Raw genomic sequence first — 115,343 nt, forward strand, 5'->3', positions numbered from 1 at the left:
AGCTTCGAGGCGAAACTCTGGGCTAAAATTGCGTCTGTTACGTCCGGTCATAATGTCACCTGTTTTGACTATGAGGCGATGATATCACCTCTATTCAGGTGGCCAAATTCACTATGCCACTACAAAGCTGCCTTTCACTGACTCAGAAAAGATTGAATGGTGGCTGCGCAATGAAGTTAAGGTTAGAGATAAATATCATATTCCTTCCGGTAATGTGGGGCCATTCCTGATAACCGTATATGCATTCGGAGATGGCTACAAAGAAGAGGGAAAAGAAGATCGGCTGTGTTTTCGTGATGTAAAACCTCCCCAAAACTGCATCGACAAAAAAGTGCTTATGATGATTTGGCGGACTCGTGAAGGTGGCGTCAAATATGAGTTTTAATCGAACCGGAAGGGTAGGAATATCCCACTACTACCTGTAGTACGGATGCAGGGAACCGGTGTTGCTATGGTAGTGTAAACCTCAAAAGCATGTGCTGGCCTACACAGTTCAGGGTAGCCAGCACACCAGCTAGTGTGATTTTCCCGGATATCTACTCCCCATAAGGACTACGATAGACCTGAACCACCACGCTATCTGGTGAGGTGTACGTAATCAGCGTGACGATATCTTTTGTGTCCGGCGAACGCCAGCATTCGGCTTCAACATCACAGGCAGACTGCTGCCTGTATCCGGCAGCCGTCAGATAAGCCTGAACCTGTCTTTGGTCGCTTGCGCCATTAAACCGTATGGTATAAACATGGGCTTCCGGGCCGCTGACGTTGCCGAACTCAAAGGAATACGCATCTGAAATCCGTGGCATATTTTTAAGGAGTTCGGGAGTGTAGTACTCGTATTCTTTTTCATCTTGCTCGGTGTAATAAGCGCTAGTGGCTAACTCCATTCGCAAATATGGCCATCCATAAGCGAACGCTGCAGCAATGACGATGGCAACAGCCAACGCTCCTTTCACCATCCTTTTCAAAGCCCCATTCTCCCGTTAGATCCTGTTGTCATAAAAGTCCGGTTACGAGGAGGTAGGATCACGTTGCCAGACAAGAAATCATTATAGGGCACGACCGATTTCATAAACGGCGGCAAAATACCATTACGTGGCCGGGCGTTGGGAAACCGTTCAGGGTCTGGAAATAAAAGAGGAGTAAAGTTTTTAACCTTGAAAGCCCCAATGTTTCCATAAAAATCCCAGCGTTTTAGGGCCTCCTCTTTACTTACCGGCCTCAACATTTGAAATGCATCAGGTACTGAAGTTGACCGGTAAAAACCTAACAGGTCGGATACCAAATCTTCACCGCTAAACCCGCTGTCGGTAATAATGTTATTAGGAAACGAATTCTGGAAACCCTCAAAATCCCGTGCCACTGACATCATCATTGCCAGCGCTATGCTGATTTGTTCCCAATGTGGGCGGCCACGTTTAATACGCCAGGTTGTAAACTTTCCTGTTCTGAATACGCTCCCGGGAGATGTCATGCCTTGAGAATAGGTAATATCATAATATTCTTTTTTCGAAAGCTCACCTCTGGATATGTTTCTCAATAAATATTTAATGTCAGTCCCTTGAGCATGGCCAAGGTCAATCCAACCAAGTACTTCGGTATAAACTATTCCATATCTTTCAGTTGAAGCACGCCTGCCATCTATAATTTCTGAACGTTTACTCATCCTTGACCTCTTATCCTTGAGTCAGATAACAAAAATAATATTGTTTTTGAGCAACTTCCTAAAATGAAAGTTTTTTAAGGGAGCCAGACCCTGAACCGACGATCTGATAAAATCCAAATAGTCGGGACGTGCGCCGATCTGGTGATGACTATTTTAATATTTGTACATCTTGTAAGCAACCAGCATCAACGTACTCAACATAAAGCCGCCTGATGCTGGGTATAATTCAGCACAAGAAATTCGCACCTTAACGGATTGGCTTACCCGAAATCACCTCAATAAATTCCTGCACCTGACGTTGTTTCCTCGCAGAAAACTTACACACCTTGCGCAGTGACTGCATCAGTTCCGGTTCCTGCGGTTCTGGCTCGCGAGCCGTCACTACCAGGCAGCCCGGCATTACCCGTACATCAACCGGCGTGCCGGTTGCGAACCCTGCCGCATCCAGCCATTTGCCCTTAAAGGCAAGTAAGGGGATACGCTCGTAATCCGGAAAGGTGCTCGCATAACTCACCGTATAGTGGCGCAGCGTGGTTTCCGTCACTTCTTTTGCAGCCGCAACTGCATTACAATCCTGTTCAGCCATAATAACTAGTCCTGTTAGTTGTTGTGGTCAGCAGGCTGAATGTGTTCCCGCACATTCAGTTTGCGCTAAATAACCCTGTTATTATATCTCTTCGCTGATTACTTTCCTGAGTTATTAGCGGTGAAAAGTTAAAAGTGGAACGAGCTTCTAATAATTAATGTAATTTGTAGAGCATTTTCATTATCGCTTATGGATTGTTATATTTTTTAAGCTGTTTACAGAGAGAGGTTATATTTCGCATACTTTCCGGCATCGGCAAGCACATCGCTGATAAAATATTCAGCCAGGTGCTGGACTGAAAAGCAGAATAAGCAGAATCAACTTACTAAGTTAATTTTTTTCTGATAATTGCATTGAGCCATACCTCATCGCCACGTCCGATACGTAAATCACCGGTCTGCCATATTTTTTTCGTTTCAAGAACGAAATCACTTCCCTTTTTGTTCTTAGAACCTGCCTGTCTTTTTATATCCGCCTTATTATTAGCCAAACTTACACTAATAGCTTCATTAACCTCATCTACCAATTTCTGTAACCCAGCCGCATCCAGATCGGTAAATCTGCGCCCATCCTTTTCCCGTTCGCCGCGGCCATATTTAAAAGAGAGATACCATACGCCGCCAGGCTTCAGCGCTATCGCCAGCTTCGTCATGACTTCAGGTAGTTCAGCTTCGGAAACATGCAGCAGCGACGCGCAACACCAGATACCATCATATTTTTCAACCGCAGCAACATCCTGAAAGCGCATCCGCTCCACAGGTTTGCCGGAGAGCTGACGAGCCAGCGCAACCAGCTCCGCCGATGCATCAAAGGCTTCGACCGTAAAACCCATTTCGCTAAAGGCTTTGGCATCACGGCCTGAACCGCAGCCGGCATCAAGGATGCGCGCACCTGACCGCAGGCAGGTAATAAAAGGTTGGTAAAGCGCAGACATATCCACACTTACCGTATCGGTAAAAAACTGTTGGGCGTTCTGCCGGTAATAGTGTTCGTTTATCAAAAGAGACTGCCTCCCTGTGCCGCTGGTTGCCACTCGTGGAGCAGGGCGTATTTTGCCGTACTCCAGTTTTTTTGCAGAAAGCTGTGCCGCAGCTGCGGCGTATTGCCGGTCTGGCGAATTAAAGTCTCTCGTAAAGGCAGATGGCTGTTAATAAAGTACTCGTTACGATCGTGCAGGCGCTGCAATAGCGTTATCGCAGGGATACGCGCAAACTTACCCTGAGCGCCACGATTACAGGTCTGGCAGGCCAGCACCAGATTCCAGACGCCGTTGAGGTTGCCGATTTGTTCGCTGAGCATCAGCGGCAGAAAGTGATCGACATCAGCCAGGTTCTCCTCGCCACCGGCCACGCCAATCGGCCGGAAGCAATAAAAGCACAGGCCTTTCTGGTAGCCATTCAGGCTGCTGCGGCAGCTGGTAATGGTGACGCGGCGACCGCTCTGGCGGCTGAAAAGCATCTTGTCATTATCGTCGTAATCCACTGCAATCAGGTTGCGTGAAACGTTCATGGCCCAGGCTTCTTCAACCAGCCGCCATCTTGCATCCGTTTCCTCTACCAGGCTGGCAAAGTGTTCGTTTTCCGTCAGCTGATAAAAATTATCCGTAAGCCGAATGCCTTTATGGCTTCGGCGTTCATCCAGGAAAAAGCGTTTGTCGATCTCGGCGTAATTCACATTATGAAAAGCATCAATTACGTTAGCGAAGCCGCGCTTGACGGTAATGGCAATCAACAGTTCTTCGTTGATCTCGCCTGCGTTAAACTGCCTGCACGCCTCCAAAAATTCGCTACTTTTGCTGGTGATCTGCTTTGGCGCATGGCGCAGGTGGGCGCATAAATGCCGCACAAAGGGCACGGCGAGTGCTTCCAGCGTAATCAGATCGTTGTCCTGCTGCTTCAGGTCGTACAACGCATGGGCGAGCGCGAATTTATAGGAGGCGACGTTTTTGCCAAAAAGAATAACGCCGCGCCAGTAGTTTTCAAGGCGGGGATCGGCCTGGTAAAAGCGCATACAGGATCCTGTTTTGCGAGACAGCTCGAAAAATTCACGTAACAGGATCACATAACAAAAGCCGATGAATGTAAACCGTAAAGTCCGATGGCCGGCTCGATCCTTCTTAAGGCGAAATGCTTATCGTCAGCAGAGGTCACGATAACAAAATATTTACGCCGGATAATGGCCGCCAGGTGTTGGGCGACGCTGAAGAGATAACCAGCGTAAGAGGAAGGTAGGGACAGCGCAGGATAAAGCGTTACTCGCTTATCTGTTTGGCCGTTAGCGATTTCATTTATGCGAGTTGCTTATAGTAAGAAGTAATGCCAAACATTATAAAATTCACGCTGGTGTCAATTCTTCGCAGCCATTATCATTAACCAGCTATCACACGGATCCGTGAACTATGGAAATTCAGAACGGTTTAGAGGATTATTGGCGTATGGAGAATAAAACGGCTATACGAGAAAAAATACTGAGTAATAATTTTACCCGTAAGGATTACTTTGTCTTTAAGAGCAATGTGCAGCTCATAAAAAAGATTTATCATCCGGATTTAACAGCAGGCATAAATTTGCCGGAAGCCATTACGCAGATGGCGGAAGACAGCACCAAACTCAGGAATATCGCTGTCGTATATGTTGTGCTGTTTCTTATCCTGTTATTCAGACATGATAAAGCCCAGGCCTTAATCAATATCATTGTTATCACCATAGTGCTGTTAATTATGCTATGGGCGAATGCTTGTCAGCGTAATTTACCCGTCAGTACCGAACTGCGTCTGATCAAGCTGGCTATTCGTATGCGAAAAATCCTCAAGGCACGTGCCCGTGAGGAAAAAGCCAGCATCAAAGCGGAAAGAAAACGACAGCGTGCAGGATAACCGCCGCCAGGCACAGGGATTTTCACAAAAAAAGGTCTTATCATGACCCGTTTTTCTCCTTCTCACCTAATCCAACAGCAAGGAATAGCTATGTTGCAAAAGGAAGTTTTCCCTCACCGTACTAAATGGGCCATTATCGTTATCGGGATGATAGCCGGGTTGCTCTGGGCTTTGCCGGATGGTTTTAACCTGCACGAACGTTATTCTCTGTATCTGCCGCCGCTCTCGTTAGCGATGGCCAGCATTCTGGCCTTCACGCTTTATCGTCTCCGCGCCGTCAGGCCCTGGCTCTGCGCCTTGCTGATATTGCCGGTTATTGCCTTAATGACGGGGTGGTATCGCTGGAATTTTCCCACGCTGCCGCTGGGCGAATTTCACTTTAAAAATATCTGCGCCGTAATAGTTATGCTCAGCCTGGTTATGCCCATGCTGGTCGCCTTCTGCACTAAATCGCAGCAGGAAGAGGATGGGTCACAGTGGAGCAGAGCAGTCGCCGAAACGCTGTGGCGCAACACTTTTACCCTGGCGGTCACTGGCTTAATGACCGGGCTGTTCTGGCTGGTATTGATGCTGTGGAGCAATCTCTTCAGCATCATCGGCATCACGCTCTTTGAGCAGCTTTTCTTTGATAACCGTTTTTTCCCGCCGATAGCGACCGGCGCGGTCATCGCTGCGGGCATTGTGTTTTGTCGACGCCTGCCGGGCGCTGCCGGTCTGTACAGGCATTTGGTTACGCGGGCTGTAAGCGTGCTGCTGCCTTTGCACGCGGTCGCCTTACTGCTGTTTCTGGCCTGTTTGCCGTTTACCGGGCTGGCTATCATTCCCAAAGCTTTTTCAGCCACCACGCTGTTATTGACCATGACGCTGCTGATGCTGGCGTTCAGCGCCATCGCTGGCGAAAGCGCGCCTGACCTGTCGCGCTGGCAGCGTGTTATTGCGCGCGTGGTGCTGGTTGCGCAGGCTCTGACTCCGCTATTGGCCGGGCTGGCTGTCTGGGCACTGTGGCTGCGCGTCGCGGAGTATGGCTGGACGGTGGAGCGGATCTACGCCGCTATGATTGCACTGCTGGCGGTGGCTGGCTCGCTGCTGCTGTCAGGGTTCCAGCGCCGCGCCTGGTCACAGGGCGCGGGCAGCATGAACATTTTTATCGCGCTGATGCTGTCTCTGACGGCCTGCGGCTGGTTTTTACTGCATACGCCGGTAGCCGATCCGTGGCGCATTGTCGTGAAAAATCAGCTGGCGCGTTTTGCGCAGGGCAAAGCAAAAGTGGATGACATGGATCTCTATTTATTCAGTGATGCGGGACGCCGGGGGAAACAGGCGTTACAGAAGATAAGCCGTTATCCGCAGTGGCTCGACGAGACTGCCCGGCAAAAAGCCGTGCTGGTGCGGCTGCTGGCAGAACGCGACACTAATAATGCTAACCCAACCGTTAGCGACCTTCAGCGCAGCATCCCGCTGCGAGCAGGCAGCGAAGCGCCGCCGGAAAGCTGGTGGCAGATGCAGACGCAATATATTGAGCAGGAGGCGGGCATCTGCCTGGTGGATACCGGTTCCTGCCTGGTGTGGATGCAGGATGTGAATAACGACGGCACGCCGGAAGTGCTGCTCTATAACCGCAATCAGCAGAGCATTACTCTCTATGCCCACCAGGCCACAGGCTGGGATCAGATTGGCAGCGTGACGCTATCGGCAAGGCTGGAGCAGGCCCTGCGGGATAAAATACCTGAAACTGTAGTTAAGCAGTGGCGCGACCTGGAAGTGAACGGCCAGCGGCTTCCGGTGCAATACTACGGCTTCGAAGGACAATAGCGCATTACCCGCTTTTGCAGCCGCGCAGCATCGGGGCCGGCTGCAAAAGCGTTACGGCTGTCGTCGGCTGCGTTACCCTTTAACCTCCTCCCAGTTCAGCCCAAACCGCGCCAGATACTTACGCAGGCGATCGGCGTCGTTAGGCTGTTTCTTTCCCTGGCGGGAGATGGCAAACAGGCGTCGGCCCGCTTCGGAAAGCGAATCCGTCGCGCGGCAGACGCTCAGCACCGTCTGTAGCTGGCACTCGTCAAAGAGATCGTACTGCGCCCCGGAGCGCTCAGGCAGGGCAGCTGTTGATGCCGTAGTACGCCAGCTGGCGCGCAGTCGGGCGATCTCTTCTTCCGCCAGCTCCAGCGAAATCCTTCCCTGTTCCGCCAGCGTTGCCATCCGGGTGACGGCAGCGCCCAGCTCGCGGAAATTGCCTCGCCAGCTGGCTTCTGTCGAGCAGGCGAAGCGCAGAAAATGGCTTCTCGCTTCTTTATCAAAGCGCACCTGGGTCTGCTGTTCCCGGGCGTAACGTTCCAGCTCAAAATCCAGGTTGGGTTCGATATCCTCGCGGCGTTCGGCCAGGCCCGGCAGCTGAAACGTCCACATATTGATGCGGGCAAACAGATCTTCGCGAAAGCGGCCTTCGGCAACCCACTGCGGCATATCCCGGTGCGTGCCGGCAATCAGCTGGAAATCGCTGCTGACCTCTTTATCAGAGCCGTACGGGAAGAAGCGTTTCTCCTCGATGGCGCGCAGCAGCATCGCTTGCTCATCCAGCCCCAGCTCGGCTATCTCGTCCAGAAACAGCATGCCGCCGTCGGCTTCCCGCAGCAGCCCGCCGCGCGCCTGCTGTGCGCCGGTAAAAGCGCCCTTAACGTGGCCGAACAGCGTGGACATCGCGTTGTCGCCGCGCAGCGTGGCGCAGTTAACCGCCACGAATTTACCGGCCAGCCGGTGGCGGGCATGGCGCAGCTGATAGATGCGCTCCGCAAGAAAAGATTTGCCCGCGCCGGTGGGGCCGGTCAGCAGCATCGGGGCGTCCGAGCGCAGCGCCACGCGTTCAATCTGCTCGATCAGGCTGTTAAAGGTGGTATTGCGCGTCTCGATGCCGGATTTTAAAAACGAGGTCGAGTGCTGCTGCTCGCGCTGAAAGCGGCTGGTCAGCGTGGCGTATCGGTTCAGATCGAGATCGATAATGGAATAGTGGCCGAGCGCGGTTGGCGTCTCCGAGCCCTTGCTGGCCGGCGAGGTCTGCAAAATGCGCGCGGGCAGATAGCGGGCTTCGGTCAGCAAAAACCAGCAGATTTGCGCCACGTGCGTGCCGGTAGTGATATGCACCAGATACTCTTCGGCGTCGGTATTAAAAGGATAGCGGCTGACAAAATCCAGCAAACTGCCGTAGACCTCTTCAAAGTCCCAGGGATCTTCCAGCTTCACGCTGTGCAGCACCACCTGGGTGGCGGGCGAGGCCTGAATGATATCTTCCGCCACCTGCTGCGCCATACTGAGATCACGCGGCTGATGCAGCAGCTCCAGCCTGTCGATCTGTAAGCCTTCCTGCTGGCAGAGCGCGACGGTTGGCCGCCACTTGCTCCAGCGGTTTGCCCGCTTGCCGCGTTTATCCAGCACCGTGCCCAGCACGCCGATGACTACGTTAGCTTTCATGCTTATCTCACAGGATAAATAACTTATCCGCTACGATAAATTGCTCTGTCGCTAATGGCAATGCGCAGGTGCGAGGTGATAATAAATTATATTAATAATCAAAAAGATAAATTTTATTATGCAGCGTGGCGGTCTTCTGGCACGGCATTCGCAATAGTCAGGTCACAGCAATGAGGAAAACGATTATGAAAAACAGCTATCAGACTCTGCAGCAGGCGAAAGGCGTGCCGATAAAAATGTGGACCAACGGGGTGCCGGTTGAGCCGGAAGCGCGCGAGCAGCTGCTGAACACGGCGAAAATGCCGTTTATCTTTCGCCATCTGGCGGTGATGCCGGACGTGCATCTGGGCAAAGGCTCTACCATCGGCAGCGTGATCCCGACCAAAGGCGCGATTATTCCGGCGGCGGTCGGCGTGGATATCGGCTGCGGCATGATTGCGGTGCGCACCTCGCTGATGGCCCGCGATCTGCCGGACAATCTGTCGGGCGTGCGCAGCGCCATCGAACAGGCGGTGCCGCACGGCCGCACCAATACCCGTTCCGGTCGCGATAAGGGCGCCTGGCAGACGCCGCCGCAGGAGGTGGATCGCCACTGGGCCAAACTGGCGCCGCGCTTTAAGACGCTGACGCAAAAGCATCCGTCGCTGTTCAAAACCAACAACTATCAGCATCTGGGAACGTTGGGGACCGGCAACCACTTTATTGAAGTCTGCCTGGACGAAAGCCAACAGGTCTGGGTCATGCTGCACAGCGGGTCGCGTGGCGTAGGGAACGCCATCGGCAACCTGTTTATCGCGCTGGCGCAAAAGGATATGCAGCGGCATATCGCCAATTTGCCGGATCGCAACCTCGCTTATTTTGAAGAGGGCAGCAGGCATTTTAACGACTACGTGGAAGCGGTGAGCTGGGCGCAGGATTACGCTCGTCACAATCGCGAAGCCATGATGGAGCGGGTGCTGGCGGCGATGTCGCGCGTTATCAGCAAGCCTTTTACCACGCATCTGGAAGCGGTGAACTGCCACCACAACTACGTGGAGCGGGAAACGCACTTTGGCGAGTCGGTGCTGGTGACGCGCAAAGGCGCGGTCTCGGCGCAAAAAGGGCAGATGGGCATTATTCCCGGTTCGATGGGCGCGAAGAGCTTTATCGTGCGCGGCCTGGGTAACGAAGAGAGCTTCTGCTCCTGTAGCCACGGCGCGGGGCGCACCATGAGCCGCACGGCGGCGAAAGCCCGCTTTACCGTGGAGGATCAGCGACGCGCGACGGCGCACGTGGAGTGCCGAAAAGATAAAGAGGTCATCGACGAAATCCCGATGGCTTATAAAGATATTGATGCCGTCATGGCCGCCCAGTCTTCGCTGGTGGAAGTGGTGCATACGCTGTCGCAGGTTGTTTGCGTAAAAGGATAAAAAAATGAGAACAGGATTGCATGGTGTGGATAGCGCAATGCGCGAGCGCGTACGGGGCGTGCTGCGCCAGATAGAAGAAGAGCACTCGGTAAAAGTGCTGTATGCCTGCGAGTCGGGCAGCCGCGGCTGGGGTTTTGCCTCGCCGGACAGCGATTACGACGTGCGCTTTCTCTATGTACATCAACCTGAGTGGTATCTGCGTGTCGATCCGCCGCGCGACGTTATCGAGCTGCCGATCGACGATACGCTGGACGTCTGCGGCTGGGAGTGGCGAAAAGCGTTGGGCCTGTTGAAGCGAGCCAATCCAACGCTGATTGAATGGCTGGATTCGCCGGTGATCTATCAGCAGGAAGCGGCCATCGTCGCCGATTTACGGGAAAGGATACCGGACTGGTTTTCGCCGTTACGGGCGCGCTGGCACTATCTCTCCATGGCAAGAAAGAACTTTCGTGGTTATCTGCAGGGCGACAGCGTGCGGCTGAAAAAGTACTTCTACGTATTGCGTCCGCTGCTGGCGGTGCAGTGGATAGAGGCCGGAAAAGGCGTGCCGCCGATGCGTTTTGAAGAGCTGCTGGCAGGGACGGTGACGGATCCCTTGCTGCTGGCCGAAATCGAACAGCTGCTGGCGCGCAAGCAGCGCGCAGGCGAAGCGGAATACGGCGAGCGTCTGGAGCGCATCCATGCATTTATCCGCCAGCAGCTGGACGAGAACCGTGTCAGCGAAGATCTGCCGGATAGCGAGCGGCGGGACTGCCGCGATCTGGATGCGTTGCTGATGAAAACCGTGCTGAGTGTATAGCTTATTACTGGTCTGGCATTGTGCATAAGTAGCTCAGGGTGACAGCATTATTCAACAGAACTTTCAGACACATCGTCTGTTCGATACCAGGATTGGGGGGCCGGCGGCGGTTTAACAGCGCATCTATGCTTTATTTTAATGTTCCAGGTGAGGGGAATTAGTCGCGGACAGTGATTGCTATTAAAAGCCCGGGATATGCCGGGTTATAATTTTGTCTGGCCTGGATTAAGCCGCTGTATGCGTATCGACTGTTGCAATACGCTAAATTGGATTATGGAGCGACAGCTTGAATCATCTTTATAAATTGGTTTTTACCGCACTGACTATCTTTGCCGCCCCGGTTATCGCCCAGGAAAGCGGCGTATCCTTTTATCATAAGGCGTGGTCAGTGGCCTGCGATAACACTTTAACCTGCCGTATCGGCGGCCATAGCGTACAGGAGAATGTGGGCGGCGTGCTGCTGACGCGGGCACCTGGCGAGCATACGGCTACCGCTGGCGAAATTATCCTGCCGGAAGACAGGGAAAACGAGGCGCCGGTAAAAAAACTGACGCTGTGGCTGAACGGCCAGCCTGCGGGCGAAGCGACGCAGAAGGCTAACCGCTGGTGGTTGTCAGAAGCGCAAACGCTGGCGCTGATCGATGCCGTTAAAGGCAGCGGCACGGTCGGGTTCAAAAGCGATCGCGAAAGCTTTCAGCTTTCCGGCGAGGGCGCCTATGCGGCGCTGCTGAAAGTGGATGACGTGCAGGGCCGTATCGGTACGCAAGGTGCCTGGGTTAAAAAAGGCGACAGGCCCGAAAGCGGCGTCGCTAAGGCCGTGGCTATGCCGGTGATCCAGGCGGTAAAAGTCAGCCCCGCTCAACCCTCTGTATTAACCAAAAAAGAGGCTGAAGCGCTCAGGCCGCAGCTGCTTGCCGTCTTAACCAGCGAGCAGCAGTGCGATTATCTGACCTCGGTTGGGGAAAAGGACGTCAACGGCAATATTATCAGCGGCGATATTACTGCCACGCCGCTGGATGATACGCACACGCTACTTTCCACCCAGTGCTGGGGCGCGGCCTATAACCAGGGATACGGTTACTGGGTCACCGACAGCCAGCTAAAAGCGAAGCCTGTTGCCGTGACCACTGACGCGCAAACCTGGCACGATGGCGTGATTACCAATGTCTTTATGGGAAGCAGCGCCGGCAGCTGCGCGTCTAAGGAAGAATGGATCTGGGATGGCGCAGCGTTTCGTCAAAGCCTGGCAACCATCAACGATGGCTGCTGGTTTCCCCGCACCCTGGGCAACAGAGAGATACCTGGGCTGCTATCAGAAATAAAACGTGAGGGAATAAAGTGAATCGTAAACTGATGTTTTTTGCGCTGGCGACGCTCTCCCTGTCGGCACTGGCCAGTCATAGCGGCGTAACCTTTGAACACAAAGACTGGGAAGTAGCCTGCGACAATACGCTGACCTGCCGCGTTGCGGGCTATGCCAAAGAAGACGATCCGTCCGGCTCCGTCTTGCTTACCCGTACCGCCGGCCCCGGAACGGTGCCGACGGGCGAAGTGACGCTGGCCGACAGCGCAGAAGACAGCGCGCCGGTACAAAAGCTGACGCTGTGGATCGACGGGAAATCCGCGGGCGATCTCGTGGCGGCTGACGACAACTGGCGGCTGTCGGCTGGCCAGACGGCAGCGTTACTCAACGCCGTCAAAGGCAGCGGTAAAGTGGAATTTAAAGGCGGCGCGACGCCTTTTCTGCTTTCCGGCGAGGGCGCTTATGCCGTGCTGCTGAAAGCTGACGACGTGCAGGGCCGCATCGGCACGCCTGGCGCGCTCACCAAAAAGGGCGATAAGCCGGAAAGCAGCGTAGCTCAGGCGGTACCCGTGCCGGTTATTCACGCAGCAAAAACCCGCAGCGGCGAACCTCGTTCGCTGACCGCGTCAGAAGTCGCCGCGCTGAAAACCCGACTGCTTGCAACGGTCAATCAAAATGACGATGACATGTGCGACAGCCTGGTTTCACCGGCAGAAAATGCTATTCCGGAAAACGACGGGCTGACCCTTACGCCACTGGATGACGGCCACGCTTTGCTTTCGGCGCTCTGCTGGCGCGCGGCTTATAACGAAGGGTATGGCTACTGGGTTATCGATAACCAACTAAAAGGTAAGCCGGTGCTGGTGACCATTTCCGGCTCGGATTATGAAAAAGGCGTGATTACCTATGTGCAGAAAGGCCGGGGTATCGCAGACTGCATGAGCCTGAAAAGCTGGGTGTGGGATGGCCAGGCTTTCCGCAAAAGCCGCGACGCCATGACCGGCATGTGTCGTTATATCCATGCGGGCGGCACCTGGGATCTGCCCACGCTGGTAACGGACGTGAAGCCCTGAAAGCGAACTCACTAAAAAACTGTCAATATCGTGCATACCCGGCCTGAAGCCGGGTTTTCTTTGCAGGCGGAAAGGTAAAGATTATTTTTAATTCCTTCCGCTTCTCCGCAAAAATTTCCCGTATCCGGACAAACTAATCCAGAGCCGCTCAGCCGCCGTCGTTGCTAATCTGTCGCCCTTAAATGGCGGACGTTTTGTTAAGGATAAGGGCGTGGCGAAGATTTTCTCTGTCCCGAATATTTACCATGGTGAAAATGCGCTGGCAGCGCTGAGTCAGCTTGGGCTGAAAAAAGTCGCCATCGTCACCGACGAATTTATGCTCTCATCCGGCAAAGTAAATCAGCTGATCGCCTTGATGCCCCAGGCTTCGATCATCATCTATAGCGAGGTCAAAGCCGATCCCACTACCGCGCTGCTACAGGCAGGCGCGGAAAAATGTAAAGTCTTCAGGCCGGATACGATTATCGCGCTTGGCGGCGGTTCCGCGTTGGATGCGGCCAAAGGCATTAAGGCCACCCTTGAAGAGTACGATCCTCTTTATCACATCAGGCTGATTGCCGTTCCCACGACCAGCGGCTCCGGGTCAGAGGCGACAACCTACGCCGTTTTTTCCGACCCATACAGTGGCAGCAAATATCCGCTGGTGTCTGCTGCGCTGCTGCCGGATATCACCCTTCTCGACGCCCGGCTGGTGGCCAGCGTCCCCGCGAGCGTCACGGCGGATACCGGTATGGACGTGCTGACCCACGCGGTTGAAGCGCTGGTCTCCACAGAAGCAAACGACTTCAGCGATGCGCTGGCGGAAAAAGCCATTGCGCTGACCGCCCGCTATTTACCCCAGGCTTACCGTGAACCGCACGACCTCAGCGCGCGGGCGCATATGCATCACGCTTCCTGCATGGCGGGCATGGCGTTCAACTCGGCGGGGCTGGGGCTGGTTCACGGCATGGCCCATGCAGTCGGCGGCAGGCTGCATCTTGCGCATGGCAGGATCAACGCCATGCTGCTGCCGTTAGTGGTTGAATTTAATAGCGAAATACAAGGGGCGCAGGCTCGCTACCAGCAGTGCGCGCGGTTGATGGCTGCCGACAGTCTGGCGCAGGCCGTGCGTGCGCTTAACCAGCAGTTTGCCATTCCGGCAACGCTAAAAGAGATGGGCGCGGATCTGGCCCGGTTTGCCACCTTGCGCGGCGAACTGATCCAGGCGGCGCTGGCCGATGGCTGTACTGCAACCAATCCACGCCGTGCCAGCGAGCAGGATATCGATCGCCTGCTGTCGCGCCTGGCGGGCGAATAAACAGCAAGGAAGAGAGGATGAAGACGGATACGCAACGGCAGGCCAGAAGCATCACGCAGCAGATTTTACAGGAGCTGGCGGCAGGACGAAAAAGCCAGCCGCTGACTATTGCCGTCGGCGTCTCCAACCGGCACGTGCACCTGAGCCGTAAAGAGATGGACATGCTGTTCGGCTACGGTTCGTCGCTGACCCGGATGAAAGCGTTAAAGCAGCCCGGTCAGTTCGCCGCACAGGAAACCGTCACGCTGCGCGGGCCGAAAGGCGAGCTACAGCGCGTGCGGGTGCTGGGGCCGCTGCGTAATGTCACGCAGGTTGAGATTTCAGTGGCGGACGGCTTTGTCCTTGGCATCGGCGCGCCGGTAAGAATGTCCGGCGAGCTGCAGGGATCCCCTGGCGTAACGCTGGTGGGGCCGCATGGCGAAGTGGCGATAGCGGAGGGCGTTATCGTTGCATGGCGGCATCTTCATATTTCACCTGAGGAAGCGGCGCGGCATGGGCTGACGGACGGCGCGGAAATAGCGGTGGAAACCCAGGGGCCGCGTGCGGGCGTATTGCGCCATGTGAAGGTGCGCGTCAGTGCAGAAGCGCTGGCGGAGATCCACCTGGATCAGGAAGAGGCCAACGCGCTTGGGCTGGGTAATGGCGATCGGGTGCAGATCAAAAGCAACGGGCCGAAGGTGGCGTGATCGTGCAGCCGGATCTTTCCAACCGGCTCGATAGCATTATCGATCGTCTGCTGGTGCAGCAAAGGCAGGGCATGGTCAGAGTGGTGATTACGGGAACGGATCCGCGCGTCCTGCCGGAAACGCTGGCTGCGCTGGAGGCGCTGAGCCAGGCCGGATACGGCCTGCGGGTCACGCTTTCCCACAGCGCCAGCCTGTCTGCCGTTTACGGGGCATTTCAATGCTGGCGGGAAGGGTTCGCGCCTGAACTGCTTTACGACACGCGAATGCCGCAGGCGGAAGAAGAGTACAGCGAGCTGTTTCTCCCGGCGATCTCAGGCAACAGCCTGGCGAAAATCGCGTTATGCCTTAGCGACAACGTTGCCAGCGCCTGGGCTTTTCATGCGCTGTGCCACGGCCGGAAAATCATTGTCACGCTGGGCGACGAGTTTACCCACGCGGCGTTGCCGGAGGCGATGCGGGAGCAGCTGCATCGCTATATCGCCACGCTGAAAAGCTGGGGGATCGTTTTTCCCGGTGTAACAACACAGAGCAAGGGTAAGCAACTTATTTCACTGGCGGATATCCGTCAGCAGCCCGCAGGCACGGCGCTGCGGCCAGGCCGAAACGTACTGATCACGCCAGCCGCTCAGGACGAGATACGGCGGCGGCACATCATTTTATACAAGGACTGACTATGTATCTGGCTAAAGTCACGGGCGCGCTGGTATCGACCAGTAAGCATCCCTCGCTGAACGGCGCCAAGCTGCTGATCGTGGCCCGCCTGAACGAGCATCATCAGCCGACGGGCAGCGCCCAGGTTGCGGTTGACTGTGTGGGGGCCGGAAATGGGGAAACGGTTATCGTCAGCTCGGGAAGCTCGGCACGCATGGGTAACGGCGAGCATTCGGTGATCGATGCGGCAGTGGTTGGCATTGTCGATGCGCTGGATCTCAATGGATAGCAAAAGGAAGCGCACTTATGTCGGTAAGGGAGAGTCTGGACAGCCTGATCCAGCAGGCCATTAATTCGCATCCGTCGCGGCATCACTCGCTGAGCTTCTCTGCGGCAGCGGCGCTGGCGGCGATTGCCTGTGAGGTCGCGCAGGAATATGAAGTGCCAATCGTATTCAGCCTGGTAGATACGGCCGGACAGCAGCGCTGGTTTTTCAGCATGGATGATGCGCTGCTGGTCAGCCACCGCCTGGCGACGGAAAAGGCCTGGACCGCCGCGGCGCTGAGGATGGCGACGCATGAGCTGGCGCAGCAGGTACGGCCGGGCGCGAGCCTGGAGGGCTTACCGCAGCAGGGGATCTGCTGTCTTGGCGGCGGTTTACCCTGCTGGTCGCAGACGCGGCTGCTGGGTGGAATAGGCATCAGCGGCGGCAGCGTCACGCAGGATATCGCCATCGCCCGCGAGTCGCTTGCCCGCTTCAGTCAGGCGCACTTTTTACTTACGCCTTCCCGACCCTAAAACGGATTTCAGAGGTCATTATGTCTACAACAACGGTTTTGGTTATCAACTGCGGCTCTTCTTCGCTGAAATTTTCTGTGCTGCCGCTGGAGGGCGAAACGCCGCTGCTTTCCGGGCTGGCGGAAAGGCTGGGGTTGGATAACGCCGCTATCACCTTTAAGGATGAGGCGGGAAAAACCACCAGGCTTCTGGCGCAGCCAACGCACCATTGCGCGCTGCAAACGCTGTTTGTCGTGCTGGCAGAGAAAACGCTGCTCTCCTCGCTGTGCGCCATCGGGCATCGCGTTGCGCACGGCGGCAGCGAGTTTCAACGCTCGGTGCTGCTCACGCCCGCGGTGATCGACCAGATCCGCCAGCTGGCGGATCTGGCGCCCCTGCATAATCCCGCCAACCTTATCGGCATCGACACCGCGCTGGCTTTGCTGCCCGCGCTGCCGCAGGTGGCGGTGTTTGACACGGCTTTTCACCAGACGCTGCCGCCGGAAGCCTTTACCTATGCCATGCCGCTGGAATACCGCGAGCGCTACAAGATCCGACGCTACGGTTTTCACGGCACGTCGCACCGCTTTGTCGCCGCCGAAGCGGTCAGGCTGCTGGATCTCGATCCGCAGGATCACGGCCTGGTGATTGCCCATCTGGGCAACGGATCTTCGCTCTGCGCGGTACGCAATGGGCAAAGCGTGGATACCACAATGGGCATGACGCCGCTGGAAGGGCTGGTGATGGGCACGCGCTGCGGCGACGTCGATTTTGGCGCGATGGCTTACCTGGCGACATGCAGCGGGCAGCCCATCGAGGCGCTGGGCGAGATGGCTAATAACCGTTCAGGCCTGCTGGGGCTTTCCGGGCTGTCCAGCGACTGTCGCACCTTGCAGGAAGCACGCGCCAAAGGCGATGCGCGGGCGACGCTGGCGATTGACGTTATGGTGCACCGGCTGGCGCGGCATCTGGGCGGCCAGTTTGCCGCGCTGCACCGGCTGGACGCTCTGATCTTTACCGGCGGCATTGGCGAAAACTCGGCGCTGGTGCGCGAGCTGACTCTGGCCAGGCTGGAGATCTTCGGCTTCCGCCTGGATCGTAACAGGAATCAGGCGATAGCGGGCGGCGCCGCGGGCACGATTTCCGCCGACGATTCGCCGACCGTGATGGTCATTCCCACCAATGAAGAAAAAATGATTGCGCAGGATGCGGCCAGGCTTGCCGCCGCGCCCGAACGATAACGCGCAAAATAATCTTACTGGCGGACAAAATATTTTTTCGCGTCCGCCTTAACATCGCAATCGGGCGTGGCCTCAGAGGCGCGTCTTTTTATCAGTCAAACAAACGAGGTCATTATGCAGCAGGAAGCGCTGGGCATGGTTGAAACAAAGGGGCTGGTTTCCGCCATTGAAGCGGCAGATACCATGGTGAAATCGGCCAATGTGACGCTGGTCGGCTACGAGAAAATCGGTTCCGGGCTGGTCACGGTGATGGTACGCGGCGACGTGGGCGCGGTAAAAGCGGCAACCGATGCCGGTTCCGTGGCGGCGGCCAAGGTCGGCGAGCTGGTCTCGGTTCACGTGATCCCCCGCCCGCATGTTGAAGTAGAAAAAATATTAAAAACGGCCACGGAGTAACGGCCTGAGGACAAGCCATGCAGGACAATCTTGTCGAACAGATTATTTCCAGGGCTATCGGCCAGCCAGAGAAGCGCAGCGGCTGCGGCCTGACCGAGTTTGTCGGTACCGCGCTCGGCCATACCATCGGCCTGGTGATCGCCAATGTCGATAGCCAGCTTCATGAGGTGATGGCTATCGACGGCCGGTTCCGCTCGCTGGGCATTATCGGCGCCAGAACCGGCGCGGGCCCGCATATTTTCGCTGCGGATGAAGCCGTTAAGGCCACCAACAGCGAGATCGTCGCCATTGAGCTGGCGCGTGATACGGAAGGCGGCGGCGGACACGGCTGCCTGATCCTGTTCGGCGCGGCAGACGTCTCGGATGTGCGTCGGGCGGTGGAGGTCACGCTGGGTGAAATCGAACGGACGATGGGCGACGTTTACGGCTCGCCGGCCGGGCATCTGGAATTTCAGTACACCGCCCGCGCCAGCCACGCGCTGAATAAAGCCTTCGGCGCGCCGGTTGGCAAAGCGTTCGGTATGACCTGCGCTTCGCCAGCGGCGATAGGCATCGTTATCGCCGACGTGGCGGCCAAGGCGGCGGTTATTGAACCTGTTGGCTACGCCAGCCCGGCCAAAGGCACCAGCTTCAGCAACGAGGCGATCTTTACTTTCGCTGGCGATTCCGGCGCGGTGCGCCAGGCGGTCACGGCCGCGCGCGAAGTGGGATTACAGCTGTTGGCCACGCTCGATCCGGCGCCCATCCACTCAACTACCACACCCTATATCTGATCGCGCGGTAAGGAAGGGAAGCATGAATGACAGCGAGATCGCTCAGGCGGTGGAAAACGTCCTGAGCAAATTTACCCGCACCACGCCCGCTGCCGATGCCGAAAATCCGGCGCTGGCGGCCATGGTCGCCCGGGCGCTGGCGCAGAGCAGCGCAAACCCGGAAGACGCGAAAAGATCCGCCGTCACGGAGACGGAGGAAGCAGGCGTTTTCGCCACGATGGACGAGGCGATCGGCGCGGCCGTGCTGGCCCAGGTGCAGTATCGCCATTGCTCTATGCAGGATCGCACGACCTTTATCAACGGCATCCGCGAGGCGTTTTTACAGGAGGAGGTGCTGCAAACGCTCTCCCGCATGGCGGTTGAAGAAACCGGCATGGGCAACGTGGCGGATAAGGTGATTAAAAACCGCCTTGCCGCGCTGAAAACGCCCGGCCCGGAAGACCTGCCGACCTGCGCGCAAAGCGGCGATGGCGGCCTGACGCTGACGGAATATTCGGCCTATGGCGTTATCGGCGCTATCACGCCGACTACCAATCCGACCGAGACGCTAATCAATAACAGCATCAGTATGCTGGCCGCCGGCAATGCGGTGGTCTTCAGTCCGCATCCTCGTTCCCGCAAGGTGTCGCTGTATACGGTGGCGCTTATCAATAACAAGCTCGCCGCGCTGGGCGCGCCGGATAATCTGGTAGTGACGGTTGCGCAGCCCTCTGTAGAAAATACCAACGCGCTGATTAAGGATCCGCGCATCGCTATGCTGGTGGCGACCGGCGGCCCGGCCATTGTGAAAACGGTGATGTCCTCCGGTAAAAAAGCCGTTGGCGCAGGCGCGGGCAATCCGCCTGCCGTCGTGGATGAAACGGCCGATATCGAACAGGCCGCCCGCGATATCATCAACGGCTGTAGCTTTGACAACAACCTGCCGTGCACGGCGGAAAAAGAGGTGATTGTAGTCAGCCAGGCGGCGGATTATCTGATCCACTGCATGAAGAAAAGCGGCGCTTACCTGCTGAGCGACAAAAAGCTTATTCAGCAGCTGCAAACGCTGGTGCTGAACGACAAAGGCAGCGGCCCGAATACGGCGTTTGTCGGCAAAGACGCGCGCTATATCCTGCAACAGCTGGGCATTGATGCGCCGGCGGAAACCAGAGTCATCCTGATTGAAACCGAAGCGACGCATCCTTTTGTCGTGCATGAATTAATGATGCCGGTGCTGCCGCTGGTGCGCGTGGATAACGTTGACGAAGCCATCGAGCTGGCCGTTTGCGTGGAGCAGGGCAACCGTCATACGGCGGTGATGCACTCTACCAACGTAGAGAAGCTGACCCGCATGGCGCGGCAGATCCAAACCACCATCTTTGTGAAAAACGGGCCGTCTTACGCCGGGCTGGGCGTCGGCGGCGAAGGCCACACCACCTTTACTATCGCCGGGCCAACGGGCGAAGGACTGACCTCGGCGCGCACCTTCGCCAGAAGGCGCCGCTGCGTCATGGTCGAGGCGCTGAATATCCGCTGATGAAAACGCGCATTATCAACGCCCCCACGCCGGAAACGCTGGCGATGCTCAGGCGCCGGATGCCGTCGGAATTCAGGACGCGGCTGGATCTGCTACGTGTGGACGCCGTCGCGCTGTTAATGCTGCCGGTGCCCGATCTCTATTTCTGTGCCGACCTGGCCAGTAAAGGCGCCGACGTCATGGTTTCGGAAATTTTCGGCAGCTGCCCTCAGCATATCACTTCGCTGGCGATCTTCGGCGAGGTCGCGGCGGTGGCGGAGGCGATGCGGCTGATTGAACAGCACCTCGGCGCTTAAGCCCCAGGGCCATAAACAAAACGCTTTTTCGGGAGTTATCACTATGTTGGAAAAAGGCTTTTCCAGTCCGACCGATCGTATCCTCAGGCTTAAAAACACGCTCCTGCAGGTGAAGCCGTACGTGGAATCGGAGCGCGCCACGCTGGCGACGCTGGCTTATCAGCAGTATGAGCATCTGCCCGCCATCATGCGGCGCGCCAGAGTTATTGAAAAAATCTTTCACGAGCTGCCGATCACCATCCGCGCGGATGAGCTGATTGTCGGCGCAGTCACCATCCATCCGCGCTCTACCGAAATCTGCCCGGAATTTTCCTTTGAATGGGTGGAAAAAGAGTTCGAAACGATGGAGCACCGTCTGGCCGATCCCTTTATTATCGAAAAGGAAACTGCGCAGGCGCTGAGCGAAGCCTTTAAATACTGGCCGGGCAAAACCACCAGCTCGCTGGCCGCGTCCTATATGTCTGACGCCACCAAAGAGAGCATGGCGGGCGGCGTCTTTACCGTCGGCAACTATTTTTATGGCGGCGTAGGCCACGTCAGCGTGGATTACGGCAAGGTGTTAAAGATCGGTTTTCGCGGCATTATCGCAGAGGTAAACGAAGCGCTGGCGAAGCTGGATCGCAGCCGCCCCGACTACCTGAAAAAAGAGCAGTTTTATCAGGCGGTGATTATCAGCTATCAGGCCGCTATCGCTTTTGCCCATCGCTATGCGCAGGAAGCGGCGCGGCTGGCGCAGGCGGAAAACAATCCACAGCGCAAACGCGAGCTGGAGCAGATTGCGCAAAATTGCCGACGGGTGCCGGAGCAGGGCGCGACCACTTTCTGGCAGGCCTGTCAGACCTTCTGGTTTATTCAGAGCATGTTGCAGATTGAATCCAGCGGCCACTCGATTTCGCCAGGCCGCTTCGATCAGTATATGTATCCTTATCTGGCGGCGGACAGCAGCATTACGCCGGAGTTTGCTCAGGAGCTGGTGGACTGCTGCTGGATCAAGCTTAACGACATCAATAAAACCCGCGACGAAGTCTCCGCGCAGGCTTTCGCCGGCTATGCCGTGTTCCAGAATCTTTGCGTTGGCGGCCAGACGGAAGAGGGGCGCGACGCTACGAATCCGCTGAGCTATATGTGCATGGAGGCAACCGCGCACGTTCGCCTGCCGCAGCCTTCTTTCTCCATTCGCGTCTGGCAGGGTACGCCCGACGAGTTTTTATTCCGCGCCTGCGAGGTGGTGCGTCTGGGGCTGGGCGTTCCGGCCATTTATAACGACGAGGTGATTATCCCGGCGCTGCAGAATCGCGGCGTTTCGCTGCAGGATGCCAGAGATTACTGCATTATCGGCTGCGTGGAGCCGCAGGCGCCGCACCGTACCGAAGGCTGGCACGACGCGGCCTTCTTTAACGTTGCTAAGGTGCTGGAAATCACGCTGAACAACGGACGGGCAGGCGGCAAGCAGCTGGGACCGATAACCGGCGAGATGACCAGCTGGCGCGGCATGGACGACTTTTACCAGGCTTTTCAGCAGCAGATGACGCATTTCGTCCATCAGCTGGTAGAGGCCTGCAACAGCGTCGACCTTGCGCACGGCGAACGTTGCCCGCTGCCGTTTCTCTCTGCGCTGGTGGATGACTGTATCGGGCGGGGCAAATCCTTGCAGGAAGGCGGCGCTATCTATAACTTTACCGGCCCGCAGGCGTTTGGCGTGGCCGATACCGGCGACTCCGTTTACGCCATCCAGAAGCAGGTGTTTGAAGAGGGCAAGCTGACGCTTGCTGAACTGAAAAGCGCGCTGGAAAGCAATTTTGGTCACGCAGCCGACAGCTCGCCTCAGGCATCGCTGAGCGAAAACGACCTCTGCGCCATGGTACAGCAAATTATCGATCGGGACGGATCGCTGGACGCGGCGGCGATCAAAGAAGAAGTTTATCGTCGGCTCTCCTCCACGGCGGCCCCGCAAGGCAGCCAGCGTTTCGCTGAGATCCGCCGCATTCTGGAAAATACGCCCTGCTTCGGCAATGATATTGACGAGGTAGACCTGGTGGCCCGGCGCTGCGCGCTGATCTACTGTCGCGAAGTGGAAAAATACCGCAATCCGCGCGGTGGTCAGTTTCAGGCCGGTATCTATCCCGTCTCGGCCAACGTGCTGTTTGGCAAGGACGTGGGCGCGCTGCCCGACGGTCGCCTGGCAAAAGCGCCGCTGGCAGACGGCGTGTCGCCACGGCAGGGCAAAGACGGCTCAGGGCCGACCGCCGCCGCCAGCTCGGTAGCCAAGCTGGATCACTTTATCGCCTCTAACGGCACCCTCTACAATCAGAAGTTTTTGCCTTCCGCGCTGGCGGGGGAGAAAGGGCTGCGCAACTTCGGCAGCCTGGTACGCAACTATTTTGATAAAAAAGGGATGCACGTGCAGTTCAACGTGGTGGATCGCGACACGCTGCTGCGTGCGCAAAAAGATCCGCAGCAGCATCAGGATCTGGTGGTGCGCGTGGCGGGCTACAGCGCGCAGTTTGTGGTGCTGGCCAAAGAGGTTCAGGACGACATTATCAGCCGTACCGAACAGCACTTTTGATGCGGCCGGCGTGGTTGCCAGCCAGCAGGACACAGGATGAAAGTCGACTACGAAACGGAAGGCGTGCTGTTTAATATTCAGCGCTATTCGCTGCATGACGGGCCGGGCATTCGCACTATCCCGTTTTTTAAAGGCTGCCCGCTGGCCTGTAAATGGTGCTGCAACCCAGAGTCGCAGCGCCCCGGGCCAGAGCTGCTTTTTAAAAACCGTGACTGCATCCGCTGCGGGAAGTGCCTGAGCGTGTGTCCCACGCAGGCGCTGTCGCCGGACAATCCTTTCTTTGTGGATCGCACGCGCTGCACGCAGTGCGGCGACTGTACGCAGGTTTGTCCGACCGGCGCGCTGGAGATGAAAGGAAAGCGCATGACGGTCGGCCAGGTAATGCGCGAGCTACAGAAAGAGGAAAATTTGTTCCGACGATCCGGCGGCGGCATCACGCTCTCGGGCGGCGAGCCGCTGGCGCAGCCTGAGTTCGCTCGCGAATTGCTGAAAGCCTGCAAGGCGAAGGGCTGGCATACCGCAATAGAAACCACCGGTTTAACCAGTAAAGAGGTGATTGATGAGGTATTTCCGTGGGTCGATCTGGCGCTGACGGATATCAAAGCTATTCATCCGACGGTGCACCGGGAAAATACCGGCGTGGATAACCGACGTATTCTGGAAAATCTGCTGCGCATCTCTTTTATTACCAAAACGGTGGTGCGTGTGCCGGTGATCCCCGGCGTTAACGACAGCCCCGAAGAGGTTCGGCGCATCGCGGAATTCGCCCGACTGATGATGAACGTCACCGAGATCCATTTGCTGCCCTACCATAATTTTGGCGAAAACAAATATGCTCTGCTGGGCCGCAACTATCCGCTGCGGGAAAGCGCCGTTAAAGTCGACATCGGGCCGCTGAAAGCGGTAGTGGAAGGGCTGGGATTTACCTGCCATACCGGCGGCTAGCGATGGTGATTGGGCGATCGCAACAAACGGACAGCGTTGGCCGACGGCCAGGGCGCGTGGTCGCCGGTGATCAAAGCAGAGGGGCAATCGGGGTAAAGGAGATGACACGGTTGGCCGGAGGTAAAACACAGGGTCAATTGGGGTAAAGGAAAGCTGGTGATAAAGAGACGGGATCGACTGCGGTAAAGGAAAGGTATACGGTTTGGCTGGTGATAAAGACACGGCAGCGACCGCGGTAAAGGAAAGGTATACGGTTTGGCTGGTGGTAAAGATACGAGATCGGCTGCGGTAAAGGAAAGACGCACGGTAGGCTGGTGATAAGGAAAAGCGCGGCGCCACCACCGCCTATTTTTTGCGTTGACCGGAACGACGTGCCGACTTATTACCTTTAGTTACAGCATCCTGAACAGGAGATATCGCATCGGAAGACGGCTCGTTGGCGTTGATATCCGCTCCGTTATTGACCGGATCTGTCTCTGCTTCGGACCTGGGTTGTACTGGTGCATCACCAGGAGAAACCGGCTGCGTTAAGGTGACGTCAGGCACAACAGTTTTTGCCGTTACGTTGCCAGGTAAAACAGGCATTGATGTATCGTCAGGCACAGCAACTTCTGTCGTTACGTCGTCAGGTAAAACCGACTGTATTGATATATCGTCAGGCACAACAACTTCTGTCGTTACGTCGTCATGCAAAGCAGTCTTCGCGCCTGTGTCGGCAGGCAAAGCAGGCCGCGTTGGGGCTACCGATTTACAGGTAATTTGCGTCATCGCCTCAATGCCCTCTGCCGCTCTGGCTATGACCCGACGGGCGTAAAGCTTGCCCATGCGGCTGGCTGCCACCGCGCCTGCTTCGACGGCAGCATTCACCGCCGACACCTCTCCCGTTAATCTCACCAGTATCAGACCGTTTCCTTTGGTCTGCTCGCAGCCTGCCAGCGTCACGTTGGCCGATTTCAGGGCCGCATCGGCGGCTTCCACCGCGGCGGCCAGCCCCACGGTTTCAATCAGCCCAAGGCTTTTTCCGGGCATAGCGTTCTCCTTAATGTTATCCCGCTATTTTACCGGCCTCCCTGACGGAGCCAGGGAAACTATTTTGCCCGTTACAGAGACTTTTTTGTCTGGTCTTTATTGTTTCCGGTCGCCGTCATCTGACGACAGTAGTCTGACGGCGCCATGCCCGTTTCCTTTTTAAAAATGCGGCAGAAATAGTTGGCATCCTGCCAGCCAAGCTCCAGTGCAACGGTATGAATATTCAGATCGCTGAACTGTAACAGGGCGCAGGCAAACTGCATTTTGCGATGGGTAACGTAAGCGGAAAAACCTGTGCCCGTCTCTTTTTTAAATTTTCGGCTCAGGTAGCAGGCGCTGATAAAAGATTTGGCGGCAATACCATCCAGCGTAACGTTTTCCGTTATGCCTCGTTCAATATGAAATTTTGCTCGGGCGACAAAGGACTGCGTGCTTGTTTTCAGGGCTGCATCAAATATTTCCCGGCTTGCCTGCAACAGCAGCAGAACCAGACGCCGGTAGCGCGCCTTGCTCACACCGTCCTGCCCGACCTGTAGCGCCAGCATGCCGATCTTTTCCCGCATCGGCGGCCTTAATGACGCCTGCCGACATATCAGTTCCAGCAGCAGAACCAGCTCGCGGCTTGCCTGGTTGTCCCCAAAAAAGGCGCGTCTGTGCACGTCCAACAGCAGGTCATGCCATTGCGGATAGTCACACCGGGCAATAAGCGTCTGAAGCCGCCGCTTCAGCGCTTCGCCATGGGCGGTTCCGTGCGCATCAGCGTTCAGGCTACCGTTAACCTTATCAATGATGGCCTGCTTTTTTATCGGTTTCAGCAAATAATCTTCAATCTGCAAAGGCAGCATACTGCGGAGAAGATCAAAGTCGTCGCTGGCGCTGGTGACGATAACGCGGGTAGCGCTGCTTTTGGTGCGTAGATACTGAATAACCTGCCTGCCGTCGGGGCGGGGAATGGTCAGGTCGACAAAAATCAGGTCGATATGCGGCAGTTCATCAATCAGCTGCATAGCTTTTCTACCGGTCGGAGCGTCATAAATCAGCACGCCTTGCTGACTGGCCGCTACAATGCGGCGCAGGCTTTCCGCTTCCATCGGTTCATCTTCAACTATCACCACGGTGGACATAACCGGCTCCTGTTTTACGACTGAGGCTGAAGAGGAAAACGAAGTTTGATGGTGGTGCCCATCATGGGACGGTGGGCGCTAAAGATCTCCAGCCCATAAGCGTCGCCAAACAGCAGCTGCAGGCGCTGCATAATATTCCTTATGCCTATTCCCTGCTTATTGTCCTGCGGCCCGCTTAAAATTTGGGTTATCGTCTGTTGTGCGATGCCATCGCCGTTATCGCTGACCTCAATAATAAGATCGCGACCATCGTCGGTTGCACGAATATGCAGTACGGCAGGCATTTCCCGCGGCTCAACAACGTAATTAAAGAAATTTTCCGCCAGCGGTTGCAGCGTTAAAAAAGGGCAGGCGACGCCATAATATTTTTCCGGAATAGCGCAAAGATAAGTGAAACGGTCCGGCATTCTGACTTTCTGCACTGCCATATAGCTGTTGACGTAATGGATCTCTTGTTCAAGCGTGATAACGGCATGATTATTTTTGCGTAGCAGATAGCGCATCATATCGGAGAAATCATGCACCATGGCTTCCGTCCGCGGCGCTTCTTCCAGAAAGGCGAGCCGGCCAATGGTATTCAGCACGTTAAATAAAAAATGCGGATTAAGCTGGTAGCTCAGCGCTTTAAATTCTGCCTCGTGCAGCAGTTTTTCCGTTTCCACTCGCCTGCGCAATTCACGGGTCAGCTGCCGTTCTTTTTTATGCAGTTCGCGCTGTATGGTGGTGGCCCAGGCCTGTTCCACCAGGCAGGAAGCCATATGCAGCAGGGTTTCAGCCAGTAGCTCAAAGCGGCGATAGGGGGTAATCGGTATTGCCTGATGAAAGCGCTTCAGAGAGGGGGTGATTTTTCGACGCGGGCGATTGGGCAGAATGCAGGGGATCGTTTTTGCCTTTTCCGCTTCAACTCTGGCCTGACCCGCAATAAAAGCGCCCAGATAATGCTCGTTAATAACCACAGGTACGGCAAACTCAACCATGCCGCAGCAGCAGCGGTAGATGACCGGTTTCCGCGCCTGCATGGCCGCCCGACCGCCGGCATTGTCGCAGGCGTGGCAGCGTTCCGCCTGGTCCGGGTTTTGGCGGTAGCGGGCGCAAAAGTCAGAAAAGCCGCTTGGCCTGGTGACGGGGAGACCAGTGGCGTCCACCACTACCAGCGCAATCCTCATTGTCTGGCTGAAGTTGTCCTGTAGCTTTTGCAGCCTGTGCGTATCCAGAAAATCCGCGATCTTATATTCAGCTTCCATGCTAAATACCTTATGCAAGTCGATATCAGGGTAATGTAACGTAAGCAATACGCTTTAATAGTGCACGGCTTCACAGCTGACAAATATTTTTTATACAGATGGAATGCCGCCGCGCTGCCTGAGCCTGCTTTGGTCGTGCGGCGATATTCAGATCGGCGATCGTCTCCTTTTTGGCGCTTCCTGACCCTGGCCGATGTTTGATAAATAGCAAAAGCTGCTGCCGGTAGAAGATAATTACAGTGTGCTGGCAGAGATGACGAGATTTGGCTGAGCGGAGAGGCCGACGGAATAATAAAGCCCGGTTTTAATTTTTTTAGTCTGCAGCGTATATGTCTGTCTGATATTTACGCTGCAAAATTGCCTGTAGCTACAGTCAGAGCTGTCCGGCTTGCTATTCAAAGGCATTACTACCTAAAACCTTACGCCGCCGCTAATGGCTGAGTAAATAAAGCGATTCGCGGCGGTGCCCGCCTTACGCTTCCTTTCTCCCCAGCCAGCGCTCTTTCAGCAGCGAGCCAGCAATGGCCGCATCCAGCAGCGGGGAGGGCGGCAGGTAATTTGCTTCGCCCAGCGCCAGCATCGTGGCCGTCAGCGGATTATCATAGCCTAGCGCATAATCCGCCAGCAGCGATCCCGCGATAGTCTGCTTAGAGATCCCCGCCCCGTTGCAGCCGCTGGCGGTGTAAACAGCGCCGCTCAGCGCGCCCCAGACCGGCGCGCCGTTGCGGGTTACTCTGATGGTGCCCGACCAGCTGTGGGCCAGGCTGACGTCCGTGAGCTGGGGGAAAATTTTGTTGAACGTGGCTCTGTGCAGCCGCGTGGCGGCATAAGTTTGCGTAGCAGTTACGCGGCCGTGCAGGGCCGGCACCACGTGTTGACGAATTAAAATGCGGCGATCGGCGGTGTAGCGCAGCGTGGCGCCCGCGATGGCGTTAACCGGCGTCAGGCCCCAGCTCTTCATGATCGGCAGCCGCTGGCGCTGTTCATCGGTTAGCGGCGCGGTCAGGCTGGCGAAAGTCGCCATGGCCGCCTGCTTGCTGATGCCCGGTGCCAGTTCGCGGGAAAGGGCTGCGGTTGCCAGCATCACTTTCGGCGCACAAAGCGTGCCGAAAGGCGTGACAAGGCGATTTATTTTGCCGTAGTGAATGGCCATCACCGGCGTCATATCATAAAGAGTGACGTTTTCCGGCAGCGTTGCGGCCAGCCCGATCGCCAGGCTTGCCGGGTTGAGCAGCACCGCGCCCGGCGTATAGATGCCCTTGTGATAAAAATGCGTGCCCAGCTTTTGCGACAGCGTCTCGCGGTCAAGCACCTCATAAGCCTCGTCCATCAGCTCAAGGTTATCGCGATACTCCTGCAACACGCTTTCGCTGCGTGCATCGGCCTGGCAGTGATACTTCCCGACCTTCTCCCATTCGCAATCGATCCCTCGATCCGTCATGATCGTTTTTAATTCGTCGATCCCGGCCTGTAATAAGGATCGATAATCCTGCGCCTTTTTCAGCTCCGCCGTCGAGCTGCCAATATTATGCGGCAGGCCGATCGCAAAGCCGGAGTTTCTGGCTGAAGAGCTTTCCGCCGCGCTGGCGGCATCAACCACCACAATTTTCAGGTTCGGATTGTGACTGGCCAGCCGACGAGCGAAAGCCAGACCGGCAAAGCCTGCGCCGACGATCGCCCAGTCCGCTTCGCAGTCGCCGCGCAGCGCAGGACGGCTTGCAGGCGTCTCGCGCAGCCAGCCATTGTGATTCTGGTTAAAAGGTATTGAGGCGTATTTCACTGTAACCATCCCTGAACGAGCCGTTCGTTAGCAAAGCAGCAAGGGGCACACCGCATCTGCTTACTCTTTTTTGTCATGTATCAAGCCATGACGCCGCCATCAGCTATCTTGTGCCTGGCCGATTGCGGCATCAATCATTCAGCAGCGTTCCGGCAGGCGGCTTCACTGCCTGCGCAACATGCAGGCGCAGCGGCCTGCATAGCGTGCGATCAATAGATTTTGCGGTAGAGGCTGGCGATATCGTCCAGCGTTGCTTCTCGTGGATTGCCGCCGGTGCAAACATCGTCCAGGGCGGCCTGCGCCAGCGCCGGAATATCTTCTTCTTTCATGCCCACATCGCGCAGGCGGGCAGGAATGCCGACGTCGACAGAAAGCTGTCGGACGGCTTCCACAGCGGCTTCTCTTGCCTCGCCCAGACTCATGCTGCACACCCTGGTGACGCCCATCGCACGGGCGATATCACGGTACTTCTCGCCGGTGAAATCGGCGTTCCACGCCATAACGTGCGGCAGGATAATGGCGTTGGCGACGCCGTGCGGCACGTTGTAGAACGCGCCCAACGGGTGAGCCATACCGTGCACCAGGCCCAGCCCGACGTTGGAAAAGCCCATGCCTGCCACGTACTGGCCCAGCGCCATATCCTCTACGCCCTGTTTGTCGCCAGCTACGGAAGCGCGCAGCGAACGGTTGATAATCTGAATCGCCTTCAGATGCAGCGCGTCGGTCAGCTCCCAGGCGCCCTTAGTGGTGAAGCCTTCGATAGCGTGGGTCAGCGCATCGATCCCCGTGGCGGCCTTGAGCGAAGGCGGCATACTCGCCATCATGTCCGCATCGATAATAGCGACGACCGGAATGTCGTGCGGATCGATGCAGACAAATTTACGGCGATTTTCCTCATCCGTAATCACGTAGTTAATGGTGACTTCCGCCGCCGTGCCTGCCGTGGTCGGAATGGCGATAATCGGTACGCAGGGATTTTTGGTTTTGGCAAAGCCTTCCAGACTGCGAACATCGGCGAATTCAGGGTTGTTGATAATGATGCCGATAGCTTTTGCCGTATCCTGCGGCGAGCCGCCGCCGATGGCGATCAGATAGTCCGCCTGTGCGGCTTTAAATGCCGCCACGCCTTGGGTAACGACGGCGATAGTCGGGTTCGGCACCACCTCGTCATAAATGACGTAAGGAAGATGATGCCGATCCAGCAGCGCGGTGACCTTTTCAATTACGCCCGCTTTAAGCAGTGTTTTATCCGTAACCAGCAGCGCTTTTTTAAGGCTGCGCTGGCTGACTTCATGGACGATTTGCGAGATAGCGCCGGGACCGAACCAGGAGGTCTCGTTCAGAATCATTCTTTGTAGCATCATCTTCTCCACTCGTTTCAAATTTTTTAAAATCACAAACGTTATTATCACTGGCTGGAAATATGCGGAGGAATGCCCGGACGAGTATTGATTAAGATCAGGTCACGGCGAGTCTTCAGGATGGAGTAATGACTATCAGGGCTTATCTTTACGGCAGGGTTTGTTAAGCTGCGGGTCCGTTAATTTTATAAGGTAGAGCTATGTTACGTGCAATCACGGCCGGAGTTTTGATGGTTTCCCCAATGATGGCCTTTGCCGATGCGGATCACCCTGAAATCGACTGTATGAAAATTAAGAACTATGCCGCAGCAGGCGATAAAGCTTATAAAGCAAAGCAGTATGAAAAGGCACGCTACAGCTATACAGAACAGGTAGCCTGGAGTGAAAGTTGCCAGCTTCCAGATAGCGCTATTGCGGTAGCTTATAATAATGTGGCGCTCACCTGGATACGTCAGGGAGACTATCGTAAGGCAAAAGCCTGGCTGCTGATTGATGAGAAAGACGCCAAATCGCAATATAATCTGGGGTTAATAAAAGAGAAACTTGCTGCCTTACCGCAGCCTGCTTCGCCCGCTGGTGAATACTGGGAATACGCAGGAAAAGGGATGTGGAATAGCTACAGCATCTCGGCAGAACAGGACCACTACAAAATTAACTTTGATGGCGTCTCGCCAGGGCTGATGGCGATGTATTACGGCCCGAATATCGGCAGCCTTGAAGGAAAGGCCACCATCCAGAACGGCAGAGGCGTACTGCAACAACGTGAGGAAGGTGACTGGGGCAACTGTGATGTCACGCTGCTCTTTACCCCAATGGATTTAACGACTCAGGTTAACGGTGACTGCGGGTTTGGTCATAACGTTTCTGCGGCTGGCCATTACATTCGCGTTGAATAGCATCGTTGGGCTGAACGCTCGGCAGCCCGGCCGAAATAAAGGAAAAGGCGTCCTGGCGGCCGATGTCTTATAAGCCCAGCCGCGACGATATTCTCTGCCTGATTTTATTTATGCCTGACGTAATCCGCTTTTTTGCGCCGGTCCATCCGCTTTTTTCAGAGCAAGGCGTGGCGTCAGCTTTGGTCTGACGGGGCTCGTGCGGTTCTTCTGATGGGCGAGGTTCTCGCGGTGTACAGGTCTTTTCTGGCATGCGAGGCTCTTCTGATTCGCACAGCCCCTGTAGTGCACGAGACTCTTTTGGCGTGCAAGCCTCTGCTGATGGGCACCGCTCCCATAGTACGCTAGTGCCTCCTGGCGTATGCGACTCTCCTGACGTGTGCCGTTCTTCTGGCAAGCGTGACTGCCGTGGTGCGCGCGGTTCTCGGGGTTTACGCGGTTCTCGCGGCGTTCGCGGTTCCCGTGGCTCTCTTGGTTCACGCGGTTCCAGCGTTTCTCTGGGCGTGCGCGGCTGTCGCGGTGTACGAGGTTCGCGCGGTTTTTTCCCTGCCGGTTCTGTTTTTTCCTGCACGCTGGCTCCTGATAAATGAACTTTAAAGCCCAGCTTAACAAACGCCGGGGCGCTCAGGAAATGTCGGTGGAAAAAAGCGGGTTTCCCCGCTCAGACGAATACCACTGCCCCGTTTTCAATACGCTTATGCGGCAGGGCGGCGATAACCCAGCAAGACCATCGCCGTCGACAGCTACTCGCTCTCCATAATGGACGCGGCAAGCTGTGCACTGTCCGGCGTGTTGCCGATAAGCTCCGTCAGCAGGTTGTTCACCCCATCGCTCATTGGCGTGAAGCGGGTCTGCGGCGAGCGCGTCACCACGATAAACACGCCGACGCTATAGCGCGGCACCATCGCCATATAGGTAATAAAGCCGCCGCCGCCGCCGGTTTTCTGGATAATGCCCGGGCGGCCGCCCTGCGGCGCCATATAAACCCAGCCCATACCCAGCGCGGAGGCTTTGCCCGGCACGTCCATTCCCTCGACGTTGGTCAGCTGGCCTCGCTGATAAATCATGGTCTGAATGCGATCGGCCTGAGGCGAACGCGCCTGCAGATCGGAAGACAGGAATTGCTGCATCCAGCGTCCCATATCGTCAGGCGTCGAATAGACGCCGCCGCTGCCGATAGCGGCCAGCGTATTGGTGCAGGGGCTGGCGCCTTTTTCCGCGATCATCAGACGCGAACACTGCTCGGGCGAGGGGGTAAAAGTCGTATCCTTCATGCCTAAAGGGCGCGTAATTTCACGCTGTAGCAACGCCGGATAGGAGGTGCCTGCGGCGCGAGCCAGCGCATCGCCCAGCAGATCGAAAGCCAGATTGGAATAGGCGGCGCGGGTGCCCGGCGCGGCTTTCAGCTGCGCATGTTTCAGCCAGTTCCAGCGCTGGCTGGCGGTTGGCCAGACGAAAACAGGCCGGTTCGGCTTGCCGCCGGGCTGCTCGCGGGGCAAACCGCTGGTATGCGTAGCCAGATTAATCAGGCGGATCGTCTGGCCTGCATAGGCCGGTACCGCGCTGCCCGGCGGCGCATATTTGCTTAGCGGATCGTCAAGTCGCACCACGCCTTTCTCCGCGAGCTTAACCAGCAGCTCGCTGGTCATCAGCTTGGTCAGCGAAGCAATACGGATAACGGACGTTTTCTGCGGCCTGACGCTGCTGCCGGGACGCACCGAGCCAAGACTGGTAAAGACGCGCTGGTTGGCGTCAATCGCCACCATCGCCATGCCGGTCGCTTTGGTGTTATAGAAGATATTCTGCGCGTAGCGATCGACAATCTGCGAGGCCAGTAAAGGATCGGGAGAGGTTCTTGCGGCCAGCGCGCCGAGCGGAAAAAGGACGCAGAGCGCCAGCAGGTGGAGTGGTTTCAACGTGCGTATATCCATCGGGAGCGGAAAAGTGCCCTTATACTAATCTTTTTCCTGGAGAGGAAAAAAGAGCGGCGGCCCTCTTTTTTACGGGCCGCCGTTAGCCGTCAGGCCGCGTTGTGGCTTACTTTGAAGATGCCGATGGCGCGGGAAAGCTGTTCAGCCTGTTCCTGCAGCGATTGCGCGGCGGCGGCGGATTCATTCACCAGCGAGGCGTTCTGCTGCGTAACCTGATCCATCTGGGTAATCGCCATATTGATCTCATCGATGCCAGTGCTCTGCTCGTGGCTGGCGATAGAGATTTCGCCCATGATTTCCGTCACGCTTTTCACGCTGGCCAGCACTTCTTCCATCGTGGTGCCCGCTTTGGCAACCTGCTTGCCGCCTTCGTCCACTTTATTCACGGAATCCTGGATCAGCTGCGCAATTTCTTTAGCGGCGGAGGCCGAACGCTGCGCCAGGTTGCGGACTTCTGAGGCGACAACGGCGAAGCCGCGACCCTGCTCGCCCGCGCGGGCGGCTTCCACGGCGGCGTTAAGCGCCAGGATATTGGTCTGGAAGGCGATGCCGTCAATCACGCTGATAATGTCGACAATTTTCTTCGACGAGGTGTTGATCATTTCCATGGTGCTGACGACCTGATTCACCGCCGAGCCGCTCTGCACGGCTACTTTCGAGGCCAGCGCGGCCAGCTCGTTAGCCTGACGAGCATTGTCGGCGTTTTGCTTCACGGTAGAGGTCATCTGCTCCATTGCGGAGGCGGTCTCCTCCAGCGAGCTGGCCTGCTGCTCGGTACGGGAAGAAAGATCCATATTGCCCAGTGAAATTTCGCCGGAGGCGGTAGCGATTAGCTCGGTGCCGGAGCGAACTTCGGTCACGATACGCAGCAGGTTTTCATTCATGGTTTTCAACGCCTGCATCAGCTGACCGGTTTCATCAGTTGAATTTACACGGATCTGCGTACGCAGATCGCCCGCCGCCACGTTTTCAGCAATACGTACTGCTTCGCGCAGCGGGGCAACGATAGAGCGGGTCAGGAAATAGCCCAGCACGACCGCCAGCAACGCCGCCAGCGTGGAGAAAATCAGCGTAATGCGGATTGCGGTAGCGCCATCGGCAACGGCGTTAGCGCCTTCCGCCTGCAGCTGTCCGGACTGTGAGTCGGCAAAACGCTTTACGATATCCAGATAGGCGGTTTGGGCAGGCGTCATTTTCATCAGAGCATAGTCGGCGGCAACATCCTGATTACCTGCGCGTATTAAAGTAAGCAGTTCGCTTTTGGCCGCTTCAAACTGCTGCGCCGCCTCTTTTACTGCCTGGATTTTCTTGATGCCGACTTCGGTTGTTTGCAGTTTGGCAATCTTGTCTATCGTCTGGTTGGTTTGCTGCGTCACGCTGTCCAGCTGGCCGTAACGCTTCTGGTTTTTCTCCGGATGCGAAGTCTCAATAACCATCCCGCGCAGATATTTAATCTGATCGTTAACCCCGTCGCGCGCGTCAAAAGCCAGCCTCACCTTGATATAGCGATCGTTAACAATGCGATCCACCGCGCCGTTAATGCTGCCGATTTTTACAACAGCCGTTACGCTGACCACGATTAATAACAGTATTACCAGGGCAAACGCCGCGCCGAGGCGCACGCCGACTTTCAAGTTTTTTACAGAAATCATCCGGATTGTTCCTTGCTGTTTAAAAAAGAGTCACTGAGGAAACCTTTAGCATTACAGGGGCATTAAATCGGCAGCAGGCGTGAAAACTTGATGGCATTGTGAGCGAAATCGCGCATAAGGTATGGACGGAAAAGAAAAAATGCGGCGGACTTCCCCGGCCAGGGCGGCCGGGGAGAGGACAATTTACTGAACAGGCACGACTTTTAGACTAACCAGTCCGATGCCAAGCTGACGGGCGGTGAAACCGGCCACCGCGCCTTCGGCAGTGGTTTCCGGCACCGGCGCTCTGATAACCAGCGTGCGTTCCCGTGTCGGGTTGGACAGGCGAATGCTGACCGTACTGTCGCTATGGCTCAGGCGGAACGTCTGCTCGCTATCGCCAATTTTCACAACGAAAGGCCACTGGCTGTTGGCGCCAAACGCGCGGGCCGTCAGCAGCAGATCGAAGGTTTCCGGCAGCGGCTCCAGCCAGGTAAGGGTGACTTCAGGCAGCAGTCCGGCATCTGACCAGCGTCCGCCCCAGGGTTCGATATAGGAAAGGCCGGTGATCTTCTGCACCTGTTTGGGCAGGCCGGGTAAGGCAAACAGCAACGTGTCGGAGGCATAGCGTAAATCCTCATCGGCAATGCGCAGCCGGGTCACGGTTTGCTGATAGCGTTCCTCGCTTTGATCACCAATCTGGCGGAAGCCCACGCGGCCCTGAGTCACGCCGGGGTTGATCTCGCGGATAGTTGGCGGTGAATTCAGCGTGCCGTCGGCAATGCACAGCTGCCTGTTAAGCGCCAGTTTCTCATCCCAGACGTCGCCCATTTTAAAGCAGCTATCGATCCAGACGAACTTCTCATCCGGCGCAAAATTAGCCAGCTGCTGTTTTAACGGCGGCGCCAGATAGACGTCGAACTTCGGCTCAATTTTGCCCGGTTTAACGGAGAGCAGCAGCGGCAGTTTGAAATGCACGCCGGCAAAGCTGAAGGTGTTATTCACCGTGTCCGTTTTATAATCGGCAATCGCCTTCGGAAAATTCCACAGTTTAATCACGTCCGGCTTCCACTCGTTGATCTTCTCTTTGATATTCAGGTAAGTCGCGGCAAGAGAAGAGGACGAGAGGCTGCTGCGCCCCAGGCCGATAAAGTTATCGCCGCCCAGCGCGTCCAGCACCGTCGCGCCGTTGTCCAGCGTGCTGCGCTTAACCGCAATGACTTTACCGTCGTCGTTATCGCCACGCAGCATAAAGAAGAGATTGCTGCGGTCGTGCTGGTTAAGGAATTTCCAGGCGGTATTGTTCATTGCCAGATGATCAGAGCTGACCACGATAATCGTATTTTTAAACCACGGCGTGGCGCGGATCCGCTCTATCAGATGCGCAATATGCTGCTGGCTGCAGGCGACAGCGGCGAAAGATTTGTTTTGTTTGCCTTCCCACAGATAGCTGTTGCGCTGGCAGCTGCGCGAAATAAAACCGTCAGGGTGGTGCGTATCCACCGTCAGAGCAAACAGCGAGAAAGGCTGACCCTGCTGCGCCAGCTCGACATATTTATCGTAAACGCTATCCAGCACCGTATCGTCATACCAGCCCCAGTCGTTACGGTAGCTCGGATCTTTCACCACGCTTTTCAGTTCGTTAAATCCATACAGATGGTCGAACCCGTGCGAGGAGAGGAACAGATCTTTACCGGCAAAGCTCAGGCTGGCGCCCTGGTAGAAGTAGTTTTGATAACCCGCCGCTTTCAGAATGTCGCCCAGGCAGACATTCTGCGGATAGAAAGTTGAAAGCGAGCTGGAGGCGTTGCCGTCGAAAGGCGCGAACAGCGGGATACCGCACTGCGAGGCGACCATTCCCGCAATCGTATATTCGGTGCCGGGCAGCTGCTGGGTGTTGCTGAAATCCAGCGAACCCGCTTTGACGGCGTTAAGTTCCGGCGCAAGATGGGGAAAGGCTGCTTCGTCAAAGTAGGTGCGTTCCAGGCTCTCGGCATAGATATAAACCAGATTCGGTTTATCGCCGCGTATCTGCGTGCCGGGCACCTTATAGTGCGCGTAAAAATCGGAGTCGCCTTTGCCCAGCTGCGATTTCAGCAGATCGGCCACCTGCTGATAAGCGGGCGTGGTTTTGATCGAGGCCAGCGCCAGCACAATCGCCAACAGGCCGCAAAGCTTGCTGCCGCCACGCTTTCGGCCGCGTCGTAAGATCCAGGCAAGCAGGGCAAACAGTACCAGCAGCGCCAGCACCATGCCTGCGGCCGGCAGCAAATATTTACCGATGCCCGCGCCGCTCAGGCTGTTGGTGAGGGTATAGATAACCGCGTCATTAATGCCTTCGCCCGTAAAGTAGTTGCTGGCAAGCAGCGAAGCATTCAGCACGATATAAATGCCCAGAAGTAAAACAATCGCGGAAAAGCCCAGCCTGTTTTTTCCAGCTTTCCAGCTGTACAGCGCGGCCGAGGCGATAAAAAGAAGCAGTGAAAGTGATTCAGATCCCATTATTTTTTATATTCCCCGAAAAAGGCAGTCCCTGCCGGTATTCATCACCAATTTGTAGCGAATCTTCCAATTTAACGCAGCCGGTTAAGGCTGGCAATAAGCGGCCAGACGAGAAAAATGACCGCCGTCACGGGGATAAACTTTCGTTGAGGTTCTGTTTAACTTCGCGTTTAACGAGGCTCAGGGACGCTGGCAAATCGTCAGAGCGAAAAATAAATTAATTAAAGATTAAGGCCTTCGCTGCCGAAAACCTGGTCAGGCTCTCCAGCGTTATCGGGAAACAGGGGCACAACGTGGACAGGGAAGGAGAAACGTGTCGCCTCGGGCGTTTATTGGCAGGGGCTTTTAGCAATTTTAAAACAAAAATAGATAAGAGATTTTACAAAAGCCTTTTTTATCCGCTGTACTGCCGCGCTTAATCCCTATAATCGCGCGCAAAATCGGCTTTATGTGACGTTTTTTTGCTTTTTCGTTCTCTCTTTTTTTAGCAATGCTTTACAGGGCTACATAATGTTAACAAAAATGCGCGTGTTAAGTCAGGCTGTCGGCCTGGCGCTGGTGATGGGCGGAGCGTCTTTTGCCGCAAACGCTGAAGTAACGTTGATCAAACAGGATCCGCAGGCGGGCGATCCGCTGAGCCGTCTGAATTTCACCGTTGGCGGCAGTATCCGTCCCCAGTTCAATAACCTGACCGGCGACGACGGTAAAAATGCCTATAAGCGTAACGGCTTTGATGGCGGCACTCGTTTCCGTTTCCTGGCCGATTACTACCTGTTTGACGATGTCAGCTGGGTGGGGTATTACGAGCTGGGCGTAAATATTCCGGCGCTGTTCGACTGGGACAACCATTATGCGGCCAAAGCGCATGACACCAGCCGCCGTATGCTTTACACCGGTTTCCAGAGCAAGACCTGGGGTAAACTGACCTTCGGTCAGCAGAACAGCGTGTATTACGATGTGGTCGGCGCGAAAACCGATATCTGGGACTACGACATGCTGGCGCAGGCGCCGGGCAACGGCATCAACGGCGACTACGACGGTTCTTACCGTTCACGCAAAATGCTGAAGTATAAAAACACCTTCGGTAATGCGGACGTGCTGGCTTCTTATCTGTTTGCCGATAACGAATATTTGCCGGGTGATGGCCTGCGCTACAAGCGTCAGGGCGGCGGCTCGCTGGGCGTGGATTACCATCTGAGCAAAGAGCTGACCTGGGGCGCGGCGTGGAACTATACCCGTGCTGATATGCGTAATCCGGGCACCGGCGACGATAAAACCTGGAACCAGAACATTTACGGGACTTCCCTTAGCTGGAAGCCAGACAGCTGGACCTTCTCGCTTGGCGGCGGCTATTACCAGAACTATCTGCTGAGCAAGAAAAAAGGCGTGGATAACTACTTTGCTGGCGATGCGTGGGGTATTGAGTACCTGGCGGGCTACACCATCCCGGTTGGCAACTACGGCCTGAAAACCTTTATGCCGTATGTGATGGGCGACCGTCTGGAATACGTTAACGATCGCGACTATCAGCGTATCGATAACGGCGTGGGGATCACCTTCCAGCTCGACTACGGTTTCCGCGTGGATTATGAACACGTCTTCACCTCAAGCAGCGATAACCTGGGCGATATGAACCTGGTGCGTCTGCGTTACGACTTCTGATGCTCGCTTTCCCCGGCTTCGGCCGGGGATTGTTTCACGGCCCACGCCTCAAAGCTCGCCTGTCATATACTGCGCCACGCCGTTACCGAAGCTCCAGTCGCCCTTGCTGTTAGTGATAAAGCTGATCATCACGTCGGCCGGTGAAATACCGCAGCTTTCTTGTAGTTCACGACACAGTTCCGCCATAAAAAATTGCTTCTGCTCATCGCTGCGTGGACTGGTAAACACCCGTACCATCACCAGGTTATCGGTGCGCGTCAGCCCCAGGCCGGTATCCTCAAACACCATCTGATAAGGCTTGTTTTCGTGAACAATCTGGTAGCGATCGCGCGCCGGTACTTTAAAAGCGGCCAGCACGGCGCGGTGCGCGGCATCCAGCAGCGTTTTCAGTTCCGATTCCGAGCGACCCTGAATGACGTCAAATTGCAGTAATGGCATGGTTTTCCCCTTAAAATATAGTGTAATGGCACCTGAGCGGCAGAAGTTACTTTAGGGACATTAGCGCGCGGGAAAAAGCGCTATAGTTGAAATGATTATTTATTATAGTGAACAATGACGATGGCTATAAAAACCGATGCGTTATGGCTACATCTTCACTGGCTGACCGTGCTGGCTGAGCAGGGCAGCTTTACCCGCGCGGCCGAAAGGCTGGAAGTCAGCAAGGCCGCCATGAGCCAGAAAATCAAAGAGCTGGAGCAGCAGGCGGGCGTGCCATTGGTAACCAGAACCACCCGTACCCTGCGGCTGACCAGCGCGGGCGAAAAACTGGTTGAGGAGCTGCGTGCGCCTTTCGCTCAGATAGAACAGAGTTTTTTCAGTGTGCGCGATTCGGCCGGGCCGCTGCGGGGATTGATCCGCGTAACCGCGCCGGTCGCTTTTGCCCGGCAGCAGCTGGTGCCGCATATCACCGCTTTCCTGAAAGAACATCCCCAGGTTCGTGTACAGCTGGAAGTGTCCGATCGGCTGGTTTCTCTGGCCAGTGAAGGGTTCGATCTTGCCATTCGCCACAGCGATACGCTGCCCGATACGCATGTAGCGCTACCGCTATGCGCCACGCGCGCGCTGGTTGTGGCATCACCGGTTTATCTGCGCCAGTACGGCCAGCCGCAAACGCCGCAGGCGCTAAGCGAACATCAGTGCCTCTACTATCCGCGCGGCACGGAAACGCCGCAGTGGACTTTTTGCCGGGAAAACAGCAGCGAAAAAGTCGTGGTTAATGTCAGCGGCCCCTTCGCGACCAATAATAGCGAATCGATAAGGGATGCCGCGCTGGAAGGATTGGGCATCGCGCTGCTGCCTGATTTCAGCGCGCAGGGTGCCCTTGCCGACGGAAGACTGGTCGAGGTTTTGCCGCAGTGGCGAACGCCGGGCGCTTTTGCCGAACATCTTTACGTCGTCCGTCCCTGGGCTGCTCAGGTCCCACGGGCCGTAAGCGGATTCGTACACTGGCTGCGCGACGCTTTCGAGCGCCAAAGCAAAAGCGCGATGAGGCCGTAAGCTACCTTTAAAGCTATTGATCACGAAGATGAAGACACGCAGGGCGGCCGCCCTGAAAGTGATTGCCGCTTTGTCAGCAGGAAGAGGCTGTGAAGCGCTGAGCTATTTTACTCTTCCCTGAACGACAGGAGAAAACGTATGGAAGCCGAGATGCATGGCATCAACGATATTCTTGCGCCCGACCTTAGCGTGATTTTTTGCGGCATTAACCCGGGAAAATCTTCTGCGCATACCGGGTTTCATTTTGCGCATCCCGGAAACCGTTTCTGGAAAACCATCTGGCAGGCGGGTTTCACCGAGCGTCAGCTAAAGCCGGAAGAGGAAAAGCTGCTGCTGACCACGCGCTGCGGTATCACCATGCTGGTGGAAAGGCCCACCCGTGAGGCTACGGAGCTTTCTGCTACGGAGCTACGCGAAGGCGGCAAACTGTTAGTCGATAAGATCATGCGCTATCAGCCCGAGGCGCTGGCGGTATTAGGCAAGCAGGCCTATAAGCAGGCTTTCGGTGTCGGTAAGGTGGCATGGGGCAGGCAGCCGCATAAGCTGGGTGAAACGGAAGTCTGGGTGCTACCCAATCCCAGCGGGCTGAACCGTGCTTCGCAAGAGGAGCTGGTGGCGGCCTATAAAGAATTGGTAATGGCTTTAGCTGCTCGTTGAGACGATTTACATCGGCGTTGCAGGAAAATCAGAGCCAGCGTCAGCTTTAGTAAATTGCATCAGCGCGGGGAGAGGAAGGGCGTTACACTGCGCGACGGGTGCTCAGGATCTTTTTGTTCCGGGCAGCCGGGACAGAAAGAGAAAAGCCCCACCCGACGTCAGTCAAAGTGAGGCTACTTTCTACATCCAACAGTGTAAAGGTAGCCTTTTACCCGCTGTAAAGCAATGGAAAAGGAGGCCTGGGATGGCGCAAAAATTGTTCGCGCTCTGTTTAATAGTGGTCTGTGTAACGGTGATAGCCGTTATCTGGATCACCCGCGGCTCGCTCTGCGAGCTGCACGTTAAGCAGGGAGGTACAGAGGTTGTGGCCAGCTTAGCCTGCAACGCCGCAGGGTAGGGCAAACCGCCGGCGGACAGGACGTCTGCCGGCGCATTGTTGGGAGGATCCTTGAGCACCCTTCTTAAGGCACCTTAAAAACGCCTTCATTCAATCCGCTACATATTCCCTGGTACGATCACCACGGTAGACGGCCTTAGGCCCTGCCGTTTTCACGCTTGTTGCAGGAAAATCAGATCCAGTATCAGGTTTAGTAAATTGCGCCAGCGGAGGGAGATAAAGCGCGCTACACTGCGCGACGGGTGCTCAGGATCTTTTTGTTCCGGGCAGCCGGGACGGAAAGAGAAAAGCCCCACCCGACGTCAGTCAAAGTGAGGCTACTTTCTACATCCCACAATGTAAAGGTAGCCTTTTACCCGCTGTAAAGCAATGGAAAAGGAGGCCTGGGATGGCGCAAAAATTGTTCGCGCTCTGTTTAATAGTGGTTTGTGTAACGGTAATAGCCGTTATCTGGATCACGCGCGGCTCGCTCTGCGAGCTGCACGTTAAGCAGGGAGGTACAGAGGTTGTGGCCAGCTTAGCCTGCAACACCGCAGGGTAGGGCAAATCGCCGGTGGACAGGACGTCTGCCGGCGCATTGTTGGGAGGATCCTTGAGCACCCTTCTTCAGATAGAAAAAAGCCCCGTCCTGGGCCGGGGCTTCTTGTCACACAGGCTGGATTAATCGTCCAGGAAGCTGCGCAGTACTTCGGAGCGGCTTGGATGACGCAGCTTACGCAGCGCCTTGGCTTCAATCTGACGAATACGCTCACGGGTAACGTCAAACTGCTTGCCGACTTCTTCCAGCGTATGGTCGGTGTTCATATCGATACCAAAACGCATACGCAGCACTTTCGCTTCACGCGCCGTCAGGCCGGCCAGCACGTCGTGAGTCGCTGAACGCAGGCTCTCGGAGGTGGCGGAGTCCAGCGGCAGCTCCAGCGTAGTGTCTTCGATAAAATCGCCCAGATGCGAATCTTCATCATCACCGATCGGCGTCTCCATGGAGATTGGCTCTTTGGCGATCTTCAGCACCTTGCGGATTTTATCTTCCGGCATCAGCATCCGCTCGGCCAGCTCTTCCGGCGTAGGTTCGCGGCCCATTTCCTGCAGCATCTGGCGGGAGATACGGTTGAGCTTGTTGATAGTCTCAATCATATGCACCGGGATACGGATGGTGCGCGCCTGGTCAGCGATAGAGCGGGTGATAGCCTGACGGATCCACCAGGTAGCATAGGTCGAAAACTTATAGCCACGGCGATATTCAAACTTATCTACGGCCTTCATCAGGCCGATGTTGCCTTCCTGGATCAAATCCAGGAACTGCAGGCCGCGGTTGGTGTACTTTTTAGCAATAGAGATAACCAGACGCAGGTTAGCCTCAACCATCTCTTTTTTCGCACGACGCGCTTTCGCTTCGCCGATGGACATCCGGCGGTTGATATCTTTTACCTGTTCAATCGTCAGGCCGGTCTCTTCTTCAATCTGCGCCAGCTTCATCAGGCTGCGCTGAACGTCTTCCGACACGTCCTTGAGCTTCTCGGACCACGGTTTGTTCATTGCCAGCGCGGCGTTGAACCAGGTTTCGCTGGTTTCATTGCCGGTGAACAGCGTGATGAAGTTCTTTTTCGGCATCTTACAGATTTCAACACACAGTTTCATGATGAGGCGTTCCTGAGTACGGACGCGATCCATCATGGTACGCATGTTGTTCACCAGGTAGTCAAACTGCTTCGGCACCAGGCGGAACTGTTTAAAGACGTCGGACAGGTTTTGGATCTCGCTGACGGCGTCGGCATGGCTGCGGCCTTTGGCCTTGATCACCGTACGCGTTTTCTCGTACTGCGTGCGCAGCTCGGTGAATTTCTCACGCGCCAGTTCCGGGTCGATGCTGTTGTCATCGTCAGCGGTGTCGTCGTCGGACTCTTCGTCTTCGTCTTCGTCGTCGTCGCGCTCTTCTTCAGAGAGTTCAGAACCTACATGCGTTGCCGTAGGCGCAATCTCTTCTGCCGCGTTCGGATCGACAAAGCCGGTGATCATATCGGAAAGACGAGCTTCGCCAGCCTCGACGCGATCGTACTGCTCCAGCAGGTAGGTGATAGCCTCCGGGTATTCGGCAACGGAACACTGCACCTGGTTGATGCCGTCTTCGATACGCTTGGCGATGTCGATTTCGCCTTCGCGCGTCAGCAGTTCGACGGTGCCCATTTCGCGCATGTACATACGGACCGGATCGGTAGTCCGCCCGATTTCAGATTCAACGCTGGAGAGTACCTGAGCAGCCGCTTCGGCAGCATCTTCGTCCGTATCGCTGCTGTTTTCATTCAGCATCAGATCGTCGGCATCAGGCGCTTCTTCCACAACCTGTATGCCCATGTCGTTGATCATCTGGATGATGTCTTCGATCTGATCGGAGTCGACGATATCTTCCGGCAGATGGTCATTGACCTCGGCATAGGTCAGATAGCCTTGCTCCTTACCACGGGTGACAAGCAGCTTCAGCTGTGACTGCGGGTTTTGCTCCATAAGACGGTATCCACACTTCTGTTAAATTAGATTGGTGTTGGTCGGCTAAGTTTAAGCAGCCAACAATAACAGTGAGGGCGTTGGTTTATTGCCGCTGCCCATCGTGGCGGCTGCCAGGCTCAACCTGGCGGATAGTCGGCACTTAAGCCGCGGATATGCTGACAGAAGCTTTTTTCCTGCCGGTCTATTGCTGATAGCGTTTAAACCGGCTGCGACGATATGCGCTTCATCATGTTTCCATCGCCGCTGTTAATTCGTTTGTTACTGTTTTTTCAGGGCCTGGCTGAGCGTCCAAAATTCACGACGCTCTTCGGCATTCAGGCCGTGCGTGCGGTCGCGCGCAATTAACTCTTCCAGCCTGCGCTCCAGCGCCGCATCATACATGCTGGCCAGCGAGTCCTTGAACATGGTTTCCACTTCATCCTCAACTATCATGTGGTTCCATGTTGCCAGCGTTTCAAGGCTTTGGCTAAATTTTGTGCCGCGATAAAGTTCCAGTAACTGGCCCGTCGTCAGGCCAGGATGCGCTACGCAAGTACTCACTAACTCTACGAATAGCGGGAACCCGGGAAGCTCCGAATTATTCAGCCCTTCCAACGAAGGGACCATCGTCGCCAGCGCCGGATTCTGGATCAGCAATCCAATCAGTATACGCATGGTTGTGCGTTTTAGCTGGGGCTGCTGGGACTGTTTTGCACTTTCGTGCTGTTTCGTCAGCAGTTTTTCCAGTTGCACATGATCAGGGATCCCTAACTTGTCGCCCAGTACCTGAAGTAAATAAATACGTAACGTTTCGCCGGTAACCTGACTAATTAAGGGCAACGCCAGCGCGGTCAGCTGCGTACGGCCATCAGGCGTACTCAGATCGACCTGCGGCATCAGCGTATCGAACAGGAAAGCGGAGAGCGGCATCGCCTGCTCCATCCGCGCCTCGAACGCGTCTTTTCCCTCTTTCCGCACCAGCGTATCGGGATCTTCGCCGTCCGGCAGAAACATAAAGCGTAGCTGACGTCCGTCATTCATGTAAGGCAATGCGGTTTCCAGCGCACGCCATGCTGCTTCCCGACCCGCTCTGTCGCCGTCGTAGCAGCAAATTACCGTATCGGTCGTGCGAAAAAGCAGTTGGATATGCTCGGGCGTAGTGGAAGTGCCGAGCGATGCAACGGCATAATCAATGCCGAACTGCGCCAGCGCCACCACGTCCATGTAGCCTTCCACCACCAGAAGCTTAGCGGGTTCTGGATGTTTCTTTTGCGCTTCATACAGGCCGTACAGCTGGCGGCCTTTATGGAATATTTCGGTTTCCGGCGAGTTAAGGTATTTAGGGAGTGCATCGCCGACAACGCGGCCGCCAAACCCGATAACACGTCCACGCTTATCGTGGATAGGAAACATAATGCGTTCACGAAAACGATCGTAGCTGCGTCCCTGATCGTTGGTGACCAGCATACCGGCATCGCTCAGAGACTGGCGGTCTTCCTGGCTGCGACCAAAACGTTTTAGCGCGTTATCCCAACCCGCAGGCGCAAAGCCAATCGAAAAATGCCGGATAACATCGTCGCTAAGACCGCGTTTGGTAAGATAATCGCGCGCGCCAGCCGCCTGGTTCTGCGTAAGCGACTGCTGGTAGAAATCATTCAGGCTGCCCATCAGCTGATAAAGACTCTGGCGCTGATGACGCTCTAACTGACTGGGGCCGGAACCGCTCTCATACGGCACTTCGAGGCCGTAAAGCGTTGCCAGTTCTTCAATGCTTTCGACGAACTCCAGCCGATCGTAATTCATTAAGAAATCGATCGCGTTGCCGTGCGCGCCGCAGCCGAAGCAGTGGTAAAACTGTTTTTCACCGTTGACGGTAAAAGAGGGCGTCTTTTCGTTATGAAAGGGACAGCACGCGTGATAGTTCTTGCCCTGCTTCTTTAGCTTTACGCGCGCATCGATAAGATCCACGATGTCCGTGCGAGCCAGCAAGTCATTGATAAATACGCGTGGAATTCGTCCAGCCATAGGCCTATCAGCTCATAAACGAGAACAAGCCGCGCATTCCTTTCGGAAAGCACGGCCTTGTATACTACTACTGGTCTGTGAAGCCTGAGGGCAAGCCCTCAATAATTAGTACAGACGAGTGCGGCGTGCGTTTTCGCGAGCCAGTTTCTTCGCGTGGCGTTTCACAGCAGAAGCTTTAGCGCGCTTACGTTCGGTAGTAGGTTTTTCATAAAACTCACGACGACGAACTTCAGCCAGAACGCCTGCTTTCTCGCAAGAACGCTTGAAGCGACGCAGTGCTACGTCAAATGGCTCGTTTTCACGTACTTTAATTACCGGCATGTAACTCTCACCTCGATAAATTCGGTTTTGTTGCTGACGTCAGTGCCAGCTTGTTTCAAAATGGTGCGGAATTTTACTCCAACACAGGCTGCGTTGTAAAGCACCATAGCATAATGTCTCACCAACAGATGCGCCTGTGCGGCTGCCGGTTTTTTCAGGGCAAGGATTATACCGCACTCGAAGAGGCGAGGCGATGAAATTTTCCTCTTATCGATCATGGCGATCGGTGGATAACGCGGAAATTTGCCGCAGCGCGAAGCGGCTTCATGTTACACTGCGCGCCGCAAGAATGAGGTAAATGCCATGCGTGTGCTCGGAATAGAAACTTCCTGCGATGAAACCGGTATCGCGATTTACGACGATAATGCCGGATTGCTCGCTAACCAACTTTACAGCCAGGTCAAACTGCACGCCGACTACGGCGGCGTGGTGCCGGAACTGGCTTCGCGCGATCACGTGCGTAAAACCGTGCCTTTAATTCAGGCTGCCCTAAAAGAGGCGGGCCTGCAGGCGCAAGATATAGATGCCGTAGCCTATACCGCAGGGCCTGGCCTTGTTGGCGCGCTGCTGGTCGGGGCCACCATCGGTCGTTCGCTGGCTTTTGCCTGGAACGTGCCGGCGGTGCCGGTACACCACATGGAAGGGCATTTGCTGGCGCCGATGCTGGAAGACAATCCGCCTGCGTTTCCCTTTGTCGCGCTGCTGGTTTCCGGCGGTCATACGCAGCTGATTAGCGTCACCGGCATCGGTGAATACCAGCTGCTTGGCGAATCCGTGGATGATGCGGCCGGCGAAGCCTTCGATAAAACGGCCAAGCTGCTGGGTCTGGACTATCCGGGCGGGCCGATGCTGTCGAAAATGGCGCAGCAGGGCGTGGAAAAGCGCTTTATCTTTCCGCGTCCTATGACCGACAGGCCTGGGCTGGATTTCAGCTTTTCCGGTTTGAAAACATTCGCAGCGAATACCATTCGTGAAAACGCCGGTGACGATCAGACGCGCGCGGACGTGGCTCGTGCCTTTGAAGATGCCGTTGTCGATACGCTGATCATCAAATGCAAACGCGCGCTGGAGCAAACCGGCTTTACGCGGCTGGTGATTGCAGGCGGCGTCAGCGCTAACCGTACGCTGCGGGCAAGAATGGCCGACGTGATGCGAGCGCGGGGCGGAGAGGTGTTTTACGCCAGGCCGGAGTTCTGCACCGATAACGGCGCGATGATCGCCTATGCGGGGATGGTCAGACTTAAGGGCGGAACAAGCAGCGATCTGAGCGTTAGCGTCCGTCCGCGCTGGCCGCTGTCGGAGCTTTCACCGCTGGAAAGCCGCTGAGATAAAAGCGCCATTGCTCATGGCAATGGCGCGGTCTGTTAGAGACTAGTTGCCCAGCAGGCCATTCAGCCAGCCGCCGATCAGCGGAATACCGGCGATAAGGCTTTCGATCATACCGCCAGCCTGACTACCCAACGTTGAACCGATATCTTTGCCCAAATCGGGATAGAAAGAGCCTATGCTGACCTTACCGATTAGCGGCAGCTCCACGCCTGTATTAGCGACCAGACCGTACAGGCCGTTGCCGACATAGCTACCTATGCTGCTCAGCGCTTCCTGAATATAGCCAGCGCCGCTGACCTGCATCACTTCATGCTGTGTTAATTCTTTCATCACGTTTCCTTGTAATAAAAAATAAACCCGCATCTTATGTGCGGGTTAACGATTTTATTGGATTAACGCGAAGGCCGCAAACCTGTTTTTTTAGAATTAACAGGGTCTTAAATGAATTTATTTGCGCTTTTTCTTCCAGATTTTAGTTTCCTGGCCGCGCCAAAGGCGCTGGATATTGTCGTGATGGCGCAACAACACCAGACAGGAAAGCATCGCTACCGGAAAAGTCAGCTGCGGTTTAAACCACCAGACGTAAAACGGCGCGATCAGCGCGCTGATAATGGCGCCTAACGACGAATAGCCGCTCAACAGAACGGTCAGCAGCCAGGTGCCGGTCATCAGGCCGGTGAGATCCCAGCCGATCGGCGCGATGGCGCCAAACGCCGTCGCCACGCCTTTACCGCCTTTAAACTGGAAAAAGATCGGATAGATATGACCCAGACAGGCCGCGATAGCGATCAGGCCAAGCCAGAAGGGCGAGAGCCCGAAATGATAAGCCAGCCAGACCGGCAGCATACCTTTCAGGATATCAAACAGCAGGACGAGCAGCGCAGGCGCTTTACCGCCGAGACGCAACACGTTAGTGGCACCGGGATTGCCGGATCCATTCTGTCGCGGGTCGGGTAATCTGAACAGTCGGCATACCAGGATTGCGCTGGAAATAGAACCGCACAGATACGCGAAAATAATCATACCGGGCGCGAATATGCTCATAACACCGTTCCGTCTTCAGGGGGTCGTTTTGTTCTCGTCATCCGTGGATAATACGCATAATCCGTCGGAAGTGGTATCCGGCAACCGCAAAAACAGAGACTCGCATCATGGATATTGTATTTATTGAACAGCTGTCGGTTATCACGACTATTGGCGTTTACGACTGGGAACAGACGATTTCGCAGAAGCTGGTGTTCGATGTCGAAATGGCCTGGGATAACCGCGTCGCGGCGGCCAGCGACGACGTCAACGACTGCCTGAGCTATGCGGACGTTTCCGAAGCGATTATTAACCATGTCGCAGGCGGCCGCTTCGCGCTGGTCGAGCGCGTGGCAGAAGAGGTTGCCACCCTGCTGCTGACGCGTTTCGGGTCGCCGTGGGTGCGGATCAAACTGAGCAAGCCGGGCGCGGTAGCGCAGGCGCTTCAGGTTGGCGTAATCATCGAACGAGGGACTATTCCGAAATAAGCGCAATGTGATTGCCATCACGATGAAACCAAACCACATTATGGGCTGTCTGAGGATTGGCCCGCCTTTCTGCGGGCACAATTTTGGCGGTGGCGTACAGCGACCGCCTTTTTAATGGCTTTGATACGGATAGGGGTAGATTTGATGGCAGATATTCATCAGCTATGGGTGGCAGCAATCCTTGGGATTGTTGAGGGGTTAACGGAGTTTCTCCCCGTCTCTTCCACCGGGCACATGATCATTGTCGGTCATCTGTTGGGCTTTGAAGGTGATAAAGCCGATACGTTTGAAGTAGTTATTCAGCTGGGATCGATCCTGGCGGTGGTAGTGATGTTCTGGCGTCGTCTGTTTGGCCTGATTGGCATCCACTTTGGCAAAGTGCCGCACGAAGGCACAGGCAAAGGGCATCTGACGCTGATCCACATCCTGCTGGGTATGGTGCCGGCCGTGGTGATTGGCCTGATTTTTCACGATAAAATTAAAACGCTTTTCAATCCCATTAACGTGATGTACGCGCTGGTTGTCGGCGGCGTTCTGCTGCTGGCGGCGGAATATCTCAAACCCAAACAGCCTAAAGCCGTAGGGATTGACGATATGACTTACCGTCAGGCCTTTATGATTGGCTGTTTCCAGTGTCTGGCGCTGTGGCCGGGCTTTTCTCGCTCCGGCGCGACCATTTCCGGCGGCATGCTGATGGGCGTGAGTCGTTATGCGGCCTCCGAGTTCTCATTCCTTCTGGCTGTGCCGATGATGATGGGCGCGACGGTGCTGGATCTGTATAAGAGCCTGGGCTTCCTGACGATGGCCGATATGCCGATGTTCGCCGTAGGTTTCCTCACGGCCTTCGTGGTGGCGCTGATTGCTATCAAGGTCTTCCTGAAGCTGATCCAGCGTATCTCCTTCGTTCCTTTCGCTATCTACCGCTTTATTGTGGCCGCTGCGGTCTACATGATTTTCGTCTAGTCAAAAAAAGCCGGACGTTTGTCCGGCTTCTTTTTAAAGCGGCTCTGCCCGCCAGGCTGCCAGTGCGGCAATACGCCTTCGCGTTAGCTCTTCCCTGACCTCCACGCCTTTGTAACCCGCCGCGACCACGTCTTTGGTCGACACGTTCTGCACAATCTCAAACGCCTTGCGCAGATAGTCGCCCTGCGGGTAAGCATTGTTCTCAAATCCGGTGCGGCCGCGCGCGTCCGCTTCGCTGGTCAGCGCAATTTGCTCCACGCGATGGGGCTTGCGCCAGGCGTCAATGCGATCGAAGAGGGCGACCAGCGTTTCCGGACTTTGCCGCTCGACGGTATGCACTAAATCGTGAAATTCCGTCACCAGCAGCGCCAGATCGCGAATGGCGTTCGGCACGCGTAGGCGCTGGCAAAGCTGCTCCACCAGCGGCACGCCCGCCGGGCCGTGACCATGATGGCTCGGCCATTTTTCCGGCGGCGTCAGCGCTTTGCCGACGTCATGAAACAGCGTGGCGAAACGCACGTCTACTTCATCGCTCAGCTCAGCGGCAATCGCCAGCGTCATCAGCGTATGCACGCCGGTATCGATTTCCGGATGCCATTTGGCCGGTGCCGGCACGCCGTAAAGATTGTCCAGCTCGGGAAAAAGCACGGCGAGGGCGCCGCAGTCGCGCAGCACCTGAAAATAGACCTGAGGCGTGCGGGTTTCCAGCGCCTTTTCGGTCTCTTTCCAGACGCGCTCGGGCGTCAGCGCGCTCAGTTCGCCGCTTTCCGCCATCGAGCGCATCAACGCCAGCGTTTCCCCGGCAATCACGAAACCAAGGTGAGCAAAACGCGCGGCAAAGCGCGCCACGCGCAGCACGCGCAGCGGATCTTCGTTAAAGGCGGCGGAAACATGGCGTAGCTGACGCTGTTCGATATCGGCACGGCCATTGTAGGGATCGTAATAGCGGCCCTCGTCATCCTGAGCGATGGCGTTAATAGTCAGATCGCGGCGCTGCAAATCCTGCTCCAGCGTCACGTCTGGCGCGGCATAGCAGACAAAACCGGTATAGCCGCTGCCGTTTTTGCGCTCGGTGCGCGCCAGCGCGTATTCCTGCTGCGTGTCAGGATGCAGGAACACGGGAAAATCACGGCCGACCTGCTGAAAGCCGAGCGCCAGCATCTCGGCAGGCGAAGCGCCTACCACCACCCAATCTTTGTCTTTGACCGGCAAATTTAACAGGGCATCGCGTACCGCGCCACCGACAAGATAACTCTTCACTACAGGCTCCCGAACTAAATTTTTCTGGCATCATACGTGAAGTGTAGAAGCTCTCCTACCGTTGTGAAGCGCCTGGCCGGTGGACAAAAAGAGGAGAAGGGCACCGAAAGATGCCCGAAAAAGCGTCAGCTCATCCAGCGATCTTTTTTCTTGCGGCTGGGGATCATATGCGGCAAAAGCAGGCCCAGCAGGAGACCGACACCGGCTACGCCGCCGCCATACATAAACCACTGCATAATGATGGTGCGCTGCTTGTCATCAAGCTGCACGTTAGCGGCGCTGACTTTTTTCTGCGCCACGATTAGCTCGTTTTTCAGTTTCTGATTTTCCGCTTTCAGGCCGTTGATCACGTCATCACTGCCCGCGACTTTCTTCTGCATTTCCGCCGTGCGCTGATTCCAGCTGCCGTCGATATTGGCCAGCTTATCGGTCAAATCCTTTACCTGCTGTTCCAGCTGTGGAACGCGAGTGCGTAGGCTTGGCTGCTGACTCAGCTGCGCCAGCGGGATCCATGACGTCCGGCCGTTAGCATCCCGGATCTGGGCATAATGCGTATCATTGTTGGTCTGTACCAGCGCTACTTCTTCCCCCGCGTTCAGCGTGCCCGTCAGGCGGTAGCTGTCGCTGGGGCCGCTGCGTACCCAGGTGGAAAGTTCGTCTGAAATATAGCGCTTCTCTTCGGCATGAAGCGAGGCGGCAACGCTGAAAGTCAGTAAAGTGAGGCCAAGTAAATGCGTTTTTTTCATTCGGTATCTTTTTTGTGAGTGCGGAAAAAAAGTAATGGCACAGTCTGGAGATGGCTCGCATAAAGCTGAATGAGAACTATCCTGGACTCGACCTGACGCGCAAAGCGCCAGGAAAAGCGGGACAACCAGGGCGATTGTGCATTACTCTTTTCGTCATCTCTGGCTTGCCCGTTACCCGCGGTTTTCGACTTCGCACTGCATAAAAGCCGAGGCCGCAAGGTATAATCTGGCCTTTGTTGACCGTGCCGCTAATCTGATTAAGAAAATATGACCATAGAAATTGAATTAAAGTTCATTACCACGCCTGAAGGCGCCGAAAAGCTGCCGGCTCGTCTCGCTGCCTGGCCAAACGTGCACAGCGCGCCGCAGAAACTGACCAACATCTATTTTGAAACGCCGGATCGCCAGCTGCGCCGCTGGGATATGGGGCTGCGTATTCGCGGCTTTGGCGACAGCTATGAAATGACGCTGAAAACGGCGGGGAAAACCGTCGGCGGTCTGCATCAGCGCCCGGAATACAATATAGCGTTGGAAAAGCCCGAGCTGGCCATCGCGCAGCTGCCGGCGGAAATCTGGCCGCAGGACTGTGATGTAGCGGCGTTACAGGCGCAGCTGCAGCCGCTGTTCAGCACCCACTTCGTACGGGAAAAGTGGGTGGTTACTTACCTGAACAGCGAGATTGAAGTGGCTTTTGACTACGGCGAAGTGCAGGCGGGCGAGCTAAGCGAGCCGCTGAACGAAATCGAGCTGGAGCTGAAAACCGGCGAGCGTGCCGACCTGATGGCTTTTGCGGCTGAACTGGCGGACATGGGCGGACTGCGTTTGGGCAGCCTGAGCAAAGCCGCGCGCGGTTACGGCCTGGCGCAGCGTCAGAGCCAGCGCGAGCTGCGCCCGTTGCCGATCCTGAAAGTGAAGCCGAAAGCCACGGTTGAAGAGGGGATGCTGGGCGCTTTTACGCTGGCGCTAAGTCAGTGGCAGTATCATGAAGAGCTGTGGCTACGCGGCACCCCGTCTGCGCTGCGTGGCATTAACGAAGCACTGGAAACGCTGCGTCAGGCTTTTGCTCTGTTCGGCACGCTGGTGCCGCGTAAGGCCAGCAGCGAACTGCGCCAAAAGCTGAACGAGCTGGAAGAGGCGCTGGCGGAGCAAAAGCCGCAGCCGTCGCTCTGCTTTACGCCGCTCTGGCTACAAACCCAGTTGGCGCTTACTAACTGGATAGCAAGCGAAGGCTGGCGTCCGTTTATCGACAGCAAAACCGACAGCAAGCTGCAAGGCTCCTTCAAGCGCTTCTGCGACATCATGCTGGGCCGCGTCTCTGCCGACCTGAAAGAGACGTTTGCCCACGTGCGTCAGACCAATGAATATCAGGACAAGCTGACCCGTTTGCAGCGTCAACTGCTCGCCGCGCGTCTGCTGGCCGGCGCCTATGACGAAACAGCCGTGGCGGCCTGGCTGGGCGCATGGGAACAGCTGGCCCACGCGATTAAAACGCATCAGGAAGCCTGGCTGGAGTCGTATCGCCATCAGGCGCTGAAGCAGTCGGTTTTCTGGAAAAACGGCGGCGCCTGATTTCGACCGCCCTCACAGGGAGTTACCTATGTCGCCTTTAACTTTACCGCCTCTGCCGCCGCTGCTTGCCGCGCTACCGGTTACCGCTGACGATCCCGCGCTGCGTGCCGCTATGGCCTTCAGCGATTTCATCAGCGAAAACCTGACGCGCTATCCTGAATGGCAGCAGGAACTGCAGCAAAGGGCGCCGGAGCCGGAAGAGTGGCGACATTATGCCGACTGGCTGGCGGAAGAAATGGCGCAGGTCGCGGACGAAGCCGCGCTTATGCGCGAGCTACGCCTGTTTCGTCGCCATATGCTGACGCGTATCGCCTGGATGCAGGCGCTGTCGCTCAGCAGCACGCAGGCAACGTTACGGCAGCTGAGCGTGCTGGCGGAAACGCTGATCGTGGCGGCGCGCGACTGGCTGTGGCAGGCCTGCTGCCGCGAGCTGGGCACGCCGGTTAACGCGCAGGGCGAGCCGCAGCCGCTGCTGATCCTGGGGATGGGCAAGCTCGGCGGTGGCGAGCTGAACTTCTCTTCGGATATCGATTTAATCTTTACCTGGCCGGAAAACGGCGTCACCCAGGGCGGGCGCCGCGAGCTGGATAACGCGCAGTTTTTTACTCGTCTGGGCCAGCGGCTGATCAAAGTGCTCGATCAGCCGACCATCGACGGCTTCGTTTATCGGGTAGATATGCGCCTGCGTCCTTTTGGCGACAGCGGCCCGCTGGTGCTGAGCTTTGCCGCGCTGGAGGATTACTATCAGGAGCAGGGACGCGACTGGGAGCGCTACGCGATGGTGAAAGCGCGGCTGATGGGCGGCGCGGACGATCGCTGGAGCCAGGAGCTGGAGCAGATGCTGCGGCCCTTTGTCTATCGCCGCTATATCGATTTCAGCGTGATCCAGTCGCTGCGCAATATGAAAAGCATGATTGCCAGGGAAGTGCGTCGGCGCGGGCTGAAAGACAATATCAAGCTGGGCGCGGGCGGCATCCGCGAAACGGAATTTATCGTGCAGGTTTTTCAGCTGATCCGTGGCGGACGTGAGCGCTCGCTACAGCTGCGGGCCTTTTTACCCACGCTTCAGGCCATCAGCGATCTGCATCTGCTGCCCGCAGAGCAGGCGCTACGGCTACAGGAAGCGTATCTGTTTTTACGCCGCCTGGAGAATCTGCTGCAAAGCATCAATGACGAACAGACGCAAACGCTGCCCTCGGACGATCTTAATCGTGCGCGGCTGGCGTGGGCGATGGGCACCACGGGCTGGGCGGAGATGTACGGCCAGCTGGAACAGCATATGGCCGCCGTACGCGCTATTTTCGACGAGCTAATCGGCGATGACGCGCCGGAGGCGGGCGACAGCAAAGACACGGACGACTATGGCATCCTGTGGCAGGATCGCCTGGAGGAACCGGAGCTGGCGGCGCTGGTGCCTCATCTTACCGCCGAAGCGCAGCAGCGGCTGCTGCGCGCGATCGGCGATTTTCGCCAGGACGTGGATAAACGTACCATTGGCCCGCGCGGACGCCAGGCGCTGGATCTGCTGATGCCGGGCCTGCTGGCCGAGGTTTGCCCGCGTGAAGATGCCGACGTCACGCTCGGTCGTCTGACGCCGCTGCTGCTGGGCATAGTGACGCGCACTACCTACCTGGAGCTGCTGACGGAATATCCGGGCGCGCTTAAGCATCTGATCCGGCTCTGTGCGGCCTCGCCGATGGTGGCCGATCAGCTGGCGCGTTATCCGCTGCTGCTGGACGAGCTGCTGGATCCCGCCACGCTTTACCAGCCCACGGCCACGGATGCCTATCGCGACGAGCTGCGGCAGTATCTGTTGCGCATCCCGGAAGAGGACGAAGAGCAGCAGCTGGAAGCGCTGCGTCAGTTCAAGCAGGCGCAGCATTTGCGCATTGCCGCGGCCGATATTGCGGGCACGCTGCCGGTTATGAAGGTCAGCGATCATCTTACCTGGCTGGCGGAGGCCATTGTGGAGCAGGTGGTGCAGCAGGCCTGGCAGATGATGGTGCAGCGCTACGGGCGGCCTTCGCACCTTAACGAGCCGCAGGCGCGCGGCTTCGCGGTCATCGGCTACGGCAAGCTGGGCGGCTGGGAGCTGGGCTACAGTTCGGATCTTGACCTGGTGTTCCTGCACGACTGTCCGGCAGAAGCGGTGACGGACGGCGAGCGCAGCATTGATGGCCGCCAGTTTTATCTGCGGCTTGCGCAGCGCATCATGCACCTGTTCAGCACCCGCACGTCGTCCGGCATTTTATACGAGGTGGACGCCAGGCTGCGTCCTTCCGGCGCGGCGGGCATGCTGGTCAGCACCTTCGCGGCTTTTGATGATTATCAGCGTCATGAAGCCTGGACCTGGGAACATCAGGCGCTGGTACGGGCGCGCATCGTTTTTGGCGACGCGGCGTTAAGCCAGCGCTTTACCGGGATCCGCCGGGGCATTCTGTGTTTACCGCGCGAGCCGGAAAAGCTGAAAACGGAAGTCCGGGAAATGCGCGAGAAGATGCGCGCGCATCTGGGCAACCGACAAAAAGGGCGTTGGGATATCAAAGCGGATCGCGGCGGCATTACCGATATTGAATTCATTACGCAATATCTGGTCTTACGCTATGCCGCGACGGAGCCAGAGCTGACGAGCTGGTCGGATAACGTACGCATCCTGGCGCTGTTGGCGCGCCACGACAGAATGAGCGAGGAAGAGGCGCATTCGCTGACCCACGCTTACGTTACGCTGCGTAACGAGCTGCACAGGCTGGCGCTCCAGGCTTTACCGGGCCAGCTTGCGCCGGAGGCGTTCAGCGCGGAGCAATCCGTGGTCAACGCCAGCTGGCAGCGCTGGCTGGAGGCGTGATCGTGGCGCAATGGGCGCAATTGACGGCATGTGCTATCATCGCGCGCACTATTTTTTGACTGACTGCAGCCTGGAGTATCTGGAATGAAAATGACGCTGCCCGATTTTAACCGTGCGGGTGTTCTGGTTGTTGGCGACGTGATGCTGGATCGCTACTGGTATGGCCCAACCAGCCGTATTTCCCCTGAAGCGCCGGTGCCGGTGGTTAAGGTGGACAACGTGGAGGAGCGTCCCGGCGGGGCGGCCAACGTGGCGATGAATATCGCTTCGCTCGGCGCCAGTTCCCGTCTGGTCGGCCTGACTGGCGTGGATGATGCGGCGCGCGCGCTGAACGACGCGCTCACCGGCGTTAACGTGCAGTGTGATTTTGTTACCGTCGCCACGCATCCTACCATCACCAAGCTGCGCGTGCTGTCGCGCAACCAGCAGCTGATCCGTCTGGATTTTGAAGAAGGTTTTGGGGGGATCGACGTTGAGCCGCTGCATCAGCGGATCCGCGAGGCGCTGCCGTCCGCAGGCGCGCTGGTGCTTTCCGATTACGCCAAAGGCGCGCTGGACAGCGTGGAAAGCATTATTGCCATCGCCCGCGAGGCGAAGGTACCGGTGCTGGTCGATCCGAAAGGGACCGATTTCGAGCGCTATCGCGGTGCGACCATCCTGACGCCAAACCTTTCCGAATTTGAAGCCGTCGTCGGCAAGTGCAAAGACGAAGCGGAGATTGTCGAGCGCGGCATGGCGCTGATGCAGCAGTTCGAGCTGTCGGCGCTGCTGGTGACGCGTTCTGAAAACGGCATGACGCTGTTGCAGCCGGGCAAAGAGCCGGTGCATCTGCCAACCCAGGCGCAGGAAGTCTATGACGTGACCGGCGCGGGCGATACGGTGATCGGCGTACTGGCCGCCGCGCTGGCCGCAGGCAATACACTGGAAGAGAGCTGCTTCCTGGCTAACGCCGCCGCAGGCGTGGTGGTGGGCAAGCTGGGAACATCAACGGTTTCGCCAGTCGAGCTGGAAAACGCCATTCGCGCACGGCCCGAGGCCGGTTTCGGCGTGATGAGCGAGGCGCAGCTGAAAGAGGCGGTGGCGCTGGCGCGTCGTCGCGGCGAGAAAGTGGTGATGACCAACGGCTGCTTCGATATTCTTCATGCCGGCCACGTCTCCTATCTGGCCAACGCGCGCAAGCTGGGCGATCGCCTGATCGTCGCGGTCAACAGCGATGCATCCACTAAACGGCTGAAAGGCGAGAGTCGTCCGGTCAATCCGCTGGAAAACCGGATGATCGTGCTGGGCGCGCTGGAAGCGGTCGACTGGGTGGTGGCCTTTGAAGAAGATACGCCGCAGCGGGTTATTGCCGATATCCTGCCTGATCTGCTGGTAAAAGGCGGCGATTACAAGCCGGAAGAGATTGCGGGCAGCAAAGAGGTGTGGGCAAACGGCGGCGAAGTGCGCGTGCTGAACTTTGAAGATGGGATCTCCACCAGCAATATCATCAAGGCCATTCAGGCGAAAAGCTGATGAGGACGCGGGCAAAAAAGGCCCGCCCTTAAACGACAAAAGGCGCCGGTTGAACACGGCGCCTTTTTTAAACGGTTTCGCCTTCGGCGTTACTGCATATCTTCCGTTTTCAGCACTTCTTTCGGCATATCCGCTTTCGGCGCATCCACGCCACGGCTTTCCAGCTCGGCGATACGGGCTTCCAGCGCGGCCAGCTTTTCACGGGTACGCAGCAGCACCTGCGTCTGCACGTCAAATTCTTCGCGGTTAACCAGGTCCAGACGGGTCAGCTGTGACTGCAGGGTCTGGCGGATTTTCTTTTCGACATCATCGCCAAACTCACGGATCCCTTTTGGCATAGAGTCATGAACCTGACGAGCAAGTTGTTCAATTTTTTTCGGGTCAATCATGGCGGCTTCCTGATAGCGGCAAAGTTTCGTTAAGTGTAATGCCATAACCACAAAGGTTAAACCCAAAAACGTGAAAGCGGCAAAATGGCTAACGATTTGCTTATTTTGTTCGTTGCCCTGCTTTTTTTTCGGCGCTATAGTAATCAGGCTTATTCTCAGGGCGGGGCGAAATTCCCCACCGGCGGTAAATCGGCTACGGCTGAAAGCCCGCGAGCGCTTCAGATCTTCCTGGTCTGAAGGTCAGCAGATCCGGTGTAATTCCGGGGCCGACGGTTAAAGTCCGGATGGGAGAGAGTAACGTATCCTGTCGGGTCTACGCCCGCCACGCCGTTATTTTTTGTCGCTGCAAGACACTCCTAAGCTCGCCCTGGTTCTGGTAACCCATATTACACAAAGGATTATTTACCATGAATCAGACGCTTCTTTCTGAATTTGGCACGCCTGAACAGCGTGTGGAACGCGCTATCGACGCGCTGCGCAATGGCCGTGGCGTCATGGTGCTGGATGATGAAGATCGTGAAAACGAAGGCGATATGATTTTCGCCGCAGAAACCATGACCGTCGAACAAATGGCGCTGACCATTCGTCACGGCAGCGGCATTGTCTGCCTGTGCCTGAACGAAGAACGTCTCCGCCAGCTGGAACTGCCGATGATGGTAGAGAACAACACCAGCTCTTTTGGCACCGGCTTTACCGTTACCATTGAGGCGGCGAAAGGCGTGACCACCGGTGTTTCCGCTGCGGATCGCATCACCACCATTCGTGCGGCCGTGGCCGATAATGCTAAACCAAGCGATCTGCACCGCCCGGGCCACGTGTTTCCTCTCCGCGCTCGTGAAGGCGGCGTGCTGACGCGCGGCGGCCATACCGAAGCCTCTATTGATTTAGTGACGCTGGCCGGTTTCAAACCTGCAGGCGTACTGTGCGAGCTGACCAACGACGACGGCACGATGGCCCATGCGCCTGAAGCCATCGCCTTTGCGAAACAGCACGCGATGCCGGTGGTGACCATTGAAGATCTGGTCGCTTACCGCCGCAGCCGTGAAACGCGTCAGGCAAGCTAAGCGCATTGCCGCGCTTCTGTACGCATAGCTAACGTCGTGCAGGCGCGCGGCGCGAGAGTTTTCGCGCTGCGGTTTTTTGCGCATCCGCTTCTCCGTTCCACTGGCCTGACAGCGCCCGCCTGGCCCGATAGCGACTGCTTTTGGCATAACTGGCCCAATGGGCGCTGGTTTCCATGTGAGGCAAAATTTGCCTCACCGTTCATCTTTAGCTCAGGCCGGCGCTTTCCAACAGCGTCAGGCTCAGCCCCATTACCGTCATACCGCAGAGTACGCCATAGCTGGGATTCACATCCGGCGCGATATCGCGCGCCAGCGGCATCAGTTCGTCAACGGACAGCGCCACCATGATCCCGGCGACGGCGGCCATAACCGCGCCCATTACCAGCGGTGACAGCCATGGCCCCATCAGCATGAAAGCTATAAGGCCGCCGGCGATCTCCGCCATGCCGGAAATCCCTGCCCAGAACAGCGCCTTCTTTTTCGATCCTGTTGCGGCGTACATCGGCCCGGCGACGGCCAGCCCTTCGGGAATATTATGAATGGCTACCGCCAGCGCAATGCCCATCCCCAGCTCCAGATCGCTGCTGGCGGTCACAAAGGTTGCGATACCTTCCGGGAAATTGTGCAGGCTGATGCCAAGCGTCAGCAGCAGCGCGGTACGACGTAGATTCTGCGGCGATTTACCGCCCATCAGATCCTGGGGATGGTGGTGCGGCAACAGCTTGTCCAGCGCAAAATAACCGAGCAGGCCAACGATAAACATGCCATAGCCCAACAGCGGCGACATTCCCTCCGCCTTCAGCGCGGCGGGCAGCATCTCCATCAGCGAAATCAACAGCATAATACCGGCGGCAAAGCCCAGCGCAAAAGCCAGCGCTCGCGCCGACGGCTTTTGGCCGATAACGCCCAGGAAGGCCCCGATAAAAGTGGCGCCGCCGGCCAGCAGAGTCAGCAGTAAAGGTATGGACACAAACGTCTCTCCTGTTCCCGAAAAAGTATAGCCTTTGCTATACATTAGCAGAGAAAAAGTACGCGTAACGTCAGGAAATGTCATTTCCGATCCATCAAAATTCCTGACGATCTTCATCATGCTTATCCGGCTTTCCCGGCGCTAAAAAGAGCGTAACGTATTCGTTATCGCTTTAATGTCCGGAGAGAGTTATGAAATCACTGATGCCCGCGCTTTTTCTGGGCCACGGCAGCCCGATGAACGTGCTGGAAGAAAATGCCTATACGCAAAGCTGGCGCGAGCTGGGGCAGAACTTGCCGCGTCCGAAGGGAATTATTGCTGTCTCCGCCCATTGGTATACGCGCGGAACGGCGGTGACCGCGATGGAAAAGCCGCGCACCATCCACGATTTTGGCGGTTTCCCGCAGGCGCTGTTTGATACGCGTTACCCTGCGCCCGGTTCGCCTGCGCTGGCGAAAGAAATAGCGGACGCGCTTGCGCCGGTTGAAGTAGTGCAGGATCAGGCGTGGGGGCTGGATCACGGCGCCTGGGGCGTGCTGATAAAAATGTATCCGCAGGCCGATATCCCGGTGGTGCAGCTTAGCGTGGACGGCACCAAACCCGCCGCTTACCACTTTGCGCTGGGCCGCAGGTTGACCGCGCTGCGCGAACGCGGCTATATGATTGTCGCCAGCGGCAACGTGGTGCATAACCTGCGGATGGCAAGCCGGGACGACAGTGCGAAACCGCACGGCTGGGCTGTCTCATTTAATCACTACGTGCGTGAGCATCTGGCGTGGGAAGGGCCAGTGGAAGATCATCCACTGGTTAATTTTATGCAGCATGAGGGCGCGGCGCTTGCTAACCCAACGCCGGAGCATTATCTGCCGCTGCTTTACGTTCTGGGCGCGCGGGAGCCGGGCGAAACCATTTCCGTGCCCGCAGACGGGCTGGAAATGGCAGCAATCAGTATGCTTTCGGTACGGGTAGGATAAGATCCGCCAGAACCTATTCGATAAAGGTATGCGGGTAGAATCGGGAGAGATCCTGGGTGATCAGGTCACGATCTTCGCGCAGGCCAATACCGGCTGGCCGATCGTCAATCAGCCAGCTGCCGATCAGCGTATAGCTGTCGCCAAACTTCGGCAGCGGATGGAACTGCTGCACGATCATGCCTTCTTCGCCATAAGGGCCGTCCACGCGGGCAATCTCTTTGCCGTTTTCCACGATGCGGATGTTAGCGCCTTCGCGTGAAAACAGCGGTTTGACCACATATTTATCCATCGCCGGCACGTTATCTTCTGCAAAATAAGCGGGCAGCAGATTAGGATGATTGGGAAACATTTTCCACAGCATCGGCAGCAGCGCCTTATTGGAAATAATGCTTTTCCACGCCGGCTCCAGCCAGCGCACGCCGGCATCGGCCAGCTTGGTGGAAAACGTCTCGCGCAGCATGAACTCCCAGGGATAAAGCTTGAAAAGGTTGCCGATTACCTGGTCATGCACGTCGGTAAACTGGCCTTTTTCGCCCAGGCCGATTTCGTCGATATAGAGGAACTCGCTTGGCAGCCCTGCCTCCGTCGCGCAATCCTGAAGATACTGCACGGTGCCGCGATCTTCATCCGTATCGCGGCAGCAGGCAAAGTGCAGCCAGCTAAAGCCGTGCTGCTGATGCAGCGCCGCAAAGCGGTCGATCAGCTTCTCCTGCAGGCTGTTGAACTGATCGCTACCGGCCGGCAGATTGCCAGCGCTAAGCTGATCTTCCAGCCAGATCCACTGAAAGAAAGCGGCTTCGTACAAGGAGGTCGGCGTGTCGGCGTTGTTTTCCAGCAGTTTGGCATCCGTCTGCCCATCCCAGGCCAGATCCAGCCGGGAGTAGAGCGAAGGCTGGCTGGTCTTCCACGAGGTGCGAACAAAATCCCAGGTATGTTTCGGGATGCGGAATTTCGCCAGCAGCTCCTCGCTGTTGACCACTTTGTCCACCACCTGCAGGCACATCTGATGCAGCTCGCCGGTTACCGCCTCCAGCTTCTCGATTTGTGCCAGCGTAAACTGATAATAAGCGTCCTCGCACCAGTAAGGCTCGCCGTGCATGGTGTGGAAGCGAAAGCCATATTCGGTGGCTTTTTCACGCCAGTTGGGACGTTCTGCAATCGCCAGACGCTGCACGCTTAACCTCCGAAAGACCGGCTGGAGCCGGACGTTGCGCTGCTGCGCTGCATAGTGGACTGCTTCGCCACGCTTTCGCCAAAGCCGCCGCGCGTCACGGTGCTGGTGGTGGCCGGTTTCGGCGCCAGCGCGGTTTTCGGCACGGTCATGGTGCGGCCCGGCGTCGCGGTGCCAAAGCTTTTTCCGCTGGCGTCAACAAACTGGCCTCTGGCCGGGCTGTTTGGCGAGCGCGAGGTAAACAGCGGCTGCTGGGCAAAGCCTGCGCCCCCGCCCATCAGGCGACCCATCATATAACCGGCCATCAGCGGCATCCAGAAGCTGCCGCTCTGCTGGGATTCGGCGTTGGTGGTGCCGACGCCGGCCTGCGCGGGCGCCTGCTGGCACTGGCCTTCGCCGAACTCCGCCACGCAGTCTTCACGAGTCGCGTATTTCGGCGCGGTTTTTTCCGCCTCTTTTTTGGCGTTGTTGTAGGCCGTGGTGCACTGTTCGCTTTTGCCAGGATTGGCGCTGGAGCAGTCGTCCGCATTTTGATAAAGCGAGACGGTTTCGTCCGATTGTTCGCAACCGGCCAGCATAAATACGGCGGTTACCGCCAGCGCTACCGGAGTGAGGTGGCGTGCGCTCCAGCTTTTGCGAAAGGAGGCATGATTAATTTTTTTTGTCCGTTTCATGACATTCTGTCCTGAGCCCAAAGGTAATGCTTAGAATAGGGGAACGGCGGTGGAAATTGAAGCAACGAGCGGCAATGTGAAGGGGATCTTTACTTAGCTATACGTTTGAAAGTAAAAGGGGCAGCCAGGCTGCCCCAAAATGCTTAATGGCGGAACGGATTACCGCTGGCTGGCGCGGAAGCCTGAGCCGCCGCCGGTGCCGCAGCACGCTGCACGGCAGGCGAGGCCGCCGTTTGCGCGCCGTTTGCCGCTGCATCCTGCTGGGTGTTTTCCGGCGCTACCGCTTCTGGTGAAGTTGGGACTTCTTTACCCAGGCGGCTGTTCAGCATCTGCAGATCCTGCTCGTTCAGCGTACCCAGAGCCGATTTAATATTCAGCTCGTTGATCATGTAGCTGTAGCGCGCGTTGGAAAGCTGCTGCTTGGCGTTATATAATGTGGTGGTCGCATCCAGCACGTCAACGATGGTGCGCGTACCTACCTGATAACCCGCTTCCATTGCATCCAGTGAGCTTTGCGCCGAAACCACGGCCTGCTTGTAAGCATTGATGCTGCTGATGGACGCATTCACGTTGTTAAAGGATGAACGCACGGTCTGTACCGCGGTACGGTGTGCGCTTTCGAGCTGCTCGCTGGCGGAAACAAAAGCGTACTGCGACTGTTTCACCTGCGAGGTGACCGAGCCGCCGCTATACAACGGCAGCGTGAAGCTCAGGCCCACCTGGTTGTTGCCGCTGATGCTGTCCTGATAGGCTGCGCTGTTGGCGCGGCTGCCGCCATATTTGTTGTTCGACAGGCCGCTTTGCGCAGTCAGATCCAGCGTTGGCATATGGCCGGTTTCCGACAGGCGGATCTGCTCACGCGCCAGATCCTGGTTCAGACGAGCGGAAAGCAGGCTAAGGTTGCGGCTTTCGGCTTCCTTCAGCAGCGCGTTGACCGGCTGCGGTTTTTCCGTCTGGAAGCTGTCGACGTTCAGCGAAGCCAGGCTCAGATAGTAGTTGCCCGTGACCTGACGCAGCGTTTCCAGATTATTATCCAGATTGTTGCGGGCCGTCACTTCGTTGGCCAGCACGCTGTCGTACTGCGCACGCGCGTTTTGCACATCCGTAATCGCCACCAGGCCGACGTTGAAACGCTGCGTGGTTTGATCCAGCTGACGGTAGATCGACTGTTTCTGCGCTTCGGTATAAGAAAGCGTGTCGATGGCGTTTAATACGTTAAAATAAGCGGTAGCGGTGTTGAGGATCAGATTCTGCTGTGCGACCTGGTAGGTAACATCCTGTACGCCTGCCGTTTTTTCCTGCAGCGTCAGCGCGCGCCATTTCGACATATCGAAAATGGTTTGCGTCAGCTGCAGTGTGCCGCTGGTCGTGGTGCTGTGCAGACCGCTGCTGTCGCGATAGCCGTTGCTGTAGGTATAATCCGCACCCAAACCTAACTGAGGCAGTAAAGGGCTGCGCGCTTCGTTGATTTTCTCAAACGCGGCATCGCGATCGGCTGCAGAACTGCGAAGATCGGGGTTAGACAACCGGGCCTGCTGGTAGATCTGCAACAGGTTTTCCGCCTGGCTGGCGACGCTGAAGCCGCCCAGGCCCAGGCCGATAAGTAAAGGGAGCAGTTTCTTCATTTGCATTCCTTGTTATGCAGCAATATTGCTATGGTAGCGCTGTCGTAAGCCAAAAAAATTATCGCCGATTCTACCAGAGTAAATGAAAGAGATAAGTTGGCTGAAAGTGCCATGTTGCCACAATTTACTCAATTTAATCATTAAGAACTACACTCTGGGCGGATTTCAGCACTCTTTTCCCGCTTTCGCCACCACCCTTACAGGAGCGTAAACCGTGAGCAGCGACAAAAAATACCCGGTGACTTTCACAAAAAACGATGTAGAAATTATTGCACGTGAGCCGTGTTATAAAGGTTTTTTTTCACTCACTCGTTATCGCTTTCGCCATCGGCTGTTTAACGGCGGTATGAGTAAAGAAGTCACCAGAGAGGTTTTTGAGCGCGGCCATGCCGCCGTCCTGCTGCCTTACGATCCGGTGAGCGATCGGGTGGTATTGATTGAACAAATCCGCATTCCCGCTTTTGACAGCAGCCCGACGCCCTGGCTGTTAGAATTGGTGGCCGGTATTATAGAGCCGGGCGAAACGCCGGAAGACGTTGTCCGGCGCGAAGCGGTAGAAGAAGCCGGGATCAAACCCGCCCGCGTGAAGCCGGTGCTTAGCTACTTAGCCAGCCCCGGCGGCACCAGCGAGCGGCTGGAGATTCTGGTAGGCGAAGTGGATGCCAGCGTGGCGCAGGGAAACCACGGTCTGGAGGAAGAGAATGAGGATATTCTTGTGCATGTGGTCAGCCGCGAACAGGCTTACCGCTGGGTGGAAGAGGGGAAAATAGACAACGCGGCCTCCGTCATCGCTTTGCAATGGCTGGAGCTGCATCATAAAAAACTAAGAGACGAGTGGAAAAACGAATGATAAAGCGCTACGTGCCTGATTTCCCTGAAATGATGCGGCTGTGCGAAACCAATTTCGCGCAGCTGCGTCGGCTGCTGCCGAAAGAAGATCGGGCGGGCGAGTCAGTCACCTGGCAGGTCAACGATGCAAGTTATACGGTGACTATCCAGGAATCGACGCGTTACACTACGCTGGTGGAAATCAAACAGACCGCGCCCGCCGTCAGTTACTGGAGCCTGCCCGCCATGTCCGTGCGGCTCTACCATGACGCAATGGTGGCGGAAGTGTGTTCGACACAGCAGATCTATCGCTTCAAAGCGCGCTATGATTATCCGAATAAAAAGCTGCATCAGCGTGACGAAAAGCATCAGATAAACCAGTTTCTTGCAGACTGGCTGCGCTACTGTTTAGCGCATGGCGCAATGGCCGTTCCGGTGTGGTGAGCCTCTGCCGCGACGGCATTAACCCTAAGGATTGTGATTGGATAGCCTGTTAAAACTTCCTGTGGCGAATGGTCGGGCAAGGGTATTACAGATAACGGACACCCATCTTTTCGCCGGTAAACATGAAACGCTGCTGGGCGTGAACACCTGGGCCAGTTTCGATGCGGTGCTGCAGGCGATTTCCGCCTGTGAAGGGCCGTTCGATCTGATCGTCGCGACCGGCGATCTGGCGCAGGATCACAGCGTGGAAGCCTATCAGCATTTCGCTGAGGGCATCGCGCGTCTGCCCGCGCCGTGCGTCTGGCTGCCGGGCAACCACGATTTTCAGCCTGCGATGTTCAATACGCTGGCCGAAGCGAAAATCGCTGACGAAAAGCATGTACTGCTGGGCGAGGAGTGGCAGATCGTGTTGCTGGACAGCCAGGTTTTCGGCGTGCCGCACGGCGAGCTGAGCGACTATCAGCTGGAATGGCTGGACAAAGTGCTGGCGAAGGCGCCGGAGCGCCATACGCTGGTGCTGCTGCATCACCATCCGCTGCCGTCGGGCTGCACCTGGCTCGATCAGCACAGCCTGCGCAATTCGCATATGCTGGAGGCCGTGCTGCAGCGCTATCCACTGGCGTCGACGCTGCTCTGCGGGCATATTCATCAGGATCTGGATTTGAACTGGAACGGACGCCGCCTGCTGGCGACGCCGTCGACCTGCGTGCAGTTCCGACCGCACTGCACCAACTTTACTATCGATTCCGAAGCGCCGGGCTGGCGCTGGCTGGATCTGTATGCGGATGGCCGGGTGGAAACCCGCGTTGAGCGCCTGACGACGCGCGCCTTCAGCCCCGATCCCGACTCCGAAGGATACTGAGATGGCCACGCTGATCTACCTGCACGGTTTCAACAGCTCGCCGCAGTCGGCTAAAGCGACGCAGTTCCGGCAGTGGCTGGCCACGCGGCATCCGGAAATCCAGGTTATTGTGCCGCAGCTGCCGCCTTACCCGGCGGACGCGGCGCTGATGCTGGAAAGCCTGATCATGGGATTATCGGGCGAAGCCGTGGGGATCGTCGGCTCGTCGCTGGGCGGCTACTATGCGACGTGGCTCTCGCAATGCTTCATGCTGCCAGCGGTGGTGGTCAATCCTGCGGTGCGGCCTTTTGAGCTGTTGGTGGATTATTTGGGTCTGAATCAGAACCCGTACACCGGGCAGCAATATGTGTTAGAGTCACGCCACATTTACGATCTGAAAGTGATGCAGATTGACCCGTTAGAGTCGCCGGATTTGCTCTGGCTGCTGCAGCAAACGGGCGATGAAGTGCTCGATTACCGCCAGGCTGTAGGCTACTACAGCGCCTGCCGTCAGACGGTTGAAGAGGGCGGAAATCATGCTTTTATCGGATTCGAACGCCATTTCTCCCCGATCCTGGACTTTTTAGGCCTCGCTGCCTGAAGCGGGACGTGGGGCTCACTCATTTACAGCCATCAAGATTGATACAATGACTCAGTCCAGCTATAACGCTGATTCCATTGAGGTACTCAGCGGCCTTGAACCCGTTCGCCGCCGTCCGGGCATGTATACCGATACGTCGCGTCCTAACCATTTAGGTCAGGAAGTGATCGACAACAGCGTGGATGAAGCGCTGGCGGGCCATGCCAAACGCGTCGAAGTGATCCTGCACGCCGATCAGTCGCTGGAAGTGATTGACGACGGTCGCGGTATGCCGGTCGATATCCATCCCGAAGAAGGCGTACCGGCCGTTGAACTGATCTTCTGTCGCCTGCATGCGGGCGGCAAATTTTCTAACAAGAACTACCAGTTTTCCGGCGGCCTGCACGGCGTGGGCATCTCGGTGGTAAACGCGCTGTCGACGCGCGTGGAAGTCACCGTGCGCCGTAATGCCGAAGTGTATGAAATGGCGTTTGAAAACGGCGACAAAGTGCAGGATCTGCACGTCACCGGCACGGTCGGCAAACGCAACACCGGTACGCGCGTACGCTTCTGGCCGGACCCGTCGTTCTTCGACAGCCCGCGCTTTTCGGTATCGCGCCTCAGCCATCTGCTGAAGGCGAAAGCGGTGCTTTGTCCGGGCGTGGAAATCGTCTTTAAAGACAAAGTGAACAATACCGAGCAAAGTTGGTGCTACGCCGACGGCCTGACGGACTATCTGGCGGAAGCGGTTAACGGCCTGCCGACGCTGCCGGAAAAACCTTTTGTCGGCTCTTTTGCCGGCGATATCGAAGCGGTGGACTGGGCGCTGCTGTGGCTGCCGGAAGGCGGCGAGCTGCTGACGGAAAGCTACGTCAACCTGATCCCGACCATGCAGGGCGGCACGCACGTCAACGGCCTGCGTCAGGGCCTGCTGGATGCGATGCGCGAGTTCTGCGAATACCGCAATATTCTGCCGCGCGGCGTGAAGCTGTCGGCGGAAGATATCTGGGATCGCTGCGCCTACGTGCTGTCGGTGAAAATGCAGGATCCGCAGTTTGCCGGTCAGACCAAAGAGCGGCTCTCTTCCCGCCAGTGCGCGGCCTTCGTCTCTGGCGTGGTGAAAGATGCCTTCAGCCTGTGGCTGAACCAGAACGTGCAGGCGGCGGAAATGCTGGCCGAGCTGGCGATTTCCAGCGCCCAGCGCCGGATGCGTGCGGCGAAAAAGGTGGTGCGTAAAAAGCTCACCAGCGGCCCGGCGCTGCCCGGCAAGCTGGCGGACTGTAGCGCGCAGGATCTGAACCGCACGGAACTCTTCCTGGTGGAAGGGGACTCCGCAGGCGGATCGGCCAAGCAGGCGCGCGATCGTGAATACCAGGCGATCATGCCGCTGAAAGGCAAGATCCTCAATACCTGGGAAGTCTCTTCGGACGAGGTGCTGGCATCGCAGGAAGTACATGATATTTCCGTCGCTATCGGTATCGATCCCGACAGCGAAGATATGAGCCAGCTGCGCTACGGCAAAGTCTGTATCCTGGCCGATGCGGACTCCGACGGTCTGCATATCGCTACGCTGCTTTGTGCGCTTTTCGTGAAGCACTTCCGCACGCTGGTGAAAAACGGGCACGTCTACGTGGCGATGCCGCCGCTTTACCGCATCGATTTGGGTAAAGAGGTTTACTACGCGCTGGATGAGGAAGAGAAAGCGGGCATTCTGGATCAGCTGAAGCGTAAAAAGGGCAAGCCGGGCGTGCAGCGCTTTAAAGGCCTGGGCGAGATGAACCCGCTACAGCTGCGTGAAACCACGCTGGATCCCAATACCCGTCGCCTGGTGCAGCTGACCATTGACGACGACGACGTGGAACAGACGCTGGCGGTGATGGATATGCTGCTGGCGAAGAAACGCTCGGAAGATCGCCGCAACTGGCTGCAGGAAAAAGGCCATATGGCGGAAATCGAGGTTTAATCCTGCCTGAACTCGGCCCCGAAGCGCAACGCTTCGGGGCTTTCCGTTACCCTTCCAGCCAGCTTGTAATCTGCGTAACCATCGCCGCCGTCGAAATACCGTAGCGATCGTGCAGCGTCGGCAGCGCGCCCGCCGCCAGAAAAGCGTCCGGCAGGGCAATCTGTCTGAATTGCGGCGTCACGCCGTGCCGCATCAGCGTCGCCGCTATCGCTTCGCCCAGCCCGCCGGTAATGGAGTGGTTTTCCGCCGTGATCACCAGCCGGTTCTCGTTCACCGCTTCGCCCGCCTCGCGCAGGATGGTGGCCTCGTCCAGCGGCTTGATCATCGGCGAATGCACCACGCCAACCTCGATGCCTCTTTTCTCCAGCGCTTCTGCGGCTTCCAGCGCGCGCATGGTCATCAGCCCGCTGCTGATAATCACCGCATGTTTGCCGCTGCGCAGCCGTTGCGCCTTGCCGTGGCGATACTGATAGCCATATTTATCCAGCACCAGCGGCACTTTGCCGCGCAGCAGGCGCATATAGACCGGGCCGCTATGCTCGGCTATGGCGGGCACCGCCTGGCTGATTTCCAGCGCGTCGCAGGGATCGATAATGGTCAGATTCGGCATCCCGCGAAAAATAGCCAAATCCTCGGTCGCCTGATGGCTCGGCCCGTAGCCGGTGGTCAGGCCAGGCAGCGCGCAGGCGATTTTGACGTTCAGGTTCTCTTCCGCTATCGCCATACAGATAAAATCGTAGGCGCGGCGCGAGGCAAACACCGCATAGGTGGTGACAAAAGGCGTAAAGCCTTCCCGCGCCATGCCCGCTGCGGCGCTCATCAACAGCTGCTCCGCCATGCCCATCTGAAAAAAGCGTTCCGGGAAGGCTTCGGCAAACAGATGCAGATCGGTGTATTTGCTCAGATCGGCCGTTAAGCCAACGATATCGGTGCGCTGGCGCGCCAGCTCTACCAGCGCATGGCCGAAAGGGGCCGACTGCACGGGCTGACCTTCTGCGGCGATGGAGGCGATCATAGCGGACGTGGTCAGGCGTTTCTTTGTTGCGGTAGTCATGTTATTCCCCTTGCTCAAGCGCGGTGAGGGCTTTGTCCCATTCGTCGGCATCCACGCGGATAAAGTGCGTTTTTTCGCGCGTTTCCAGGAAAGGCACGCCTTTACCCATTTTGGTATCGCAGATAATTACGCGCGGCTGCGGTTCAGCCCAGGCGCGCGCGGCGTCAAAGGCGGCGGTCAGCGCGGCGATATCGTTGCCGTCCACGCGCTGCACGTGCCAGCCAAAGGCCCGCCAGCGATCGACAATCGGCTCGAACGCCAGAATTTCCGAACTGTGGCCGTCGGCCTGTTGATTGTTGACGTCGATCAGGGCGATCAGGTTATCCAGCCGCCAGTGCGAGGCCGACATCGCCGCTTCCCAGGTCGAGCCTTCATTCAGCTCGCCGTCGGAAAGCAGGTTATAAACAAAGGAAGCGGAGCCTTTGCTTTTCAGCCCCAGGCACGCGCCAACCGCAATGCCTAAGCCGTGCCCAAGCGAGCCGCCGGTGATCTCCATACCGGGCGTATAAGCGGCCATGCCGGACATCGGCAGGCGGCTCTCGTCGCTGCCATAGGTTTCGCGCTCGGCCTCGGGCAGCACGCCCGCTTCCAGCAGCGCGGCGTACAGCGCAATAGCGTAGTGGCCGATAGAAAGGTAAAAACGGTCGCGCGCTTCCCATTCCGGCTCCTCAGGACGAAAATTGAGCGCGTGAAAATAGCTGACGGCCAGCAAATCGGCAGCGCCTAACGCCTGGCCGATATAGCCCTGACCCTGAACCTGTCCCATTAACAGCGCATGACGACGGATATTGTTTGCGCGCTGTTTGAGCGTAAGTGTGGCAGAAACGCTGTTCATCTTATCTCCTGATTAACGGTTAACGTCTGCTGCGCGAATACGCAGCACGCAGAGCGCGCCGAGCAGCAAAACAGCAGCAATAAAGTAGATGCCCGAAGCGGGCGAACCGGTGGCGGTGGTGATAGAACCGATCAGCCACGGTGAAAAGAAGCCCGCCAGATTCGCGATACAGTTCACCGCGGCAATGCCTGCCGCCGCCGAGACGCCGCCGAGCAGGTTGGTCGGCAGCATCCAGAACAGGGAAGAGGCGGAAAGGATGCCGGCGGCGGCCACGCAGAGGAAAAACAGCGAGGCCGGTACGCTGTGACCCAGCGACGTCGCCAGCGTCAGCCCGACCACGCCGATCGCCATGGGCACGATCAGATGCCAGCGCCGCTCGCGATGCCGGTCGCCGCTGCGGCCCGCCATCAGCATAAAAACGATGGCGCAGAGATAGGGCAGGCTGGTCAGCAGGCCAATATGCAGCGGCTCGCGGATGCCGGAGTTTCTGACCAGCGTCGGCAGCCAGAAGGTCAGCGCATACTGGCCCATCACCACGCAAAAGTAGATCAGCGCCAGCAGCCACAGCCGCCTGTCGGCCACAAAAGCTTTCACCGTGCCGTGATGCGCTTTTTGCTGATTATCCTCATCCAAATCGGCACGCACCATGCGCTTTTCGCTCTCGTCCAGCCAGGGCGCCTGCTCAACGCGATCCTTGAGCACCATCAGCACCACAAAGCCCATCAGCATGGTCGGAATCGCTTCCAGTACGAACATCCACTGCCAGCCTGCCCAGCCGTGAAAACCGGCGAAGGCTTCCATAATCCAGCCGGAAAGCGGGCCGCCGATCATGCCGGAAAGCGGGATCGCCACAAACCACAGCACCGTCATGCGGGCGCGGCGATGCGAGGGGAACCAGTAGGTGAGATAAAGCAGCAGGCCGGGCGCCAGACCGGCTTCGGCCACGCCGAGAAAAAAGCGCAGCAGATAAAACTGCCAGGCCGTTTCCACAAAGGCGAACAGGCCGGAAATCAGCCCCCAGGTAATCATGATGCGGGCAATCCAGCGGCGTGCGCCGACGCGATGCAGGATGAGATTGCTGGGCACTTCAAAAAAGAAGTAGCCGATAAAGAAAATACCCGCCCCCAGGCCGTACACCGTTTCGCTCAGGGCCAGATCGTCCATCATTTGCAGCTTGGCGAAGCCGACGTTAACCCGGTCGAGATAGGCGCAAAGATAGCAAAGCATTAAAAACGGCATCAGCCGCCAGGCGATTTTGCGATAGGTCGCATCGCGCGCGACGGTCGTCGCGCTGAGATTAAGCGTTGTCATACTCTTCACTCCCGGAGTGAAAGAAGCCTGCTGGAAGGAGCCGATCAGTGGATCAACATGCCGCCGTTAACGTCCAGCGTGATGCCGGTCAGGTAGCTGGCGAGATCGCTGGCAAGGAACAACGCGGCGTTAGCCACGTCGTCTGCCGCGCCCAGGCGGCCAAGCGGGATGCCGTCGATAATGGCGTGACGCCGCTCTTCCTGCAGCAGGCCGCCGGTAATATCGGTCTGGATCAGGCCCGGCGTCAGCGCGTTGACGCGGATCTGGTCCGGGCCAAACTCGCGCGCCATCGCTTTGGTTAAGCCCAGCACGCCCGCTTTCGCCGCGCTGTAGTGCGGGCCGCCGAAAATGCCGCCGCCGCGCTGGGCGGAAACGGAAGAGAGGCAAACAATACTGCCGCCGCCTTGCTGCTGCATGGTTGGGATCACCGCCTGTGACATCAGCAGCGTGCCGCGCAGATTGACGTCCAGGATACGGTTATAGTCTTCGATGCTGATTTCCAGCGTTTTTACCGGCTGCGTAATGCCTGCGTTATTTACCAGCACGTCGATGCGGCCAAACTCGCTGACCACGCGGGAAACGGCCTGGCGCACCGCAGCGGGATCGGTGACGTTGGCCGCCAGGCCCAGATGACCGGCACCCAGCTCTTCAGCCGCATGTCGCGCCGCGTTTTCATCCAGATCCAGAATCACCACCTGCGCGCCGTGACGGGCGAAACAGGCGGCGGTGGCACGGCCAATCCCGCGTTGAGAGGCGGCGCCCGTAATAATCGCAACTTTATTTTTCAGCAACATAATCCACTCCGTAATAATCTTTTTTAGTGGTTCGGTATCGCTACCGGCAGGGTCACATTCAGAATTGGAAATTACGGCTAAACTGGCAATGCAAAAAAATTCATTCGATGCTGAATAGAAAGATGGATTTGATGCAGTTAACATTTCTCGCGGAAAAAAGCGGGCATCTGTCACAAAATTCATTTAAGGAGCCGCATGGAAAAACACGCAGATTTTTGCCCTTCGATAAAATCGCTCAGGATTTTTGAAGAAGTTGCGCATTACGGCAATGTGGCGCGTGCGGCGGAAGAAGTGAATATTACCGCCTCTGCTGCCAGCCATCAGCTGGCAAAACTGGAAAAAGAGCTGGGCTGCCTGCTGTTCAACCGCTCGCCCAAAGGCATGACGTTAACGCTGGCCGGTGAAAACTATCTGAAAGAAATCAGCCCGTTGCTGCTGGGGCTGACCCAGGCCAGCACCCGTCTCGGTAATGAGAAAGCGCGCAGCGCGCTGCGCATTCACTGCGCGCCCAGTTTTGGTTTGCTCTGGCTGCTGCCGCGCCTGCATAAATTCCGCGAGCGCTATCCTGCAATACAGGTCACGCTTTCCTGTTCCTACGAAAATTTATCTTTCAGCCGTGACAATATTGATATTGCGGTGCGCCACGGCTTTCCCGACTGGAAATCACTGGAAGTTAAAACCATCCGCCATGAAAAAATGTCGGTATTAGCATCGCCCGATTATTTGATAAAGCATCCGGTCGCGACGCCGGCGGAATTAATTAATCATGCGCTAATCCTTTCCGAGTCGCCTTTAATTCAGTGGCCGCAGTGGTTTGCCGCGATGCAATTAGCGCAGCCGACCAAAGACTGGCTGTTTCGCTTCGATCGTTCTTATATGAGCCTGGAGGCGGCAAGGCTGGGGCACGGTGTGGTGTTTGAAAGCGAGCTGCTGGCGGCAGAATATTTGCGTAGCGGCACGCTGGTCAGGGTGTTTGGCGACGAATGCAGCCTGCCGGTGAACGCGCATCATCTGGTTTGGCCGCGCGGCTTTGCCCGCTTTCCCCGCGTAAGCCATTTCCTGCAGTGGAGCAGCGAGCAGCTGGAAGCATCGCCACCGGCGTGACCTTGCCGGGCAGCCCCCGAACGGTATCGATAATAGAGCGGACGGCGCGGCTATCGCTATGACGGCAAGCCACAAAAAAAGGGGGCGAACCCGGTTCGTCCCTTCAGACTGCTGACAAAGCCAGCGGGTTCGTGCGGACTGAATTTTTTTACAGCGAAACGAGCCCCCACGGATGGGTTTACGGCGTGTCCGTGTTCCGATCTGCCTCTGCTGCTTTCCACCGACCCGCACGCGACTTGATGACAGTGGATGAGTTTGTCAGCAACCTCAAGGGACGAACCCGGTTCGTCCCTTCTTACTCTTTACGCCGGTTCCAGCACGAAAATCCTCACGTCCAGCACGTCATCTTTAATGCGGCCGCGGTGCTGCTCCATATGCGCGGCCTGCTGATGCCGTTCCAGATGCCGTAAGGAATCCCACTGCTCGACCATAAACACCGAGTCGGGCGAGTTCTGTTTCCACGGCACCTGCGCCTGGTGATCCACCAGCATCCGGTAGCTGCCGCAGCCTTCTTCCTCTAACACCGTCGGGATTACTTGTTCAATCGCCTGCATGACCGCACGGCGGCGGCCGGGCCTGACACAAATTTCAGCAATCACGGTGAGCATGGTCTTTCCTTTTAAGAGAACGGTCTTAACAGTTAAGCAAAGATCTGGCCCAGATGTGTCCGATAACGCTCGATATCGCGTGGGACATCCGGCTGCTTGATCACATCGTTGCAGATAAAGGTCGGCAGCGCTTCCATTCCCAGGAACTGATTCGCCTTGTGGAAGTGCAGGTAAAGCCCGTCCACGCCCACGCCTTCAAAGAACTGGTCGGGATCGGTAAAGGCTTCCAGCGGCGCGTTCCACGTCAGGGAAAGCATATATTTTTTACCCTGAACCAGCCCGCCGGAACCATACTTCTTCGAGGCGTCGGAGCGCGTGCGGCCGTCGCTGGCGTACAGGGTGCCGTGGCCTTCGGTAAAGACCTCATCGATATATTTTTTCAGGATCCACGGTTCGCCCATCCACCAGCCCGGCATCTGATAGATAACCGTGTCGGCGGCCAGATATTTTTGGATCTCGTCGGCCACCACGTAGCCGTTGTCCACCACGGTAACGTCAACCTGATGACCGGCTTCGCGCAGGTAAGTCGCGGCCACGTCGGTCAGCGTATGGTTCAGCTCGCCTTTGGAATGGGCAAAGGTTTTTCCGGCGTCAATAATAAAAATGCGCATCTTCTTCTCCAGTATTCAAAACTGGCCTCAGTGTACGCGCGAAGGCAGGGGTTAAAAATGAGTTTTTGATCACAATACTTTTGCGCTGTGAGCAATAATCACGCCACGCAGGAAAGCGTATGCCGTCACGGTTATCTGTGACAGAAGCGGCCCGGATAAGGTACTATTCCCGCCAAACGGCCCCGATGTGGCGTGCCCGTGACGCCATGATGTGAGGAACAAAAAGTAATGAGCGATTTGACTCAGGATGGGGCAGAGCGTCGCGCTCTGCATAAGTTTACGGAAGAGGCCTATCTCAACTATTCCATGTACGTCATCATGGATCGTGCGCTTCCGTATATCGGCGATGGCCTGAAGCCGGTGCAGCGCCGTATCGTCTACGCGATGTCGGAGCTGGGCCTGAACAACAGCGCCAAGTTTAAAAAATCGGCCCGTACCGTGGGCGACGTGCTGGGTAAATATCATCCGCACGGCGACAGCGCCTGTTATGAGGCGATGGTGCTGATGGCGCAGCCTTTCTCTTACCGCTATCCGCTGGTGGACGGTCAGGGAAACTGGGGCGCGCCGGACGATCCGAAATCCTTTGCGGCGATGCGTTACACCGAGTCACGCCTGTCAAAATATGCCGAGCTGCTGTTAGGCGAGCTGGGCCAGGGCACCGTGGATTACGTGCCGAACTTTGACGGCACCATGCAGGAGCCGGCAATGCTGCCCGCGCGCCTGCCGAATATCCTGCTTAACGGCACCACGGGGATTGCGGTGGGGATGGCGACGGATATTCCGCCGCACAACCTGCGCGAAGTCGCCAACGCGGCCATCAAGCTAATCGATGCGCCGAAAACCACGCTCGATGAGCTGCTGGATATCGTGCAGGGGCCGGACTATCCGACCGAAGCGGAAATCATCACGCCGCGCGCCGAGATCCGCAAAATCTATCAGAACGGCCGTGGCTCCGTGCGTATGCGCGCGGTGTGGAAGAAAGAAGAGGGCGACGTGGTTATTACCGCGCTGCCGCACCAGGTTTCCGGCGCGCGCGTGCTGGAGCAGATAGCCGCGCAGATGCGCAATAAAAAGCTGCCGATGGTGGAAGACTTGCGCGATGAGTCCGATCACGAAAGCCCGACGCGTCTGGTGATTGTGCCGCGCTCCAACCGGGTGGATATGGAACAGGTAATGAACCATCTGTTCGCCACCACCGATTTGGAAAAAAGCTATCGCATCAACCTGAATATGATCGGGCTGGATAACCGTCCGGCGGTAAAAAACCTGCTTGAAATCATCAGCGAATGGCTGGTTTATCGCCGCGACACCGTGCGTCGCCGCCTGAATTTCCGGCTGGAAAAAGTGCTGAAGCGCCTGCATATTCTGGAAGGCCTGCTGGTCGCCTTCCTCAATATCGATGAGGTGATCCACATTATCCGCAGCGAAGACGAGCCGAAGCAGGTGCTGGTTTCGCGCTTCGGCATCAGCGAAACCCAGGCGGAAGCGATCCTGGAACTGAAGCTGCGTCATCTTGCCAAACTGGAAGAGATGAAGATCCGCGGCGAGCAGGACGAGCTGGGCAAAGAGCGCGACCGTTTACAGGGCATTCTGGCTTCAGAACGTAAAATGAATACGCTGCTGAAAAAAGAGCTACAGGCCGACAGCGAAGCCTATGGCGACGATCGTCGTTCGCCGCTGCGCGAGCGCGAAGAGGCCAAAGCGATCAGCGAAAACGAGCTGGTGCCGTCCGAGCCGGTGACTATTGTGCTGTCGCAGATGGGCTGGGTGCGCAGCGCCAAGGGACACGATATCGATCCGGGCGGCCTGAGCTATAAGGCGGGCGACAGCTATCGCGCGGCGGCGCGCGGCAAGAGCAACCAGCCGGTGGCCTTTATCGACTCCACCGGTCGTAGCTATACGCTCGATCCGGTGACGCTGCCTTCCGCGCGCGGGCAGGGCGAGCCGTTGACCGGCAAGCTGACGCCGCCGCCGGGCGCGGTGGTGGAGCAGGTACTGATGGAGGCGGACGATCAGAAGCTGCTGCTGGCGTCGGATGCGGGCTACGGCTTCGTCTGCACCTTCAGCGATCTGGTGTCGCGCAACCGTGCCGGTAAAGCGCTGCTGACGCTACCGCAGAATGCCAAAGTGATGACGCCGCAGGCGATCCATCACGAGGACGACCTGCTGCTGGCGATCACCGCCGCAGGCAGGATGCTGATGTTCCCGGTGGCCGATCTGCCGCAGCTGTCCAAAGGCAAGGGCAACAAGATTGTCTCAATCCCGGCGGCGGAAGCGGCGGCGGGCGACGACAAGCTGGCCTGGCTGCTGCTGCTGACGCCGCAAACCGCCATCACGCTGCACGTCGGCAAACGCAAGCTGACGCTGCGACCGGAAGACCTGCAGAAGTTCCGTGCCGAGCGCGGCCGTCGCGGCACGCTGCTGCCGCGTGGCCTGCAGCGTATCGATCGGGTAGAGGTGGACGGGCCTGCACGGCCTGAGGCCAGTGAAAGCGAAGAGTGATCCGGGCCGCGCCGCGCGGTGAAAAGCAGCATAGCCTGCTGATTTCAGGATATACTTCACCCGGCGCGCCCGATAAGGCGTAATGCCGGAGCGCCTGCCTTAAGGCGTCTCCGGCCCGGCAATAATGAGGATGTGATGCTGTCAATTTTTCGGATCGTCGTGACGATCGTTTATTCAATCCTGGTGTGCATTTTCGGCTGCATCTGGTGTTTGTTCAGTCCCCGTAATCCCCGCCACGTGGCGACGTTTGGCCATCTGTTCGGTCGCCTGTCGCCGCTGTTTGGTCTGAAGGTGGAAATCCGCAAGCCGGCAGGGGCGGAAAACTATCCTAATGCGATCTACATCGCCAACCATCAGAACAACTACGATATGATCACGGCGGCAAAAGTCGTACAGCCAACCACGGTGACGGTAGGCAAAAAAACGCTGCTGTGGGTGCCGTTCTTTGGCCTGCTTTACTGGCTGACCGGCAACCTGTTGATCGACCGTGACAACCGCAACAAAGCGCACGGCACCATTAACCAGCTGATCGACCAGTTTAAAAAGAAGAAGATCTCCTTCTGGATGTTCCCGGAAGGGACGCGCAGCCGTGGACGCGGGCTGTTGCCGTTTAAAACCGGCGCGTTTCACGCCGCTATGGCCGCAGGCGTACCTATTATTCCTATCGTGGTCAGCAATACGCACGATAAAATCAAGCTGAACCGGCTGCATAACGGTCTGGTGATCATTGAGATGCTGCCGCCGATCGATACCGCCGCCTTCGCCGACCAATCCGTGCGCAAGCTGGCGACCCATTGCCGCGAGCTGATGATGGAGAAGCTGGCTGAACTCAACGCGGAAGTCGCCGCGCGGGAAGCCGCAGGCGAAAAGTAAACCGATCGCCTCGCGGTCGGCACACGGCAAACAATCATAAAAAATGGATAGCGGCCCGCCGGGCCGCATTTTGGGTTACGGAGTTTTTATGTCCTTCAGTCGACGTCAGTTTATTCAGGCATCGGGCATAGCGCTGTGCGCCAGTGCGCTGCCTGCACGCGTACACGCCGCAGGGCCGGGTAATCCTTTGCCGGTGCCGCCGCTTATCGAATCCCGCCGTGGACAGCCTATCTTTTTGACGCTGCAACGCAGCCACTGGTCGTTTACCAGCGGCAGCAAGGCGCAGGTGTGGGGCTTTAACGGGCTCTACCTGGGGCCGACGGTCAGGGTCTGGAGCGGCGATGACGTCAAGCTTATCTACAGCAACCGGCTGAACGAAGCGGTGGCGATGACCGTTGGCGGGCTTCAGGTGCCGGGCGCGCTCGCCGGCGGCGCGGCGCGCATGATGTCGCCTGGCGTCGACTGGGCGCCGGTGATCCCGGTGCGTCAGGCCGCCGCGACCTGCTGGTATCACGCCAACACGCCTGGTCATATGGCGGAGCACGTCTATAACGGCCTGGCGGGTATGTGGCTGGTAGAAGACGAGGTCAGCAAAACGCTGCCGCTGCCGAACCACTACGGCGTGGATGATTTTCCGCTGATTATTCAGGACAAGCGTATCGATAACTTCGGTTCGCCAGACTACAGCCCGCCAGCCAACGGCGGTTTTGTGGGCGATACCCTGCTGGTGAACGGCACGCAGAATCCCTATGTGGAAGTCTCTCGCGGCTGGGTACGCCTGCGGTTGCTCAACGCTTCAAACTCGCGTCGCTACCAGCTAGCCATGAGCGACAAGCGGCCTTTTAACGTTATCGCCAGCGATCAGGGATTTTTGCCCGCGCCCGTGGCGGTGCAGCAGCTTTCTCTGGCGCCGGGCGAGCGCCGGGAAATCCTGGTGGATATGAGCCAGGGCGACGAGGTGTCGATCACGGCGGGTCAGGCGGCAGGCATTGTCGACAGGCTGCGCGGGCTGTTCGAGCCGTCGAGTATTCTGACCTCTACGCTGGTGCTGACGCTGCGTCCGACCGGCCTGCTGCCGCTGGTGACCGACACGCTGCCGATGCGTCTGCTGGCCGATCAGGTCATCGAAGGCGGCGTCAGCCGTACGCGCGAATTCCGTCTGGGCGACTCGGAGCCGGGCATCAACGGCGCGCTGTGGGATTTGGGCCGCATCGACGTCCAGGCGCAGCAGGGCAGCTTTGAACGCTGGATTATTCATGCCGACCTGCCGCAGGCGTTTCATATTCAGGGCGTGATGTTTTTGATTAAGAACGTCAACGGCGCACAGCCGATGGCGGAAGATCGCGGCTGGAAGGATACCGTCTGGGTTGACGGCAGCGTGGAGCTGTTTGTCTCCTTTACGCAGTCCTCTTCCGACCACTTCCCGTTTGTCTACTATAGCCAGACGCTGGAAATGGCCGATCGCGGAACGGCGGGCCAGCTGCAGGTACAGCCGGCGCCGTAGCGTAAAGCGCTGGTTGACCAGAGCGGCCAGCCAGCGAGGTTTTGCAAGGATCAAGTCAGTCGGCGCGCCCGACGGGAACCAAAGAAAGCGGGGCGAATTAAGGCAGGGAGGGCTGAGGAACGATTATTTCTTTTCCAGTACGATAGCCGTACCGCGCCAGTGGCTGGAATTGCCAGGACGATCCAGCGAGGTAATATACATATATTCGCCGCCTTTTTTATCCACTTCCGTGCGCAGTGCCTCAAGCGCTTTTGATTTTCCACCCATCACGTTAGAAATGGATACGCGTTCTTTTTTAACGTAATTATCCAGTTCGTTACGCGGCACGATCTGTGCGGCAAAAGCGGAACCCGTCATCAGTAACAGCAGGGCAGCCGAAATAATCTTTTTCATTAAATTTCTTCAGTAAATTAATCAGAAATATTTTCGGTTTCAGTATACTGATTTTGTGCGCAATATAATTCGGTTATTAATAATAAGAAATACCGGTTTGATTAGCTAAACCTATTATAAATATGACCAATGCATTATTTTTTAAATTTGGCGCAAACATTTATTAGCAAATTAAATTTACCTTGCTGTATTTGTTCGCTTTTCAGAGGAGGGTAAAGTCTTTGCCGCTGCCGGTGCTTAATAATTATATTAACATTATTCAGAAACAATAATGAAGGTGGTTTATCTGAGGTTTAAATTAACAGGGCATTACGTAAACAGTTCTTGTTTCTTAATGCATGATAAAGGCAGGTCGCGCGTCAAAAAGGCGGCCGCCCGTCTGTTTTCTGTCAACGGGCGGCCGGGCGCTTAGTTCAGCTCGTCAGGGTTGGGGCCAAGACGGTTGCCGGCATCCAGCGAGGCGATTTCACTGATTTCCGGTTTTTCCAGGCGGAAATCGAACACTTTAAAGTTTTCTTCAATGCGGGAAGGCGTGACCGATTTCGGGATCACCACCAGGCCGCTGTCCAGATGCCAGCGAATAACAATCTGCGCAGGCGTCTTGCCATATTTTTTCGCCAGCGTTTTGATCACGGCCTGATCGAACACGCCTTTACCACCCTGCGCCAGCGGGCTCCAGGATTCGGTCTGGATCTGATGCATGGCGTTCCAGGCGTGCAGCGTGCGCTGTTGCAGCATAGGGTGCAGCTCGATCTGGTTGATCACCGGACGCACGCCCGTTTCATCTATCAGCCGTTTCAGGTGCGCTTCCTGGAAGTTACAGACGCCGATGCTTTTAGTCAGCCCCTGTTTTTGCAGCTCGATCATCGCTTTCCAGGCGTCAACGTAGTTGTCCTTCGCCGGGCAAGGCCAGTGCATCAGATAGAGATCGACGCTTTCCAGCTGCAATTTCTTCAGGCTGGTTTCCAGCGCCTGCGGCGCGTTCAGCTGATCGTCATTCCACAGCTTGGTGGTCACGAAGATATCGTCGCGCGCGACCGACGTTTCCTGTAGCGCCTGACCGATGCCCTCTTCGTTTTTATAGATGGCGGCGGTATCGATCGAGCGATAGCCCACATCGAGCGCTTTCAGCGCAGCCTGACGCGCTTCGTCAATGCTTGCCTGCCAGACGCCCAGGCCGAGCTGGGGCATCATATTGCCATCGTGAAGCTTGATTACGGGTTGCTCTGCCATTGTTCTCTCCTTTGCAGCCAGGGGGGCCGACGCCTCTGCGCCGGCAAGTAACGCTAAGTCTGGTTAAGACTGCTGGTCTTAGTTTAGTTGAAATTATTAACCCTTTGCGCAATTCGGATTATTGAGCCGATAGCCAGCGTAGCGGCCAGTCCCGGTATATATCCTGCCCGTTTCTGCTTTCTTCTTGCCTGTTTCTCCAGGAGGCTGGACGATTACGCCAGGCTTCGGCATTATGCCAGCTCTGCTTTTTTTCAGGTGAACATCATGGATCGCACTATGCTGTGCGCCCGGCTTGCCCGCCAGGTCGTGCAACTGATCGACGCAAAACCGGATGTGCAGACGCTGCTGCCCGATATCCGGCTTTTCCACGCCAGCCAGCCCAGCGGGCGCACGCCGGTGCTCTATTCCTCCGGTATCGTGATCCTGTTTCAGGGCAGAAAAACCGGCTATCTGGGCAACCACGTTTTCCATTACGACGCCACGGAATACCTGATGCTGACCGTGCCGCTGGCGGTAGAGTGCGAGACGTTCGCCACGCCGGAAGCGCCGCTGGCGGGCATGTTGCTGAATGTCGATCCGGTTAAGCTTCAGGATCTGCTGATTGATATCGGCGATGACGACAGCTTTCAGCCGCAGCCGCAGACGCGCGGCATTCACTCGTCGCCGCTGACCGAGCCGATGCTTTGTGCGGCGGAACGTCTGCTGGATGCGATGGCGGATCCGCGCGACGCGCGCGTGCTTGGCCCGCAAATCGTGCGGGAAATTCTCTATCACGTGCTGCTGGGGCCGTGCGGCGGCGCGCTTATGGCGCTGGTCAGTCGGCACACGCAGTTCAGCCAGATAGCGCGGGCGCTGCGGCGCATCGAGCATCACTATACCGACAACCTGAGCGTGGAGCGGCTGGCGGCTGAGGTGAATATGAGCGTCTCCGCCTTTCATCACAACTTTAAAGCCGTCACCAGCACCTCGCCGTTGCAGTATCTGAAAAGCTATCGACTGCATCAGGCGCGAATGCTGATGCTGCATGAAGGCCTGAAGGCCAGCGCGGCGGCGATGCGGGTCGGCTATGAAAGTGCCTCGCAGTTTTCCCGCGAGTTTAAGCGCTATTTTGGCGTCACGCCGGGGGAAGAGATCGGCAGAATGCGTCAGATGGAATAAGAGGGCCGCCGGGCGACCCTCGGAAGGCGGGGTGCGCTAAGCGACTTTTTTCCGCTTAAAGAACAGCGCGAGGCTGCCAATCAGGCCGATGCAAAGCAGCGCCAGCGGCAGGATCATCAGAATGGACATCACCTGATCCTCATGGCGCTTGATAAAGGGCACCTGGCTTATCGCATAACCCAGCGAGACCAGGATGCCGACCCACAGCAGGCCGCTGAGCCAGTTAAAAAACTGGAAGCGCGTCTGCGTCAGGCCGGAAATGCCCGCCATGGTCGGCAGCAGCGTCCGCACGAAGGCCAGAAAGCGGCCAATCAGCAGCGCCATCAGCCCGTGCCGGTGAAACAGGCTCCAGGCGCGCTGGTGATACTGCGCAGGCAGGTGCATCAGCCAGCCTTTGACCAGGCGGGTATTGCCCAGCCAGCGGCCCTGCAGGTAGCTCAGCCAGCAGCCCAGGCTGGCCGCCAGCGTCAGGATGGCAACGGTAGGAATAAAGCCCATCACGCCCTTGGCGATCATCGCGCCAGCCAGCAGCAGTAAACTGTCGCCGGGCAGAAAGGCGGCGGGCAGCAAACCATTTTCCAGCAGCAGCGTGAGAAACATAATTCCGTAAACGATCCAGATTACATCGGGATTGGCGAGGGCAGCAAAATCCTGATGCCAAAGCGCCTGCACAATCTCATGGAGTACCGCCATTTTTTATCCTGTTTACCGCATCAATAGCACTAGTGTACTCGTAAATGGCCTGTCACAACGTGGTACAGGCCAGAGCTGTTGCCTTTTTGTTTAATTTTTTGACGATCCCGCGACGCGCGCGAAACCGGCGGCCAAATCCGCCAGCAAATCGTCAACGTTTTCCAGCCCTATATGCAGCCGGATCAGCGTGCCGCTGAAGTCAACGCCGCCAGCCGGACGGATGGTGGCCAGCTCGTCGGGCTGGTTTGCCAGAATAAGCGATTCAAAACCGCCCCAGGAGTAGGCCATGCTGAAATGTTCAAAGTGGTCGAGAAAATCCGCCAGCTGCCGATCGCTCAGCCGCGCCTTCAGTACAAAGGAGAACAGGCCGCTGCTGCCGGTAAAATCCCGCCGCCAGAACTCGTGGCCCTTGCACTGCGGCAGCGCCGGATGGTTAACCACGGCCACTTCCGGGCGCTCCGCCAGCCAGCGCGCGACCCGCAGCCCGCTTTCTTCGTGCTGGCGCAGACGTACCGCCAGCGTGCGCAGGCCACGGCTGGCCATATAGGCGGTGTCCGCGTCCACCATTTGCCCCATCAGGTAAGAGTTTTCACGCAGCTGCGCCCAGCAGCGTTCGTTGGCGACGGCGGTGCCGATCATCGCGTCGGAATGACCAATCAGATATTTAGTCCCGGCCTGAATGGAAATATCGATACCAAAATCCAGCGCGCGGAACAGAATGCCCGCCGCCCAGGTGTTATCGATCATAATGACCGCTTCCGGCGCTTTGGCCCGCACGGCCGCCACGATGGCTGGAATGTCCTGCACTTCCATCGTAATGGAAGCCGGCGATTCCAGAAAAACGACCCGCGTTTCCGGCTTCACCAGGTCGCCGATTTCCGCGCCGGCGGTATGGCTGAACCAGGTGGTGGTCACGTTCATTTTACTGAGGATTTTGCTACAGAAATCCTGGGTCGGTTCATAGACGGAACCGGCCATCAGCACGTTATCCCCGGCGGAAACAAAAGCGAGAATGGCATTGGCGACCGCCGCCGCACCGCAGGGATAAAGCACGCAGCCCGCGCCGCCCTCCAGCTCGGTCATGGCTTCCTGCAGCGAGAAATGGGTCAGGGTGCCGCGACGACCATAAAACAGTTCGCCTTCCGCTCGCCCGGCCGTGGCGCGTTTCTTCTCGGCCACGCTGTCGAAAACCAGCGAGGAGGCGCGCTGAATAACGCTGTTAACGGAACCCTGGGTATAGCGTTTGCGGCGGCCGGCGCTGATTAACGCCGTTTCAATATGTTTACTGGTCATCGGTCTGCTCGGTTTAAGGATCTCGCTTAACGTTAACACGGCTGGCGGCGGGGCGAAATTCGTCATCCCGCTACGTGACAAAGTTTCAGGAAAAACCCTGGCGATAAAAAGGAGATGGCGGGAAAAGTGTAAAAAGTATTGCGTTAAGGGTAAATAGTAATGATAACTACTATCAATTCGGGTTCGATTTGGTATGATCCGACCTGTATTTTCGCTATCGGTAACTGACGTTGGAGAGACAGCGTGACGAATGATTTGATGCAGACGGACCTCTCCGTCTGGGGCATGTATCACCATGCGGACATCGTGGTAAAAGTGGTAATGATCGGTCTGCTGCTGGCTTCGGTCGTTACCTGGGCTATCTTCTTCAGCAAGAGCGCGGAGCTCAGCTCGGCGAAACGCCGCCTGAAGCGCGAGCAGCAGGCGCTGGCGGGCGTTCGTTCCCTGCAGGAAGCGAGCGATATCAGCGCCACGTTTAACGCTAACAGCCTGACCACGCAGCTGTTGAAAGAAGCCGAAAACGAACTGGAGCTGTCGCAGCAGTCCGCCGACAACGACGGCATTAAAGAGCGTACCTCGTTCCGTCTGGAGCGCCGCGTCGCCTTCTTCAGCCGCCACGCCGGTCGCGGCAATGGTTTTCTGGCTACTATCGGTGCTATCGCGCCGTTTGTCGGCCTGTTCGGCACCGTTTGGGGCATCATGAACAGCTTTATCGGTATCGCCCAGACGCAGACCACGAACCTGGCGGTAGTTGCGCCCGGCATCGCAGAAGCGCTGCTGGCCACGGCTGTCGGCCTGTTCGCTGCGATTCCGGCCGTAGTGATCTATAACGTCTTTGCCCGTACGATCGCCAGCTATAAAGCCTCGCTGGGCGACGTCGCCGCGCAGATTATGCTGCTGCAAAGCCGCGATCTGGATCTGGCCGCCAGCGCGCCGCAGCATCCAACGCAGAAGCTGCGGGTAGGGTAAGCGTCATGGCCATGCGATTAAATGAAGATCTCGATAGCAACGGCGAAATGCATGAAATCAACGTTACGCCGTTTATCGACGTGATGCTGGTGCTGCTGATTATCTTTATGGTCGCTGCGCCGCTGGCTACCGTTGACGTTCGCGTCAATCTGCCAGCCTCTACCAGCAAGCCTCAGCCGCGCCCGGAAAAACCGGTCTGGCTCTCAATCAAAGCGGATAAACAGCTGTTTATCGGCAATGAGGCGGTGACGCAGGAAACGCTGCTGTCGGCGCTGGAAAGCCAGACGCAGGGCAATAAAGACGCCACTATCTTCTTCCAGGCGGATAAATCGGTGGATTACGAAACGCTGATGGGCGTGATGGACAAGCTGCGTCAGGCGGGCTATCTGAAGATTGGCCTGATGGGCATGGAAACCGTCGCGAAATAATCGGCATCAGAAAATAAAAAATCCGTAACGATCGTTGCGGATTTTTTTTGCTTAAAATTTGAGGCAGGCGGCCGCAGCCTTGCGCCACGGCCGCGCCTGCGGCGCTACATTTGCGCCACAGGCTCGCTGGTCTGGCGGGTTTGATACTGCTGTACCAGGCGTTTGATCAGCAGCGTGCCGAGCAGGCCGCAAACGGCAGCGAAGGTCAGCCAGACGCCGGGCATCGCCTTGTCGCCGGTGGCGTGGATCAGATAGCTGGACATCGCTGGCGTAAAACCGCCGAACAGCGCCGTCGCCAGGCTGTAGGCCAGCGAAAAGCCGGTCGCGCGCACCTCTGCGGGCATCACTTCCGCCAGATAGACCACCATCGCGCCGTTATAGCTGGCGTAGAGAAACGACAGCCACAGCTCGGCCTCCAGCAGATGAGAGAAGGTTGGCGAGCCGACCAGCCAGTGCAGCACCGGCCAGGCGGTGGCGATCATCAGTACGGTAAACAGGATCAGCAGCGGACGACGGCCGTAGCGATCGGAGACGGCGCCCATAATCGGCAGCCAGATCAGGTTTGACAGGCCAACGCACAGCGTCACCAAAAAGCTCTGCTTATCGCTCATCATCAGCACCGTTTTCCCAAAGGTCGGGGTAAACGCGGTGATCATATAAAACATCACGGTGGTGGTGACCACCATCAGCATCCCTGCCAGCACCAGCGCCCAGTTGCTGGCGACGCCGCGCACGATCTGACGCATGGAAGGGTGCACCTTACGCTGGCTGAAGGCTTCGGTCTCTTCCAGCATTCTCCTGACCCAGAACAGGAAAGGCACAATCAGGCAGCCGATGAAAAAGGGAATACGCCAGCCCCAGTCGGTCACCTGATCTTTCGCCAGCAGATGGTTCAGCCCCAGGCCCAGCAGCGCGGCGAAAATCACGGCGACCTGCTGGCTGCCGGACTGCCAGCTGACAAAAAAGCCCTTGCGGTTTTTCGGCGCGATCTCGCTGAGATAGACCGAAACGCCGCCCAGCTCCACGCCCGCCGAGAAGCCCTGCAACAGACGGCCCAGCAGGATCAGGATTGGCGCCGCCGCGCCCAGCGTGTTGTAGCCCGGCACGATAGCAATGGTTAAGGTGCCGATCGCCATCAGGCCCAGCGTCAGCAGCAGCCCTTTACGCCGTCCGTGATGGTCAATATAAGAGCCGAGGATAATCGCGCCCAGTGGCCTCATCAGGAAACCTGCGCCGAACGTCATCAGCGTTAACATTAGTGAGGCGAAAGGATCGTCACCCGGAAAAAAGGTTTTGGCAATCGCCGTGGCGTAGTAACCAAACACCATAAAGTCGTACATTTCCAGGAAGTTGCCGCTGGTCACATTGAAGATGGTGCGGGCGCTGCCCTGCGGCTTTTTCGCCGAAGAAGAAAAAGATGTCATAGCCTGTCCTTTCAGTTTTTCTTATCTTTTATCGCGCCCGCGCGGACATTAATGTGACAGGCATCACCGTTAAGGCGCCGGATGTATACGTATTGGTAACAAATAATTAACAATGCACTATCCGGGGGCAAACCGTGCCCTAAAAAGAGAGATCCACCACCACGCTGTCGCTGTAGTTGCCCGCAGGCGGCGTGGTCTGCGAAGTCAGTATGCGCGCCGTATAATTAAAAGTGCGGGTCAGGCCGTCGGTGGTAATGCTGTTGGCCGCCGAGCTGGCGACGCGCTCCGTACCTGTCGGCCCCCAGCGCGAGGTCGTGGCATTTTTATAAATTTCATAGGCGAGCCGGTTGTTGCCGCTGGCCATATAGCGCTGCGCGCCGACCGCATAGCCGCCGTTGCTCAGGCCAACCGTGTAGGTGCTGCCTTTAGTGCAGATCACATTAATGGACTGCGAAACCGCGTTAAAACTGCCGACCAGCGGCGCGCTGCCAAAGCTGACGTTAGGCGCGGTAATAGTGGTGCAGTCGTTGGTGACCACCAGCGTGGTGGTGATGGGCACCGTGCCGGAACCGGTCTGCTGACTGCCCAACAAACAGGCGCCCAGCGCGCCAATGCCGGTACAGATGTTATAGCTGACCAGAATATTCAGCGTCACCGTGTAGGTACCGGCGGCCACCACCTGGCCGGTCAGCGTCCTCAGATAAAGCGGGATAGCGAAGTTCTGTCCGCCGCCTGTTCCCAGCAAATTAAGCAGCTGCGCCTGGCTGAAGTTGACCGTAGTGCCGCCGATCAGCATCTCGGTGGCGCAGGCCGTGTCGCTGCATACGCGCAGCGGAATAAGATCCGTCCCGGCGCTGGAGGTTTTCAGCGCGCCGCGCGTGCTGCTGGTGTAGGTGGCGCTGGCCAGCTGAAACCGGATGTAATCGCTGGACAGCAGCGACAGCACGCTGCCCGAACCGCAGTTGACGTTAACGGTGGCGGTGGTGTTGCTCACCGTGGTGTTTACCGTAAAAGAGCTGACGCTGCCAAAGGTAGCCGTAGAGGTCGGCAGCGTGCAGGCCGCCCAGCCGGATAGCGAGCAGAGCATCAGCAGCGAAAACAGCGCCAGGTGAAAGATCGATCTTATTGGCAAAGTCATGGTGAGGTTCCTGAGGCAGCGGAAAGGGCGCAGGTCAGCGGCCCGTAAGTTTGTAGCGACGTCGGGCGACCGCCCGGCACGTCGAGCTTCGCTTCGCAATGGCGTCCGTCCGGCGTTTCCGCGCGGAAAGGGTTAACGGCAGCCAGGTTTTCCATCCAGACGATACCGTCCCAGCCGACATAGGTCGTCGCGGCGCCCGCGCGAATAATTTGGGTGGAAACGGGCAGCGGTTCGCCGTTCTGGTCGTGCAGGATCACGCTGGCCGCGCGCAGCGGTTCAATCGGGAAATGCAGCAGATAGCCGCTGTTGCGCTTGACGGCAAAACGCTGCTCGACGCTGGAGGTGGTCATATCGGCCGGCAGATCCAGCGTGTCGATATCATATTTGGCCGGATAATAGGAGCTGATGCCCGGCACCAGCAGATGACCGCCGGCGTCCGTTTTGCCCATCAGCTGGTTTTCGTAGCGCACGTTGATATTGGGATAGTCGGTTTTCACCACCACAAAGGCATCGTTAACCTCATTGGCAGCGAAGTAGCTGCCGTCCATCAGCACCAGCGAGCCGCTCACGTCGGCCCATTCGGTGGTGTAATCGCCATCGCCGTAGAAGCCCGCTGAAGTCTCAATCTTCTGGTTGCGCCAGCTCAGGCTGGCCTGCTTATAGTCGCCGCCGCTGCTCTGGTTGGCCCAGGAGGCGTCGTAAGCCAGCCCGCCGTCGGTGGGCATGGAGCGCGAAACCGTTACGCGCTGCGAAGTGGTGCCCTGCTGGTCGCGATCCAGACTCAGGCTGGCGTTGCCGCGCTCGCTGAACGGGATCACCAGCGAAATGGTGCCCGTCCAGTCGCCCTGTCGCTGGTCGCGGCTGGCGGAAACGTAAAGGCTGCTGTTGCCCCAAATATTTTTGCTCCAGGAAAGGTTCCACAGCTGGGTGCGGTCGCCGCTGCCGCTGACGATGTCGATAAAGGCCGCGCCAAGGCTGCCGAAGCGATCGAGCGAGACGCTGGCGCTGTACTGGGCGCTGCGGCGGCTAAGGGTGTATTCCGTGCCCGCCAGGCCGCTGTTGCGATCGCCGTACAGCGCCAGGTTGCTGAAGCCCGCCGAGCGGATAATATGCTGCGTGCCGATGTTAAAGCGGCTGTTGCTGTACTGATAGCCCCAGCTGTATTGATTGCCATGTTCGCCGCTCATCTGGCTTTGCGCCAGCGCCGCATTGACCACGCCGAGCGACCCCAGCCTGACCTGGCCGCCCGCGCCGCCCAGCGCCAGCGCGTCCGCACCTTCGGCATGGCTTTCCAGCGTCAGCCAGTCGGTCAGGCCGTAGCGCCAGGAGCCGCTGGCGGCGGCGGAGCCATAGTCAAAGCTTTTGATGCCGTAATTATTGCGCAGCGCCCCGGCGGAAAAAGAGAAGTCAGAGAGGCCGGGCTTCAGCAGGCTGCTGGAGACGTAAAAGGGCATGGTGGTGGAGACGCGTCGGCCTGCGGCGTCGGTCGTTACCACTACCGCTTCGCCCGCGCCGTTAACAAACGGCATATTGGTCATCGACCAGGGGCCGGGCTGTACGTCATTGCTGCTGTTCTTATAGCCGTTGACGAAGAGATCGACCGTGGAAGGTACCGCCGCCTGGCCGGAGAAAGAGGGCAGCGGATAGGTCACCAGATCCGGGCGCACGGAGAAGTCGCGCGCGATCTGAATACCGCCCAGCCGCACGCTGCTGCTCCACGCCAGTGAATCGGTGATCAGATCGCCCACGCGCCAGCTCAGCGAACGGGTTTCATCCTGATTGCTCCAGTAAGTGTCATAGCGCAGATAGCCCTCGTTCTGCGAGCCTGCCGTCTGGCCGGAAAGCTGCTGCTGCCAGACGCCGTTGCTGGAAAACTGCCCCAGCGTGCCAAACAGGCGAAACTCGTTAAAGGCGGAAAGGCGGCTGCCGCTGGCAGAGGTACGGCTGGTGTAGAGATCGTAGTTAAACAGCGCGCCGGTAGAGGTTCTGCCAGGAAAGCGCGGGCCGTTCCGCTCCTCGTTATTCAGTTTCTGGCGCGGCAGCCAGCCGGGCGGCACCGTCAGCAAGAGGCGCTGGCGGGCCTGGTCGTAGTCGGCTTTTACCTGCGGCATGGCGGAAACATCCATCATCGACGAGGTGATCAGCGCTGAAGGGATGCCGGCCCGCTGCAAATCGCCCGCGCGCAGATAATAATGGTTATCACGGAACTCCACCGGCACGACCTGGCCGTTGTCCTGCTCGTTGATCACCAGCCCCAGCATATATTGCTGGCTGGCGCCCGGCGCGTTTGGCGACGGCGGCGGCGGCAAAGTGGAATAGGTTTCCGCGCGACCGGCTGAAGAGAGCAGGTAGCTTAACAGGCAGAGGGCCAGGGAGCAGCGGCGCCCGTTCATCGGCTAGCGCGCAGAGCTGCCGCTGCGCCAGGTCTGGTTATTATCCAGTTCCGCGCTGAGCTGCGAGCGGTCAGACGCCGGGAAATTAAGCGGAAACGTATTGCTCGATCGCGCCAGCACGTAGCCGAACAGGCTGTTTGACAGCGTCCGGCCGCCCAGCGAAACGTTGCTTAGCCGCGCGTGGCCGCTGCCGTTATTGGTAATAAGCAGCGCTGACTTACCGTTCTGATTAACGAGGCGCCAGCTAAGGTCGGGGCGGGCCGTGTCGGCTGAAAGGCCTTCGCCATAGGTAAACAGCGGCACGGAATAGCGCATCTGGAAATTAAGGCCCGCCTGATTTTCGCCAGGCTGCTGCGGCGTGGGGATCTCATCCAGCAGCACCCGGTAAGCCCGCTCCTCGCCTTTGGGCGGCGGGGTCTGGTTAATCAGCCTGACCAGCTGCTTCTGGCCCGGCTCTATCCTTACCAGCGGCGGGCTGGCGACCACCGTTTGCTGCGTCTGATACTGTTCGTGTCCGTCCTGCTGCTGCCAGGTGAAAACCCTGACCTGCATCAGCGTGGTCGCTGCGCCGCGATTCTCCAGCCACAGCTCGGTGGCTTTATCGCCGCTGTGGATTTTCGGATCGATGGGCCAGATCAGCACCGAATTTCCTGCCCACGCGGGCAGCAGTGAGCTAACCGTCAGTCCGGCCAGCAGTGTGAAAATACGTAGCGTCTTCATGAAATACTTTCTCCCTGTTTACCAACTCAGCGTCACCGTCAGCGTGTCGCTGTAAGTCCCGGCCCGCCGAACGCCGCTCATCTGCAGCCGACCGTATATCGGCAGCGTGATGTTATTGGCGTTACTGTAGGTCAGCGCCACGTTCTGATTGACCGGGATCGCACTTGCCGCACTGGCGGTGGCGCTGGTGTAAAGCGCATAGGCCACTAAATCGGTGTTATTAGCAATTTTAAGATTACGCGTGCTGGAATAATTACTGCCGCCGTTAATGCTCATGCTTAGCGCAGTGCCCGGCGTACAGGCCAGCGTAATCGTGGAGCTTTGAACAAAGCTGGCGCTGGCAGAAGCCGAACCGACGCCGGGGCGGGTGCCGAAGTTCAGCGTGCCGAACACGCCGGTATTGGTGCCGGAAATCACGCAGCCGTTCACTACCGACGCCGTCACCTGAAAAGTCTGCGTCGGCAGCGCTCCGGCCGGAAAGCTGATACAGCAAACCACGACACAAAGCGGGCTAAGCCAGCCCGCCGATGTTCTTTCCTGCCCCGACACGACGTGCTCCCTGCCGCCGTCAATCAGTAGTTCACGGCAACGTTAATCGTATCGGTATAGGTACCTGCCGGGATCGCTGCGTTAAAACCGCCGCCGGTAATACGACCGTAAATCGGGTAGTTGTCGCCATTGGTCGGATCCGTGGTGCCCGTGCTGGTCAGGTTAGTGTTGTTAGCGATGGGCGTGGTATAGGAAGTGGAGTTATAGAGCGTATAGGCAATGCCCTGCGTGGCGTTGCTGCCCAGCACCAGATAGCGAGGCTGCGCGGTTACTTCGCCAAACACGGTAGCGGGCGCGGCGTTGCTGCTGGTGAGCTGCACGTTATAGGTTTGACCAGTGGTGCAGCGCACAAAGATGCCGTTGCCCAGCGCGCCAACTAAGGTGGCGTTCAGGGTATCAAAGGTCGCGGCGCTGCTACCAAAGTCTAAGGTACCGAAGTTAACACCGGTGGTGGCGGTCTGGCCATTGACCAGGCAACCCGTGGTCAGGACCAGCGTGGCGTTGATAGTTCCCGTCGTGGTGGCGGCAAAGCCGGAAGAGGCCACGCCGAGACCCAAGCCGCAGCCCAGCAAAAAAAGCTTCATTTTCATAATCATTCCTTACCGATCAGACCAATGGAAGTGCTTTTTCGCCCGGTGTAAAAGCGTAAAAAATGGCCGCGATGCAGGTAAAACGCAGAGCCGGAAAGACCTGTGTTGGTCGCTATCCACGATAAAAGCCAGATTGACCAATTTCTGTTATGTTTAAAACTATAGAACAGCCTTGAACGCTGAGCTAAGCGAAACGCAAAATTTTGTTAATGAGTTGAAACAAAAGCAGACCTGCTTGCTGTAGCATGAAAAAAGACGCCTGACAAAAAATAATCAGCGCTGGCCCTGGGTTTTGCTGGGCAAAAAAAAGAGCGGATGCTAAGGTCGTTAAGCAAAAAAAACAGATAATAAACCCGTTTAATTATAAGGAGATAGATGGGTTAAGCCCGAGTCCGCAGCCGGGCATGGCCGCTTTATGCCACCAGGGGTAAAGTTGACTACTCTTTAGCCGATACCGTAATTGTTGAAATCGATTTATCAGCTTTATTATTCCCTTACCCGGTGCCAGTAATCTGGCTTTTGCTTCAGAGATTTGCATATGCTTATGAGCTCTTACGACCAGCTACTGGTTATCGTCTCCATCTTTGTTGCCTTCCTGGCATCCTATACCGCGCTGGATATGGCGGGCAGGGTGGCAACCTCTACGGGGAAAGCGGCCCGCGTCTGGCTGGTTGGCGGTGGCTTTGCGATGGGCATCGGCATCTGGTCTATGCATTTTATCGGCATGCTGGCGATGAACCTGGCGATGGTGATGAGCTACGATCCGCTGCTCACGCTGATTTCCATGTTTGTAGCCGTAGTCGCCTCGATTTTTGCGCTGTGGATTGTCTGCTACGGTGAACTGGTCTTTGCCCGTCTGATGGTCGGCGCGCTGGCGATGGCCACCGGCGTGGTAGCGATGCACTATATCGGCATGGCCGCGCTGATGTTTGAACCGGGTATCGTCTGGGACTGGCGCTGGATTGCGGTGTCGATAGCGATCGCGCTGGGCGCCTCAACGGCCGCGCTGTGGCTGGCGTTTAAGCTACGTCAGGGCGAAGGGCATTTAGCGCTGCTGCGCGCCGGCGCGGCGCTGATTATGGGCGCCGCCATCGCCGGGATGCACTACAGCGGCATGGCGGCGGCCAGCTTCCCGATGGGCAGCCACGCCACGCAGATGGGCGTGAACAGCAGTTGGCTGGCGATGCTGGTCGTGGTGGTGACGCTCTCTATTTTGGGTATTACGCTGGTGGTTTCCACGCTCGACGCGCGCCTGCAGGCCAGAACGTCGGTACTGGCTTCTTCGCTGGCGGAAGCCAACCGCGAGCTGGCCCAGCTGGCGCTGCACGACAACTTAACCCGCCTGCCTAACCGTATTCTGCTGGAAGATCGCCTCGATCAGGCGCTGAGCAAGGCCGTGCGGGAAGAGACCGCTTTCGCGCTGATGTTTATGGATCTGGACGGTTTTAAGGCCGTTAACGACGCGTTTGGTCACCACGTTGGCGATAACCTGCTGGTCGCGGTCACCGAGCGGATGAAAAATTTACTGATCGGGCACCATACGCTGGCGCGGCTGGGCGGCGACGAGTTTGTGCTGCTGGTGGAAATCAGCGAGCCGAACGATGCCGCCGCCGTGGCCGATATGCTGGTCAAGGCTATCGACGAGCCGTTTTTGATTTCGCGTTACGAGCTGGTGGTGTCGCTGAGCATCGGTATTGCGGTCTATCCGGGCGACGGCAACGACGAGCGGGAACTGATGTTCAACGCCGATGCCGCTATGTACCACACCAAAAACAACGGCCGTAACGGCTATAACTTCTTCCAGCCGTCGATGAACACCATCGCGCAAAACCAGCTACAGCTGATCAACGATCTCTGGCTGGCGCAGGAGCACGACGAGCTGCGCCTGTTCTACCAGCCGAAATTCTGCGCGCCGCAGGGCCCTATCGTCGGGTTTGAAGCGCTAATCCGCTGGCAGCATCCGCAGCGCGGGCTGCTGTCGCCCGACATTTTTCTGCCGCTGGCGGAAAAAACCGGGCTGATCGTCAGCATCGGCAACTGGGTGATTAACGAAGCCTGTCGCCAGCTGAGCGTCTGGCATCGAATGGGCAATACGCAATGGTCGATAGCGGTCAACCTGTCGTCGCTCCAGTTTGAGCAGGCCGGACTGGTGGAAACGGTGGTCGCCGCGCTGAAGAAACATCAGATTTCGCCAGAGCTGCTGACGCTGGAAGTGACCGAGACTACCGCCATGCGCGATCCCGACGAAAGCGTGCGTATTTTAACCGAGCTGACCGAACTGGGCGTGAAAGCCTCGATTGACGATTTCGGTACCGGCTATTCCAGCCTGCTTTATCTGAAACGTCTGCCCGCCAGCGAGCTGAAAATCGATCGCGCCTTCGTTAACGAGCTGCATACGCAGAGCGAAGACGCCACTATCGTTACCGCTATCGTGGCGCTGGCGCAGACGCTGAATCTGAAAGTGGTGGCGGAAGGCGTAGAGACGGAAGAGCAGCAGGCCTTTCTCACCGGCCTGGGCTGCAACTCGCTACAGGGCTATTTGCTGGGCAAACCGGTTCCCCCTGAGCAGGTGCCGCACCTGAAGCTGTATGCGGGCAACCACGAGTCCAACCGCACGCCGGAACAGAAAAAAGCGGCGGAGGAGAAGATCCCGGTGTCAAAAGCTGTTTAATCGCGGCCCGGCTAACTATAATAGTTGCTCATTCCTGAGCACGGGCCTGTAACAGTTTTGGCAAAATATCTGCAGTTAATCGACCAAATCCAGCAGCAGATCGCCAGTGAGATCTGGCTGCCGGGCGAAAAACTCCCCTCGCTGCGCGAGCAGGTGGCGCAGAGCGGGATGAGCCTGATGACCGTTATGCACGCCTATCAGGTGCTGGAGAGCCAGGGCTGGATCGTCTCCCGGCCGCAGTCCGGCTACTACGTAGCGCCACGGGCGGAATTTCTCAGCCAGCCCGCCAGCCACCAGAAGGTGCAGCTCACGGAATCGGTCGATATCAACGACTTTATTTTTGAGGTGCTGCAGGCGTGTCGCGACCCGGACATCATGCCTTTCGGCTCCGCTTTTCCCGATCCTGAACTCTTTCCGCAGCGCCAGCTGATGCGCTCGCTTTCCGCCGTTTCGCACTCGTTAAAACCGGCGGACGCCTTAAACAACCTGCCGCCGGGCAACGAGGCGCTGCGCAAAACGCTATCCAAGCGCTATGCGTTACAGGGCATACAGGTTTCGCCAGAAGAGATCGTGATCACCAACGGCGCGATGGAGGCGTTGAACCTGAGCCTTCAGGCGGTCACCGCGCCCGGCGACTGGGTGGTGGTGGAAAACCCCTGTTTTTACGGCGCGCTACAGGCTATCGAGCGGCTTCAGCTTAAGGCTGTCGCTATCGCCTCGCATCCGCAGCACGGCATCGATCTGACGGAGCTGGCCGCCACGCTGGCGAAGCTGCCGGTTAAAGCGTGCTGGATGATGTCGAATCAGCAGAACCCGCTAGGCTGCACGCTAAGCCGCGAGAAAAAGCAGGAGCTGGTGGCGCTGCTGGAGGCGCATCAGGTGACGCTGATCGAGGACGATGTGTATAGCGAACTCTGGTTCGGCAGCGAAAAACCGCTGCCGGCAAAGGCGTTTGAGAAACAGGACAGCGTGCTGCACTGCTCTTCTTTTTCTAAAAATCTGGTGGCGGGGTTTCGCGTGGGCTGGGTGGCGGCGGGCAGACACGCGCAGCGCATCCAGCGACTGCAATTAATGAGCACTATCTCAACCAGCGCGCCGATGCAGCTGGCGCTGGTCGACTACCTGGGCAGCCGCAGCTACGACGTGCATTTACGCCGGCTGCGCCAGCGGCTGGAGCAGCGCAAAAGCCTGGCGCGGCAGTCGCTGCGGCGGCATCTGCCCGCCAGCGCCAAAATCAACGACTCCCAGGGCGGCTACTTTTTATGGATCGAGCTGCCGGAAGCGGTTAACACCACCGAGCTGTACTATCGGGCGCTGCGCGAGAAAATCAGTATCGCGCCCGGTAAAATGTTTTCTACCAGCGAGCAGTATGCCAACTATTTTCGTTTTAATACGGCCTGGGAATGGAATGACTCGCGGGAGGCGGCGGTAGCGACGCTGGGCAGGTTGATTGCGGAAATGCTTCAGGGCCAGCGCTGGCCCTGACATATCAGACGGCAGAGGCGCGTTTTTGGCCCCAGGTCAGATGATAAACGTCGTAAAAATCGACTTCGCCTTTCAGCTGTAGCAGCTTTTGAATGCCTTGCTTAACGTTGTCCGGCACCTGACTGCTGGCAAGGATATCCTGGATCGCCTTGTCGGACAGGGTACGCACATAATACCATTCGCCGTTATAGCACACGCGCAGATCGAGCGTATCGATATCCTCAAAGCGGTAGCGCGGATTGACATCCAGCAGCATCAGGCCGCTCATCAGCAGCACGAAAAAAGTGGCGCCCCAGAACGCAGGCCAGCCCAGAAACTCCGTGGTAAAAATCAGCGCCACGGTCAGGGCGTAGCAGACATACATCGACGCCCATAAGCCGGGATGACTTTTCAGAAAATTGAAGCTGAAACGCGGTCGGTTATCGCGCTGTTCTTCACGATTAAGGGTGTCGATTTCGCGCAGCAGGATCTGTTTAACGTCTTCCACTCTGAACCTCCTCTTGGTACAGGCATCAGTAGACCACACCTGGCGCAAGAAGGGCAGACACAGTTAATGCGAATAAAGCTATAACAGTTGCCCATATAACAAAATTAACGTTCTTGTTACCAGAACGCGTCAGAACGGCCGCCGACTGCCGCAGGCGGAGCGCGCGGGGTGAAATGCTGACGGGATCGCCGCCGCAGTCGGAACAACAGCCTCTTTCAATTTATATACCTCTTTTTTTTCGGCATAAATAAGTTAATCGATAACGGGATCTATTATCACCAGGGGAAATAAATTGCCTGAAAGCGCAAGAAATATAATGAAAAAAGCGAGTAGCGCCTTGAAAAAGGCGGACGACAGAAATCTGTCCGCGCCAGGTGCTAATACGCTTTTGTTTAATTTAATTACAGGTTTCCGCAATTAAAATGCGTGACGTGCCGATTTGTTATGGCCGCTGGCTTGTTATATGTTTGTACTCTCTTAATAACGGATGAAGCACCAGGTTAATTCTGTTTTTAAATATTAAGCTGCCTTCAAATAAACAGATAACAAGTTAAATCAGGTAAGGGTTGCCAGGATGAAAATAGGGAAATATTGTTTTTTTGTTAATTATTTTGCTCAATCCAAGCCGGGGCGGCGTGACAACGATGAAAAATAATTTTGCCAGCATCCATAGCAGAAAAGAAAATGGTACGGATAGCGCACGATCATTATTAACGGAAGGCGTGACGGCCAGCGTCTGGACGCCCGATTACGTTCTGCGCCTGCGGCAAAACATTCATCTTTGCGGCTGCTCTGGCTGCGACGGCGCGTCGCCGCTGCTGCAGTTTCGCTGGAATAACCACGTGCGCCACAGCGCGGATATCAGCTGCAACCGGGCGGCGGCGGAAATCCTGAGCCTGACGGCGTCCTGTACTCTGAGCGTCAGCGAAGACCTGGCCGAACATTTACCCGAACTCTCCGCAGAGCGTTTACAGATGAATCAGCACTGCCTGCGGCTGTTTGCCGCTTTCCGGACTGAGCCTGTGCTGTTGCTCTATGCGCTGTACGGTTTTATTCGCCAGTCTGGCCCGCTTGACCCGGAGCGGCGGGCCGCGCTGCTGGAGACGTGGTTACAGCCCGCCGGCCGCCAGCGGCTGGTGCAGGATTTTTGCCTGCAGCAGGATGAACACGGCTTTCCGCCGGTCGCCGGGCAACGTCTGGAGGCGCTGCCGATATGGTTACTGGTGGATAGCGACGCCAGGCTGCACAAGCTGAAAGCGATGCGGAAAAAGGGTGAAGAGACGCTACGGCAGACGTGGCGCGGCCTGCAAAAAGCGAGCAGCGCGCGGCGAAAAATCCTCGGCAATTTTCTGTTTTATGAACTCTGCCATAACTTTTTTCCCGGTCATCTCGTTACCGACTGGGAGAATAATTTTGCCGACCTTTGCCGGCGTGCCCTTAGCCTGCTCCTGCTGCTGACGGCGGTTTCGCCTGAACTGGATAAAGAAAGCTTGAGCGCGCTTTTTGCCGCCAGCCATCGGGCTGCGCGTAGGGAAGCTTTTTCATAACAGGCGGCGGGCGGCCGTGAACAGGCGCCCGCTTCGGGCAGCTATAAACCGAGCCAGGCAATCAGGGTAAGCAGCATTATGTTCTGCATCAGGCACGGCGAGCGCCAGAGGCGGGCAATCGGTGGCTTCTGCGGTGGGTTTCCGCTTCTCTTTGCGGGAGCGCACAGCAGCAGTGGCCGTCACCGGCGCGTGCGTTTCCGGCAGCAGGACAGTATGCCAGAGTCATCGGCCGCTTTAACCGATATTGCCCAGCTTTCGCTGCTCGGCCGTTTCACAATGCAGCAGCGATGCTGAATCCGGATCAACCAGCCCGTGATGAATCAGATAGCGAGCAACCATGAACCACCCTCCTGGTTAGCCAGGGGCATTAGCGCGGTTTTCCCATTTTTCCGTTGATCAATCCCTTATGTTTATTAAGTGATTAAGCCGCCGTTTAATTTTATTTTCTTCTTTTTAAAACCAGCCTGTTTTTACTAAATCGTTTTTTTTGGCAGGCGCGTGGGCTATTTTCGGAATGCAAAATGGCCTTACATTTTGCCTCCGAGGCAGGCAGGCGAATAATTTGAGTTAAGTGGAGAAAAATTAAGAAGTTATGTGATCAAAAATCGATCGTAATGATTGCATCTTTGCCGCCAGGTGCCACAATTAATTAACACCGAAATTACAGGAGGCATCTTATGCTAACCCATGCTGGTAACCTGCTTGCGATGATGTCTTTTGCAGCCGGCACCTTTTCTGCGGGTATGTCGAACAATCCGCAATATATGACCTTTCAGCCAGCCAGCGGCGTGCCGAACAATCCGCTGCCGCTGATTATCTATCCGCGCGCGGTGCCAGGTGAGGTGGAAGATGTGGCGGCCTGGTTTGAAGAAACGTTCGCCAGCCATCGCTGGACGCCGCGCTGGCGCTATCCGATTTATTCCTATACCCACTATCATCCCAACACCCATGAGCTGCTGGGTATCGGCGCAGGCTGGGCGCAAATCCTTTTCGGCGGCGAAACGGGCAGGGCGGTCACTGTTCACGCGGGCGATGCGATCCTGATCCCGGCAGGCGTTGGCCATCAGCAGCTGGCGGCCAGCGAAGATTTTTTTGCCGTCGGCGCCTATCCACAGGGCATGGAGCCGGTGACGCGACGCAGCGATCTGGAAGATGTGGAAGCCTCGCTACTGGCTATTAAGCGCGTACCTGTACCGCAGCACGATCCCCTCACCGGCGGTGAAGGTGCGGTGACTGAAATCTGGCATCCTTTACAGAACTGATCCATTCCCTTCTTCTCAGCGCGTCTGCCCCGTCAGGCGCGCTTTGCCAAATATTTTTTTAATAATGTCTCTTTTTTAGACGGGTACTGGCGTACGCGTCTCTTTGCCGAAGCGGGCCGCATCCACAGCACAGCACTGGCCCGGCGCTACAGGTTCTGCCGCTAAAACAGGGCCACGCCCGGCAGGGCCAGCGGTAAGCTGTGAAAAAAAATATTTTGTCATCGCTGGTTACCCAATTGTTTTTTCATCGGTTTGCGCAATCTTTCACCGGCGGCTACCTTCAAATTCATCCGCCGGATCGGCGCTGTCGTCTGCATAAGCCGATCCCCCGCCTACTGCGTTACGGAGGTTTACATGCTGCCGGGACAAACGTCCAACCGCGTATGGGATACACGTCGAAGTGAAAAAAAACGCCGCATCGAGCAGCTCGGTATCAACGGCAAAGTGCTGCCGACCGACGATCTGGTCGATTTGCTACAGAGGCTGATCGCGCCGGGCGATCGCGTGGTACTGGAAGGTAACAACCAGAAACAGGCGGACTTTTTGTCACGTAGCCTGGCCGAAGTTAATCCGGAGATCGTGCACGATCTGCATATGATCATGCCCAGCGTCGGACGCAGCGAGCATCTGGATCTGTTTGAAAAGGGGATCGCGCGCAAGCTGGATTTCTCTTTCTCCGGGCCGCAAAGCCTGCGTATTTCTCAGCTGCTGGAAGATGGCCAGCTGGAAATCGGCGCCATCCATACCTATGTCGAACTCTATGCGCGGCTTTATGTCGATCTCGCACCTAACGTGGCGCTGATTGCCGGTTATAAAGCCGATCGCAAGGGCAATCTCTACACCGGGCCGAGTACGGAAGACACGCCCGCGCTGGTGGAGGCCGCCGCTTTTCACGACGGCATCGTTATCGCTCAGGTCAACGAACTGGTCGATGACGAGTGCGATCTGCCGCGCGTCGATATTCCGGGATCCTGGATCGATTATGTCGTCGTCGCCGACAAACCCTTCTTTATCGAACCGCTGTTTACCCGCGATCCGCGCCTGATCAAACAGGAGCATATCCTGATGGCAATGCTGGCGATCAAGGGGATCTATGCCGAGCATCAGGTGCAGTCGCTGAACCACGGCATCGGGTTTAACACCGCCGCCATCGAGCTGCTGCTGCCGACCTATGGCGAAAAGCTGGGGCTGAAAGGCAAAATCTGCCGCCACTGGACGCTGAACCCGCATCCCACGCTGATCCCGGCAATAGAGAGCGGCTGGGTTGAAAGCGTGCACTGCTTTGGCGGCGAGCTGGGCATGGAAAACTATGTCGCGGCGCGTCCCGACGTTTTCTTTACCGGCGCCGACGGCTCAATGCGATCCAACCGCGCGTTTTGCCAGCTGGCGGGGCAGTACGCGGTCGATATGTTTATCGGCTCCACGCTCCAGGTCGACGGCCTGGCTAACTCCTCGACCGTGACGCGCAGCCGCCTTTCCGGCTTCGGCGGCGCGCCGAATATGGGCCACGATCCGCACGGCCGTCGCCACGCCACGCCTGCCTGGCTGGCGATGATTGACGAGCCGGATCCGCTGGCGCGCGGCCGCAAGCTGGTAGTGCAGATGGTGGAAACCTTCCAGGGCGGCGGCAAGCCGACCTTTGTTGAAAAGCTGGATGCGGTCGACGTGGCGAAAGCCTCAGGGATGCCGCTGGCGCCGGTGATGATTTACGGCGATGACGTCACCCACGTGTTGACCGAAGAGGGCATCGCCTATCTCTATCGCGCCAAATCGCTGGAGGAGCGCCGCGCAATGGTGGCGGCGGTGGCGGGCATTACCGATATCGGCCTGGGCGTGGACGCGAAAAGAGTGGCCGATCTACGCCGCGAGGGCAAAGTCGCCTTCCCGGAAGATTTAGGCATTCGCCGTACCGAAGCCACCCGTTCGCTGCTGGCGGCGGGCAGCGTGGCGGAGCTGGTCGAGTGGTCGGACGGGCTTTATCAGCCGCCGGCTAAGTTCCGGAGCTGGTAATGAAACCTTCTTCATGTTCGCTGAGCGATATTGAGCGGCAGGCCGCGCGGCTGGCGGAGCTGGCTACGCGCTGCCTGATCGACGAAGCCCGGCTGACGCCCAAGCCCGGCCTGGTCGATGGCAGAGGCAGCGGCGCGCATCGGGATCTGACGCTGGCGCTGATGGAGGTTTCGGCGCGCAGCCTTACGCCCGCGTTTTATGCTCTGGCGCTGCACTGCTGGCAGCGTCCGGCGGATATCGCGCTGCGGCAGCAGGTAGGCAGGCTGGGGCGTGAAGGCGAACGGCAGATGATGCAGGCGACGCGCGGCGTCAACACCCATCGCGGCGCGCTCTGGGCAACCGGCCTGCTGGTCAGCGCCAGCGCCATGCTGGCAGGTGAGGGCAGCGAGCGTCAGGTCGCGCAGGCGGCGGCCAGTCTGGCACAGCTACCGGATGACGAGGCGCCGAAACTGTTCAGCAAAGGGCTGCGCGCGACGCGCCGTTATCAGGTGCCCGGCGCGCGCGAAGAGGCGCAGCAGGGCTTTCCCCACATTATGCAACTTGGGCTGCCGCAGCTAAGGCACAGCAGGCACGACGGGGCGACGGAAGCGCAGGCACAGCTGAACGCGCTGATGGCGATCATGAGTTCGCTCAGCGATACCTGCGTACTTTCCCGCGCCGGGCTTTACGGGCTGGTGGCGATGCAGAACGGCGCGCGCGCCGTGCTGGATGCCGGAGGGGCGCAAACGTCGCACGGGCAGCGCGCGCTGGCCAGGCTGGACGCACACATGCTGTCGCTGAACGCCTCGCCCGGCGGCGCCGCCGATTTACTTGCCGCCACGCTGTTTGTAGACAGGCTGGGCGACACCACTTTCTGAGAGGATTTTATGGAACAGATCACGTTTACCCTGTCGGCCACGCGACAGCTCAGCGGTAAAGCGCTGGCGGGCGTGGTGGGCTCGGGCGATATGGAAGTGCTGTTTGTGGCCGGAGCGGGCCAGCAGCTGACGGTCAACCTGACCACCTCCGTCGACAACAGCGGAACACGCTGGCGGGCGCTTTTCGATCGCCTGAGCGCGTTTTCCGGGCTGCCGGCGGGCGAGATGACCATTCACGATTTCGGTGCGACGCCTGGCGTGGCGCGTATTCGTATTGAGCAGGTTTTTGAGGAGGCCGCAGATGCGTGATGACAGCAGCTTTATCGAACTTAAGGCCCGCCAGCGCGCACGGCTGCTGCTGGACGAAGGCAGCGGACGCGAGCTGCTCGATCCTTTTGACGGCATTATGTCGCCCTGGCTGCCTGCGCAGGGCATCGTGCCGCAGGCCGATGACGGCATGGTGGTGATGAAAGGCACCATCGACGGTCAGCCAGCGGTGGTCGTCGCCATTGAAGGATCGTTTCAGGGCGGCAGCATGGGCGAAGTTTCCGGCGCGAAAATGGCGACGGCGCTGGAGCTGGCTGCCGAAGATAACCGCAAAGGTATCCCGACGCGGGCGGTGCTTTGCCTGGAAACCGGCGGCGTGCGCCTTCAGGAAGCCAACCTCGGCCTGGCGGCCATTGCGGATATCCACGCCGCTATCGTCGATCTGCGTCGCTATACGCCGGTGATCGGCATCATCGCTGGTACGGTCGGCTGCTTTGGCGGGATGTCTATTGCCGCCGGGCTGTGCAGCTCGCTGATCGTCACCCGTGAAGCGAGGCTCGGCCTCAACGGCCCGCAGGTTATCGAACAGGAGGCGGGTATTGCGGAATACGATTCCCGCGACCGGCCTTTTATCTGGAGCATGACCGGCGGCGAAGCGCGCTATCGCAGCGGGCTGGCCGACGTGCTGGTGCCCGACGGCGCCAATGCGGTGAAAAAAGCGATGAACGAAGCGATCGCGCGCGGCGTGCCCGCACAGCATCGTTCGGACGAGTACAGCTACTATCTGCCGCGCCTGAGCGAAATGAACACCGAGCGACAGGCCGATGCGCAGCAGGTTAACGAAGTCTATGCAAGGGAGGATCGCGGATGAGCGTCAGTCGTGGTGAAAAATGGCTCAGCCTGTTAACCAACGGGGCTGAAAGGCTGGGCGGGCTTTGCCCTTCGGTGCAGGCGGCCGATGCGGCGCTGGGCGAAGAAACCGCGCGTTATATTGCGGTGGTGCCGGACGAGCAAAACCACTTTCCGCGCGCCGCTAAAGGCGAGGTCGGCCTGCTGGAAGGCTGGACGCTGGCCAAAGTCATCGATGAAGCGATCGTGGCGGATGCGGATAAAGCGCAGAAGCGGGCGATTGTGGCGGTGATTGACGTGCCAAGCCAGGCCTATGGCCGTCGCGAAGAGGCGTTCGGCATCCACCAGGCGCTGGCGGCGGCGGTAGGCGCCTATGCCAAAGCGAGGCTGGCCGGACACCCGGTGATCGGGCTGATCGTCGGTAAAGCGATGTCCGGCGCGTTTCTGGCGCACGGCTATCAGGCGAACCGGCTGATTGCCTTTAACGATCCGGGCGTGATGGTGCACGCAATGGGCAAAGCGGCGGCGGCGCGCATCACCTTGCGCAGCATCGAGGCGCTGGAACAGCTGGCACAGACCATTGCGCCAATGGCTTATGACATCGGCAACTACCAGACGCTGGGCCTGCTGGAAGAGCTGCTGGATATCGCCTCGCCGGATGCGCCTGAAGATGACGATGTTCAGCTGGTGCGCGCATCGCTGGAGCAGGCGGTCAGCTCGGCGCGTAAAGATCCCGCTCTTCATCGCCTTAAGGGCGAAAACCGCCGCAGCTCCGCGCTGGTGCGCGAAAAAATGCGCGCGGCCTGGTAATCCAGCAAGACAGCGGGCAATCCTGCCCTGACGCGTTCAGCCTGCGAGGCGCAAGTTATGACTTACGTGATCGTTCATGCTCTGGCTCCAATTTTCGTCATTATGCTGTTGGGTTTTTACGCCGGTAAGGCAAAGAAGGTCGATAACCACAACGTTGCCCTGCTGAACGTTTTCGTCATGGACTTCGCCCTGCCGGCGGCGCTGTTTACCGCCACGGTGCAAACGCCCTGGGCAGGTATCGTCGGGCAGGCGCCGCTGGTAGTGGTGCTGGTGCTGGCGATGTGGATAGCCTACGCCGCCATCTATTTTCTCTGCACCCGCGTGTTTCACAAAGCGCCGCAGGATGCCGCCGTGCTGACGCTGACCGTCGCGCTGCCCAACTACGCCGCGCTGGGGTTGCCGATCCTCGGCAGCGTGCTCGGCTCGACGCCCGAAACCTCGCTGTCGGTCGCCGTGTCGATAGCCTGCGGCTCGGTGCTGATGACGCCGTTTTGCCTGCTTATCCTCGAGCGTGAAAAAGCGAAAACCGAGGGCACGCAGCACTCCAGCGCCGCGATGCTGCCAATACTGATGTGGCGATCCGTGATTAAGCCTATCGTCTGGTGTCCGCTGCTGGGCGTGGTGCTTTCCGCCTTTGGCTTTCATATGCCGGAGCTGCTGCTCTCTACCATCCGGCCGCTGGGACTGGCCGCTACCGCGACGGCGCTGTTTCTGACCGGGCTGATCCTCTCCGCACGTCAGATCAGGATCAATCAGGCGGTGATCGTCGCCAGCGTGACTAAACTGCTTATTCAGCCCTTTATCGCCTGGGGCATTGTGCTGGCGCTGGGGCTGCACGGCCCGCTGGCGATCACCTCGATCCTGATGATCGCGCTGGCGGCGGGTTTCTTCGGCGTGGTGTTCGGCAATCGCTTCGGCGTGGAGTCGCCGGATGCGGAAGCCACTCTGCTGATCACCTCCGTGCTGAGCATAGTGACGCTGCCGCTGTTTATTTCATTAACCGCAGGAATGTAGAGATGGATGTTCGGCCGCACGATCTGCTCTGGCTGAGCGATCGTGAAGCATTGCAGGGCGATTTGCCTGAATGGGTCGCCCACTGGCAGCCGGCTTTGCCGCTGGTGGTGCGACGCGACAGGGATGCGCAGGGACGTATTCCCGTCGGCGTACGCGGCCCGGCCCGTCATCAGCGCGCGGCGGGCTGGGTTGACGCTGCGGCTGTGGTGCGCGTGCTGTCGCCGGAAGCGCTTATCGATCGGCTGCCGCACACCCCTTTTCATACTTTGCCGCCCGTTCAGGCGGCGCTGCGGCTTGCGCAGAGAGACTGGCCGTGGGCATGGGGCGTCACCGGCAGCCTGGGCTATGCGCTGGCGACCGGCGAAGCCGTAATGCACGCGGGCAGCGATCTGGATTTACTGATCCGCGCGCCTGAGCCGCCCGCCGCATCGGCGTTGCAGCGCTGGCAAAGCCTTTGCGCCAGCCTGCCTTGCCGTGCCGATACGCAGCTGGAAACCAGGCTGGGCGGTTTTGCGCTGGCGGAGTGGCTGCGCGACGGCAAAGTGCTGTTGAAAACCGATGGCGGCCCTTTCCTGACCGCCGCGCCATGGGAGACGCCGCGATGAAAATCTTACTGACCTTTCCCGGACAGGGGCCGCAGCGGCCCGGCATGCTGCAAAATTTGCCTCAGGGCGAGGCAATCCTGAGAGAGGCCAGCGAAGCGCTGAATGAAGATGCCTCGGCGCTGGATTCGGCAGAGGCGCTACGGCATACGCGCGCGGTACAGCTGTGCCTGCTGATTGCGGGCGTGGCGCACGCGCGGGAGCTGGAGCGACAGGGCCTGGCGTTTGCGATGACCAGCGGTTTATCCATTGGCGCCTATCCTGCGGCGGTAGTCGCGGGCGCGCTGGCCTTCGACGACGCGTTACGGCTGGTGGCGCTGCGTGGGCAGCTGATGGAGCAGGCTTATCCGGCAGGCTACGGCCTGACCGCGATTATCGGCCTGACCCAGAGCGAGCTGGAGCCGCTGCTGGGAGAAGAGAGCTGGCTGGCCAATATCAACGCGGAACGGCAGCTGGTGATTGCGGGCAGCGAGGCGGCGATGCAGGCGACGGCGGAAAGGGCGAAAGCCGCAGGCGCGCAGAAAACGCACCGGCTGGCGGTCAGCGTGCCTTCACACTGCGCGCTGCTGGCGGAACCGGCGGCAAAGCTGGCGGAGGCGTTTAAAGCGGTAACGATTGTTCGCCCGCGTCGCGCCTGGCTGAGCAGCAGCAGCGGCCGCGTGCTCTGGCAGCCGGCGCAGATAGCGGATGACCTCGCGTATAATATGTCGCGCACGGTACGCTGGCATGAGGCGATGATAGCGGCCAACGAGCGCGACGTCCGGCTGGCGATTGAGGTGCCGCCCGGCGCGGTGCTGACCGGCCTGACCCGGCAGGCTTTCAGCGAAGGCGAAGCGCTTTCCCTGGAGCAGGGCGGCTACGAGTTGGCGTTAACGCTGGCGAAGCGGTTGCAGGCCGGCGGCTGAACGATCGCGCCCGGGGCAGGATGACCAGCTCTTACCGCCCGGTAAGCAGCGATAAAGGCTGCGCATCAGGATAAATGGCACTGACTACCCGGTAAACAGCGACAAAGGCTGCGCGACAGGATGAGCGGTACTGATCATCCGGCAAACAGCGGTAAAGGCTGCGCCACAGGCCCGTGCGGTCGTGTCCGCAGCGTGATAATGCCGCCGCGATATTTTTCGTTCTGCGTAACCACGTAACCAGGTGTTGCGCTCTTCTCCTCCCTCTTAATAAAAATAATTGATGACGAAACGGTCAGGGCGGACATTGCTGCTGGCAAAAACGTTTAACAAAGCTGTAACGTCATGATTATGTTGTCGCGTAGACCAAATTTTATAAATTTATCTGAACTATCAACAAAATTATTTGATGTGTTATTGCTTACATTTCAGCGTTTTTAAGCTTTTCCCCGGTTAGGTTCTGTTGATTTTTGTGTAGTTAAGCTTAAGTTCGCGTCCGCTATGCAGCGCGGCGCGCCTTAACCCTTCGACACAAGGAAGCAGACATGAATCCTATTACTCGTCGCAGCTTTATGACCTTTGCCGCCGGCAGCACCGTTGCGTTGGCGGCTGGCTCCGTTCATGCTCATGATCGCACCGTGGCCGCGCAACCCTGGACCGGCCAGATGGGCGGCAGCGATCCCGGCCCGCACGATCCGCTGCGTCAGGGAGAAAATCCCGATATCGTCAATCCGCCCGCTACCGACAGTGGCACGCTGCCCAACCTGCGTTTTTCCTATAGCGATTCGCACGTGCGTAAAGGTAGCGGCGGCTGGACGCGGCAAATCACCGAGCGCGAGCTGGGCGTTTCCAAAAGCATTGCCGGCGTTAATATGCGCCTTAACAGCGGCGGCATCCGCGAGCTGCACTGGCATAAAGAGGGCGAATGGGCCTATATGCTGTACGGCAAGGCACGCATCACCGCGCTGGACGTCGACGGCCACTGGTTTGTGGACGACGTCGGCGTGGGCGATCTCTGGTATTTCCCCTCCGGCGTGCCGCACTCGATACAAGGGCTTGGCCCGGACGGCTGCGAGTTCCTGCTGGCGTTTGATAACGGCGGCTTTGACGAAGACAGCACTTTTCTGCTCAGCGACTGGTTTAAGCACGTGCCGCCGGAAGTGCTGGCGAAAAACTTTGGCGTGCCGGTGGAAACCTTCAGCAAGCTTCCTTCACCGGCCGATGAGTATATCTTCGCCGCCACACCGCCGGGCGATCTGCAAAAGGACGCCATTGCGGGCGCGACCCGTTCCACCACCGCTTTCAGTCACCGGATGCTGGCGCAGCAGCCCATCACGCTAAAGGGCGGCACGGTGCGGATTACCGATTCTTCCCTTTTTAAGGTGTCAAAAACCATCGCGGCGGCGCTGGTGGAGCTGCAGCCGGGCGCGATGCGCGAGCTACACTGGCATCCCAATACCGACGAGTGGCAATACTACCTGGAAGGCGAAGGACGGATGGGCGTGTTTGCTTCTTCGGGCCAGGCGCGCACCTTCGATTTTCGCGCGGGCGATGTCGGCTACGTGCCTTTTGCGATGGGCCACTATGTGGAAAACACCGGCGACAAGCCGCTGCGTTTTCTGGAGCTGTTTAAAAGCAGCTACTACGCGGATATCTCGCTGAATCAGTGGCTGGCCTCGACGCCGCCGCAGCTGGTACGCCAGCATCTGCATCTCGACGACGCTTTTATGCAGGCGCTGGATAAAAGCAAAAAGCCGGTGGTCGGCGGCTAAAGAACCCGGCAGGCCGCAGGGAGGCGGCCCGATCGCTGTGCCAATTCGTTTCAAAATATAAGTTGTCACTTTCCTGTCATCAACCTCTTCCAGCATAAAAGCCGATAAAGCTAACCGACTTAAATTAAGGAACTTTTATGCGCTTTCGTTATTCTGTGCTGGCCAGCGCGCTGCTGCTGGCGCAGGCTGCTCAGGCAAAAACCACGCCCGTTGACTTCGATAGCATCCAGAGGATTGTTGAAACCACCACGCCAGCCAGCAGCGATGCCCGGTTCGCGGCCTTTGACGCTCAAATCCAGCAAGATCTGATCGGCGCGTTGCAGGGCGATGCCGCTAAGCTGACGCGCGCGCAGCTGGAGAAAACCGCGCAGAGCGATAAGCTGGCGGATCGCGGCTGGTTGAAGGCGAGCGGCTACGACTTTGCTAAAAAAGCCAACCAGCAGGCGGGCATCGCGCTGCTGAGCGCTTTCACCACGCTGCCGAAAAGCGAGCTGGACGCCAGCATGCAGCGCGTGGCGCAGGTTAACCTCGACGCGACCGACGGCCAGCGTCGCCAGGCGATTATTGATGCGGAAGGGCAAAACCATCTGTTTTTTCTGGCCGACGCGCTGGGGCCGAAGCTGGGTCAGGCCTTTCTGAACGCCTACACCAAAGGCGAGATGGGTAAGGCGGCGGCGCTGATCAAGGCCAGCGAAGTCAGCACCGGCGCGGCCAAAGCGCACTTTAACTATCCACGTCCTTTCCTGATGCCGGGCAACACTATCCATGCGGTGCCGGATACGGCAGTGGTGAAAGATAACCAGCCCTATCAGGCGAGCGAAGGATCTTTCCCCAGCGGCCACACCAATACGGCATGGACCGATGCGCTGCTGCTGGGCGAAATGGTGCCGGAACGCTTTGTACCACTGATGGATCGCGCCGCGCGCTACGGCTATTCGCGCATGGTGCTGGGCGTGCACTATCCGATCGATCTGATTGGCTCCCGTATGGTGGCGCAGCGTAACGTGGCGCACTATCTCAATGATGCAAAGTATCGCCCGCTGTTTGCTGAAGCGAAGCAGCAGCTGCGCGACGCGCTGGAGAAAGAGTGCGGCACCTCGCTCGCCGAGTGCGCGAAACCGGCTGGCGCGGCCGATCCTTACGCCGCGCCGCAGATGCAGCAGTTTGCACGTTTTGCCATGACCTGGGATCTGCCGCAGGAGAAAGTGAAGCAGGAAGCGGTTGTGGTGCCGGAAGGCGCTGAGGTGCTGCTGGAAGCGGCGCTGCCGCAGCTGAGCGCGCAGCAGCGTCGGCAAAGGATGGTGGCGACCGCTATCGCCGCAGGCTATCCGCTTTCCGGCACCACGCCGGAGCAGAACTTCTGGCAGCGGCTGGATCTGTCAGCGGCGGCTGATATGCATAAAGGATAAAAAAGGGGCGGCCATCGCCCCGGTTCCTCTGTAATACGGCGCTATTTTTGCGTACTGGCTTCTGCCGCCGTTGGCTCCTCGCTTTTAACGCCGATTTTTGGCAGCGCGCCGAAATCGAGGGTTTTCCCTTTCAGCTCTTTCGCCAGCGCTTCGCTGATATCCGCTTCCGGCGCAAAGGCCAGTGCGGCCTGCGCAGGCAGGATCGCCAGCAGCTGGTGCTGCTCGCGGTACTTTCCGGCCGCCTCCGCTATCGCTTTCAGCGCGACGCCGTTAGCCCGGCGCTGCTCATGCTGCCACTCCAGATCCAGCAGCTGCCGATCGGCCAGCAGCGCGCTGCGTCGTTTCTCCTCCGGCAGCCTGGCGCCGTTTTCCTGCGCCATCTTCAGACCCTGTCGGAGCTGTTGATCGACCGTCTGCAGCCGCGTTTTCAGCTGCTCCGCCAGCCCTGAATCCTGCATAACTTTGTCAGGATTGATAAATTTCACCGGCCGCGTCTCTTGCCGATCGCAGCCCGCGAGCAGCGTGATAATTGCAAGACTCAGAGCCAGCACACTGATTTTTGGCTTCATTTCCTCTCCTTGTAGCCGGTTTCGGCATTTCCCTGCATGGGTTCCTTCAGGCGCTCAGACTATAAACGATAGCGCGTCCGGCGGCCGATATTTCCATCTTGTCCGTTGATTCACATCAACTTTATGCCCGTTGTTCCATTGGGATCAGGTCGGCATTGTCGGCCATACGCCGGGACCGATAGGCAGGCCGAGCGCGTACCATGCCAGCAGCAGCAGGAGCCAGACGCAAAAAAACAGCAGCGGGTAGGGCGCAATCAGGACGTAATAGGTGCCCAGCTGCGCATCCTTGCGGTAGCGCTGCAAAAAGCCCAAAAACAGCGGCAGAAAAGGCGACATCGGCGCCAGCGGCAGCACGGCCGAATCCGCAATACGGAAAATCATCTGCGCAAAAGCGGGATGAAAGCCCAGCAGCATAAACATCGGCACGAAAATAGGCGCCAGAATCGACCAGATTGCCGAACCGCTGGCGATAAACATGCAGAGCAGCGCAGAGAGGAACATCAGGCCGATAAAGGCGGGCGCGCCGGTCATCTCTGCTTTTTCAAGCAGATCGGTCAGCCCCACGGCCATAAACTTGCCCATGTTGCTCCAGTTAAAAAAGGCTACAAACTGCGCCAGCGGAAAGACCATCACGATAAAACCGGCCATGCTTTTCATCGGCTCAATCAACAGCTGCGGGATGTCGTTGGGTCGCTGGATCTGCCTGGTCGCCACGCCGTAGGCTATCCCGGCCACAAAAAAGAACAGGATAATCAGCGGCACGATGCCCTGAATAAAAGGCGAGGGGATCACGCTGCCCGTCTGCGGATGACGCAGCGGTGCACCTTCCGGCACCACCAGCAGCGCCACCAGCGCGATAAACACCAGCGAAGCGATGCCGCTGATGCGCAGACCGCGATTTTGCAGCGGCGTCAGCTTCGCCAGTCCGTCCTGCGATTCGCCGCGCCAGGCGGGCAGGCGCGGCTCGATAAACTTGTCAGTCAGCAGACCGCCCGCCAGGGTTAAAGCCACCACCGAGCTGGCCATAAAAAACCAGTTATCCAGCACGCTGACGTGCACGGTATCGCTGACCGCCTTCGCCGCCTCGGTACTGATGCCGGAAAGCAGCACGTCGGTAGTCACGATCAGCAAATTGGCGGTAAAACCGGAACCGACGCCCGCAATAGCCGCCATCAGCCCGGCGACCGGATGACGGCCCACGGCGATAAACATCAGCGCCCCCAGCGGCGGCATCACCACCAGCGCGGCATCGGATGAGATATGGCTGAAAAAGGCGATAAACAGCACCATATAGCTGGCGTAGCGGGCGCTGACAAATGACGCCATCTTATGCATCAGCGCCTGAAGCAGCCCCACTTTTTCCGCCAGGCCCGCGCCGATCATCAGCGCCAGGATCGATCCCAGCGGTGTAAATCCGCTGAAATTTTTAATGATCCCCGGCAGGATCCATTGCAAACCCGCCACGCTCAGCAGGTTTTTAACACGAATGACCTCGCCGTTGGCGGGATTGATCACCGAAACGTTCAGCCACGACAGCACGGCGGTTGCCGCCATCAGCACGATAATCAGATAAACGAACAGTAAGAACGGGTTGGGCACCTTGTTGCCGATGCGCTCAACCCAGCTGAAGACTCTGCCGGGACTTTTTCCCGGCGCGGTTGTATCACTCATGTTTTACCCTCTGTTGTGTTGGCTTTTTTATTGTCGGGCTGGGATCGGGCCCAGCCTCGGGCAGCGTCTGCGACGCCTTGCTGCAAAAGCACGTGCAAAAACCGTGCCTTACTGCCGGTGCGGTGCTATCTCCGCACGCGGCTTGTTACGTCATTAGTGCACCTGGCGATTAAAGCGGTGCGGTGCTGTCTCCGCGCGCGGCTTGTTACGCCGTTGGTGCGCCTGGCGATGAAAGCGGTGCGGTGCTGTCGCCATACGCGGTCGTTACTCGTTGGTAAAGCTGTCGATATGAAAGGCGAGGGCGGCCAACGTTTTGACCGCCGTCGCCATCACCGCCTCGTCAAAGTCGAATTTCTCATTGTGATGACCGGCGCTTAGCTGCGTGCCGAAAATGATGTAGGAAGCCTGGCCGCCGCGCGCCTTGACCCGCTCCATCATATAGGTGGCGTCTTCAGAACCGGCGGGCTGGCCCCGACTGTCGACCAGCGAGGTCAGCTCCGGAATGCGCGCGGCCTGTTGGCGGATATAGTTCACCCAGGGCCGGGTCGGCTGGCAGCTGCGCGCCGCGCCCATCAGCTTTACCTCGTGCTGCACGTCATACATCGCCGCCGCGCCCGCCACCACTCGCAGCGCCTGCTGATAGATAAAATCATTGATGTCGTTGGTGGCGCCGCGCGTTTCCACCTTCAGCAGCGCGCGATCGGCCACGACGTTGCGCCCGGTTCCCGCCTGCAGCACGCCTACGTTAATACGCGAGCTGCCGCCGCTGTGCTGCGGCAGGTTATGCAGCGCCAGCGTGGCCTGCGCCGCCGCCAGCAGCGCGTTTTTGCCTTCTTCCGGCCGCGCGCCCGCGTGCGAGGCTA

The 115,343-nt window shown here is 57.5% G+C and carries 106 protein-coding genes and 1 riboswitch (1 of these 107 running past the window's edge); of the genes, 59 read left to right on the top strand and 47 right to left on the bottom strand.

Annotated elements, in window-relative coordinates; all coding sequences use genetic code 11:
- Positions 1–127 precede the first annotated feature (127 nt).
- Positions 128–385, top strand: coding sequence for a DUF943 family protein (locus tag ACA373_RS12635; RefSeq protein WP_370734718.1), 258 nt, complete (start codon positions 128–130; stop codon positions 383–385).
- 151 nt (positions 386–536) lie between these two features.
- Here ACA373_RS12635 and ACA373_RS12640 read toward each other — a convergent pair whose 3' ends face one another.
- The 5 genes from ACA373_RS12640 to ACA373_RS12660 all read right to left on the bottom strand — a co-directional run bounded on the left by ACA373_RS12640 (position 537) and on the right by ACA373_RS12660 (position 4,262).
- On the bottom strand, positions 537–959 hold the full coding sequence (locus ACA373_RS12640) for a hypothetical protein (RefSeq protein WP_370734719.1): 423 nt from the start codon (positions 957–959) through the stop codon (positions 537–539).
- A 5-nt stretch (positions 960–964) separates the two neighbouring features.
- Positions 965–1,666 (bottom strand): hypothetical protein, encoded by a 702-nt coding sequence (locus ACA373_RS12645; protein WP_370734591.1) that lies wholly within the window; start codon positions 1,664–1,666, stop codon positions 965–967.
- A gap of 247 nt (positions 1,667–1,913) precedes the next feature.
- Positions 1,914–2,252, bottom strand: a complete 339-nt coding sequence (gene symE / locus ACA373_RS12650) for an endoribonuclease SymE (RefSeq protein ID WP_370734592.1) — start codon at positions 2,250–2,252, stop codon at positions 1,914–1,916.
- Between the two features lie 325 nt (positions 2,253–2,577).
- Complete coding sequence (locus ACA373_RS12655) at positions 2,578–3,249, bottom strand: class I SAM-dependent methyltransferase (RefSeq protein WP_370734720.1); 672 nt, start codon at positions 3,247–3,249, stop codon at positions 2,578–2,580.
- Positions 3,249–4,262: an HNH endonuclease gene (locus ACA373_RS12660; RefSeq protein ID WP_370734593.1), complete on the bottom strand. Its 1,014-nt coding sequence runs from the start codon at positions 4,260–4,262 to the stop codon at positions 3,249–3,251. The genes ACA373_RS12655 and ACA373_RS12660 overlap by 1 nt, the downstream gene beginning before the upstream one ends.
- Before the next feature lie 388 nt (positions 4,263–4,650).
- On the opposite strand from ACA373_RS12660, the gene ACA373_RS12665 reads away from it, so the two are divergent.
- The gene (locus ACA373_RS12665) at positions 4,651–5,127 is read left to right on the top strand and encodes a hypothetical protein (RefSeq protein WP_370734594.1); all 477 of its coding nucleotides are present in this window, start codon (positions 4,651–4,653) and stop codon (positions 5,125–5,127) included.
- Between the two features lie 90 nt (positions 5,128–5,217).
- Positions 5,218–6,939 carry a DUF4153 domain-containing protein gene (locus tag ACA373_RS12670; RefSeq protein WP_370734595.1) on the top strand — a complete coding sequence of 574 codons (1,722 nt, stop codon included), beginning with the start codon at positions 5,218–5,220 and terminating at the stop codon, positions 6,937–6,939.
- Positions 6,940–7,011: 72 nt separating this feature from the next.
- Here ACA373_RS12670 and rtcR read toward each other — a convergent pair whose 3' ends face one another.
- Positions 7,012–8,592 (bottom strand): RNA repair transcriptional activator RtcR, encoded by a 1,581-nt coding sequence (gene rtcR / locus ACA373_RS12675; RefSeq protein ID WP_370734596.1) that lies wholly within the window; start codon positions 8,590–8,592, stop codon positions 7,012–7,014.
- A 182-nt stretch (positions 8,593–8,774) separates the two neighbouring features.
- Between rtcR and ACA373_RS12680 the strand changes: the two genes are divergently transcribed.
- The 16 genes from ACA373_RS12680 to ACA373_RS12755 all read left to right on the top strand — a co-directional run bounded on the left by ACA373_RS12680 (position 8,775) and on the right by ACA373_RS12755 (position 24,320).
- Positions 8,775–10,001 (top strand): RtcB family protein, encoded by a 1,227-nt coding sequence (locus ACA373_RS12680; RefSeq protein WP_370734721.1) that lies wholly within the window; start codon positions 8,775–8,777, stop codon positions 9,999–10,001.
- 4 nt (positions 10,002–10,005) lie between these two features.
- On the top strand, positions 10,006–10,800 hold the full coding sequence (locus ACA373_RS12685; protein WP_370734597.1) for a nucleotidyltransferase domain-containing protein: 795 nt from the start codon (positions 10,006–10,008) through the stop codon (positions 10,798–10,800).
- A 286-nt stretch (positions 10,801–11,086) separates the two neighbouring features.
- Positions 11,087–12,142, top strand: a complete 1,056-nt coding sequence (locus ACA373_RS12690) for a DUF1176 domain-containing protein (RefSeq protein ID WP_370734598.1) — start codon at positions 11,087–11,089, stop codon at positions 12,140–12,142.
- 11 nt (positions 12,143–12,153) lie between these two features.
- Entirely contained in the window at positions 12,154–13,176 is a 1,023-nt protein-coding gene (locus tag ACA373_RS12695) for a DUF1176 domain-containing protein (protein WP_370734722.1), read from the top strand.
- Between the two features lie 211 nt (positions 13,177–13,387).
- Positions 13,388–14,473, top strand: a complete 1,086-nt coding sequence (locus ACA373_RS12700; protein WP_370734599.1) for a 1-propanol dehydrogenase PduQ — start codon at positions 13,388–13,390, stop codon at positions 14,471–14,473.
- Between the two features lie 17 nt (positions 14,474–14,490).
- Positions 14,491–15,159 (top strand): phosphate propanoyltransferase, encoded by a 669-nt coding sequence (gene pduL, locus ACA373_RS12705; protein WP_370734600.1) that lies wholly within the window; start codon positions 14,491–14,493, stop codon positions 15,157–15,159.
- Between the two features lie 2 nt (positions 15,160–15,161).
- A complete protein-coding gene (locus tag ACA373_RS12710) occupies positions 15,162–15,830 on the top strand; it encodes a hypothetical protein (protein WP_370734601.1) in 669 nt (222 codons plus the stop codon).
- A gap of 2 nt (positions 15,831–15,832) precedes the next feature.
- Positions 15,833–16,099: a EutN/CcmL family microcompartment protein gene (locus ACA373_RS12715; protein WP_253458117.1), complete on the top strand. Its 267-nt coding sequence runs from the start codon at positions 15,833–15,835 to the stop codon at positions 16,097–16,099.
- Between the two features lie 17 nt (positions 16,100–16,116).
- The gene (locus ACA373_RS12720; protein ID WP_370734602.1) at positions 16,117–16,608 is read left to right on the top strand and encodes a heme-binding protein; all 492 of its coding nucleotides are present in this window, start codon (positions 16,117–16,119) and stop codon (positions 16,606–16,608) included.
- Positions 16,609–16,628: 20 nt separating this feature from the next.
- Positions 16,629–17,828 (top strand): propionate kinase, encoded by a 1,200-nt coding sequence (gene tdcD, locus ACA373_RS12725; RefSeq protein WP_370734603.1) that lies wholly within the window; start codon positions 16,629–16,631, stop codon positions 17,826–17,828.
- Between the two features lie 114 nt (positions 17,829–17,942).
- Positions 17,943–18,224 (top strand): propanediol utilization system shell hexameric protein GrpH, encoded by a 282-nt coding sequence (gene grpH / locus ACA373_RS12730; protein ID WP_253458125.1) that lies wholly within the window; start codon positions 17,943–17,945, stop codon positions 18,222–18,224.
- Between the two features lie 17 nt (positions 18,225–18,241).
- Entirely contained in the window at positions 18,242–18,997 is a 756-nt protein-coding gene (pduB, locus tag ACA373_RS12735; RefSeq protein ID WP_253458128.1) for a propanediol utilization microcompartment protein PduB, read from the top strand.
- Positions 18,998–19,019: 22 nt separating this feature from the next.
- On the top strand, positions 19,020–20,513 hold the full coding sequence (locus ACA373_RS12740) for an aldehyde dehydrogenase family protein (RefSeq protein WP_370734604.1): 1,494 nt from the start codon (positions 19,020–19,022) through the stop codon (positions 20,511–20,513).
- Positions 20,513–20,809 carry a hypothetical protein gene (locus ACA373_RS12745; protein ID WP_253458133.1) on the top strand — a complete coding sequence of 99 codons (297 nt, stop codon included), beginning with the start codon at positions 20,513–20,515 and terminating at the stop codon, positions 20,807–20,809. The genes ACA373_RS12740 and ACA373_RS12745 overlap by 1 nt, the downstream gene beginning before the upstream one ends.
- 43 nt (positions 20,810–20,852) lie before the next feature.
- Positions 20,853–23,375, top strand: coding sequence for a glycyl radical diol dehydratase GrpM (grpM, locus tag ACA373_RS12750; RefSeq protein ID WP_370734605.1), 2,523 nt, complete (start codon positions 20,853–20,855; stop codon positions 23,373–23,375).
- Positions 23,376–23,411: 36 nt separating this feature from the next.
- Positions 23,412–24,320, top strand: coding sequence for a glycyl-radical enzyme activating protein (locus tag ACA373_RS12755; protein WP_370734606.1), 909 nt, complete (start codon positions 23,412–23,414; stop codon positions 24,318–24,320).
- 345 nt (positions 24,321–24,665) lie between these two features.
- On the opposite strand, the gene ACA373_RS12760 is transcribed toward ACA373_RS12755, so the two are convergent.
- From ACA373_RS12760 to fucO, 5 genes are all read right to left on the bottom strand, one after another.
- A complete protein-coding gene (locus ACA373_RS12760; RefSeq protein WP_370734607.1) occupies positions 24,666–25,349 on the bottom strand; it encodes a BMC domain-containing protein in 684 nt (227 codons plus the stop codon).
- A 71-nt stretch (positions 25,350–25,420) separates the two neighbouring features.
- Positions 25,421–26,473, bottom strand: a complete 1,053-nt coding sequence (locus tag ACA373_RS12765) for a helix-turn-helix domain-containing protein (protein ID WP_253458142.1) — start codon at positions 26,471–26,473, stop codon at positions 25,421–25,423.
- Positions 26,474–26,487: 14 nt separating this feature from the next.
- Positions 26,488–27,717 carry a PocR ligand-binding domain-containing protein gene (locus ACA373_RS12770; RefSeq protein ID WP_370734608.1) on the bottom strand — a complete coding sequence of 410 codons (1,230 nt, stop codon included), beginning with the start codon at positions 27,715–27,717 and terminating at the stop codon, positions 26,488–26,490.
- Positions 27,718–28,189: 472 nt separating this feature from the next.
- A complete protein-coding gene (locus ACA373_RS12775) occupies positions 28,190–29,497 on the bottom strand; it encodes an NAD(P)/FAD-dependent oxidoreductase (RefSeq protein ID WP_370734609.1) in 1,308 nt (435 codons plus the stop codon).
- Between the two features lie 209 nt (positions 29,498–29,706).
- Positions 29,707–30,858 (bottom strand): lactaldehyde reductase, encoded by a 1,152-nt coding sequence (fucO, locus tag ACA373_RS12780; protein WP_370734723.1) that lies wholly within the window; start codon positions 30,856–30,858, stop codon positions 29,707–29,709.
- Between the two features lie 200 nt (positions 30,859–31,058).
- Here fucO and ACA373_RS12785 point away from each other — a divergent pair, with 200 nt between their 5' ends.
- Positions 31,059–31,754, top strand: a complete 696-nt coding sequence (locus tag ACA373_RS12785; protein WP_301250655.1) for a tetratricopeptide repeat protein — start codon at positions 31,059–31,061, stop codon at positions 31,752–31,754.
- A gap of 740 nt (positions 31,755–32,494) precedes the next feature.
- Here ACA373_RS12785 and ampH read toward each other — a convergent pair.
- The 3 genes from ampH to opgB form a co-directional block, all read right to left on the bottom strand.
- Positions 32,495–33,682: a D-alanyl-D-alanine-carboxypeptidase/endopeptidase AmpH gene (ampH, locus tag ACA373_RS12790; RefSeq protein ID WP_253458157.1), complete on the bottom strand. Its 1,188-nt coding sequence runs from the start codon at positions 33,680–33,682 to the stop codon at positions 32,495–32,497.
- Positions 33,683–33,771: 89 nt separating this feature from the next.
- Positions 33,772–35,334 (bottom strand): methyl-accepting chemotaxis protein, encoded by a 1,563-nt coding sequence (locus ACA373_RS12795; RefSeq protein ID WP_370734610.1) that lies wholly within the window; start codon positions 35,332–35,334, stop codon positions 33,772–33,774.
- A gap of 183 nt (positions 35,335–35,517) precedes the next feature.
- Positions 35,518–37,815: a phosphatidylglycerol--membrane-oligosaccharide glycerophosphotransferase gene (opgB, locus tag ACA373_RS12800; protein WP_370734611.1), complete on the bottom strand. Its 2,298-nt coding sequence runs from the start codon at positions 37,813–37,815 to the stop codon at positions 35,518–35,520.
- A gap of 510 nt (positions 37,816–38,325) precedes the next feature.
- On the opposite strand from opgB, the gene ACA373_RS12805 reads away from it, so the two are divergent.
- Positions 38,326–39,477, top strand: coding sequence for a porin (locus tag ACA373_RS12805; protein ID WP_253458166.1), 1,152 nt, complete (start codon positions 38,326–38,328; stop codon positions 39,475–39,477).
- 48 nt (positions 39,478–39,525) lie between these two features.
- Here the strand turns inward: ACA373_RS12805 and ACA373_RS12810 are convergent, their stop codons facing one another.
- Positions 39,526–39,915, bottom strand: a complete 390-nt coding sequence (locus tag ACA373_RS12810) for a tautomerase family protein (protein WP_253458169.1) — start codon at positions 39,913–39,915, stop codon at positions 39,526–39,528.
- A gap of 120 nt (positions 39,916–40,035) precedes the next feature.
- Here ACA373_RS12810 and ACA373_RS12815 point away from each other — a divergent pair, with 120 nt between their 5' ends.
- From ACA373_RS12815 to ACA373_RS12830, 4 genes are all read left to right on the top strand, one after another.
- Positions 40,036–40,974 (top strand): LysR substrate-binding domain-containing protein, encoded by a 939-nt coding sequence (locus tag ACA373_RS12815; protein WP_370734612.1) that lies wholly within the window; start codon positions 40,036–40,038, stop codon positions 40,972–40,974.
- Positions 40,975–41,112: 138 nt separating this feature from the next.
- Complete coding sequence (gene mug, locus ACA373_RS12820; RefSeq protein WP_370734613.1) at positions 41,113–41,631, top strand: G/U mismatch-specific DNA glycosylase; 519 nt, start codon at positions 41,113–41,115, stop codon at positions 41,629–41,631.
- A 244-nt stretch (positions 41,632–41,875) separates the two neighbouring features.
- The gene (locus ACA373_RS12825) at positions 41,876–42,028 is read left to right on the top strand and encodes a Hok/Gef family protein (RefSeq protein ID WP_253458178.1); all 153 of its coding nucleotides are present in this window, start codon (positions 41,876–41,878) and stop codon (positions 42,026–42,028) included.
- A gap of 388 nt (positions 42,029–42,416) precedes the next feature.
- Positions 42,417–42,569 carry a Hok/Gef family protein gene (locus tag ACA373_RS12830; protein WP_253458180.1) on the top strand — a complete coding sequence of 51 codons (153 nt, stop codon included), beginning with the start codon at positions 42,417–42,419 and terminating at the stop codon, positions 42,567–42,569.
- Positions 42,570–42,688: 119 nt separating this feature from the next.
- Here ACA373_RS12830 and rpoD read toward each other — a convergent pair whose 3' ends face one another.
- From rpoD to rpsU, 3 genes are all read right to left on the bottom strand, one after another.
- Positions 42,689–44,533 carry an RNA polymerase sigma factor RpoD gene (gene rpoD, locus ACA373_RS12835; RefSeq protein ID WP_125287187.1) on the bottom strand — a complete coding sequence of 615 codons (1,845 nt, stop codon included), beginning with the start codon at positions 44,531–44,533 and terminating at the stop codon, positions 42,689–42,691.
- Between the two features lie 261 nt (positions 44,534–44,794).
- Complete coding sequence (dnaG, locus tag ACA373_RS12840; protein ID WP_370734614.1) at positions 44,795–46,540, bottom strand: DNA primase; 1,746 nt, start codon at positions 46,538–46,540, stop codon at positions 44,795–44,797.
- Positions 46,541–46,645: 105 nt separating this feature from the next.
- Positions 46,646–46,861 (bottom strand): 30S ribosomal protein S21, encoded by a 216-nt coding sequence (gene rpsU / locus ACA373_RS12845; RefSeq protein WP_001144069.1) that lies wholly within the window; start codon positions 46,859–46,861, stop codon positions 46,646–46,648.
- A gap of 303 nt (positions 46,862–47,164) precedes the next feature.
- On the opposite strand from rpsU, the gene tsaD reads away from it, so the two are divergent.
- Positions 47,165–48,187, top strand: coding sequence for a tRNA (adenosine(37)-N6)-threonylcarbamoyltransferase complex transferase subunit TsaD (gene tsaD, locus ACA373_RS12850; protein ID WP_301250647.1), 1,023 nt, complete (start codon positions 47,165–47,167; stop codon positions 48,185–48,187).
- A gap of 45 nt (positions 48,188–48,232) precedes the next feature.
- On the opposite strand, the gene ACA373_RS12855 is transcribed toward tsaD, so the two are convergent.
- On the bottom strand, positions 48,233–48,520 hold the full coding sequence (locus ACA373_RS12855; RefSeq protein ID WP_253458186.1) for a hypothetical protein: 288 nt from the start codon (positions 48,518–48,520) through the stop codon (positions 48,233–48,235).
- Positions 48,521–48,637: 117 nt separating this feature from the next.
- Positions 48,638–49,234 (bottom strand): glycerol-3-phosphate 1-O-acyltransferase PlsY, encoded by a 597-nt coding sequence (gene plsY, locus ACA373_RS12860; protein WP_253458189.1) that lies wholly within the window; start codon positions 49,232–49,234, stop codon positions 48,638–48,640.
- Positions 49,235–49,341: 107 nt separating this feature from the next.
- Here plsY and folB point away from each other — a divergent pair, with 107 nt between their 5' ends.
- The gene (gene folB, locus ACA373_RS12865; protein ID WP_253458192.1) at positions 49,342–49,701 is read left to right on the top strand and encodes a bifunctional dihydroneopterin aldolase/7,8-dihydroneopterin epimerase; all 360 of its coding nucleotides are present in this window, start codon (positions 49,342–49,344) and stop codon (positions 49,699–49,701) included.
- Between the two features lie 144 nt (positions 49,702–49,845).
- Positions 49,846–50,664 (top strand): undecaprenyl-diphosphate phosphatase, encoded by an 819-nt coding sequence (bacA, locus tag ACA373_RS12870; RefSeq protein ID WP_125287192.1) that lies wholly within the window; start codon positions 49,846–49,848, stop codon positions 50,662–50,664.
- 33 nt (positions 50,665–50,697) lie between these two features.
- On the opposite strand, the gene ACA373_RS12875 is transcribed toward bacA, so the two are convergent.
- Together ACA373_RS12875 and ACA373_RS12880 are read right to left on the bottom strand one after the other, a co-directional pair.
- Positions 50,698–51,924 carry a multifunctional CCA addition/repair protein gene (locus tag ACA373_RS12875; RefSeq protein ID WP_253458195.1) on the bottom strand — a complete coding sequence of 409 codons (1,227 nt, stop codon included), beginning with the start codon at positions 51,922–51,924 and terminating at the stop codon, positions 50,698–50,700.
- A gap of 125 nt (positions 51,925–52,049) precedes the next feature.
- The gene (locus ACA373_RS12880; RefSeq protein ID WP_253458197.1) at positions 52,050–52,670 is read right to left on the bottom strand and encodes a TIGR04211 family SH3 domain-containing protein; all 621 of its coding nucleotides are present in this window, start codon (positions 52,668–52,670) and stop codon (positions 52,050–52,052) included.
- 267 nt (positions 52,671–52,937) lie between these two features.
- Between ACA373_RS12880 and ACA373_RS12885 the strand changes: the two genes are divergently transcribed.
- The 3 genes from ACA373_RS12885 (at position 52,938) to hldE (ending at position 58,596) form a co-directional block, all read left to right on the top strand.
- Positions 52,938–54,239: an inorganic triphosphatase gene (locus ACA373_RS12885; protein ID WP_370734615.1), complete on the top strand. Its 1,302-nt coding sequence runs from the start codon at positions 52,938–52,940 to the stop codon at positions 54,237–54,239.
- A 28-nt stretch (positions 54,240–54,267) separates the two neighbouring features.
- Complete coding sequence (gene glnE / locus ACA373_RS12890; protein ID WP_253458201.1) at positions 54,268–57,084, top strand: bifunctional [glutamate--ammonia ligase]-adenylyl-L-tyrosine phosphorylase/[glutamate--ammonia-ligase] adenylyltransferase; 2,817 nt, start codon at positions 54,268–54,270, stop codon at positions 57,082–57,084.
- 84 nt (positions 57,085–57,168) lie between these two features.
- Positions 57,169–58,596, top strand: a complete 1,428-nt coding sequence (hldE, locus tag ACA373_RS12895; RefSeq protein ID WP_253458203.1) for a bifunctional D-glycero-beta-D-manno-heptose-7-phosphate kinase/D-glycero-beta-D-manno-heptose 1-phosphate adenylyltransferase HldE — start codon at positions 57,169–57,171, stop codon at positions 58,594–58,596.
- A gap of 89 nt (positions 58,597–58,685) precedes the next feature.
- Here the strand turns inward: hldE and ACA373_RS12900 are convergent, their stop codons facing one another.
- Positions 58,686–58,985 (bottom strand): accessory factor UbiK family protein, encoded by a 300-nt coding sequence (locus ACA373_RS12900; RefSeq protein ID WP_253458205.1) that lies wholly within the window; start codon positions 58,983–58,985, stop codon positions 58,686–58,688.
- 147 nt (positions 58,986–59,132) lie between these two features.
- A riboswitch (FMN riboswitch) is annotated at positions 59,133–59,285 on the top strand.
- Between the two features lie 107 nt (positions 59,286–59,392).
- Between ACA373_RS12900 and ribB the strand changes: the two genes are divergently transcribed.
- A complete protein-coding gene (ribB, locus tag ACA373_RS12905; protein WP_253458206.1) occupies positions 59,393–60,049 on the top strand; it encodes a 3,4-dihydroxy-2-butanone-4-phosphate synthase in 657 nt (218 codons plus the stop codon).
- Between the two features lie 205 nt (positions 60,050–60,254).
- Here the strand turns inward: ribB and zupT are convergent, their stop codons facing one another.
- Positions 60,255–61,019 carry a zinc transporter ZupT gene (zupT, locus tag ACA373_RS12910; RefSeq protein ID WP_253458209.1) on the bottom strand — a complete coding sequence of 255 codons (765 nt, stop codon included), beginning with the start codon at positions 61,017–61,019 and terminating at the stop codon, positions 60,255–60,257.
- A 191-nt stretch (positions 61,020–61,210) separates the two neighbouring features.
- Here zupT and ygiD point away from each other — a divergent pair, with 191 nt between their 5' ends.
- A complete protein-coding gene (ygiD, locus tag ACA373_RS12915; protein WP_253458212.1) occupies positions 61,211–61,993 on the top strand; it encodes a 4,5-DOPA dioxygenase extradiol in 783 nt (260 codons plus the stop codon).
- Positions 61,994–62,006: 13 nt separating this feature from the next.
- Here the strand turns inward: ygiD and ACA373_RS12920 are convergent, their stop codons facing one another.
- From ACA373_RS12920 to tolC, 3 genes are all read right to left on the bottom strand, one after another.
- Positions 62,007–63,167 (bottom strand): glutathionylspermidine synthase family protein, encoded by a 1,161-nt coding sequence (locus tag ACA373_RS12920; protein WP_253458217.1) that lies wholly within the window; start codon positions 63,165–63,167, stop codon positions 62,007–62,009.
- Between the two features lie 2 nt (positions 63,168–63,169).
- A complete protein-coding gene (locus ACA373_RS12925) occupies positions 63,170–63,838 on the bottom strand; it encodes a DUF1190 family protein (protein WP_253458220.1) in 669 nt (222 codons plus the stop codon).
- Positions 63,839–63,981: 143 nt separating this feature from the next.
- Positions 63,982–65,463, bottom strand: a complete 1,482-nt coding sequence (tolC, locus tag ACA373_RS12930; protein WP_253458223.1) for an outer membrane channel protein TolC — start codon at positions 65,461–65,463, stop codon at positions 63,982–63,984.
- Between the two features lie 214 nt (positions 65,464–65,677).
- Between tolC and nudF the strand changes: the two genes are divergently transcribed.
- From nudF to parE, 5 genes are read left to right on the top strand one after another with little or no spacing between them, the layout of a single operon-like run.
- Positions 65,678–66,313: an ADP-ribose diphosphatase gene (nudF, locus tag ACA373_RS12935; RefSeq protein ID WP_253458226.1), complete on the top strand. Its 636-nt coding sequence runs from the start codon at positions 65,678–65,680 to the stop codon at positions 66,311–66,313.
- The gene (locus ACA373_RS12940; RefSeq protein WP_253458229.1) at positions 66,310–66,735 is read left to right on the top strand and encodes a DUF1249 family protein; all 426 of its coding nucleotides are present in this window, start codon (positions 66,310–66,312) and stop codon (positions 66,733–66,735) included. The genes nudF and ACA373_RS12940 overlap by 4 nt, the downstream gene beginning before the upstream one ends.
- A 37-nt stretch (positions 66,736–66,772) precedes the next feature.
- Positions 66,773–67,597, top strand: a complete 825-nt coding sequence (gene cpdA / locus ACA373_RS12945) for a 3',5'-cyclic-AMP phosphodiesterase (RefSeq protein WP_370734616.1) — start codon at positions 66,773–66,775, stop codon at positions 67,595–67,597.
- 1 nt (position 67,598) lies between these two features.
- Positions 67,599–68,177, top strand: a complete 579-nt coding sequence (gene yqiA / locus ACA373_RS12950; protein WP_125287208.1) for an esterase YqiA — start codon at positions 67,599–67,601, stop codon at positions 68,175–68,177.
- Between the two features lie 46 nt (positions 68,178–68,223).
- Entirely contained in the window at positions 68,224–70,119 is a 1,896-nt protein-coding gene (gene parE / locus ACA373_RS12955) for a DNA topoisomerase IV subunit B (RefSeq protein ID WP_253458236.1), read from the top strand.
- A gap of 46 nt (positions 70,120–70,165) precedes the next feature.
- Here the strand turns inward: parE and ACA373_RS12960 are convergent, their stop codons facing one another.
- The 4 genes from ACA373_RS12960 to ACA373_RS12975 are packed head-to-tail and all read right to left on the bottom strand — an operon-like array spanning position 70,166 to position 74,113.
- Positions 70,166–71,173, bottom strand: a complete 1,008-nt coding sequence (locus tag ACA373_RS12960) for a transketolase family protein (protein WP_253458239.1) — start codon at positions 71,171–71,173, stop codon at positions 70,166–70,168.
- Position 71,174: 1 nt separating this feature from the next.
- Positions 71,175–72,008 (bottom strand): transketolase, encoded by an 834-nt coding sequence (locus ACA373_RS12965; RefSeq protein WP_253458242.1) that lies wholly within the window; start codon positions 72,006–72,008, stop codon positions 71,175–71,177.
- A gap of 12 nt (positions 72,009–72,020) precedes the next feature.
- Complete coding sequence (locus tag ACA373_RS12970) at positions 72,021–73,319, bottom strand: MFS transporter (protein WP_253458245.1); 1,299 nt, start codon at positions 73,317–73,319, stop codon at positions 72,021–72,023.
- A 44-nt stretch (positions 73,320–73,363) separates the two neighbouring features.
- Positions 73,364–74,113 (bottom strand): SDR family NAD(P)-dependent oxidoreductase, encoded by a 750-nt coding sequence (locus ACA373_RS12975; RefSeq protein WP_370734617.1) that lies wholly within the window; start codon positions 74,111–74,113, stop codon positions 73,364–73,366.
- Positions 74,114–74,308: 195 nt separating this feature from the next.
- Between ACA373_RS12975 and ACA373_RS12980 the strand changes: the two genes are divergently transcribed.
- Complete coding sequence (locus ACA373_RS12980; RefSeq protein WP_253458250.1) at positions 74,309–75,217, top strand: LysR substrate-binding domain-containing protein; 909 nt, start codon at positions 74,309–74,311, stop codon at positions 75,215–75,217.
- 302 nt (positions 75,218–75,519) lie between these two features.
- Here the strand turns inward: ACA373_RS12980 and ACA373_RS12985 are convergent, their stop codons facing one another.
- Positions 75,520–75,825 (bottom strand): putative quinol monooxygenase, encoded by a 306-nt coding sequence (locus ACA373_RS12985; RefSeq protein WP_253458253.1) that lies wholly within the window; start codon positions 75,823–75,825, stop codon positions 75,520–75,522.
- A 32-nt stretch (positions 75,826–75,857) separates the two neighbouring features.
- Positions 75,858–76,436, bottom strand: coding sequence for an NAD(P)H-dependent oxidoreductase (locus ACA373_RS12990; RefSeq protein WP_125287216.1), 579 nt, complete (start codon positions 76,434–76,436; stop codon positions 75,858–75,860).
- Between the two features lie 228 nt (positions 76,437–76,664).
- On the opposite strand from ACA373_RS12990, the gene parC reads away from it, so the two are divergent.
- The 3 genes from parC to ftsP all read left to right on the top strand — a co-directional run bounded on the left by parC (position 76,665) and on the right by ftsP (position 81,315).
- Positions 76,665–78,938, top strand: coding sequence for a DNA topoisomerase IV subunit A (parC, locus tag ACA373_RS12995; RefSeq protein ID WP_253458256.1), 2,274 nt, complete (start codon positions 76,665–76,667; stop codon positions 78,936–78,938).
- A 135-nt stretch (positions 78,939–79,073) separates the two neighbouring features.
- Positions 79,074–79,811 (top strand): 1-acylglycerol-3-phosphate O-acyltransferase, encoded by a 738-nt coding sequence (locus tag ACA373_RS13000; RefSeq protein WP_253458259.1) that lies wholly within the window; start codon positions 79,074–79,076, stop codon positions 79,809–79,811.
- An 88-nt stretch (positions 79,812–79,899) separates the two neighbouring features.
- A complete protein-coding gene (gene ftsP / locus ACA373_RS13005; RefSeq protein ID WP_253458262.1) occupies positions 79,900–81,315 on the top strand; it encodes a cell division protein FtsP in 1,416 nt (471 codons plus the stop codon).
- A 123-nt stretch (positions 81,316–81,438) separates the two neighbouring features.
- Here the strand turns inward: ftsP and ACA373_RS13010 are convergent, their stop codons facing one another.
- Positions 81,439–81,708 (bottom strand): YdgH/BhsA/McbA-like domain containing protein, encoded by a 270-nt coding sequence (locus ACA373_RS13010; RefSeq protein WP_253458266.1) that lies wholly within the window; start codon positions 81,706–81,708, stop codon positions 81,439–81,441.
- A 408-nt stretch (positions 81,709–82,116) separates the two neighbouring features.
- Positions 82,117–82,941, bottom strand: coding sequence for a 2,5-didehydrogluconate reductase DkgA (gene dkgA, locus ACA373_RS13015; protein WP_125287221.1), 825 nt, complete (start codon positions 82,939–82,941; stop codon positions 82,117–82,119).
- A gap of 264 nt (positions 82,942–83,205) precedes the next feature.
- Here dkgA and ACA373_RS13020 point away from each other — a divergent pair, with 264 nt between their 5' ends.
- Complete coding sequence (locus tag ACA373_RS13020; RefSeq protein ID WP_125287222.1) at positions 83,206–84,099, top strand: AraC family transcriptional regulator; 894 nt, start codon at positions 83,206–83,208, stop codon at positions 84,097–84,099.
- 36 nt (positions 84,100–84,135) lie between these two features.
- On the opposite strand, the gene ACA373_RS13025 is transcribed toward ACA373_RS13020, so the two are convergent.
- Both ACA373_RS13025 and metC read right to left on the bottom strand, forming a co-directional pair.
- Positions 84,136–84,792, bottom strand: a complete 657-nt coding sequence (locus ACA373_RS13025) for a DedA family protein (RefSeq protein WP_253458269.1) — start codon at positions 84,790–84,792, stop codon at positions 84,136–84,138.
- A 90-nt stretch (positions 84,793–84,882) separates the two neighbouring features.
- The gene (gene metC / locus ACA373_RS13030) at positions 84,883–86,085 is read right to left on the bottom strand and encodes a cystathionine beta-lyase (protein WP_370734618.1); all 1,203 of its coding nucleotides are present in this window, start codon (positions 86,083–86,085) and stop codon (positions 84,883–84,885) included.
- A 243-nt stretch (positions 86,086–86,328) separates the two neighbouring features.
- Between metC and exbB the strand changes: the two genes are divergently transcribed.
- Both exbB and exbD read left to right on the top strand, forming a co-directional pair.
- Positions 86,329–87,054, top strand: coding sequence for a tol-pal system-associated acyl-CoA thioesterase (exbB, locus tag ACA373_RS13035; protein WP_253458276.1), 726 nt, complete (start codon positions 86,329–86,331; stop codon positions 87,052–87,054).
- A 5-nt stretch (positions 87,055–87,059) separates the two neighbouring features.
- Positions 87,060–87,482 carry a TonB system transport protein ExbD gene (exbD, locus tag ACA373_RS13040; RefSeq protein WP_253458280.1) on the top strand — a complete coding sequence of 141 codons (423 nt, stop codon included), beginning with the start codon at positions 87,060–87,062 and terminating at the stop codon, positions 87,480–87,482.
- 104 nt (positions 87,483–87,586) lie between these two features.
- Here the strand turns inward: exbD and ACA373_RS13045 are convergent, their stop codons facing one another.
- From ACA373_RS13045 to ACA373_RS13070, 6 genes are all read right to left on the bottom strand, one after another.
- Positions 87,587–88,906: an MFS transporter gene (locus ACA373_RS13045; RefSeq protein WP_253458282.1), complete on the bottom strand. Its 1,320-nt coding sequence runs from the start codon at positions 88,904–88,906 to the stop codon at positions 87,587–87,589.
- 139 nt (positions 88,907–89,045) lie between these two features.
- Complete coding sequence (locus ACA373_RS13050; RefSeq protein WP_370734619.1) at positions 89,046–90,044, bottom strand: spore coat U domain-containing protein; 999 nt, start codon at positions 90,042–90,044, stop codon at positions 89,046–89,048.
- Entirely contained in the window at positions 90,041–92,437 is a 2,397-nt protein-coding gene (locus ACA373_RS13055) for a fimbria/pilus outer membrane usher protein (protein WP_253458286.1), read from the bottom strand. The genes ACA373_RS13050 and ACA373_RS13055 overlap by 4 nt, the downstream gene beginning before the upstream one ends.
- A 3-nt stretch (positions 92,438–92,440) precedes the next feature.
- Entirely contained in the window at positions 92,441–93,157 is a 717-nt protein-coding gene (locus ACA373_RS13060; RefSeq protein WP_253458288.1) for a molecular chaperone, read from the bottom strand.
- A gap of 18 nt (positions 93,158–93,175) precedes the next feature.
- Positions 93,176–93,655, bottom strand: coding sequence for a spore coat U domain-containing protein (locus ACA373_RS13065; protein WP_253461218.1), 480 nt, complete (start codon positions 93,653–93,655; stop codon positions 93,176–93,178).
- A 74-nt stretch (positions 93,656–93,729) separates the two neighbouring features.
- Positions 93,730–94,296, bottom strand: a complete 567-nt coding sequence (locus tag ACA373_RS13070) for a spore coat protein U domain-containing protein (RefSeq protein WP_125287232.1) — start codon at positions 94,294–94,296, stop codon at positions 93,730–93,732.
- A 538-nt stretch (positions 94,297–94,834) separates the two neighbouring features.
- Between ACA373_RS13070 and ACA373_RS13075 the strand changes: the two genes are divergently transcribed.
- Both ACA373_RS13075 and ACA373_RS13080 read left to right on the top strand, forming a co-directional pair.
- Positions 94,835–96,967 carry a putative bifunctional diguanylate cyclase/phosphodiesterase gene (locus tag ACA373_RS13075; RefSeq protein ID WP_370734620.1) on the top strand — a complete coding sequence of 711 codons (2,133 nt, stop codon included), beginning with the start codon at positions 94,835–94,837 and terminating at the stop codon, positions 96,965–96,967.
- A gap of 57 nt (positions 96,968–97,024) precedes the next feature.
- Entirely contained in the window at positions 97,025–98,452 is a 1,428-nt protein-coding gene (locus tag ACA373_RS13080) for a PLP-dependent aminotransferase family protein (protein ID WP_253458292.1), read from the top strand.
- Between the two features lie 4 nt (positions 98,453–98,456).
- Here ACA373_RS13080 and ACA373_RS13085 read toward each other — a convergent pair whose 3' ends face one another.
- Positions 98,457–98,939, bottom strand: a complete 483-nt coding sequence (locus ACA373_RS13085; RefSeq protein ID WP_125287235.1) for a YlaC family protein — start codon at positions 98,937–98,939, stop codon at positions 98,457–98,459.
- 644 nt (positions 98,940–99,583) lie between these two features.
- Here ACA373_RS13085 and ACA373_RS13090 point away from each other — a divergent pair.
- The 12 genes from ACA373_RS13090 to ACA373_RS13145 all read left to right on the top strand — a co-directional run bounded on the left by ACA373_RS13090 (position 99,584) and on the right by ACA373_RS13145 (position 112,240).
- Positions 99,584–100,486, top strand: a complete 903-nt coding sequence (locus ACA373_RS13090; protein WP_301730009.1) for a hypothetical protein — start codon at positions 99,584–99,586, stop codon at positions 100,484–100,486.
- A 677-nt stretch (positions 100,487–101,163) separates the two neighbouring features.
- Entirely contained in the window at positions 101,164–101,748 is a 585-nt protein-coding gene (locus tag ACA373_RS13095; RefSeq protein WP_301250624.1) for a cupin domain-containing protein, read from the top strand.
- Between the two features lie 354 nt (positions 101,749–102,102).
- Positions 102,103–103,758, top strand: a complete 1,656-nt coding sequence (gene mdcA, locus ACA373_RS13100; protein WP_253458301.1) for a malonate decarboxylase subunit alpha — start codon at positions 102,103–102,105, stop codon at positions 103,756–103,758.
- The gene (locus ACA373_RS13105; protein WP_370734621.1) at positions 103,758–104,615 is read left to right on the top strand and encodes a triphosphoribosyl-dephospho-CoA synthase; all 858 of its coding nucleotides are present in this window, start codon (positions 103,758–103,760) and stop codon (positions 104,613–104,615) included. Before mdcA ends, ACA373_RS13105 begins: the two co-directional genes overlap by 1 nt.
- 9 nt (positions 104,616–104,624) lie before the next feature.
- Positions 104,625–104,924 carry a malonate decarboxylase acyl carrier protein gene (mdcC, locus tag ACA373_RS13110; protein WP_253458307.1) on the top strand — a complete coding sequence of 100 codons (300 nt, stop codon included), beginning with the start codon at positions 104,625–104,627 and terminating at the stop codon, positions 104,922–104,924.
- Complete coding sequence (locus ACA373_RS13115; RefSeq protein WP_253458311.1) at positions 104,917–105,753, top strand: biotin-independent malonate decarboxylase subunit beta; 837 nt, start codon at positions 104,917–104,919, stop codon at positions 105,751–105,753. The genes mdcC and ACA373_RS13115 overlap by 8 nt, the downstream gene beginning before the upstream one ends.
- Positions 105,750–106,541, top strand: coding sequence for a biotin-independent malonate decarboxylase subunit gamma (gene mdcE, locus ACA373_RS13120; protein ID WP_370734622.1), 792 nt, complete (start codon positions 105,750–105,752; stop codon positions 106,539–106,541). Before ACA373_RS13115 ends, mdcE begins: the two co-directional genes overlap by 4 nt.
- A gap of 57 nt (positions 106,542–106,598) precedes the next feature.
- Positions 106,599–107,555 (top strand): AEC family transporter, encoded by a 957-nt coding sequence (locus ACA373_RS13125; RefSeq protein ID WP_253458318.1) that lies wholly within the window; start codon positions 106,599–106,601, stop codon positions 107,553–107,555.
- 2 nt (positions 107,556–107,557) lie between these two features.
- Positions 107,558–108,160: a malonate decarboxylase holo-ACP synthase gene (locus ACA373_RS13130; protein WP_301730011.1), complete on the top strand. Its 603-nt coding sequence runs from the start codon at positions 107,558–107,560 to the stop codon at positions 108,158–108,160.
- Positions 108,157–109,062, top strand: a complete 906-nt coding sequence (mdcH, locus tag ACA373_RS13135) for a malonate decarboxylase subunit epsilon (protein ID WP_370734623.1) — start codon at positions 108,157–108,159, stop codon at positions 109,060–109,062. Before ACA373_RS13130 ends, mdcH begins: the two co-directional genes overlap by 4 nt.
- A gap of 542 nt (positions 109,063–109,604) precedes the next feature.
- Positions 109,605–110,831 carry a cupin domain-containing protein gene (locus tag ACA373_RS13140; RefSeq protein ID WP_301730013.1) on the top strand — a complete coding sequence of 409 codons (1,227 nt, stop codon included), beginning with the start codon at positions 109,605–109,607 and terminating at the stop codon, positions 110,829–110,831.
- Positions 110,832–110,968: 137 nt separating this feature from the next.
- Entirely contained in the window at positions 110,969–112,240 is a 1,272-nt protein-coding gene (locus ACA373_RS13145; RefSeq protein WP_370734624.1) for a phosphatase PAP2 family protein, read from the top strand.
- 41 nt (positions 112,241–112,281) lie between these two features.
- Here ACA373_RS13145 and ACA373_RS13150 read toward each other — a convergent pair whose 3' ends face one another.
- The 3 genes from ACA373_RS13150 to ACA373_RS13160 form a co-directional block, all read right to left on the bottom strand.
- Positions 112,282–112,809, bottom strand: a complete 528-nt coding sequence (locus ACA373_RS13150) for a hypothetical protein (protein WP_369896253.1) — start codon at positions 112,807–112,809, stop codon at positions 112,282–112,284.
- Between the two features lie 144 nt (positions 112,810–112,953).
- Entirely contained in the window at positions 112,954–114,480 is a 1,527-nt protein-coding gene (abgT, locus tag ACA373_RS13155) for a p-aminobenzoyl-glutamate transporter (RefSeq protein ID WP_370734625.1), read from the bottom strand.
- Between the two features lie 264 nt (positions 114,481–114,744).
- A protein-coding gene (locus ACA373_RS13160) for a M20 family metallo-hydrolase (protein ID WP_370734626.1) crosses the window boundary here: on the bottom strand, positions 114,745–115,343 show its end. Its footprint extends 715 nt past the window's final position; only the last 599 of its 1,314 coding nucleotides appear in the window; its start codon lies off the right edge, out of view; its stop codon occupies positions 114,745–114,747.

The organism is Erwinia sp. STN24, assembly GCF_041320675.1.
Taxonomy (GTDB): domain Bacteria; phylum Pseudomonadota; class Gammaproteobacteria; order Enterobacterales; family Enterobacteriaceae; genus Erwinia; species Erwinia aeris.

Coding starts and splice junctions, on each gene's coding strand:
- ACA373_RS12755 (WP_370734606.1), top strand. CDS start 23,412: ATGAAAGTCGACTACGAAACGGAAGGCGTGCTGTTTAATATTCAGCGC.
- ACA373_RS12885 (WP_370734615.1), top strand. CDS start 52,938: ATGACCATAGAAATTGAATTAAAGTTCATTACCACGCCTGAAGGCGCC.
- parC (WP_253458256.1), top strand. CDS start 76,665: ATGAGCGATTTGACTCAGGATGGGGCAGAGCGTCGCGCTCTGCATAAG.
- ACA373_RS12810 (WP_253458169.1), bottom strand. CDS start 39,915: ATGCCATTACTGCAATTTGACGTCATTCAGGGTCGCTCGGAATCGGAA.
- grpM (WP_370734605.1), top strand. CDS start 20,853: ATGTTGGAAAAAGGCTTTTCCAGTCCGACCGATCGTATCCTCAGGCTT.
- ACA373_RS12665 (WP_370734594.1), top strand. CDS start 4,651: ATGGAAATTCAGAACGGTTTAGAGGATTATTGGCGTATGGAGAATAAA.
- rtcR (WP_370734596.1), bottom strand. CDS start 8,592: ATGAAAGCTAACGTAGTCATCGGCGTGCTGGGCACGGTGCTGGATAAA.
- ACA373_RS12720 (WP_370734602.1), top strand. CDS start 16,117: ATGTCGGTAAGGGAGAGTCTGGACAGCCTGATCCAGCAGGCCATTAAT.
- exbD (WP_253458280.1), top strand. CDS start 87,060: ATGGCCATGCGATTAAATGAAGATCTCGATAGCAACGGCGAAATGCAT.
- pduL (WP_370734600.1), top strand. CDS start 14,491: ATGAAGACGGATACGCAACGGCAGGCCAGAAGCATCACGCAGCAGATT.
- ACA373_RS12645 (WP_370734591.1), bottom strand. CDS start 1,666: ATGAGTAAACGTTCAGAAATTATAGATGGCAGGCGTGCTTCAACTGAA.
- ACA373_RS13050 (WP_370734619.1), bottom strand. CDS start 90,044: ATGACTTTGCCAATAAGATCGATCTTTCACCTGGCGCTGTTTTCGCTG.
- ACA373_RS12985 (WP_253458253.1), bottom strand. CDS start 75,825: ATGCTCACCGTGATTGCTGAAATTTGTGTCAGGCCCGGCCGCCGCCGT.
- tdcD (WP_370734603.1), top strand. CDS start 16,629: ATGTCTACAACAACGGTTTTGGTTATCAACTGCGGCTCTTCTTCGCTG.
- grpH (WP_253458125.1), top strand. CDS start 17,943: ATGCAGCAGGAAGCGCTGGGCATGGTTGAAACAAAGGGGCTGGTTTCC.
- ACA373_RS12970 (WP_253458245.1), bottom strand. CDS start 73,319: ATGACAACGCTTAATCTCAGCGCGACGACCGTCGCGCGCGATGCGACC.
- folB (WP_253458192.1), top strand. CDS start 49,342: ATGGATATTGTATTTATTGAACAGCTGTCGGTTATCACGACTATTGGC.
- ACA373_RS12925 (WP_253458220.1), bottom strand. CDS start 63,838: ATGAAACGGACAAAAAAAATTAATCATGCCTCCTTTCGCAAAAGCTGG.
- ftsP (WP_253458262.1), top strand. CDS start 79,900: ATGTCCTTCAGTCGACGTCAGTTTATTCAGGCATCGGGCATAGCGCTG.
- plsY (WP_253458189.1), bottom strand. CDS start 49,234: ATGAGCATATTCGCGCCCGGTATGATTATTTTCGCGTATCTGTGCGGT.
- bacA (WP_125287192.1), top strand. CDS start 49,846: ATGGCAGATATTCATCAGCTATGGGTGGCAGCAATCCTTGGGATTGTT.
- ACA373_RS13010 (WP_253458266.1), bottom strand. CDS start 81,708: ATGAAAAAGATTATTTCGGCTGCCCTGCTGTTACTGATGACGGGTTCC.
- ribB (WP_253458206.1), top strand. CDS start 59,393: ATGAATCAGACGCTTCTTTCTGAATTTGGCACGCCTGAACAGCGTGTG.
- metC (WP_370734618.1), bottom strand. CDS start 86,085: ATGACCAGTAAACATATTGAAACGGCGTTAATCAGCGCCGGCCGCCGC.
- ACA373_RS12880 (WP_253458197.1), bottom strand. CDS start 52,670: ATGAAAAAAACGCATTTACTTGGCCTCACTTTACTGACTTTCAGCGTT.
- mdcE (WP_370734622.1), top strand. CDS start 105,750: ATGAGCGTCAGTCGTGGTGAAAAATGGCTCAGCCTGTTAACCAACGGG.
- ACA373_RS12640 (WP_370734719.1), bottom strand. CDS start 959: ATGGTGAAAGGAGCGTTGGCTGTTGCCATCGTCATTGCTGCAGCGTTC.
- ACA373_RS12760 (WP_370734607.1), bottom strand. CDS start 25,349: ATGCCCGGAAAAAGCCTTGGGCTGATTGAAACCGTGGGGCTGGCCGCC.
- tsaD (WP_301250647.1), top strand. CDS start 47,165: ATGCGTGTGCTCGGAATAGAAACTTCCTGCGATGAAACCGGTATCGCG.
- dnaG (WP_370734614.1), bottom strand. CDS start 46,540: ATGGCTGGACGAATTCCACGCGTATTTATCAATGACTTGCTGGCTCGC.
- opgB (WP_370734611.1), bottom strand. CDS start 37,815: ATGGGATCTGAATCACTTTCACTGCTTCTTTTTATCGCCTCGGCCGCG.
- ACA373_RS12765 (WP_253458142.1), bottom strand. CDS start 26,473: ATGTCCACCGTGGTGATAGTTGAAGATGAACCGATGGAAGCGGAAAGC.
- rpoD (WP_125287187.1), bottom strand. CDS start 44,533: ATGGAGCAAAACCCGCAGTCACAGCTGAAGCTGCTTGTCACCCGTGGT.
- ACA373_RS12670 (WP_370734595.1), top strand. CDS start 5,218: ATGTTGCAAAAGGAAGTTTTCCCTCACCGTACTAAATGGGCCATTATC.
- ACA373_RS12975 (WP_370734617.1), bottom strand. CDS start 74,113: ATGTTGCTGAAAAATAAAGTTGCGATTATTACGGGCGCCGCCTCTCAA.
- ACA373_RS12805 (WP_253458166.1), top strand. CDS start 38,326: ATGTTAACAAAAATGCGCGTGTTAAGTCAGGCTGTCGGCCTGGCGCTG.
- hldE (WP_253458203.1), top strand. CDS start 57,169: ATGAAAATGACGCTGCCCGATTTTAACCGTGCGGGTGTTCTGGTTGTT.
- parE (WP_253458236.1), top strand. CDS start 68,224: ATGACTCAGTCCAGCTATAACGCTGATTCCATTGAGGTACTCAGCGGC.
- ACA373_RS12785 (WP_301250655.1), top strand. CDS start 31,059: ATGTTACGTGCAATCACGGCCGGAGTTTTGATGGTTTCCCCAATGATG.
- ACA373_RS12900 (WP_253458205.1), bottom strand. CDS start 58,985: ATGATTGACCCGAAAAAAATTGAACAACTTGCTCGTCAGGTTCATGAC.
- ACA373_RS13145 (WP_370734624.1), top strand. CDS start 110,969: ATGCGCTTTCGTTATTCTGTGCTGGCCAGCGCGCTGCTGCTGGCGCAG.
- mdcA (WP_253458301.1), top strand. CDS start 102,103: ATGCTGCCGGGACAAACGTCCAACCGCGTATGGGATACACGTCGAAGT.
- ACA373_RS13000 (WP_253458259.1), top strand. CDS start 79,074: ATGCTGTCAATTTTTCGGATCGTCGTGACGATCGTTTATTCAATCCTG.
- pduB (WP_253458128.1), top strand. CDS start 18,242: ATGCAGGACAATCTTGTCGAACAGATTATTTCCAGGGCTATCGGCCAG.
- ACA373_RS12740 (WP_370734604.1), top strand. CDS start 19,020: ATGAATGACAGCGAGATCGCTCAGGCGGTGGAAAACGTCCTGAGCAAA.
- glnE (WP_253458201.1), top strand. CDS start 54,268: ATGTCGCCTTTAACTTTACCGCCTCTGCCGCCGCTGCTTGCCGCGCTA.
- symE (WP_370734592.1), bottom strand. CDS start 2,252: ATGGCTGAACAGGATTGTAATGCAGTTGCGGCTGCAAAAGAAGTGACG.
- ACA373_RS13060 (WP_253458288.1), bottom strand. CDS start 93,157: ATGAAGACGCTACGTATTTTCACACTGCTGGCCGGACTGACGGTTAGC.
- ACA373_RS13090 (WP_301730009.1), top strand. CDS start 99,584: ATGAAAAATAATTTTGCCAGCATCCATAGCAGAAAAGAAAATGGTACG.
- ACA373_RS13150 (WP_369896253.1), bottom strand. CDS start 112,809: ATGAAGCCAAAAATCAGTGTGCTGGCTCTGAGTCTTGCAATTATCACG.
- ACA373_RS13055 (WP_253458286.1), bottom strand. CDS start 92,437: ATGAACGGGCGCCGCTGCTCCCTGGCCCTCTGCCTGTTAAGCTACCTG.
- rpsU (WP_001144069.1), bottom strand. CDS start 46,861: ATGCCGGTAATTAAAGTACGTGAAAACGAGCCATTTGACGTAGCACTG.
- ACA373_RS12825 (WP_253458178.1), top strand. CDS start 41,876: ATGGCGCAAAAATTGTTCGCGCTCTGTTTAATAGTGGTCTGTGTAACG.
- ACA373_RS12815 (WP_370734612.1), top strand. CDS start 40,036: ATGGCTATAAAAACCGATGCGTTATGGCTACATCTTCACTGGCTGACC.
- ACA373_RS12660 (WP_370734593.1), bottom strand. CDS start 4,262: ATGCGCTTTTACCAGGCCGATCCCCGCCTTGAAAACTACTGGCGCGGC.
- ACA373_RS12715 (WP_253458117.1), top strand. CDS start 15,833: ATGTATCTGGCTAAAGTCACGGGCGCGCTGGTATCGACCAGTAAGCAT.
- ACA373_RS13075 (WP_370734620.1), top strand. CDS start 94,835: ATGCTTATGAGCTCTTACGACCAGCTACTGGTTATCGTCTCCATCTTT.
- fucO (WP_370734723.1), bottom strand. CDS start 30,858: ATGCTACAAAGAATGATTCTGAACGAGACCTCCTGGTTCGGTCCCGGC.
- ACA373_RS13105 (WP_370734621.1), top strand. CDS start 103,758: ATGAAACCTTCTTCATGTTCGCTGAGCGATATTGAGCGGCAGGCCGCG.
- ACA373_RS13095 (WP_301250624.1), top strand. CDS start 101,164: ATGCTAACCCATGCTGGTAACCTGCTTGCGATGATGTCTTTTGCAGCC.
- ACA373_RS12940 (WP_253458229.1), top strand. CDS start 66,310: ATGATAAAGCGCTACGTGCCTGATTTCCCTGAAATGATGCGGCTGTGC.
- yqiA (WP_125287208.1), top strand. CDS start 67,599: ATGGCCACGCTGATCTACCTGCACGGTTTCAACAGCTCGCCGCAGTCG.
- ACA373_RS13130 (WP_301730011.1), top strand. CDS start 107,558: ATGGATGTTCGGCCGCACGATCTGCTCTGGCTGAGCGATCGTGAAGCA.
- ACA373_RS13115 (WP_253458311.1), top strand. CDS start 104,917: ATGCGTGATGACAGCAGCTTTATCGAACTTAAGGCCCGCCAGCGCGCA.
- ACA373_RS13140 (WP_301730013.1), top strand. CDS start 109,605: ATGAATCCTATTACTCGTCGCAGCTTTATGACCTTTGCCGCCGGCAGC.
- ACA373_RS12695 (WP_370734722.1), top strand. CDS start 12,154: ATGTTTTTTGCGCTGGCGACGCTCTCCCTGTCGGCACTGGCCAGTCAT.
- ACA373_RS13125 (WP_253458318.1), top strand. CDS start 106,599: ATGACTTACGTGATCGTTCATGCTCTGGCTCCAATTTTCGTCATTATG.
- ACA373_RS13020 (WP_125287222.1), top strand. CDS start 83,206: ATGGATCGCACTATGCTGTGCGCCCGGCTTGCCCGCCAGGTCGTGCAA.
- dkgA (WP_125287221.1), bottom strand. CDS start 82,941: ATGGCAGAGCAACCCGTAATCAAGCTTCACGATGGCAATATGATGCCC.
- ACA373_RS12960 (WP_253458239.1), bottom strand. CDS start 71,173: ATGACTACCGCAACAAAGAAACGCCTGACCACGTCCGCTATGATCGCC.
- ACA373_RS12795 (WP_370734610.1), bottom strand. CDS start 35,334: ATGATTTCTGTAAAAAACTTGAAAGTCGGCGTGCGCCTCGGCGCGGCG.
- ACA373_RS12770 (WP_370734608.1), bottom strand. CDS start 27,717: ATGGAAGCTGAATATAAGATCGCGGATTTTCTGGATACGCACAGGCTG.
- abgT (WP_370734625.1), bottom strand. CDS start 114,480: ATGAGTGATACAACCGCGCCGGGAAAAAGTCCCGGCAGAGTCTTCAGC.
- ACA373_RS12990 (WP_125287216.1), bottom strand. CDS start 76,436: ATGCGCATTTTTATTATTGACGCCGGAAAAACCTTTGCCCATTCCAAA.
- ACA373_RS13045 (WP_253458282.1), bottom strand. CDS start 88,906: ATGACATCTTTTTCTTCTTCGGCGAAAAAGCCGCAGGGCAGCGCCCGC.
- mug (WP_370734613.1), top strand. CDS start 41,113: ATGGAAGCCGAGATGCATGGCATCAACGATATTCTTGCGCCCGACCTT.
- tolC (WP_253458223.1), bottom strand. CDS start 65,463: ATGAAGAAACTGCTCCCTTTACTTATCGGCCTGGGCCTGGGCGGCTTC.
- mdcH (WP_370734623.1), top strand. CDS start 108,157: ATGAAAATCTTACTGACCTTTCCCGGACAGGGGCCGCAGCGGCCCGGC.
- ACA373_RS12855 (WP_253458186.1), bottom strand. CDS start 48,520: ATGAAAGAATTAACACAGCATGAAGTGATGCAGGTCAGCGGCGCTGGC.
- ACA373_RS13025 (WP_253458269.1), bottom strand. CDS start 84,792: ATGGCGGTACTCCATGAGATTGTGCAGGCGCTTTGGCATCAGGATTTT.
- ACA373_RS12830 (WP_253458180.1), top strand. CDS start 42,417: ATGGCGCAAAAATTGTTCGCGCTCTGTTTAATAGTGGTTTGTGTAACG.
- ACA373_RS13070 (WP_125287232.1), bottom strand. CDS start 94,296: ATGAAAATGAAGCTTTTTTTGCTGGGCTGCGGCTTGGGTCTCGGCGTG.
- ACA373_RS12745 (WP_253458133.1), top strand. CDS start 20,513: ATGAAAACGCGCATTATCAACGCCCCCACGCCGGAAACGCTGGCGATG.
- mdcC (WP_253458307.1), top strand. CDS start 104,625: ATGGAACAGATCACGTTTACCCTGTCGGCCACGCGACAGCTCAGCGGT.
- ygiD (WP_253458212.1), top strand. CDS start 61,211: ATGAAATCACTGATGCCCGCGCTTTTTCTGGGCCACGGCAGCCCGATG.
- ACA373_RS12685 (WP_370734597.1), top strand. CDS start 10,006: ATGAGAACAGGATTGCATGGTGTGGATAGCGCAATGCGCGAGCGCGTA.
- ACA373_RS12980 (WP_253458250.1), top strand. CDS start 74,309: ATGGAAAAACACGCAGATTTTTGCCCTTCGATAAAATCGCTCAGGATT.
- ACA373_RS12965 (WP_253458242.1), bottom strand. CDS start 72,008: ATGAACAGCGTTTCTGCCACACTTACGCTCAAACAGCGCGCAAACAAT.
- ampH (WP_253458157.1), bottom strand. CDS start 33,682: ATGGATATACGCACGTTGAAACCACTCCACCTGCTGGCGCTCTGCGTC.